This window comes from Phycisphaerales bacterium (assembly GCA_040217175.1).
Lineage (GTDB): Bacteria > Planctomycetota > Phycisphaerae > Phycisphaerales > UBA1924 > JAHCJI01.
The window spans coordinates 803,861-919,203 of the sequence record JAVJNT010000001.1; the positions used below are offsets into that span (position 1 = coordinate 803,861).

Here is a 115,343-nt window from a genome sequence, read left to right on the forward strand (position 1 = left end):
GGCGACCGCATTGGCGCTGCCGCGAGAGCGATTTCTCCGAACGCGATCCGATCAGGCGAGCTTCGGTGTCCAGCGGTTGGATCCACGTCGTGCACGGGCCGCCGCCCGATTCACCGAATCGCCTACCCCTTCGGCGGCGGCGTCCGCCACGCCAGGGCCTGGAGCCGCTCGACCAGGGCACGGCCGTCGATGGCCGCGGGGGTCGCCCCGGTCAGCGACACCGCGAAGCGGCGGCGGCCGCGGTCGTCCTCGATGTCGATGAGGGCGAGGCTGCGAGTCGATGGCGGCGACCAGTCGGCCGAGGGGCTGATGCGCTCGGGGTTGTTGGGGTCCGATAGCGTGGTCGGGCCGATGACGCGCCAGAGGCGGTCGACCTCGGAGGGGCTCAGCCGCCGCTGGATGGGCGGGTAGGCGGTCTCGGGGGGCATGGGTTGGTCGGCGGTCCGGGGCTGACGCTCGCTGACTCGGAGCGTGCCGTCGGGCTCGAGCAGGTAGACGCCCGGCGTGAAGCGGGCGGCGGCGATGGTGTCCCGCACGTAGACCTCGGCCCGCACGCTGAGGCCGGGCGGCGCCTGGAGCGAGGCCGGTGCGGGCTCGGGATCCGGGGACGAGCGGCACGCAGACACGAACAGCGCGAGGGTGGCGAGCAGGATGAGCGTGCAGGCCCGGTGGAGCATGGCGGAGCGTACGGCGGCGGCACGCATCGGGGAACGGTGCCAGCCCTACCCTTGGCCCCTATGGACGCAAGCCTGACATGGCTCGCCTCCCTCCTGGGAAGTGAGGGGGACGAGGACGCGAGTTCGCCGCTGACCGTCGACGAGGTCGATGCCGCGCTGACGGCGGCCGGGTTCCCGCTCGACGGCGTCGAGCCCAGGGGCGACGACGCGCTGCTGGACGTCGAGGTGACCAGCAACCGGGGCGATTGCCTGTGCCACCTCGGGCTGGCGCGCGAGATCGCGGCGATCACCGGGCGGGCCGTCACGCCACGGAGCATCGGCGAGGTGCCGCGCGGCCCGGCGGTCGGCGAGCACCTGACCCTCGAGAACCGCTGCTCGGCGGGCGAGCGGCCCACGTGCCCGACGTTCACGGCCCACGTGATCCTGAACGCCACCATCGGTCCGAGCCCGGCGTGGCTGCGGGAACTGCTCGAAAGCGTGGGCCAGCGGTCGATCAACAACGCCGTCGACGTCACCAACTGGCTGAACCTCGAGCACGGCAACCCGAGCCACGTGTTCGATCTCGACCGGCTCGAAGGCCGGACGCTCGTCATCCGCGAGGCAACCGAGGGCGAGCCATTGGCGACGCTGGACGGCGCCTCGCGGAAGCTCGCCGCGGGCGAGATCGTGGTCGCCGACGCGGCCAAGGCGACGTCGCTGGCGGGCGTCATCGGCGGGGCCGACTCGCAGGTCGAGGAAGGTACGACGAACATCGTGCTCGAGGTCGCCACGTGGGACCCGGCCCGGGTTCGCGCCGCGAGCCGGCGCCACGCCGTGCGGACCGACGCGAGCCACCGGTTCGAGCGGGTCGTCGATCCACGGACGTGCTTGCCGGCTGCCGAGATCGCGGCCCGGCTCATCGCCGAACTGACCGGCGGCACGCTGTGCGAGGGCGCCCTCGTCGAAGGCGCACCGATGCCCGAGGGCAGGGCCATCACGCTGCGGCCGCAGCGGTGCTCGGCCGTGCTGGGCATCGAGACGCCCGCCGACGAGATGGTGCGGCTGCTGCGATCGGTGGAGATCGACGTGCGCGTGCAGGACGACGCGCTCGCGTGCACGCCGCCTCCGCACCGCGCGCACGACCTGGTGCGAGAGATCGACCTGATCGAGGAGATCGCCCGCTTGCGCGGCTTCGACGCCGTCCCGATGGCCCGGCGGCTGGCGATCAAGGCCCAGCCTCCGCAACCCGAAGAGCAGGCGATGGAGGGCATCGCCCACGCGGTGACGGCCCTCGGGTTCTTCGAGGCCGTCACGTTCAGCTTCACCAGCCCGGAAAAGGCGGCGCCGTTCCTACCGACGGGTGCGTCGCTCGTGAACGTCGACGACGATCGGCGCGGGGCCGAGCCGACGCTGCGGCCGAGCGTGCTGCCGAGCCTGCTGACGTGCCGGCGGGTGAACCGAGACGCGCAGGTACACCAGGACGGCGGCGTGCGTCTGTTCGAGGTGTCGGCGACGTTCTGGTCCAAGAGCGAGGGGACGAACGAGGAGTCTCGCAAGATCGCGCTGCTCGTCGACGCCGGCGGCGATGGACCCAAGGCCAAGGCCGAGGACGTACAGCACGGCGTGCGGGTCGTCAAGGCCGCGATCGAGTCGATGGTCGCCTTGTGCTACGGTCACGAGGCGAGGTTGCGCATCGAGACCGGCGGCGACTTGCCGGCCGCGATGGACGTGGCGAACGCGGGGCGGGTGTTCGTTGAGCACGAGGGCGGCTCGATCGATCTCGGGACCTTCGGGCTGCCCACGGGCGAGACGCTCGCGCTGTTCGATCTGCAGCGACCGGTGATCGTGGCTGAGCTCGAGCTCGAGCCCTTGCTCGTTGCCTACCCGCCCACGCCGAGGGTGAGCGCGCTCCCGGCGTTCCCGGGCATCGAGCGCGATCTGTCGGTCGTGGTGCCGCAATCAACGCCTTGGGCGCAGATCGAGTCGGCGGTCGAAGGGCTCGACCTCGATCGGCTGCGGGCCATCGCGTTCGTCGGGACGTACGCCGGCAAGCAGGTGGGCGAGGGCAAGAAGAGCGTGACGCTTCGGCTGGCCTTCCGCGACGACGATCGCACGCTGCGGCACGAGGAGGTCGATCCGCAGATGGAGCGGGCGATCGGGGCCCTGCGTGAAACGGTCGGAGCCGAAGTTCGGACCTGACTCAGTTCGCGACGATGTTGACGAGGCGGCCCGGGACGGCGATGACCTTCCTGACGGTCTTTCCGTCAAGGAGCGGCTTGATCTCGTCGTGAGCCAGTGCGATCGACTCCAGACGCTCCGCGTCGGCGTCGGCGGGTACCATGATGCGGGCCTTAACCTTGCCCAAGATCTGCACGGCGATCTCGACCTCGTCGTCGACGAGCTTGCTCTCGTCGTACTTGGGCCACACGCTGTCGTAGAGCGTCTGAACCTGCTGGCCGGCGTGGTCGACGCCGCCGAGGCGCTCGTGCAATTCGTCGGCCGTGTGGGGCGCGAAGGGCGCGAGCGTGGCGGCGACGCGCCGGGCCTGCTGCTGGGTAAAGATCGGGCCGTCGCCGGCCTTGCTCGTGGCCAGGTTGACCAGCTCGATCATCGCGGCGATGGCGGTGTTGAAGCTCAGGCGTTCGATATCGCCTTCGACCTTGGCAATCGTGCGGTGGAGCTGCTTGTCAACGTCTGCGTCGGGCTCGTCGGCCAGCCTGGGCTCGCCCGATTCCTCGTCGACGATCAGCCGCCACAGCCGCTGCAGAAAGCGGTGCAGGCCCATGATGTCGCGGGTGTTCCAGGGCTTGCTCGCCTCGAGCGGGCCCATGTACATCTCGTACAGCCGGAAGGTATCGGCCCCGAAGTCGGCGATCACGTCGTCGGGGTTGACGACGTTCTTGAGGCTCTTGGACATCTTGGCGATGGTCTGGGTGACCGTGTCGCCCGTCGAGCGCTCGATGTACCTCGGATCGTCGTCGCTGCCCACGTTCTCGACCTCGTCGGTCGGCACCAGCGTCTTGTCCTTGCGCTGGTACGCAAAGCTGGTGATCAGGCCCTGGTGGAACAGCTTGCGGAATGGCTCTGGCGAGTCGACGTAGCCGAGGTCGTAGAGCACCATGTGCCAGAAACGCGCGTAGAGCAGGTGTAGCACGGCGTGCTCGGAGCCACCGATGTAGAGATCAACGCCGCGGTCGCCCAGCCAATAAGCCTGGGCTTCCTTCGAGACGAGCGCATCGTCGTTGTGCGGGTCGGCGTAGCGCAGGTAGTACCAGCAGCTTCCGGCCCAACCGGGCATGGTGTTGGTCTCGCGATACACCACCGTTTCGGGGTCGAGTGCCGAGCAGCCGGCCTGACCTGCGGTGGTGCGGACCCAATCGGTCGCCTTGGCGAGCAGCGGCTTGGGATCCTCGCTCTCGGCCGGCTCGTAATCGGCGATGTCGGGCAGCTTGACGGGCAATGCGTCGGCATCGACGGGATAGTGATCGCCCGATTCGGTGAACACGATCGGGAACGGCTCGCCCCAGTATCGCTGGCGGCTGAAGAGCCAGTCTCGCAGCTTGAAGTTCGTGCGGCGGCGGCCGATGCCGGTCTCGTCGAGCCAGTCGGTGATCCGGGCCTTGGCCTGGCTCGTGGGCGCGCCGTCGAGCGACACGGTCGAGCCCTCGACCGTAGCCGTCGAGTTCGCGGCGTAACCGTTGCCGACGTAGGCCTGGCCCTGGCTGGCGTAGTACGTGCCACCGGCGAAGGTGTCCCGTAGCTTCGCAAAGTCGCCGTTGAAGAGGCTCTCGATCGTGTCGAGCCACTGGCCGCGGACGGCCCCGCGCCAACGCTCGGTGTCGGCCAGGTCGGCGGGATTCGCGCCGATCAACTCCTGCCGCTCCTCGGGCACGGGTCCCTCGCCGCGGCGGTTCAGTCGCACGTGGGTCAGGGCGTGGTCGAAGTCCTTCGGCACGACGTCGTTGCTCGTGACGTAGCCCAGCATGTCGGCAAGCGTGGTCTGCCAGGCCTCACTGTCGGTCTCGGTCTGCGTGGCGTGGGCGGCGTAATAGGCCATCGCCGAGATCGCCAGCGGATACACCACGTCGCGGATTGGCAGACCAAACTTCTCAGCGAACTCGAAGTCGCGGTCGTCGTGCGCGGGCACGGCCATGATCGCGCCATAGCCATAGCCCATCAACACGTAGTCGGCCACGTACACCGGCACGCGCTCGCTCGTCACCGGATTGATGGCGTGCAGCCCGGTGAAGACGCCCGTCTTTTCCTTGGCGGCTTGGCGGTCGACGTCGGCGGTGTTTCGCGCCTTCTCGGCGTAGGCGCGGAGCTCGTCGGCGGGCGTCTGCGGCCGGGGCGTGCGCAGGACGGCCTCGACCACCGGGTGCTCGGGCGCGATGACCATGAAGGTGGCGCCGAAGATGGTGTCGGGCCGCGTCGTGAAGACGCGCAGGGCCGGGGGCAGGTCGGCGTCGATCTCCGGATCGCTGGTGTCGACGTCCAGCGCGAAGTCGACCTCGGCGCCCTCGCTTTTGCCGATCCAGTGGCGCTGCTTGCCCCTCGTGTCCTCGGGCCAGTCCAGGCCGTCGAGGCCCTCCAGCAATCGCTCGGCGTAGGCCGTGATGCGCAGCATCCACTGCTTGAGCGGCTTGCGGAACACCGGATGGCTGCCGCGCTCGCTCTTGCCGTCGATGACTTCCTCGTTGGCCAGCACCGTTCCCAGCTTCGGGCACCAGTTGACCGTCTGCTCACCGACGTAGGCCAGTCGCTGATCGTCGATGACGGCTCGTTGCTCGTCGGCGGCGAGCTCGTGCCAGCGGCGGGCGATGCCCGGCTCGCCGCCCAGGGCCGTCAGCGTCTTGCTGGTTCGGCCGACGTGCACCAGAGCGCCGTCCCCACCGACGCGCAGATCGCCGCCTTCCAGCTCGGTGCGCAGCTCGGCGATGGGCCGGGCCTTGTTCAGCCAGGGATCGAACCACGAGTCGTAGAGCTTCAGGAAGATCCACTGCGTCCAGCGATAGAAGCCCTCGTCGATGGTCGCGACCTCGCGTGACCAGTCGTAGGCAAAGCCGAACCGCTGGAGCTGGCGGCGGAACGTATCGATCGTGCCGCGGGTGAAGCCGGCCGGGTGCTCGCCCGTGTTGATGGCGTGCTGTTCGGCGGGCAGGCCAAAGGCGTCCCAGCCCATGACGTGCAGGACGTTGTGGCCGGCCATCTTCTTGTAGCGGCCCAGGATGTCGGTGGCGGTGTAGCCCTCGGGGTGGCCCACGTGCAATCCGGCGCCGGACGGATAGGGGAACATGTCGAGCACGTAGAACTTGGGGCGGCTTGCGTCGAAGCCGCGCTCGCCCGGATTGGGCCGGTGGTAGACGCCGGCCTCGAGCCACCGCGCCTGCCACTTGGGCTCGATGGCGTTGGCCAGGGCCGCGTTGTAGCGGTGCGCGGGCGTCGTGGAACTGGTCGAAGCGGTCTCGGTCATGGTGGCCCTCGTTCGGGCCGGCATGGTAGGAACCCGGCGGGCGCCAGAGCCCCTCAGAAGCGGAACTGCAGGCCCGCGTACAGGCCCTGGTAGGACCCGTTCCACTCGAACTCGTTCACGCCACTGCCCTCGTTGAGCCGGAAGATCGTGCTGCGGTAGCCGATCTGCGCCCCGAAGTAGTCGACCGGCCGCCACTGGAAGCCCACGCCAATGTCCCAGCTGAACGCGCTGGCGTCGAACGGCCAGGCCCCGAAGTTCGTGTACAGGTCGATCGTGAGGTCCTCGAACATGCTGAAGCCGGCCTTGAAGCCCGCGTGCGGCTCGAAGAAGGTGCGGTCATCGGTGAAACGACCGCCCGTGTCGAGGTTCTCGATCTCGAACTCGAAGTCGTAGATGCGCACGCCCGCCTCGGCGTCGAGCCGGAAGCGCACCCGGTGTCCCTCGTCGCTCGTGCGCGGGCTGATGGGACGATCGACGATCGTGCGGGCAAGCCGAAGGTCGATCTGGGCGTAGGTGTGGGCAATGCTCGTGCGCTGGCCATCGGCGACCGAGAGCGTGCCGAAGGTCAGGTCTTCGTCGGCCGTGGCGATCTGTCCGTCGATGTCGTAGAACAGGCCGATCGCATTGATCCGCCAGGGGCCGTTCCGCAGGCTGATATCGAAGCCTGGCATCAGGCGGGGTGCGTCGAGGTTCAGGTCTTCGAGTTCGACCAGCGAGCCGCGCATCGAGCCACCCGGCAGCCTGATTTCGCCCGCGGGGGCGGTGAACCTTGCCATGGGCTCGATCTGGACGTTCCAGTCGACCCGGCGGCCTGCGTTCGGCGGGGGCTCGGCGATCGCCCCGGCCGCGTCGTCCTGGTGCAGGAAGCGGAGCGTCTCGGGAAGCCCGGCGGCGCAGGTCGAGGCCACGCAGGCCAGGCTTGCGAAGATCGGGATGGCTCGGAAGTGCCAGTTCACGCCGGCTCCTTGGCGTTGCGGGGAGGTTGACCGCACGCTCGTGCGGTGCGGGCGATCGGGCGCGCCCGAGCCGCAGGGTACCATGCATCTGTGATGCCAGCCGGCGCTTCCTGCTCATGACATCGACCGAACCCCCACAACCCGCGCACGACGACGACGGCCCGGTCGGAGAGGTCGTGGTGCTTGCCCCCGGGGCGACCGTACCCGGCTCGGCCTTGCGGTTCCGCCAAAGCCCGTCCTCGGGTCCCGGAGGGCAGAACGTCAACCGGCGCCACACGCGGGCCGAGCTCCGCGTTGGGCTGCTGGACATCCGGATGCCCGTTCGGGCACGCAAGCGTCTGCGGGAACTGGCCGGCGAGCGGATGACCGCCGACGGCACCCTCATCCTCACCAGCGAGAAGACCCGCTCGGCGCGCCGGAATCAGGAGGATTGCCTCGAGCGGCTCAAAGACCTGTGCCGCGAGGCGATGATCGAGCCCAAGCGACGCATCCCGACCCGGCCGTCTCGACGCTCGAATGAGCGGCGGCTCGAAGCGAAACGACAGAACGCTGAACGCAAGCGGCGACGCGGCGGGCCCGACCGCGAGGGCTGATCTATCCTCGCTTCGTGCTCATTCTCGCCATCGAAGCCACCAATCCGAACGTGCCCACGCCCGGCGTGTTGCTCGCGAGGGCAGAAGGAGACGCCCCGACCGCTCCGTGCCGCGTGCTGGCGACTCGGGCGCTGCATGCCTCGGGCCGCCACGACGACGTCCTCCTGCCTTCGATCGCCGGGCTCTTTGACACCGCCGCCGTCGAGCCCGCCGACCTCGACGAGGTCCTGGTCTCGATCGGGCCGGGCGGGTTCACCGCGACCCGGCTGGCTTGCGTCGGCGCTGCGGTCTTGGCCGAGGTAGCCGGCGCGCGGGTCCGTGCCGTCGAGACGGCACGCGTCGTCGTTGAGACCGCTTTGCAAGATAGCGGCTTCAAAGGTCCGCTCGTGGTCGCCATGGCTTCGAAGCGGGATTCCGCCTTCGTCACGAGGTTCGATCCCCAGAGCACATCGGCCCCGGGTCCGAATCGATCGATCGACGTGGCCGCGTTCGAGCGGTTGCTTCTCCCAGGCGATCGCCTGTTGTTTGAGGGCCATCTCCCAGATCCGATGCTCGAAATCGCCGCGAAGCTCGGCGTCGAAAGCGTTCCGCTTCGCCTGACGGCCGAGGGCCTCCTGGCCAGTCGGCACGCCGGCCGCACCGTGGCCACCGAGTTGCTCCGACCGCTTTATCCACGCGAGCCCGACGCGGTCACGCAGTGGCGCGAACGTTATGGGAAGGCGCCCGGGGACGAAAGATAACGCCGCGGAAGTGGTTTTCGGGCGTGATTTGTTGGCCTACATTGCGGATTCTTAGATCTGGGCGCAGATTGTTGCCCGCCCGGTGTGAAGTTGGGCAAAGTGTGCGCCGATAGCCAATCCGTCCGGTGATGTGTGCGGACGGGAGATACAGCGTGGCTTCTCAAGATCAACAACAGCCCGACTGGACCGAGAAGAAGGTCTTCACCACCGGCGAGGCCGCTTCGGTCTGCCGCGTCAGCCAGCAGACCATCATCCGTTGCTTCGACAACGGCCGGCTGCACGGCTTCCGCGTGCCGGGCTCGAAGTTCCGGCGGATTCCGCGTGACGAGCTGCTGCGCTTCATGCGAGAGAACGGCATTCCCACGGACGCGCTCGAGGGTTCGCGCCGTCGAGTTCTCATCGTCGATGACGATCCGCAGATCGTGGACCTGCTCCACGAGATGCTTCGCCGCGATACGAGGTTCGAGCTCGAGACTGCCTCGAACGGGTACGACGCGGGGCTGCTGACCGAGCGCTTCCGACCGCATTTGATCGTGCTCGATTACATGCTGCCCGACATCAACGGCGACGTCGTATGCGAGCGCATCCGAGAGAACCCCGATCTGCAGAATACGAAGGTGCTCTTCGTCTCGGGCGTCATCGAGAAGGATCGCATCGACCGGCTCCTTCGCGCAGGCGGCAACGGCTTCCTGAAGAAGCCGTTCACCGTGTCGACGCTGCTCGACGAGATCTCGCGGCTGCTCTCGCTTGCACCTGCGAGCTCGTGAACGTTTCCGCGAGCTGCGTCATGACCAAACCCGCACGCCCCGACCCAGACGAACGTTCTCAGCAGGTCGAGCTGGTGCTCCAGCAGATCGAGCAGCTCCCGACGCTCTCGCCCATCGCGCAGCGTGTGCTGCGGCTTGGCAGCGCCGCCGATGCCGACCTGACGGACGTGGTCCGCGTGATCCAGAGCGATCCGTCCCTGACCGGGCGCGTGCTCTCGATGTGCCAGCGCGCCGAACTCGGTCTGGGCGATCGCGTCACCACGGTCGAGCGTGCCGTCGTCATGCTGGGCTTCGAAGCGATCCGGGCGGCGATCCTGAGCGTGGCCGTGTACGACGCCATGTCTGCCTACGCCGGCCAACTCGAGGAACGGCCCGAGGCCGAGACGTTCCGGCACAACGCGTTCTGGCGGCATTGCGTTGCCTCGGCGAGCGCGGCCGACGAGATCGCCCGCACGCACCCCAAGCTCGGTGTCTCTCCCGATGAGGCATTCGTCGGCGGCCTCCTGCACGACGTGGGCAAGCTCGCCCTCGATCTCGTGCTGCCGCGCACGTACGGCAAGATCATGCGCCTGGCCGAAGAGCGCGGGCTCGCGGCGTCGGACGCTGCCAACCGCGTCATCGGGATCAACCACCACACGGCCGGCAAGCGGCTGGCCGAGCACTGGAACCTGCCCCTCGAGATCCAGGACTCCATGTGGCTCTATGGGCATCCGCCCGAGGCGATGGGTGAGCTACGCAACCGGTCGCTCGTCGGCATCGTCGGCGCGGCCCACCGGCTTTCCCGCGCGCTGCACGTCGGGTGGAGCGGCGAGTTCGACTCGGTGCCGCAGCTCGACTCGATCGCCTCGATCTATGGGCTCGAGCGCGCCAAGCTCGAACGCATCGGGGCCGGACTCCACGAGGCCGTCGCAGCGAGGTGCGCCGACCTGGGACTCGATGGACCGCACAGCCCCGGGCTCCTGCTCGAATCGATCTCGCAGGCCAACGCCTGGCTCGGACGTGCCAACGGGCGGCTCGAGAAGCAGGCCGACCTCGCGGGACGCTGCGATCGATCGCTCCGGGCAATCTCGGGATTCCTGGCCGACCAGCCCGGCGGCAAGGGACTCACGAGCACCGTCGCGGCGGCCGGCCGATCGGCCTCTGAAGCGTTCGGGGCCACCCGACTCGCGGTGCTGATCAAGCGCAGCCCCGCCGATCCATGGCGGCTCGATTGGCTGTCTTCGCGCGGCGAGACGTCCCGTGCGGCTTCGCTGACCGAGCCCGCCGGGGCCGACCGCGTGACCCAGGCGCTGATCGAGATCGGGCGTTCCCTCGACGCGCCGTTGTCGCTGACGCCGCTCGAATCATGGCTCGGTGGTTCGCTCGCCGGGCGCCTGGGTGCGGCCGACGCCATCCGCGTGCTCCCGCTGACGCCCGGACGCATCAACGACGCGCCCGCGATTGCGCTCCTGCACGACGGCATCGAGGCGGACGAGCAGCACCGGGCGCTCATCGACGTCTGGGCGTCGTCCGTCGCTGCAGCGGCGCGGCACGAATCGGCTCGACGGCTGGGCGAGCGACTCGCCGAGGCCAACCGAGCGCTCAGTGCCGCTCAGGATCGTCTCAGCGAGGCGCAGGCGATGGCCAGGCTGGGTGAACTCGCGGCCGGCGCAGCCCACGAGATGAACAACCCGCTCACCGTTATCAGCGGCCGGGCCCAGCTGCTCCACGACTCGGCCGGCGACGAGTCGATCCGCAGTGCTGCCGGTGCCATCGTCGGCGCGTCTCAGCTGCTGTCAGAACTCATTAGCGCGCTGCACATGTTCGCCGATCCGCCCAAGCCGATCGCCAAGCCGGCCGACGTCCAGGGCCTGACTCGGACGGTGGCACGGAGCGTTCGCGACCGCATGGGCTCGGGCCTTGACCTATCCATCGATGCCGCCGGCGCGCCGAAGCAGGCGATGCTCGACGAGGGACTGGTTCAACGCATCCTTACCGAATTGCTCGTGAATGCCGCCGAAACGGGCGCTCCCGCTACGCTCTGCGTACGCATTGATCCGCTCGACGAGTGCCTCGTCTTCGAGGTCGCCGATCGCGGCCCGGGATTGAGCGAGCGAGCCCTACGGCACGCGTTCGATCCGTTCTTCTCCGACAAGCCCGCCGGGCGACAGCCAGGCCTCGGGCTAGCGCGTGCCAGGCGGCTGGCCGAACTGATGAACGGCACATTGACCATTGCCAACGGTCGCGATCTCGGCGCCGTTGCGACGCTCTCGTTGCCATCTTCGATGCCATCTAACTCCATTCCCAACAGAGACTTCGGCACGAGCCAGCATCCCGAGGTCGTCGGCTAACGTCGCTCTCGCGACGATCCGACTGGATTGGCCTTTCGATGCGGTCGATCAAGAGGGCTGGACCAAGCGAGCGGGCCCACAGGAGGGGCCCGCCGGCGATGCGAGATTGCACGGAGAGCCCCTTCATGGCCCATGCCGCCCCAGACCCCTTCAATGATCCGTCCCGGGAAACGCCGCCGAGCACCCGGGCCTCGGACCGCCCAGGCCGCGTCGCCGTCGTTGCCGACCAGCGTGACGTGGCTCGGCTTCTGGCTTCACAGGCCAGAGCAGCGCTCGGTGTCGCGCCCGTCGTCGTCACCTTCGACGAGGCCGACGACCTCTTCGCTGCTCGCCCCGACCTCGTGCTCGTCGCGGCCGATGACGACGGCGTCCGCTGGCGCTCGCTGGCCCAGGAGTTCGAGGGCGTCTTCCGCATGGCGCTCGCTGCGTTTACCCCGACGATCGACGACGCGGCCGAGGCAATGCGGCTGGGCATGGCCGACCTGCTCGTGCTCGATGCGCCCAAGCGCGAACTCGCACGGCGCATCGGCGTGATGGTCGAACGCGCCCCTCGTCGCGGCGGCTCGACACCCAAGCCATTGACGCTGACCCCGACGCAGACCGAGGCAAACGACGTGACCGACACCGACCTGGTTACCGTCCGCGCAGAGTTCGGCGTGCTCGCCCGGCTCGAGCTCGACGTCGAGAGCCTGCTGCGGACGACGCTGGAGTACGTGCTGCACAAGATCGGCCCGACCAACGCGGCGGTGTTCCTACCCACCGCCGGCGAGGACTTCACGCTCGGCGCCTACGTGAACTACGACTGCCCCAAGGACTGCGTCGACATGCTGCTCGACCACGTTGCCGCTTCGGTGGCCCCGGCCATCGAGAACGACCCGGCGCTCCGCGTGCACCGCGGGGACGACGCGCTCGACGAACTCATGGGCGAGCACGCGGCCTGGCTGACCGGCTGCGAGGCCGTGACCTTCGCCGCCGAGCACGAAGGCGAGTTGCTCGCGGCCGTGGCGTTGTTCCGCGATGATCGGGATCCGTTCGATGCCGCGACGCTCCGCCGCCTGGGCGTGATCGGCGACATCCTGGCCCAGCAGCTCGCCCGGATCATCCGGGTGCACCACCGCCACATTCCCATGGACCAATGGGAAGAGAACGAAGGCCAGAGCGACGAGCCGCCGATGGCCGCCTGAACGAAGGCTCCGCCGGCGCGCCAACGGCGGTAAACTTGTGGCTGGAGGACCGCCCCGGACATGCACGTCCATCTCGACCACGAATCTCCCGCGAGCAACGACGACCCGGAGCCGGCGAGTCCCGCCGAAGAGCCCCCTGAACGGGCCCGGGGCCTGTCCGTCGACGTGACTGCGAGCCGCGAAGCCGCAAGCGACCTCGACCACTCGAAGCGAGCCTGGCTTGCCGACCACGCATCGCGCATCGGCGAGCGGCTCGACCTGGAGGGCGAGCTTCGCGTCCGGATCGTCGGCGACGCCGAGATGGCCGCCGCCCACGATCGGCACCTGGGCGACCCCACCACCACCGACGTGCTGACCTTCGATCTGGCCGATGGCAGCGCTGCACGCGGCGCACCGGTCGATGCCGACCTCATGGTGTGCCTCGACGAGGCCACACGCCGGGCCGCGGAGCACGGCCACGCCTTCGAACGGGAGCTGCTCCTGTACGTCGTGCACGGCCTCTTGCACTGCCTGGGCCACGACGACCACGACGAAGCGTCGTTCCAGCGCATGCACACGCTCGAGGACGAGTTGCTGGAGGCCGTCGGCGTGGGCGCCACCTTCTCGCCCGCCCGCGGAGGGAGCTCCGCATGAGCGCCATGGTATGGTTCTGGATCGCGGTGGCAGCCGCCGTCGTTGGTTGCGTCTTCGCCGTCCTGCATCAGACGCTTCGGCACGCCCACCGCGTGGCTGGCGAGGACTGGCTGCGTGGCATCGTCGATGATGCGAAACGGGCGCAGATCCGCTCGATCCTCGATCGGGCCGACGTCTCGGCCGGCGCCATCGCCCTGCCACGCATCGCCTTCAGCTTGCTGGTTCCGGTCGCGGTCGTCCTGCACATCGCGATGCTGCTCAAGCAACCCGACTCGGGCAACGGCGTCGAGGTTGGCTGGGTCTCGCTCGTGCTGGGCATCGCCATCGCGTCGCCGGTGCTCTGGGTCACCAACATGGCGCTGCCCGCGGCCATCGCCCGACACGCCTGGGGCCCGACGCTCCGCGCCACGGCTCCGATCATCCGCGGCCTGATGATCCCGCTCAAGCCATTTGCCGGGGCGTACTTATTCTGCGACGAGGTCGTCCGGCGACTGGCCGGGGCCGATAGCGACGACACCGCCGAGGCGGAAATCCTGAGCGCGGTCGAGCAGGCCGAGCGGTTCGGAGGCGTCGACGAGACCGAGCGCGACATGATCGAGGCGGTCGTCGAGTTCCGTTCGACGAGCGTCGATGAGATCATGACGCCGCGTACGGCTATCGAAGCCCTCGAGTACACCGACGACCTGGCCGAAGTGAAGCGATACGTCCGCGACAGCCACCACAGCCGCATACCGGTCTACCGCGACAACCTCGACACCATCGCCGGCTTCCTGTACGCCAAGGACCTGCTGAAGTGGCTGGCCGAGCCGGGCAACGGGCACGCCGAGCGCTTCAACCTGCAGGACATCCTCCGCACGGCCCTGTTCATCCCAGAGACGAAGACGGTTCGCGAGCTGCTCCGCGAGATGATCCAGAGCCGCGTGCACATCGCGATGGTCGCCGACGAGTACGGCGGCACCGCGGGCCTGGTCACGATCGAGGACATCGTCGAGGAAGTCTTCGGCGAGATCCACGACGAGTACGAGGATGCGCCCGAGGACGATCCCGAGGTCAAGATCGATGCGCAGCGGCGGACCGCCGAGATCGACGCGCAGATGCACATCGACGATGCGAACGACGCGCTCCGGCCGCTCAACGTCGTGTTGCCCGAAGAAGATGATTACGACACCGTTGGCGGCTTCGTGTCGACGCGGCTGGGCCGCATCCCCGACATCGGCGACGCATGGGTCGAGGGCGAGGTGCGGCTCATCGTGACCAGCGCCGAGCAGACGCGCGTACGGCGTGTGAAGCTCGAACTGGTGGGCGTGCCCGCCGCGATCGCGCAGGACGAGCCGACCCAGCCCGACGCCGACCAGGCCTGAACCGGTCCCTACTTGACTCCGCCGCCCGGTCGCGCTTTGCTCGGCCATGCGCATCATCGGCGGGCAGTACAAGCGGACGATCCTGAAGGGCCCGCCCGACAGCAAGACCACGCGGCCCCTGCCCGACCGCGTCCGCGAATCGATCTTCAACATGCTGCAGGGGCACATGGCCGAGGGCCCCACCGTCATGGACGCCTTCGCGGGCACGGGTTCGTTCGGCCTCGAGGCCATCAGTCGCGGTGCCGAACGGGTGGTGTTCGTCGAACGTGACCGCAAGATCCGCGAGATCCTGCGAACGAACATCGCCACGCTGGAAGCGACGACGACGTGCGAGGTCGTCGAGGGCGATGCGCTCGGGCCGCTGGCACTCGCGCGGTGCCCGAGCCCCGTCACCATCGTCATGATGGACCCGCCCTACCCCCTGGCCCGCGACCCGCAGGGCTGGCGCCGCGTGCTCGCCCAGGCCGGCAAGCTCGTGCAGAAGCTCAGCGACGACGGCTACCTCCTGCTCCGCACGCCCTGGCCCTTCCTGCAGCTGCCCGAGAGCGAAGCCCCCGAGCCCGAGCCCCGCCGCGGCAAGCGCAGGCCCGAGAAGGAAGAGGTCGTGTCACTGAACCTCGACGACGGCTCGCTCGACACCCAGGACATCGACGAGATCGAGGCGATGTTCGAAGCTATCGCCGCGGGCGAGGTGATCGAAGACGGCGACGATGGCCCGAAGTTCATCGATGGCCCGCTGGAGATCGAGGGGGCGGTCGGACCGGAGACCCACGAATATGGGACGACGGCGGTGCATTGGTATCAGAGGGAGGCATGAGTGGGTGTGTGCGGATCGATCGATTTCTACCAGACTTTCGGAGGTCGAAGCTCGCTCAAGCATCGACTTCAAGCAGTTGCAAGTATCACCGGATCAACTTCTGCCTGGATTGTCGTTCGTTCCAAGCTGCCATTCACTGAAGGCGAGCACGAGCGCAAGCCTGATGACTTCCATACTTGGACGATTGACGAAGTGTGTGCCATGCAACGCGGCATCGGAACGATGCGCGTGGAACTAGGCGGTCACCATGAATCTTGGGATCTCCACGAACACATCGCGCGAGACATTCCCGACGAGATCGCCGATGGCTTCTATCCATCAGCCCCCAGCGTCACGCTCGGCTGGCATCTCATCGATGATCTACCCTTGCCAGACCGTGGACCAGACCCAACGAAGAGGCATCTCGCACGATTCTCGCTCAGCCTCTTCGGCTATAGCTGCCCAAAGAACTGGGACGAGTACCGCAAACGCATCTTCGAGACCAACGCCATGCGAGAACTCGAAGCCCAGCTCGTGGAGGCCATCGGCCCCGTGAAGCGCGCGATAAGCTGGAGCGTGTAAGCCCACGCGGCGCACGAAGAACCCACGTCTTGCGACGTGGGCTCGTTGGATCCGATCGAGCTCGAGCGATCAGCCCAGCGCCGCGGCGCCCGACACGATCTCGTTGAGTTCGGTCGTGATCTGGGCCTGGCGGGCGCGGTTGAACTTGCGCTTCAGGGCCTTGCCCATCTTGCCGGCGTTGTCGGTGGCGGCCTTCATCGCCACCATGCGGGCGATGTTCTCGCTGACCACGGCGTCGTTGAACGCCTGGAACAGCGTGGTCTTCACCGTCTCGGGCAGCAGCTCGGCCAGCAGGCCCTCGGCGTCGGGGCTGAACTCGTACTGGGCCGAGAAGCCCTCTTCCTGCTTCTCGACGGCCGGGGGCTTGAGCGGCAGGAGCTGCACGACCGCCGGGCTCTGGCGGGCGACGGACTGGTACCGCATGTAGACGAGATTCACGCCCGTGATGCGGCCGGCCTCGAAGAGCTCGATGTAATGCTGGGCGAGTTCCTGGACGTCCTCGAACTCGGGGCGGTCGCCGAACTGGGTGTGGTGGCGGTAGACATCGACCCCGTTGAACTTCATGAAGGCCACGCCCTTCTTGCCGACCACCTCAACGCGGCCGGTGCTCGTGGCGCCGTCGGCTCGTAGCTGCTTGATGGCCGTGCGGAGGACCGAGCCGTTGTAGGGGCCGCAGAGGCCGCGGTCGCTGGTGATGACCAGGGTGAGCGGGCGGGCGTCGTCCTTGAAGCCGCCCTCGGGGCCCTCGATGAGCGGGTGGCTGACGTTGCCCGCGGTGGCGGCCAGTTCCTGGACGAGCTCGAAGATGCCCTCGGTATAGGGCTTGGTCGCCTCGGCCCGGCTCTGGCTCTTGGCGAACTTGCTCGTGGCGATCATCTGCATCGTGCGGGTGATCCGCTGGATGTTCTTGACCGCCTTGATGCGCTTCTTGATCTCACGGGTCTTGGCCATAGGCGGCGAGTATAGGCGGATCGGGGCTGGCCCAGGGCCTGCAGAGGGGACCCGAAGATGCCCGTACAAGCCCCGATTTTCGGTGCCGCGTGCCTACGTCCGAATTCGCCACCGTCGGCGTGTGCACCTCGAGCGCCGTCGCCCAGTCGATCTCCGTCGCCAACCCCGGCTCCGGAGTGCCCGCCCGATCCCCCGCAAGCTTCCTGGTGGACGAGCCCGACGGCTCAAGCGGCGGGCCTTCGGGCTGCGTCGGCGGCTTCGTTCCGACGGTCGTGTCCCTTGACCACACCGCGCCGCACGGCAACCAGATTGGCTCCACTAATAGCGGCATCTTTGAGCAGACCCTCACCGCCACTATCCCGCCGGACGGGGAGCACGTGCTGATGGTGGACGTGGTCTACGGGCCCGGCTTCGTCGGTACCTGCAAGGTAGGGCTGACTGCCGGCGACACGGTGGTGGGATCGACGAAGACAGGCTCTCGCCTCCGGAGGGCGACTCGCTCGTCTCGGTGCTGGCGTTCAAGCCACAGGTCGGGCACCCCCACTCGGGCCAAGCGTTCACGATCCGCCTGAGCGGGCCAGCGAAGGTCAACGTCGGGAACGCACGCAAGACGACGTGCCGGGCCGACCCGGACGGTGACGGCGTGCTACCGATCCTCGGCCTCCTGGCTTTTCAGAACACGTTCTACGCCGGCCGTAGCGAACGCTACAGCTCCCGATACTTGTCGATCTTCTCTCGCACCCCGTGCGGGTCCTTGACGTCCTTCATCGTGATCTCAACTCCGGACTGGCCGCTGCTGGAGATCTCGAGCTTGCCGACGTTGAAGACGCGGTCGATGAAGCTCTGCTTGACGGCGATGTTTCGGATGTTGTCGTGCAAGACCTCGCTGGTCGCCCGGCTGAACAGGCCGTGGCTCTCGGTCGTGCGTTTCGTCGTGATCTCCAGCGACGCGCTGAGCTTGAGCAGGTACCACACGAACATCGTGATGGCCGCCGCTACGAAGACCAGCAAGCAGATGATCAGCCAGAACGTGTCGCCCGGCCACAGCGGCTCCTTGCGTACGGCGGCATAGAGCGCCAGCACGCCGGCCGCCGTCATGACCAGCACCAGGCCGATGAACGAGAAGGGCCGGGCCCGGAACATCGCCGGCCGCAGCTTCAGCACGCGGACCTCGGGGCCGAACTCGCTGGGCAGGCCGGCGGCGGCGGCGCGATCGACCCGCTCACGCGTCTCGGACTTAGGCGAGTCGGGTCTGGGCGAGTCGGGCTTGGGTGCCTCGATCCGCGGTTCCTCGGGCTTGCGTTCGTCCATCGCGATCCCCCTGCGGGCAGTGACTTCGTGCCTTCCCGCAGTGTAGGGCTCGCTGGGCGCACGCCTCGGGCGGGCTATCGGCCGAGGAACTCGCCGACCACCCGCAGCGGCTCGATGTTGTCGCAGGTGATCTTGATGGCCGACATGATCGGCACGGCCAGGAAGATGCCCGGGATGCCCCACATCCAGCCCCAGACGATGAGCGAGACGAAGATGACCACCGGGTTGAGCACGAGCCGCTTGCCCAAGATCATCGGCGTGACGAAGCTGCCCTCGATGGTCGTCAGCGTGTAGTACACCGCCGGCACCAGCAGGATGTAGCCCACGCTCTCGAAGTTGGCCGCCGCGACGATCGCCACCGCCAGCACGCCGATGATCGCCCCGCCGAAAGGAATGAAATTCAGGACCGCCGCCGCGATGCCCCACAGCATCGGATTGGGCACGCCCAGCAGCCACATGGCCGTCCCGATCGCCACGCCCAGCCCGGCGTTGATCAGCGTGATGGTCAGGAAGTACATCGCCACGTCGCTCTGCACCTGGTGTACCACCTCGACGGCCAGCTTCTTGTTGGCAAACTTCGGGATGACGCGCACGAGCTTGACCAAAAACAGGTCGTCGGCGGCTAGCAGGAAGTACAAGAGCCCGAGCGTCAGGAAGGCGTTGGCGCCGATGTACCAGGTCTGGCCGAGCAGGAACGGGGTGATCGTGGCCTTGCGGACGCGGACGTCGACCGCGTCCTCGCTGCCGTTGTCTTTGGCGATGGCCTCGACCTGCTCGCTCGCCTCGCGCAGGCCCTCGACGCGTTCCTTCAGTCCGCGAAACTTCCGCTCCATCTGGCGCATCTCGCCGGGCATGTCCTGCAGCCAGTTCGTGGCAGGCGTGCTGAGGTAGTACGTCCCCAGGCCGGCCACGCCCACGAGCGTCGACAGCACGATCGCCGCGCCCAAGGCCGAAGGTACGCGCAAACGGTGCTTGAGCCACCGCACCGCGTGCCCAAGCATGACGGCGAGCAGGATCGCCAGCACCATGGGCACCAGGATGGGCCGCGCCGCATAGATCGCCGCCAGCAGTGCGAGCACGAACAGGCCCGTGAGCATGAACGAACGCACGTCCATCGGCCCGGCCAAGAGCTTGCCGAGCTTGGTGATGTCGGGGCTGGCCTCGGTCCGTTCGGCTGGCCCGTCCTGCTCACGCTCGTGCGTGCTGTCGATCTCGTCGTGCGTCACCGCTTCGGCGCTCCAGGTGGGGTCGAGCGCAGGATAGGAAACGCATCACTCGCCCGGTCGACTCCGGTCTGGTTGGATCGCACCGTCGGCGGCTCGCCGGCCAGCGCCCGGGAAGTCGGTAAACAGCCCCGCGACCCCGTATTCGTGGAAGAAACGGGCCATCGCCCGCGGCTCGTCCTTGAACGTGTACGGATACAACATGAGCCCGAATTCACGCGATTGAGCGAGCAAGGGCAGAGGCTCGCCCGTGTCTTCGTCTTCGAGCAGCTTGCGACTGGGGCCCAGCCCGTGGCAGAACCCGGCGGCGCGCTCGAGGTCGGCGTCGCTCGGTTCCTCCCCCAGCAGCCAGACGAGCCGGACCAAGCAGCCAACCTGTTCGAGGCGCTCGAGCGCGTCGAGATCGAAGCACTGGATGATGGCCGGATCGTCCTCGGCCTCGTATCCGTTCTCAACGAGCGTCGCCAATACTCGCAGCTCGACGCTGTGGCCGTGATTGCGATGGAATTCGGGCCGCTTGGGCTCGGGGATCACGCCGACCGGGGTCCGCCCATCCTCGCCGCCGATCGCGTTCAGCCGGTCGACCAGCCGCAGGAACTCCTCGAACGTCGGCACCGCCCCACCGACCTCGCCACCCGCTCCCGCGTACGTCACCCGCAGCGTGCGTACTTCTTCGAGCGTGAAGTCGATCCAGTACCACCTTCCGTCCTCACGCGCCCGACCGGGGAATCGCTCGGCCACGTCTGTCACGCGCTCCATGTTCACGTCGTGCGCGCAGATCGCAACGCCGTCCTTCGTCAGCACGACGTCGGGCTCGAGATAATCCGCACCCATCGACCATGCGAGCGTGTACGCCGCCAGCGTGTGCTCGGGCAGGTGGCCAGAGGCACCGCGGTGGGCGAGGACGAGGGGGCGGTCGTCGGCGGCCGGTGCAAGACCCGTGGATGCGAAGGAGAGAACGGCAATCAGGATGCAAGTCGGGCAACGCATGCTGGCAGCATAGAACGCACACGCGTTCCGCTGGCCGCCTTCACCACATCTTGACACGTCGGTTCAAGGCCGACCGCGTTCGCCGAGCACGAGCTGCATGTACCGCTCGCTGGCGGAGTGGCCATGGACGCGCATTGCGTCGGGCTGCACGCCCCAGGTCATAAAGCCCAGCGACTCGTACAGCCGGCGGGCCGCCTGGCTCGGTTCGCTGACGCTCAGTTCGATCAATTCGACGCCGGGCCAGCCGCGCGCAACGTCGATGATCGCGAGCAGGACGCGCCTGCCGAGCCCGCGGCCGCGGTACGCCGGGTCCGTCCACACGCTCACGATCGACGCCGCGTGGGCCTGCTTCGGTCGGGTCGTTCGAAAGAGCCGGGCCGTCGAAACGATGGCGTCGCCATCGATGGCGCCGACGTACGCCCAGCCGTCGTCGGCCAGCAGCTCGCGCGTCTGCTGGCGTGCCAGATCAAGGTCCTCCGCCGGGGTCGAACCGAAGGACCACGGCTCTTCATGGAGCATGCGCTGGCGGACCTTGACGTACGCCTCGGTGTGCTCGGGTCCGAGCCGGCAGACCTCGATGCCATCGCTCTCGGGCGCCATCAGAACTGTTTGAGGAATCGCAGGTCGTTCTCGAACAGCATGCGGATGTCGGGGATGCCGTACTTGCCCATCGCCAGCCGCTCGATGCCGAAGCCCCAGGCGAAGCCGCTCCAGCGCTCGGGGTCGATGCCGCAGGCCTCGAGCACGTTCGGATCGACCATGCCGCAGCCGCCCAGCTCGATCCACTTGGGCTCGTCGCCGGGCCTGAGCGCAATCATCATGTCGAACTCGGCGCTGGGCTCGGTGAAGGGGAAGAAGCTGGGCCGCAGGCGGATCTGCGCGCCCTTCCCGAAGTACGCCTCGGCGAACTGGAGCAGCGTCGTCTTGAGGTCGACCATCGACACGCCCTCGTCGACGTACAGGCCCTCGAGCTGGTGGAACATGAACGAGTGCGTCGCGTCGACGGTGTCGGGGCGGTACACGCGGCCGGGGCTGATGACCTTGAGCGGCGGGCCCCAGCCTTCCTTCACGGCCCGTTCCATCGTGCGGATCTGCACCGTGGACGTCTGGCTGCGGAGCATGCGCGGGCGCTCGCTCTTGGCCGGGTCATCGACGTAGAAGTTGTCGATCGGGTCGCGGGCCGGGTGGTCGGCCGGAATATTGAGCTTGACGAAGTTGTGCTCGTCGTCCTCGAGTTCGGGGCCGCTGGCGACGGCGAAGCCCAGCCGCGCGCACACCTCGACCAGCTCGCTGCGGACCTGCATGAGGATGTGCCGCCGCCCGAGCGCGCTGGCCGTGTGCAGCCCGGGCTCGGTCAGATCGACGATCGCCCCCCCGCTCGCGCCCCCACCGCCCGAGAGTGCCGCCTTGCGGCCCTCGAATGCCTCCTCGAGCGCCGTCTTCACCGCGTTGGCCTTCTGCCCCGCCGCCGGCTTCTGCTCCTTCGGCACGTCCTTCATGCCCGCCATGGCGGCCTTGAGCCGGCCCTTGGAGCCCAGGAACGCGACCCGCCAGGCCTCAAGGGCCGCGGCATCGCCCACGCTCTCGAGCTCAGCCAGCCCGTCGGCCTGGAGGGCGTCGAGGGTGGCCAGGAAGTCGATGGCGGTCTGGGGCGTCTCGCTCATGGGAGGTCAGGGTAGGTGGATACGCCCGCATCGGGCCGCCGGGAGCCACTCGTGGCGAGCCGGTTGGCGAGCCCGGGGGAGCTCTGGACGTGCCCGGAGCACCTCCGGGCGTCCACGGAGGAGCTCCGAGCGCGTCAGGAGGAACTCCCGGTGCGTCGGGAGGAGCTCCCGGCGCGTTAGAAAGAGCTCCCGGCGCGCCGGGAACTCTTCTCGGGGGTGCCAGGGCGGTTTCTCCATCGGACCGGGCTCGGCGGGCGTTCTCGGGCGGCAGTCGCTGACGCTGTGACCCGGCCGTGTGTACTGGGATTCTCCGTTGACACGATGGATTGCTTTTTATATCTTGCCCTCGATCGACGGCACGGCGCCGGAGTCAGGGAGATCGAGATGGGATGCTGGAAGGTGCGCCGCACCGCGCTGCTGTCAGTATTGGTTGCCCTGGGCCTCACCGCCCCGTTCAGCTCGGCTCAGGGCGATGGTGCCTGCGGTGCAGATGCCTACTCGGGCCGCCTCTCGCCGGGTCCATTCGGTGCGACCGATCTCGTTCTATCCGATTTTACGGGCGATGGCCGACTCGACGCGGCCATGCCCGCTCGAGATTCTCAAGCGGTCACGGTCTTCCCGGCCGACGGCCCCCACGGGTTCGGGGCGGGCCTGACGCGGAGCGGCGTAAGCGGCGCGTTCCGACTGGCGTGCGGCGACCTGGACGGCGATGGCGACATCGACCTGGCCAGCACGGCGAGCTTCCGCGGGGTGTTCTGCGTCTTGCTTAACAAGGGCAATGGCTCGCTCGCCGAGCCGATTTTCTTCGGTTCGGGCGTCACGACGTTCGATGTGACGCTTGCCGACTTCGACGGCGACGGCGACTTGGACGCCGCGTTGCCCGGAGCGAGCCGCGATGAGGTGTACGTGTTCCTCAACGACGGCGTTGGCGGCTTCGATGAGCAACGCACGTTTGCCGTGGGTGACGAGCCTAGCAAGCTGGCCGCCGGCGACCTGGATGGCGACGGTGACGCCGACCTGCTTGTCGTGCATTTTCGCAATCAGCGCATCGCGCTGCTCAATGATGGTGCGGCCAACTTCGCCATCGGCGACGTCGGCGCGGCCGGGGTAAGCTCTCCGAACCGATTCGAGCTGGCCGACCTTGACAATGATGGCGACCTGGATGGCATCGCTACGGGCGCCAGCGTCGAGCAGGTGCTCTATCGCAACGACGGTGATGCGGTCTTCACGATCGAGACCTGGCGTGCGGGCGGGTTGATCAGCGACATCGGCATCGGCGACGTCAACGGCGACGGGCTGCTGGACATCGTCGCGTCCCATTCGGGCACGTTCTCCACCCCGGGCACGAGCCTGCTGGTCAATGCGGGCGATGGCACGTTCGAGCCAGACATCATCGTGGGCCAGAGCCCAAATGCGTTGGTCGCCCTTGGCGACACCGACGGGGATGGCCTGCTCGACGCCGTGGCGGCGACGCCCTCCATGACCGTGCTGCCCAACGAGCTGCTGCGAACGGGCCGGACCACATTCGAGCTGTACGACACGGCCAATCGCCTTGGGAGCGTCCACGCCACGGACATCGACGGCGACGGCGACGTGGACGTGCTCGCGCCGACGCAAGCCCCCGTCGATGGCGTCCTGGTCATGCACAACGATGGCTCGGGCGCGCTCCTGCCGCCGGTCGTGTTCCGGGCCGGCACGGATCCCGTGCACCTGGCCGTGGCGGACATCGATGGCGACGGCGACGCGGATGTAGCGCTGGTCAGCCGCGAGACGCGCACGATCACCATGCTGAAGAACAGCGCCGGCACGCTCGCCCAGGACAGCACCATCGTGCTGAGTGGCTGGCCATTGCGCGCGGCCCTGGAAGACGTCAACGGCGACGGCTTCCCGGACGCCATCGCGACGCTGGAGACAACCAACCAGGTCGCCGTGGCGCTCAACACCGGCACGGGGCGGTTCGGTCCTCGGAGCATGTATGGCGTGGGCCAAAGACCTTCCGGGCTGGCGGTGGGCGACGCCGACGGTGACGGTTGGTTGGACCTCCTGGTGACCAATCCCATCTCGCAGGACGCCAGCCTGCTGATCAACGACGGATCCGGCGGGTTCCAGGTCGAGCAGCGCCTCGACGTCCGGTTCACTCGGTATTCCGATGCCCGCTTGGTAGATCTTGACGGCGACGGTATCGTCGAAGCTGTGTTCGCGGGCAACAGCTGGGGCTTCTTACGCGGGCTGGGTGACGGCGCGTTTGGTCCGCTGGAGAGTCAGTTCAGCGGTTTGCGGGGTGTATCGCTCGACACGGGCGACGTCGATGGCGATGGCCTGCTGGATGTCGCCCGGCCCTCGTCGGTTGCCTTCCAGGCCGCCGACGGTTTCGGCACGGGCATCGCGTATGCGCCGCAGCTTGGCGACTGGGTCGCGCTGGCCGATCTCACCGGCAATGGCCGTCTGGATCTGATTTCCTCGCAATCTGGCGACAGTGAGATCTACGTCTTGCGCAATCGATGTGCCGTTGCCGCATGCCCGGCCGACCTCGACGGCGACGGCGAGCTGACCATCTTCGACTTCCTGGCGTTCGGCAACCTCTTCGACCTGATGGACCCGCGCGCCGACTTCGACGGCGACGGCGCGTTCACGATCTTCGACTTCCTGGCGTTCCAAAATGCGTTTGGCCTCGGCTGCCCGTAGCCAGCTGGCTCACGCGCCAACCACCTCGTTGCGCAGCACGCCCAGCCCCTCGATCTCGACCTTTACCACGTCGCCCGGCCCGAGATACCTCGGCGGCGTACGCGCGGCACCGACGCCGCTGGGGGTGCCGGTCAAGATGACCGTGCCAGCCGGCAGCGTGGCGCCCTGGCTCAGGCGGCTGACGACCTCGGGCACGGCGTAGATCATGTCGCGGGTCGAGGCATGCTGCACGACCTCACCGTTCAGCCGCGTGGTGAGCGAGAGATTGGTTGGGTCGATGCCCTGCGCGGGCGTGAGGCTCGGGCCGAGCGGGCAGAACGTGTCGAAGCTCTTGCCGCGCACGAACTGGCCGCCGCCGCCGTGCTTCTGCCACCAGCGAGCCGAGACGTCGTTCGCGCAGCAGTAGCCCAGCACGTAGCCGAGCGCCTCGTCGACCGACACGTCGCGCGCTGGCGTGCCAATCACGACCGCTAGCTCGCCCTCGTAGTCGACTTGTGGGCCGCCGGTCGCCTCGTCGACGCAACACGCAGGTAATGCGATCTCGTCATCATGCAGAATGATCGACGCCGGACTCTTCGCGAAGACGGTCGGGTGCTCGGAACTACCGCTCGCGCTGGTCGCCGCGGCCGCCGATGCCATCTCTCTGGCGTGCTCGCCGTAGTTGCGGCCGATGCAAGCGATCCAACGCAAGGGCAGCGACCCCGCGGGTGTCAGGACAGACGCGCCGACGTCATCACGGACCAGTTCCATCGTCGGTACCTACGCAGGATCTTCCGACCGCGTAAGCAAAAAGAAAGCTCCGACGCACCCGGGGGGTGGACGCGTCGGAGTGGGATGCTGCTCGCCCGGCACGCCTTGGATCGGCCGGGCAAAACAGCAAGGAGAGAGAGGGGGTTTGAATCGACTTGGTGAGAAGCGGGCGAGGCCGCGATCAGCCAGGCAGGATCACCGAGTCGATGACGTGGATGACGCCGTTGCTCGTCTCGATGTCGCTGTTGATCACGTTGGCGCCGTCGATGGTCAGGCGGCCGTCCTCGATGCCCACGCGGACGGTGTCGCCCTGCAGCGTCTCGGCCCGCTGGGCGCCCACGGCGTCGCGAGCGTACACGCGGCCCGACACGACGTGGTAGGTCAGGATCTTGGTCAGCGTCTCGCGGTTCTCCGGCCGGAGCAGCTCCTCGAGCGTGCCCTGGGGCAGCTTGCGGAACGCCTCATCGGTCGGCGCGAACACGGTCAGGGCGTCATCGCCAGTGAGCGCACTCGTCAGGCCGGCGGCCTCGATGGCCTTGGCGAGGATGGTGAAGCGGCCATCGCCGGTGGCGACCTGCGCCAGGTTCTTGGTCTCGGGGATGATCACGCTGTCGATGACGTGGATCACGCCGTTGCTGGCGTCGACGTCGGTCGCGATGATGCGGGCGTTGTCGACGAAGGCGCCCCGGTCGTTCTGCGAGAAGTCGATCCGCTGGCCGTTGAGCGTGGTCGCATCGTTGCGGCTCAGCACCTTGCTGGCCGGCAGCTCGCCGCTGACGACGTGGTAGGTCAGGATGCTGACGAGCTTCTGCTTGTTCTCGGGCTTGAGCAGGTCGTTGATGGTGCCCTCGCCCAGCTTGGCGAAGGCCTCGTCGGTCGGGGCGAACACGGTCAGCGGGCCGCTGCTGCTCAGGGCATCGGCCAGGCCGGCAGCCTGGGCGGCGGCAAGGAGCGTCTTGAACTGCCCGGCCTCGGACGCGACGCCGACGATGGTGTCGTCCGACGCGTTGTTGGAGACCATGGTGACGGCCTGCGTCTCGTTCTTCTCGTAGCCGCAGGCGCTCTGGCAGGAGTCCTGCTTGGCGCCGCTGGGCGCGGTGCCCAGGGCAAAGGCGGCGGTGGCGAGGCCGGCGACGGCGGCGATAGTCAGGGCGGTGGTCTTGCGAGTCATGATCGGTGTCCTCCTTCGGGGGGGAACGTCGTTGTGCGGCGGTGCCCGCTCGCGGGCGTTGCCTTGGTGAATGCTCAACACCGCAGATCCCCGTGTTGCCACCATCCGTCGCAGCCCTAATGCCGGCACCCCGAGCCGGTTTGTGCTCACAAACGGCCTTCACGCGATGCCAGGGGCGATTTGACCGGATCGGCCATCAGGACTCTCCGCATTGCGGATCGCGGGGATACCGACGGCCACGCGGGCAAGTCTGGGGGCGACTTTTTCGTGATTTTGGCGACGGAGGTCCGCCAACCGGCCCGCGAGCACGAACGCGGGCCATCCCGGGACTCGCTATACTGCCCTTCGCGCTCCGCTTCGGCAGGGTCGCGCACCCATGCATTCTCGCTCGCACCACCACGACCTGCCCCGAATCTGGTCTCCGGAGTTCGATCAATGGCCGATACCGCACAAGCGGACATCTTGAAGGACTACACCGTCACCGACAGCGGCCCGAGCCGCAAGCGCCTGGAGATCGAGGTCGCAGCGGACACGGTCGATGAGCGGCTCCGCACGTCGGTCGACACCATCCTCGAAGAGGCCGAATTGCCCGGCTTCCGCCGCGGCCGCGTGCCCAAGGCGCTGGTCGAGAAGCGTTTCGGCTCCAACATCAGGAGCGAGGCCCGCAACCAGATCGTTGCCGAGGCCTACCAGCAGGCCGTTGAGAAGAGCGGCCTGAAGGTCATCGGCGACCCCTTCGGCACCCAGCTCAAGGACATCGAACTCGAAGCCGGCAAGCCGTTGAAGTTCGGTCTGGACGTCGAGGTTCAGCCCGAGTTCGACCTGCCCAAGCTCGAGGGGCTCGAGCTGAAGAAGCCGGTCCTTGAAGTCAGCGACGAGCGCGTCGACGAGGAACTCACAAAGATCTGCCTCAACGAGGGCACGCTCGAGAGCCACGACGCCAGCGAGAAGGGCGACTACCTCACCGGCAACGCCAAGATGGTCGATGCCGATGGCACCGAGCACTACAACATCGAGGGCGCCGTCGTCCAGTGCCCGCCCGACGGCAAGCAGGGCATGATCCTGGGCGTCGTCGTTGAGGACCTGGGCAAGCAGCTCGGTCAGCCGAAGGTCGGCGACACCGCCACCATCAAGACCAAGGGCCCCGAGCAGCACGAGGTCGAGGCCCTCCGCGGCAAGGACCTGACCGTGACCTTCGAGGTCACCGCCATCGACAAGATCGTCCCGCTCGATCGGGCCGAGCTGGTCAGCCGGTTCAGCCTCGAGAACGAGGACGAGCTCAAGAGCCGCCTCCGCGAGCGTCTCGAGCAGCGGTCGCGCATCCAGCAGACCACGGCCCTGCGTCAACAGGTCGCCAAGCACCTGCTGGAGAACACCGAGTTCGAGCTGCCCGAGCGCATGACGGCCCAGCAGGCCGGCCGCGCCATGGAGCGCCGTCGCATGGAGCTCATGTACCGCGGCATGGACGAGACCGAGATCGAGAGCCACGTCGCCCAGCTCCGGGCCGCGTCGGCCGCCGAGGCCCGCCAGAACCTCAAGCTCTTCTTCGTGCTCAACCGCGTGGCCGAGGAGATGGACGTGCAGGTCTCCGAGAACGAGGCCCGCCAGCGCGTGGCCGAGATGGCCTTCGAGCGCGGCGCCCGCCCCGAGCAGTTCTTCCAGGAGCTGGTCCAGAGCGGCCGCATCCAGAGCATCTTCCTGCAGATCCGCGAGCACAAGACCCTTGACGCGATCGTCGAGAAGTCGACCGTCAAGGAAGTCAAGGCCGAGGAACTCCAGGGCGAGCTGGGCGAGGGCGTCGAGCCGACTGCCTGACCCACCCCACTCTTGCTACGAACCAAACGCCGCGGGGCGGGCCGGAGGAAACTCCGATCCGCTCCGCGGCGTTTCTGCGTCCCTGCAGAACGCCTCGGGCACCGTTCGCTCTTGACCCCCCGCACCGGCGAGCCAAGCATGAGCATGGCCACCCACTCGATCACGCCTCCCCCGAGCAACGCCGCCCCCTCACATTCCAGCCAAGCAAGCGACGCCCCGACGGCGGACGCGAAGGTCGTGTTGGACGGCATCACGTACGACGACGTGCTGCTGCTGCCGCGCGCCAGCGAGGTGCTCCCGGCCGGGGCCGACACCTCCAGCCAGCTCACGCGGGGCATCCGCCTCCGCGTGCCGATCGTCAGCGCGCCGATGGACACCGTCACCGAAGCGCCGCTGGCCATCGCGCTCGCCCTCGAGGGCGGCATCGGCATCATCCATAAAAACCTGTCCGAAGAAGAGCAGGCCAGGCAGGTCGTGCAAGTGAAGCGCTCGGCCAACGGCGTGATCACCGACCCCATCACGCTGGGCCCGGGCGACACCGTCGGCCGAGCCCGCGAGCTCATGGCCCAGTACAACGTCTCGGGCTTTCCGGTCACCGAAGACGGCTCGGACGACCTGCGAAGCAAGGGCAAGATCCTGGGCATCCTGACCCGGCGCGACCTCAAGTTCGTCGAAGATCTCTCGACCAAGGTCTCCCAGGTGATGACCAGCGACCCGCTGGTGACCGCGCCCGCCGGCACGACGCTGAACGAGGCCGAGGGCATCCTCAACCAGAACAAGGTCGAGAAGCTCATCCTCGTCGACGAGAACAAGCACCTTGCCGGCCTGGTCACCATGCGCGACATCGAGCGGCTGAGCCGCTTCCCAGACGCCAGCACCGACTCGCTCGGCCGGCTCCTCTGCGGCGCCGCCGTCGGCGTGCTGCAATTCGACCGTGTCGACGCGCTCATCGCTGCGGGCGTCGACGTCATCGTCGTCGACACCGCGCACGGCCACAGCCGAAACGTGCTCGAGACCGTCAAGCAGATCAAGGCCAAGCACGACATCCAGGTCATCGCGGGCAACGTCGCGACCGCCGACGGGGCGCGAGACCTCGCGAACGCCGGCGTCGACGCGGTGAAGGTCGGCATCGGCCCGGGCAGCATCTGCACGACGCGCGTCGTCACGGGCGTGGGCGTGCCGCAGATCTCGGCCATCTTCGAGGGCCTTCGCGGCGTCGCCCAGGCAGATCCAACGAACCCGGTCCCCGTCATCGCCGACGGAGGCATCCGCATGTCCGGCGACATCGCCAAGGCCATCGCCGCCGGCGCCAGCACGGTGATGCTGGGCGGGCTGCTCGCCGGTCTGGATGAGAGCCCGGGCGAGCTCGTGATTTCCGGCGGCCGCCGCTACAAGAGCTACCGCGGCATGGGCTCAGAAGGGGCCATGAACCGCGGCAGCGCCGACCGCTACGGCCAGGCCGACAAGTACGACCAGAGCGGACGACCGAAGCAGAAGTTCGTGCCCGAGGGCGTCGAGGGCCTGGTGCCCTACCGCGGCCCGCTGGCCGAGTTCGTCTACCAGCTCGTCGGCGGCCTCCGCGCCGCGATGGGCTACACGGGTTGCCCAACCATCGAGGACTTCCGCAGCGACGCCCGCTTCTGCCGCGTCACGGCCGCCAGCATGGTCGAGAGCCACCCCCACGACATCCGCATCACCAAGGAATCGCCCAACTACACCATCGAGGGGCGAAACAAGGAACACTGACGCTCGCAGGCCATCAACATCGAAGGAGCCCGACATGACCCCGACCGCCACCATGCTCGCTTGCCTCCTGGGCATCTTTGCGATGGGAGGTGCGCTCGCCCTCGGGGTCGGGCCGGGCCAACAAGAAGGGCAGCCAGCAGCGTCCGGACCCACCGAGATCGCGCTGCCGGAGACGCACCACGGCGCGTGGGCCGGCCCCAACCGGCTCTGGATCTTCGATCCCACCACGCCCGACCGTTCGGACGGCACCGTCGAGGTCGCCGCCAAGACCGTCCGCTACACCTGGTCTCGCGGTGACAAGGACCACGAGGGCGTGATCGAGCTCGCCGGCCAGCCCGGGGCGCTCCGGTGCGAATGGACCGACAGCTTCCACGCCGGCGGAGGCATGACCCTGCACGGCTACCAGCACGAAGGCGTCGTGCACCTCTACGGCACCTATCCCGCCGGCCCGGGCCAGCCCGACTGGGGCTGGCAGATCGAACTCGACGCCCGCGACCGCGAGGCCTTCGTCCTGCGAATGTTCAACGTCGTGCCCGGCCACGGACCGATGCCAGCGGTGGTTCTGCACGGCACGCGATAGACCGCCGATGCTTCCGTCGGCTTACGATCGAGCTCACCCGATACCGCACCACGCAGGGAGACACGACCGATGATCACCAGCACCGGCAACCCCGCCGTCAGCAAGGTCGAGCAGTATCTCGGCCACGGCGATTGGGCCGATCACGTCGCCGCACCAAAGACCATGACCTATCAGGGCGCCATCACCAACACGGCGATCCTGCTTGGGCTGACCGTGGGCACGGCAACGCTGCTGTGGTCGTTCGCCGCGGAGATGTGGCTGGCCCTTCTGGCTGGCGGCGGCATCCTCGGACTTATTCTGGCGCTCGTCATTATCTTCAAGCCGCGGCTTGCCCCGTTCCTCGCGCCGATCTACGCGCTCGCCGAAGGCGCGTTCCTGGCAGGCGCGTCGTTCATGTGGGTCGGGTTCGCAAGCAAGGAGCAGGCCGCAGCCTCCAGCGGTGGCGGCGGCGTGATGGCCCAGCTCGACACTTCGCTCATCGCCCAGGCCGCCGGGCTGACCTTCGCCATCACCGCCGTCATGCTCGCGCTCTACGCCACGCGGATCATCCGCGCCACGCCGCTGGTCGTCCGCATGATCGTCGTCGCCACCGGCGGTGTCCTGCTCTTCGCGCTGGCCAACATCCTGCTGAGCTTCCTCGGCGTCCGCCTCGTGAGCTGGAACGGCGGGCCGCTGAGCATCGCCGTCAGCGGCGTCATCGTCGCCGTCGCGGCCTTCAACCTCATCATCGACTTCAAGATCGTCGAGGACGGCGTGGCCAACAAGGCCCCCAAGTGGATGGAGTGGTACGCCGGCTTTGCCCTTCTGGTCACCATCGTCTGGCTCTACCTCAGCATCCTCCGCCTGCTGGCCATGCTCCGCGGCGGGGAGTAGGCAGCAATCTCGAATGCGAAGTTCAACGAGCCGGCGTCCTCGGACGCCGGCTTGTTTATATCGCAACGAGTTCACTTAGCGCCCAGCAGGCAAGAACATCCGCCACGCCGCGAATCTCGGATCGCTGCGCGCGCCGCGGGCCTTGTTGCCCGGTCCGCCCGAGCCCCAACCGTGCAGGATCGAATCGGGCGTGGGCCGCTTGGGCGCTCGTGCCAAGGGCATGCCTGCCTCGCTGGGCGTGCGATCGCCCTTGGCGGCGTTGCAGCGGATGCACGCGGCCACCAGGTTCTCCCAGCTATCGCCGCCGCCCCGCGCGCGGGGCAATACGTGGTCGACCGACAAGTCTCCGCCGCGGAAGTACCGCTTGCAGTACTGGCACTGGTGCCCGTCGCGCTCGAAGATCGTCCGCCGGCTCAGCCGCACCTGCACGCGTGGCAAGCGGTCGTAGCCCAGGAGCCGGATCACCCGTGGAACGGCGATCGACAGCCGGACCGTGCGCACCCAATCGTGGGCGGCCGGCTCCATCTCGTGCTGCAAGGCCGACACCTCGACCCACTGGGCGAAGTCGTAGTTGCTGAACGTCGCCGTCGTGTCCTCGCCCTCGACGTGGACGACCTCGGCCAGTTCCTTGCATAGCAGCGTGAACGCCCGGCGGGCGGTGACAATGCGCAGCGCGGCATAGTGCTTGTTCAAGAGCAGCACGGGCACATCGAGCGAGCACGCTCGGATGGCTCGGATCTCGGTCGAGTGCGTATGAGCATGCTGGTGGCGGCCGTGGCTCTTGGTCGTGCGGGGGCGAGAGCCGCCCCCCCGGGACGCCTGGGGCGCGTCGCCGTTTGGCCTCGGGTTGGGTCTGGAAGGACGCATCCTCGACAAAACCGCCTTGCGAACGAATTGTCGGCAAGAACGGCCCGATTGTCCACAGCCGAACCCACAGGTTTTACGCGATCCGAACGCCGCCGCGTGGCGAGGCTGCCCGTACGTCCGCGAACTCGCCGCCAGCCCGTCGCTCGGTCAGTGCCGAAAGTGCCGCACGCCCGTCATCAGCAGGCTCACGCCCTTGCTCCGGCAGAGCTCGATCGTCTCGTCGTCGCGCTTCGAGCCACCCGGCTGGACGATCGTCGCCACGCCCGCGTCGATCAGCATGGCCGGTCCGTCGCTGAACGGGAAGAAGCCATCGCTCGCAGCCACGCCACCATTCGCACGCTCGCCCGCCTTCTCGACGGCCAAGCGGCAGCTCGTCACCCGGTCCATTTGCCCGGCTCCGGCACCGTAGAGCGTTGCGTTCCTGCCAGAAAGTCCTCCGACCGCGACCGCGTTGCTCGTCAGCGACCGGCAGATGCAGACGAGCGCCGCGCAGGCCGACATGGTCGCTTCGCTCGGTCGCGGCCCGGCCGCGAGCGTCCATGAGTCCGGACCAGGCCGCAGCGCATCGATCTGCTGGGCGAGCGCACCGCCGGGCAGCGTGCGCACCATGATGCCACCACGCTCGCCTCCCTCGGCGCTTCCGACTGCGAGCAGCCGGGTCGTCTTCCAACGTGCACGCAAACGCTCGAGCGCATCGCCTTCGAACGCGGGGGCGACGATGACCTCGAGGAAGAGGTCCTTGGCACTCAACCGCTTTGCTGCCGCCAAGTCGATCACGTGAGAGCACGCCACGATGCCTCCGAACGCCGCCACCGGATCACCCGCAAGTGCCAGGTCGACGGCCGCTTCGGCATCCGACGCACTCGCGGCCCCGCACGGGTTGGCGTGCTTCATGACTGTCGCACCGACCTTCCCGGTCGTCCGGGCAAGATCGAGCGCCAGCTCGAGCGATGCGCTCGCGTCCGCCAGGTTGTTGTAGCTCAGCGCCTTGCCGTGCAGGGGCTCGACGCCAACGACCGTTGGTCCGGCAAAGCCCGCGTCCTTGTACACGGCCGCGGCCTGGTGCGGATTCTCGCCGTACCGAAGCTCGGCTGCGCGTCCCATCCGCAGCGAGAGCGTCCGAGGCAGTGTCTCGCGCTCGTCCGCCGACAGATACGACGCGATCACCGCGTCGTACGCGCTCGTGCGGGCAAACGCCGCCGCCGCCAGGTGCTCCCGGAGGGGCATTGTCGTCCCGCCGTGCTCCTCGAGCTCGGCCGCGACGTTGCCGTACTGCGACGGGCTCGTGACGATCGCCACGCGGTCGTGGTTCTTGGCCGCCGAGCGCACCATCGCCGGCCCGCCGATGTCGATCTGCTCGATCGCCTCGGCCCTCGTCACGCCCTCCTTAGCGATGGTCGCCTCGAAGGGGTACAGGTCGATGCACACCAGATCGATCGGCTCGATCCCGTGCTCATCCATCGCGCGTGCGTGCTCGGGCAACTCCTCGACGCCCAGGATGCCGCCGTGCACCTTGGGGTGCAGGGTCTTCACGCGGCCGTCGAGCATCTCGGGAAAACCAGTCAGCTCGCTCACGTCGCGCACCGCGAGCCCAGCCTCGCGCAGCATTCGGGCCGTTCCGCCTGTCGAGACCAGCTCGACGCCATGGCGCGACAGCATCGCGGCGAACTCGGCCACGCCCGACTTATCGCTCACGGAAATCAGCGCCCGCCGGATCGGCCGCACGCCACCCTCGGACCGGTTCGCCCCCACCGCTCAGGCGTCGGGGTTGAAGCGGGCGACCAGGCCGCGATCGGTGATCAGGTAGATCGGCGAGTCCTCGAGTTCGGCGGTCTCGACCCGGCTGACCCCGCCAACGCGAACCGAGCCAAAGACGTCGCCCGTCGGCCCGTCGATCTGCGTGAGCACCTCATTGTCGGCGTCGAACACGACCAGCAGCTTGTCGCGCACGGCCACGAGCTCGCCGCCGACGTCCGCCAGCGACCAGTCGACCTCGCCCGTGCCCAGGTTGACCGCGCTGAAGCCCAGGCTCGGCAGGTCGATGAACACGTGGTCGCCGTGAACGACCGGCCGGCTCGTGATCGGCCCCTCGGTCGGCACGCGCCACAGGTTGCGGCTGCTCGCCGGCGTAAATGCCCAGAGCGACTGGTCCTCGCTCGGCACCAGCAGCATGCCCGGCGCCGTGGCGGGCATCGCTCCCGGGCCGTCAAAAAGAGCATTGAAGCGCTGCCCACCGCCAGCACGCATCACCGCGGTGCCGCGCGCCGGATCGATGAACAGCACATCGCCCTGCGTGCTCACGAAGGCCGCGATGCCGTCGACCATGATCGCATCCATATCGACCGGATGGTCGAGCTGGTTGCCCCACAGCTTAATCTCTTGCGTGGGCACCCAGCTGAAGATCTGCCCATCGGCGCAGCCAAACAGCAACTGACCCTCGTGTCGCGTCGGGCCGGTCGTCACGACGAGCGGCAGCGCCTGGCGGGCACGCAGCTCACCGCTCAACGCATCGAGCACGTAGAGCTCCGACGACGAGTTGACATACACCAAGTTGCCCCGACGGGCGATCCCCAAGAAGGGCGTCACCGGGCTCTCCAGCTGCGTGCTCCACCGAGATGCGCCGCCCTGGGCGTCGATGCAACTCAGCGTCGACCCGCCCTCGAGCACGAGCACGATATCGTCGAATGCACGGACGAGCTCAACGCTCTGGCTCCTCGTCACGATCGGATAGGCACGCCAGCCGCGGCTGTAGCCGATCGATCGAAGCTCGTTGCTATCGAAGCTCGCCGAAGCGTCCTGCTGCTTCGCGGGGATAGGCGGACCGATCTGAGACGAGCGTGCGCACCCCGCGACGATCAGCGAGCATGCAGCCAGGCCCGCCGCCGACAGGCCCAGCAACCGGCGGGCTCGGCGATCGGGACGGGGGCCACGCTTATCAATGGAAGTACGCATCCGTGGAAGGCTCCGAGGCTGGGTTGTGGCCCGTACGGTTGCTGGAAGGCGGCACCGGGCCCGTGCGCCCCCCTGAGGTCTGCCGCACAGTATCCGGCCCCCGCGGCAGGGGGTCAAGGGCCCACGAGGGCCCATCGGCTGCCGATGGCGGAAGCGAATGGGCTTCGCCCGATCGACCGCCACGGTTTCGTCCTCCCTCGCGAAAGGCACCGGCACCCCATGTACACCGGACTCATCCACAGCGTTGGCCGCGTGCTCCAGTCGGTTGCCTCCGACGCTGGCACGCGCCTGGTCGTCGCGGCTCCGACCAACCTGCTCGCCGAGCCCGACCCGATCCCAGGCGAGTCGATCAACATCGACGGCTGCTGCCTTAGCCTCGTGGAGTCTGAGCCAGGCAAAGATGAGCACGGGCCCCATCTGGCCGTCGCGTTCGATGTCACCCATCAGACGCTCGACAACACGACGCTCGGCGGGCTCAAGTCCGGCGATCGCGTGCACCTGGAGCGATCCTGCACGCCCACGACCCTGCTCGGCGGCCACCTCGTCCAGGGGCACGTCGACGCGGTCGCGAAGGTGATCGACGTGGTCGAGCAACCCCAATGGCGGATCCGCATCGAGCCGCCGCCCCGCCTCATGCCCTACGTCAGCCCTCGGGGCTCGATCTGCGTCTCGGGCGTCTCGCTCACGATCGCCGAACTCTCGGTCCACGATGGCTGGTTCGAGGTCGCCCTCATCCCCGATACGCTCACGCGTACGACGCTCGGCGACCTGAAGCCGGGCGACGGCGTGAATCTGGAATGCGACTGCATGGTCAAGGCCCTCGTGCACTGGCAAACCCACTACGCCGATGATCGGGCTACGGAAGACCGGCCCCAACAGCCGAAAGCCTGAGCATGCGCGTCCTCGGCCTCGATCCCGGACTCCGCCTGACCGGCTACGCCTGCGTGGGCCTGCGGAACGGTCGAGACGCCCTCGACGAAGCCGGCGTCCTCCGCCTGAAGCGCGGCGACGGCACGCCCGACGGCCTTGCCACGCGACTCGTCGAGCTCGAGGCCGATTTGCGCGACCTGATCGAGCACTTGAAGCCCGACGCTGCGTGCGTCGAGGCCGTGTTTGCCCACAAGGCGTTCCCCGCCACGGCCATCAGCATGGGCCACGCCCGGGGCGTCATCCTGCTGACCGCCAAGCGGGCGGGTCTGCCGATCATGGAGCTGTCGCCGGCGGTCGTGAAGCGGTCGATGACCGGCTCCGGGCGCGCAACCAAGGAACAAATGCGGCTCGCCGTCCAGGCCCGCTACGACCTGCCCGAGCCGCCCACGCCCGCCGACGTGGCCGACGCGATCGCCATCGCCGCGGGCGGGCTGCTGCGACACACCCAGGCCGCCCCACTACCCTGAGCGTCCATGGCCATCGCCGACAACAACCCCAAGACCGCTACGCCGGCCGCCCAGGTGCTCATCGTCGAGGACGAGCCCGACCACGCCGACACCATGGCCGAAGCCCTGCGCAAGCCCGGGCACGTGTGCACCATCGTCGGCTCGGTCGCCGAGGCCATGGACGAGCTCAAAGGCGGCGCCTTCGACGTCGTCGTGACCGACCTTCGCATGCCCACGTCGGCCGGCCAGCAGGCGCACGAGGACGCCGCCGTCGGCCCCGACGGCGCAGACGCCGGCCTGCTCGTCCTGCGGGCCGCTCGGGCTCTGCAGCCCGACGCCGAGACCGTCATGGTCACCGCCCACGGCGACGTCTCGACCGCCCGCAACGCCTTCAAGGAGGGCGCGTACGACTTCATCGAGAAGCCGCTCGACCTAGCCGTCTTCCGCAGCCTGATCAACCGCGCCGCCGAGGCCGTGCTGCTCCGCCAGGAGTCGGGCGAGCTGGGCGACCTCGTCCAGCACGACGGCTTCGAGGGCCTCATTGCCGGTAGCGAGCCCATGCGCCGGATCGTCAAGACCGTGCGCACCGTGGCACCGTCGAACATCGCCGTGCTCATTACGGGCGAGAGCGGGACGGGTAAGGAACTCATCGCCAGCGCCGTGCACACCAACTCGCCCCGCTCGGCCAAGCGGTACGTCGCCTTCAACTGCGCGGGCCAGAGCGAAAGCCTGCTCGAGGACCAGCTCTTCGGCCACGTCCGCGGCGCGTTCACCGGGGCCGAAAAGGACCGCGAGGGCGTCTTCGAGTACGCCAACAACGGCACGCTCTTTCTCGACGAGATCGGCGATATGCCCATGAGCATGCAGGCCAAGCTCCTGCGCGTCCTCGAGACCGGCGAGGTCGTCCGCCTGGGCAGCAACGACCCGCGCAAGACCGACGTCCGCTTCGTCAGCGCGACCAACAAGGACCTCCGCAGGATGATCGCCGAGGGGACGTTCCGCGAGGACCTCTACTTCCGCATCAACGGCGCCCACGTCCACGTGCCACCGCTGCGTGAGCGTCGCGAGGACATCCCCCGCATCGCCCAGCACGCCGCGGCTCGCTTTGCCGACCAGATGTCCCAGCCCGCCCCGGAGATCACCGACGCCGCCCTCATGCGCCTGACGGCCTACGACTGGCCCGGCAACGTCCGCCAGCTCCTGAACGTCGTCCAGAACATGGTCGTCAGCGCCATCGGCGAAGCCGCCGAGGACACGCCGGCAAGGCTCGAGGTCCGCCACATCCCCCCCGAGGTGCGCGCGGGCGAGGACGAGGGCGAGGCGGGCGCCGCCTCGGGCACGCTCGCGGGCACCAGCCTCGAACAAATCGAAAAACGCGCCATCCGCGAGACGCTCCGGCTCACCGGCGGAAACCGCGAGCAGGCCGCCAAGCTCCTGGGCATCGGCGAACGCACGCTCTACCGCAAGCTCCGTGAGTACGGCCTCCGCTAGCTGCCCGCCGGCTTGACCTGCTGCCGCGGAATGTGCGTCACGTAGATAATCTTCGCCGGCTTCTTGCCCAGGTTGGTGGTCGAGTGCTCGAGGTCGGCGCGATACGTCGCCGCGTCGCCGGCCGCCAGCTCGATGGGCTCGCCGCCGACCTCCAGCCGCACCCGGCCGTCGAGTACGTACGCCGTCTCCAGACTGCCCGCCGGGTGGGGCGGGAAGCCCTCGCAGTCGCTGCCGACCGGATAGGTGTAGTGCAGCACCTCGACGCCGTGCTTGACGAGCGTGCGGCTCAGGATCCGCCGCTCCATCTGGTTCTCGGGGTCGACCAGCACCCGCTGGTCCCTGGCCCGGTCGACCGTGAACACGGGCTTGTCTTCCAGGTCCAGCAGGTCCGAGATGCCGCAGCCCAGGCCCAGGGCGATCTGGCCCAGGAGCCTGATCGTCGGGTTCTTGCGGTCGGCCTCCACGTCGCACAGCATGGCCTTGCTGACCCCGCTGCGGCGGGCGAGCTCGGCCTGGGTCATGCCCATCTGCTCACGCTTGGCCCGGACCGACGCGCCGATGTCAGAGGTCGACGGCTCGGGCGTGGGGACTGTTTTCTTGGCCATCGAATAATTCTCTATTGCGAACGAGTGACAGACGATAGTAGTAATCGTACACTATAGCGAACTGTACGAGTTCGTTTCTCGGCAATCCAGTCAAGGAGCGTTCACCATGAAGAACATCATCGCAACCCCCTGCACCACCGCCTGCAGCCTCGGCATCGCCACACGATGGGCCCTCGGCGGCCTGATCCTCGCCAGCGCCATCCTCACGCTGCTGGTCGCGACCGCCTGAGACCGCCGCAGTTCAACTCTCCCCAAGGCCCCGGCCGCCTGCCGGGGCTTTTTGCTGCGCCTGGATTGACTGCACCCCGTTCGCCGATAGTGTTGGCCCTTAGACATTCCCCCGCAGCGGCCTGGAGGCCCCGGGGAGAGAGGGGGCATCGATGATCGAGTTCAACCTGATCACCACTGCGAACGGCCAGTCGATGCTCCTCGATACCGATCCGATTGTTGATCGAGTATCGCGTCAGCTTCGCAAGGCTTGACGCCACGCCGGCCTCGCCCGGCCCCCAGCAACACAACCCATCGCCACCCCGCCGCGCTCTTGCGTGACGTGCGTGCGCTGATCAGCCGACGCGCCTGATCGCGTCGGCTTCCCCCGCATCCAGTCCGCGGTTCCTTCTGGGCGCATGGTGTGCCGCGAGAGGGCCGCTGCTCCGCCGTCGGCGTGCGCGCCCGCGGCTACGAGGAGGTTCGCCATGTTGTCGCAACGCTTCGCCGAGTCCTGGTCGCCCGCGCTCACCGTGGCCGCCACGGTACTCGGCATCGTCACCATCGCACGGGGCGCGTGGAAGCTCGTTCGCTTCGTCGGCCTGCTGCGATTGTTCAGGCGATGGTGCATCGCCGCGAATGCGCGCCTGGGCATCGTCGACCAGCGCGGCGTGCTCACCGAGCGCGAGCGCCGGGCGATCGAGGGCCGCACCAGCGCGAGCGAGCGCGCCGGCCCGCCCATGATCTTCTGATGCCTTTAAGCTTGAACGAGGCCCGGGCGCACGCCCGGGCCTTGTCATGCCCTCACCAATCGAGCGGACTGCGCCACGTCCGGGCCATCTCTTCGACGTCGACCGAGGCGTCATCGAGACGCAACGCGCCGGATGCGTCGAGCGTCGCCAGCCGCGTGCACCGGACGCCCTCGAACATGCTCGCAACGTGATCTACGTCTTCGGCGGCGACCTCCAGCAGGTATCGACCGGGCAGCTCCTCGAACGGATCGACATCGCCGAGGCCATCGACGTTCGCACCGATCGGCGCTGCAGGCGTACTTCCGGCAATGAGCATCTCGGCGAGCGCCACGAGCACGCCCCCATCGCTCACGTCGTGGGCGCTCAGCACGAGGCCCTGCTCGATCGCCTTCGCCACGCCAGCGGCCGCCTTCGGGCCGTGCGCGAGCCGTTGCCAGTCGGCAGATCCATCCACGAGCACGATCGCGTTGCCCGCCTGCTTGGCGTCGCTCGTCACGCACTTGTCGATGTCGTGCACGATGCCCAGCCCCGTGATGAGCAGCGTGGGCGGGATGCGGATCGTCGTGCCGTCGTCGGCGCGGAACTGGTTGTTGAGCGAGTCCTTGCCGCTCACAAAGGGCGTGCGGTAGGCCTTGGCGCCGTCGTAGCAGCCGATAGCAGCGCGCACGAGGTGGCCCAGGCTCTCGGCGTCTTTCACGCCCGGCCAGCAGAAGTTGTCGAGGATGGCGATGCGGCTGGGGTCCGCCCCGACGCACACGAGGTTTCGCACGCACTCGTCGATGGCGGCGAGTGCCATGAGGTACGGGTCGCCGCCGATGTCTGGGTCGCCCACGCGCGTCTGCAATCCACAGCCGATCGCCACGCCGCGCCCCGTGCCCGGCACCGGCTCGATGACCGACGCATCGCCCGGTCCGCGGCTCGCACCGTCGTCGGCGGGCGGGCCGACCAGCGGCTTGAGCACCGTGTTGCCCTGCACCTCGTGGTCGTACTGGCGGACGATCCAGTGCTTGCTCGCGATCGACGGGTGTGCGAGCAGCTTCAGTAGAGCATCGCCGACGTCGGGTTCGCTGCTGGGCTTGGCCTTCGGTTCCGCTGGCGACCACACCGCCGGCAGCGTCTCGCGCGGGATGCCGCCGTGGACGAACGCCATCGGCAGGCGGCCGACCTCGTGGTTGCCATAACGCAGAACAAGTTCGGAGTCCGGCGTGCCGAAGTGGCCGAGGTTGGCTAGCTCGACGCCCTCCTCGTCGCAGATGGACTGGAGTGCCGCGATGTTCTGCTCGGGCACGGCCAGGATCATCCGCTCCTGGGCCTCGCTGATCCAGATCTCGGTGTACGTCAGGCCCGCGTACTTGAGGGGCGCGCTGGCGAGCTGCACGTCGGCGCCGAGCTTCTCGCCCATCTCGCCGATGGCGCTGCTGAAGCCACCCGCGCCGCAGTCGGTGATGGCGCTGAAGAGCGGGCGATCGCCCTCGTCGCGCGCCCGGAGGATGGCGTCGAGGACCTTCTTTTCCTCGATCGGGTTGCCGATCTGGACGGCGTGGCTGAACTCGTCGGCGTGCGTGTCGCTCAGCTCGGCGCTCGAGAACGTCGCGCCGTGGATGCCGTCGCGGCCCGTCCGCCCGCCCAGCGCGATGATGCGGTCGCCTGGTTGTGCTTCGCCGTCGATCTTGTCCCTGGGGATCAGGCCGATGCAGCCGGCGAAGACCAGCGGGTTGCCGACGTAGCGCGGATCGAAGTCGACCGCACCATTCAGCGTGGGGATGCCCATGCGGTTGCCGTAGTCTCGCACGCCCGCCACGACCTCGCGCAGCACACGCCGGGGATGGGTGCACCCGGCCGGAACATCTTGGGTGTCCGGAAGCGCGACGCAGAACACGTCGGTGTTCGCGATCGGCTTAGCGGCCAGACCGGTGCCGATGATGTCGCGGATGCAGCCGCCGATGCCCGTCGCCGCTCCGCCATAGGGCTCGAGCGCGCTGGGGTGGTTGTGGGTCTCGACCTTGATGCACACGCCGAAATCGTCGTCGAAGGCGACCACGCCCGAGTTGTCGTGGAAGATCGAGAGCGTCCAGTCGAGGCCGTCGGCGATCAGCTCGTGCGTAGCGGCGGCGACGGTGCTCTTGAGAAGATTGGCAATCGTGACCGAGCCGTCCGCGTTGGCAGTCACGCCAGGGCGAGAGACCCAGTTGATGGTGTCATCCTTTGGACCGGTGTAGTGGTAGTCGCTCTTGAGCGTCTTGTGGACGCAGTGCTCGCTCCAGGTCTGGGCGAGGGTTTCCAGCTCGATGTCGGTCGGCTCGCGGCCGAGCGACTGGTACTGCTGCTGGATGGCCCGCATCTCGCTGAGGCTCAGGAACAGGTGCCCCTCGCGGCTGAGGCGTTCGAGGCCGGCGTCGTCGAGGGTGGTGATCTCGACCGAGAGCGGCTTGAATTCGTACGGCTCACCGTGCGGCAGGGCGTCGGGGTGGAAGGCCCCCTCGTGGAGGGCCTGCACGACCGGATTGAAGAGCAGGCGGGCGGCCATGGCCTTGGCGTCCTCGGCGGCCAGGCCCTCGAGGTCGTACCGCACGCCGGTGGAGGCCTGCACCTCGACGCCCAGCAACTCACGGACGGCCTCCTCGACGGACTGGGCGGCAGGGTCCATGACGCCGGGGAGGGGGTGGACCTCGAGCGTGACGCCGGGCTGGCCGTCGCCCTCGGCCAGCGTCTCCGTCACGGGATTCACCAGCAGGGCGCGGGCGATGGCGTCGCGTTGATGCTCGGTGAGTTCGCCCTCCAAGAGGTAGACCTTGGCGGTACGGGCGTTGGTGAGGCCCAGCCCGAGGGCCTCGGCCTCTCGCACGAGGCGGCGGGCGCGGGGGTCGCCGGCATCTTCCAGCGGCCTGACTTCGAAGCGGTGCGTGGGCATGGGGGCGATGGTATGGCGGCCGAGCGCGTGGTCCGAGAAGGCCGGCCGCACTCGGCCGGGTAGCATGGCCCGATGGCAGGCGATGCGCTCCCGATGGTCGAGATGTACACCGATGGCGCATGCTCGGGCAACCCCGGGCCAGGGGGCTGGGCGTACATCCTGAGGCATCCATCGTCGGGGTCCGAGAAGACCGGCAGCGGCGGCGAGAAGGCAACCACCAACAACCGCATGGAACTCATGGCCGTGATCCGAGGGCTCGGGGCGCTGGCCAAGCCCAGCCGCGTCGAGCTGTACTCGGACTCGCAGTACGTGCTCAAGGGCCTGAAGGAGTGGATGGCCTCGTGGAAGAAGCGGGGCTGGAAGACGGCCAGCAAGCAGCCGGTGAAGAACCAGGACCTGTGGATGCAGCTCGACGAGCTGGTGCAGAAGCACACGCTGAGCTTCCACTGGGTGCGGGGGCACAACGACCACCCCGAGAACGAGCGTGCCGATGCGCTGGCGGTGGCGGCCCGGGACGAGGCGGCCCGCGGCTAGGGCGATAATCGCTTACCAATGACACTTTTGGGACGTTGGTTTCGAGCGACGCCGTTACAACCGGCTGTTCTTGCCACGTCCGCCGGCGTGCGCGCGAGAGTGGTGGTCCGATCCCGACGATGGTGAGCGTTGAGGCCGGCGACGTTCGTTCGGCCACCGGACGCCCGCTGAGGGGGATTTGCGCGTGAACCTGCACGACGTACTCAAGGTGGCCCACAAGGCCAACGCATCGGATATCCACCTCGTGTCGGGGCAGCCGCCCGTGATGCGCGTCAACCAGGTGATGACGCCGATGGACTTCCCGGTGATCTCGCCGGCGTCCGGGCGCGCCATCCTGGAGGAGATGGCGCCACCAGAGGCCGTTCAGACGTTCGATCGCCAGAAGGACTCGGACTTCTCGTACGAGATCGAGGGGCTCAGCCGCTACCGCGTGAACGCACACTTGCAGCGCGGCCAGGTCGGCCTGTGCCTTCGTGCCATCAAGACCAAGGTACCCCCGCTGAGCGCGCTGACGCTTCCGGAGGTCATCGCTCGCCTGACGTACCTGCCACGCGGCCTCGTACTCGTGACGGGCGACACGGGCTCGGGCAAGTCGACGACCCTCGCCGCCATGATCCAGGCGATGAACGAGCGGTACCGCAAGCACATCATCACGCTCGAAGACCCGGTGGAGTACACCTTCGAGAGCGACCACTGCCTGATCGAGCAGCGTGAGCTGGGCCAGGACATGCCCACCTTCGCGAGCGGCCTGAAGCACGCCCTGCGTCAGGACCCCGACATCGTGCTCGTGGGCGAGATGCGTGACCTTGAGACGACGGCCCTGGCCATCAGCGCCGCCGAGACGGGCCACCTCGTGCTCAGCACGCTGCACACCGTGAACGCGAGCCAGACGGTCGAGCGCATCATCGATATGTATCCGGCCGGCCAGCAGAACCAGATCCGATCGATGCTGGCCAACACGCTGCAGGCGGTGGTCAGCCAGACGCTGTTCAGTCGCATCGACGAGCCGGGCATGGTACCGGCGGTCGAGACGCTGCTGTGCACGCCGGCGGTTCGCAACCTGATCCGCGAGAACCGGACGTTCGAGATCCCCAACGTGATCGAGACGAACCGGTCGATCGGCATGAGCAGCCTGGACGCGTCCATCGCCGAGCTGTACTTCAACGGGATGATCTCGAAGGAAGACGCGGTGGCCCAGGCCGCCTTCCCGGACAAGCTGGAGCGTCAGCTCGTTGCCTGAGTGGTGTAGGACCAGATGGGGCCGTCGGCCCCGAGGGGTGTGAGTCGAGATGCCGAACTATCGCTACCAGGTGCGGGGCCAGGGAGGCCAGATCCAGGTCGGTGTGCTGTCGGCCGACAGCGTGCAGACCGCGGCCACGGTGCTGCGCAATCAGGGCCTGCACATCCTGGCGGTCAACCCGGTCGGCGGCGGCATCCAGCGGCAGGCCATCCTGGAGAAGCTGGCCGACCTTAACGCCGGCAAGCCGAATCAGAAGCACGTGCTCGAGTTCACGACGCAGCTGGCGGTGATGATCCGCGCCGGCATCAACCTGCGGGCGAGCCTCGAGGGCATCGCCGACCAGACGTCGCACCGCGGCTTCCGCAAGGTCATCGAGCAGCTCAAGACCGACGTGGAGAGCGGCAAGAGCTTCTCGGAGGCGCTCGCGCGCCATCCCAAGCTTTTCGGACCCTTGTACGTCAACATGGTTCGCGCATCGGAGATGGCCGGTTCGTTCAGCCAGATGCTCGACCGCATCGCGGGCTACATCGCCCAGCAGATCGAGACGCGCAAGATGGTCGTGGGCGCGTCGATCTATCCCGGCATCATCGGAACCATGGCCGTCGCCGTGACGGTGTTCCTGCTCACCTTCGTGCTGCCGAAGTTCAAGGCGGTGTTCGAGGGCAAGGAGGATGCGCTGCCGGCCTCGACCAAGTTCCTGATGGGGCTCAGCGAGTTCTTGCAGACGCAGTGGCCCTACATCGTTGCGGGCGTGTTCGGCCTGGGCATGGCGGGCTTCCTGGCGCTCAAGACCGAGCCCGGCGGGCTGCTGGCCGATCGCCTGAAGCTGACGCTGCCGGTGTTCAAGAACATGTTCCGCTCGCTGTACATCAGCCGGAGCCTGCACACCAAGGGCCAGCTCATCAACGCTGGCGTGCCCATGCTCGACACGCTCGCCATCACCGGTGACATCTCGGGCAACCGCCTGTACAAGGCCATGTGGCGCAACGTCTACATGTCGGTGAAGCAGGGCAAGAAGATCGCGCTCCCGCTGAGCAAGACGACGCTGCTGCCGCGGGCCGTCGTTCAGATGATCTCGGCGGGTGAGGAGTCCGGTAAGCTCGGCGAGGTGCTCGACGAGGTTTCGGTGTATTACGCCAAGCAGCTGAAGGACCAGATCAAGGCGGTCACGAGCCTGATCGAGCCGGTGATGATCATCGTTATGGGCGGCATTGTCGGCTTCATCGCCATGGCCATCATCCTGCCGATCTTCCGGATGAGCCAGATCGTGAACTGATCCGGCGTTCGGAATGGAGAGTGAAGCTTGGTGGGGCCTGCGGGCCCTGCCGGTGCATTGGAGGTGTTCCTTGGGTCGTTGCCTTCGCCAACGTGCTGGACGGGTTCTCGGCCGACGCGCTCGCGGCTTTACGCTGATCGAGACGGCGCTCGCGACGGTGATCATCGGTGTTGGCGTTGTCGCCATCGTCGAGGCGCATCAGGCGTTCATGCGCAGCAATCAGTGGTCGACGCACGCGGCGACCGCGACGTTCCTGGGCGGAGAGCTCCGCGAGTTGACCGTGCCGCTGCGGCGTCACGATCCGGTGACCGGCCTTCGCATCGCTGGTGGCGACGTAGAGGGCTGGGGCCCCGAGGACGGCGAGGTGCTCGTCGAGGACTTCGACGACCTCGACGACTTCGACGGTTTGAGCTTTGCGTTCAATGGCACGCCGGGATTCCTCGACGACGATGACCTGCCCGGACCGCTCGATGCATTCGGGCTCGTGATTCCCGAGATCTTCGAAGATGGTTCGGTCATGCTCGACCCGGACGGCAATCCGGTGCCTATGCAGGGCTGGACGCAGACGGTGCGGGTCGTGAAGGTGCACCCGACGGATCCGACGCGGGAGTTGGACGTGGACTACTTCGAGCCGCCAGTGGGCGCCTCGGAGGGGATCGCGATCGACGAATTCCCGTTGAAGGTCGAAGTGACGGTGACCTACGAGGGTCCGTTCGTGACGGCGCCCACGGAAGTCACGCGTGTCACGTGGATCGTCCCTCGATAGCGGGACGACGGAAGGACTGTGATGATGAAGGCACCCCGAACGCTCGCTCGCCGAGGACGCCGACGCATCGGCCCGCGCCGCCGCGGCGTGGTTTCGGTGCTCTCGATGATGTTCCTGATCTTGTTTGGCTCGCTGGCCGCGGCCATGGCCGTGGTGAGCCAGGGCAACCTGCGGACGGCCGCCGCGCACCTGCACGTCAGCCGGGCGATGAGTTCGGCCGAGACGGGGCTGGCGATCGCCGAGGAGCGGCTGGATCTCGCCGCGACTCGATTCATCATCGATCGGGGCCAGATCGACGCCGACCTGGGCGAAGACTTGTGGCTGGGCACCATCCCCGCGGACGTCGACACGGTCGTGCGGACGCTGCCCAGCGGCGACGTGCCTACGGGCGTCGCGAACGCTCTGGCCATCATCCATGACGAGGACCTGAACACGATCGACATCGACGGCATCTCTGACCCCACGCTGGGGGCCGCGCCGGTCGACGTCGACCTGACGCTCTATGCCGAGGAGAACTGGCTGTTCACGCCTGCCGTCGGGCTGATCGAGCAGGATCCCGATCTCGATCCGCGGGGCCAGGCCTATCAGATTACGTATGCGCCGCTCGCCAACGGCGTCGACGTTCGCATCATCGTCACCGGTTACGACTTCGATCACCAGCGGGGCGGCGTACCGCTGACGCGGACCATCAGCCGCGACTACCGGATGCTCAAGCGCGTCGAGCACTCGGTCATCTCGCCCAACAGGATCATGATCGGCAAGAACGTCATGGTCGACGGTGATCTCGGATCGACGTTCACCGATCTGACGTTCACGCACGGCGACCCGATGCTGCTACGGTCGGACTTCCGGCACTTGGACGAGGACCTGGACGCCAGGCTGGACGCCCTCAACAACAACATCGCGGACTTCGACATCGACAACGACAACCGCCTTCGCGCGGGCCACCCCGACGAAGGACTGGGTTCGGGGCTGGACATCGACGGCGACGGTACCCCCGACGAGACGGCGCTCGACGTCAACGGCGACGGCTACATCGACGAGTTCGATCTCTTCCTGGCGTTCTACGACACGAACGACGATGGACGCGTCGCGCTTTCTGATGACCTGCGGGCAGGCACGCCCGGCGAGTTTGCGACCGCAGAGTTCGTTGACGGCTCCGGCCGCGGCGTGGACGACGCACTCGCGTTGCTCATCGACAGCGCCAAGCCCGACCGCAATCGCAACGGCGTATCGGGTTTCGTCGACGTCAACGGCGATGGCGTGTGGCAGCCCGGGGATGAGCCGCTGCGAGACGTGGATCCCTATTCGAGCCTGTTCGCTGACCAAGTGCTGGGCTACCGGGATGGATTCATCGATGCCCGGGACCTGTACCGCAAGGTCGACGGCACCCTGAGCTTCCGCGCGACGCGGGGCGCGTGGGAGAGCCTGCAGGGACCGGTCGTGGAACGGCTCCGCGGCCCGATCGATCCGGACGATGATCCGGCGATGACGTTCGACGCATCCGAGGACGACCTGCCCGAGCTGACGACGGATCGCTTCACCAAGGCCAAAGACCAGATCGCGGCCGGCGCCGACGATGGAGAGCCGTTCTGGACGCAGGTTGCGCAGAACCTCGGCCTGGGTGGCCCGGGCGACCTGGTCGGCTACGAAGAGCCGGCGTCCGACCCCGAGGCACCGCAGTACTTCCGCGTGGATCCCGATGCGGACGGCGACGGTCGCCCCGACAACTGGGACACGGCGTACTTCGAGAAGTCGCCCTTCAACAGCCCGAACTTCACGGACTGGTACTACCGACCCGTGTTCGTGAACATGACGTTCAAGGACGCCGTTCTCGAGCAGGGTCTCAATGCGCTGTTCATCAACTGCACGTTCGTGGGCATCACGTACGTCCGTACTGAGTCCAACAACGAGCACCTGAACTGGGCCCTGTACGGCAAGATGAGCTTCGACTCGGACCTGGGTCGTCCGCAGCCCGACGCCCCGAGGATCGAGATTACGACGGTGGCGGAGCTGCCCGATGACATCCTGCCCGCGACGGCGTTGCCGCCCGAGCAGGGGTTCTTCATTCCGATGGATCCGTTCACGCAGGCACTCGACAAGGCGGACTTCCGCAAGACGGCGCGTCCGGTGAACTTCGATGATCTGCTGGATCCGATCGTCATCGATGGCCGCCGCGTCACCGACACCAAGATGGTGTCGAACAACATCCGATTCCACGACTGCATGTTCATCGGATCGATCGTGAGCGATACGCCGCTGCAGTACACGCCGACGCGCAACAAGCTGCAGTACACGGGCGCCACGCGGTTCTTGCGTGAGCATCCCGACCCCGACAAGCAGTCGGACGAGCGGTATCGCCCTGACAGCGATGACGAGGAACTCATCGATCTGTCGAGCATGATGCTGCCCGGCTATTCGGTCGACCTTGGCACCTTCAACAGCCCGCCCACGCAGGACGTCCAGCTCGGCGGCGTGGTCGTGGCCGGCGTCATGGATATCCGTGGCAACGCGGCCATCGACGGCGCCCTGTTGATGACCTTCAAGCCCATGCCCGGCGAGCCACCGCTGGTCGACCAGTTCGGCGTGCCCGTGGGCAACCCCGCGATGTTCAACACTACCTTGGGCTACTTCGGGCCCGAGGACGGCGACGAGGAATCGCTCGACCCGACCACGCTGCCCGAGATGATGGCCGAGGACCCGATCACCGGCGAGATGCGCATGCAGAAGATCGTCGGCTACGACACCGACGGCGACGGGCTGGCCGACATCGCTCACGATGACCCGGACATCCCGGCCGAAGCCGTTCCCGTTCCGTTCTACGGCTATGGCCGGGTGAACCTGCGATTCAACCCCGACATGGTGCTGCCCGATGGCATCATGCTGCCGATGCAGGTACGTGTCATGCCCGGCTCGTACCAGGAGGGTCGACCGTGAAGACGTTGAAGAGCAAGACAAGCCAATTGCTGGCCGCGAGCGGCCGGGGCTTCAGCCTGATCGAGATGATGGTGGCGCTGGGCATCAGTGCAGCGCTGCTGACCGCCTCGCTGGCGGCGCTCGATACCAGCTTCAAGAGCTACCAGCAGACGAGCGAGACGGCCTCGACGCACGTCGTCACGCGCATCGTGACGCACCGAATCCTGACCATGATCCGCACGGGCAGCGAGTTCGCGCCCTATCCCATCGACGTGCTCGACCAGACGCAGAACCCGATGTTCACCAACGCCATCGAGTTCGTGTCGGACGAGGACGAGGCACTGAACTTCCGCGAGGTCACACGCATCTTCGCCGAGGTCGACCCCGAAGCCACCGACGGCTCGCAGCGGCTGATGCTGACCATCGACGAGTTCACCGACGGCGTGCTGACCGGCAGCGAGACCCGGCCGCTCCTGCGCGGCGTGCAGGATGCGACCTTTACGCTGGAGTACGACGTTGGCCCCCAGCTCACCCGCGCAACCATCGACATCACCGTCGAGGCCAGCGACATCGGCGACGCCGGGCTCAACGCCAACTGGGATACCCCAACGCTTCGCCTCGTCGCGAGCGCCTCGCCCAGGCGCTTGCGGGACTAGCGGCGGCTACGCGCAGCCGTCTTGGAACTCGTTCTGGAATGCGAGGAAGTCGAAGATCGTGAAGTCTCCGTCGCCGTCGAAATCGGCGAGGGGGCTTCGCGCATCGAATGCGTTCTGGAACGCGAGAAAATCGAACACGGTGAGCTCGCCATCACCATCCAGATCGGCCCGGCACGGGCTGGGCAGGCAGCCCCAGCGGGCCAGGTTCATGGAGTGGCCGGGCGAGCCGACGGACATGCTGCCGCCCACGTAGAGCGCCTTGCCGCGGCCATCATCGAACTCGGCAGCGGCAAACACCGTCCCCGACACCAACTCTCCCACCGCGGACCACTCGCTGCCGTCCCAGCGGGCGAAGCCGCGGATCGGCGTACCGCCCATGCGATAAAGGCTTCCACCGACGAACAGACCCGGCCCACGACCATCGTCGTGGGAGATCATCGCGCGAATCAAGCCGCTGTTGTCCTCTCCGACCGTGCTCCAGGCGGTGCCGTCCCACCGGGCGACGGCCTCAGCGCTGGTGGGGCCGGCCCAATCGAAGGATCCGCCAACGTACAAATCCGGTCCGTCTCCGTCGTCGTGCACGGCCATGGCCTCGACGAAACCGCCCACGCCGGTGTCCAGAGCAGACCAGACTCCGGCGTGCCAGCGGGCGATGCCCTTGGAATCGACGCCGCCGGCACGCGTGAAACTACCGCCGACGTAGAGCCCCTCGGCCGTACCGTCGTCGTACGTGCCGATCGCGAGGCCCGCCGAAGTGAGGCTCTCGCCTAAGGCGTCCCACGAGCGACCGCTCCAACGCGCGACGCCGTGTGCGAAGCGCCCGTCGATCCACCGGAAGTTCCCCGCTGCGCACAATCGGGGCGGGTACAAGGGCTCGGCGTAGGCCGCCAGCGCTTGCACCCCGCCACCGAAGAACGGGCCGAGTTGTGTCCACTCCTCGCCGTCCCATCGCGACACGAAACCATTGGTGCCGACCGCCCCGCCCGCATAGAGCATGGTGCCGTTGCCATCGTCGAACGCGACGAGGGCTGAAACCACGCCGGGGAGGCCCGACCCGACGGGCGACCAGGACTCCCCATCCCACCGAGCGATGCCCTCTACCGGCAGGCTTCCCACATGGTCAAAGTTGCCGCCCACGTACAGAGCGCTGCCGCTGCCGTCGTCGTGGACGGCCAGCGCCATGACGTCGCCATCAGGCCCGTGCCCGAGCCCGAAGAGTGACTCGTCCCACTGCGGCGCACACCCCTGGCCCCGGGCGTCGGCGGCCAATAACAGCCACGCGGCCAGAATGGTCATCAACAGACACGACTTCGCCAGCGTTGTCACGACTCTCTCCACTCGGTTGACCAGGTCCGGATAGGTCGCCCTACGCACAGCCTATGGGCCCGAGGTCACCAGGGTAACGCGTGCCCGGTCGGCTCTCATCCCCGAGCAACGCCCTCCTATCCTCAACCCATGGCCTACACCGCGCTCGCCCGCCGTTATCGCAGCACCGATTTCGACTCCGTCGTGGGGCAAGAGGCCGTCGCGCGGACGCTGGCCAAGGCCATCGAGCAGGGGCGGGTCGCCCATGCCTACCTCTTCTGCGGCACGCGGGGGGTGGGCAAGACCTCGATGGCCCGGATCTTCGCCAAGGCCTTGGCCGGTGGCGGGACCGAGGTCGACAAGGCCATCATGGAAGGCCGCGACAGCGACGTCATCGAGATCGACGCGGCCAGCAACCGCGGCGTGGACAACGCCCGCGAGCTGATCGCCAACGCGGGGTACATGCCCCTACGCGGCAAGCTGAAGGTCTACATTATCGACGAGGTCCACATGCTGACCAAGGAGGCGTTCAACACCCTCCTGAAGACGATGGAAGAGCCGCCCGACCACGTCAAGTTCATCCTGTGCACGACCGAGGCCAACAAGGTCCCCCCCACCATCCAGAGCCGGTGCCAGCGGTTCGACTTTCGGATGATCCCAGCGTCCCGCATCGCCGAGCACCTGCGCGAGGTGAGCGAGAAAGAAGGCGTCAAGGCCGACGACGACCTGCTGGCCGCCGTCGCAAGGCTCGGCGCGGGCTCGATGCGCGATGCACTGAGCCTCCTGGATCGCCTGATGGCCGCCGGCGACGAACGGCTGACGCTCGCCCGCCTCGAAGAGCTTCTGGGCCTGCCCGATCGCGAGCTCATCGGCAGCCTCGTCGACGCGATCTCGGGCGGCGACGCCGCTGCGGCCATCCGCGCGGGCGACTCGCTGCTGAACCTGGGCATCAGTCCGGAGCTCGCGCTCGAGACGCTCGCAAACCGACTGCGCGACCTGATGGTGCTCGGCGTGTGCGGTCCCGAGACACCGCTCGTCGAACTCTCCGACGCCGCGCGACAGGCCGAGAACGAGCGAGCGCAACGCTTCGACGCGCCGGCATTGAGCCACATGATCGCGCTGTGCGAGACCGCACAGCGGGTCTGCCGAGAGAGCCCGGCGCCCCGCGCCATGTTCGATGCGGCACTCGTTCGTCTGGCGATGGCCGAGCGATTCGCAGACCTGACGGCGCTCGCCGGCGGCGCCCGAACGGGTCGGACGGCGGAGATGGCCTCGGGAAAAGCCTGAGGCCGGCGGCGGCGCCCGAGCGCGCGTCGCCACCGGCCGCTGCCCCAGAGCCCGAGCGTCGCCCGAAGCCAGCGCCGCGGCCCGCGATCCAGGCCGAACCCAAGCCGGCGCGTACGCCATCGAACGACCCGCCGGATGCTGGCACGGCGCCGCCGTCCGATCATGCCCTGATCAGGCGGGCCCGGGAGCTGTTCGCTCCCGAAGAAACACCGAGCCGCGGTGGCCCCTAGCCTGTGGCGAACACGCGACCCGTTCGATCGAATCCAAGCGGAGCACATGGCATGGCAGCGAAGAAGTCCGGACTCATGAAGAACGTCATCCTGCTGGTGATTATCTTCGCCTGCGCCGGCGGCGTCTGGTACTTCCTGACGCAGCAGGGCGGCGCGATGAACGAGACCGAGGCCCAGGAGTGGTTCCTCAGCGGCGAGATGGCCCAGGAGGGCCTCGACCTCGAGGGCGTCAAGGCTCGCCTGGGCCACGATGCTCCGCAGGACATGGGCGAGGGCCGCCACCGGTTCGACATGGCGTACGTCAACTCGAGCAACACGCTCGTCGTCGACGTCGTCGTTCGCGGCGGGCGGGCGATCTCGTACACCATCGTCGAAGAGGCCGAGTGATCGTCTCGGAGGTGCTCGGTGCTTGACCAGATGCGCGCCTTGGGCGCCATTACCAGCCTGATGAAGGACCGCCAGAAGCTGGCCGACGCGGCCGCCCGCGTCAAGGACCGGCTCGAGTCGGCCCGCGTGCAGGGCTCGGCCGGCGAGGGCGCCATCGTCGTCACCATGAGCGGGGCCATGAAGGTCATCGGCGTGCACATCGAACCGGCGATGGCCTCGGCGTTCTCCGCCGATCAGGCAAGCCAGCTCCTGGCGCAGGACCTCATCGCCCAGGCGACCAACGACGCGATGGGCAAGGCCCAGGCGCTGGCGCGAGACGTCGTGGCCGAAGAGGCCCGGGAACTGGGCCTGCCCGAAGAGCTGACCTCGCAGATGGGCGGCCCGTTGTCGTCGGCGTTGGGGCTGTGAGCGTCCGATTCGTTCCGCTCAACCGACCGCTCCGCATCGAAGTTGAAGGCCAACGGCCCTCGCTGGACGAGTCCGCGCATGCAAGTTGGCAGACGGCGCAGCGAGAGAACCCGAGGCTGTTCGATGGACCGATCCTGGCAGTACGTTCGGTCGACGTTGCAGCGGGTTTGATCGTTGCTCGTCCCGACCGCTTCGCGCACGTCGTCTGCCAGCCAGGCGGCCGCGACCTGCCGACGACGATCCTGAGCGTCACCGGGGTCATCGAGGCCGGCGATCCCGACGCGATACGCGTGCTGCTCGCCCGGCGGGGCGCGCAAACGCGGAGCTATCCCGGCATGTGGGAATTCGCGCCCGCGGGCGGGCTCGAGTCTCCAGAGTCATCGGGCTCGCTGGGCCTCGAAGGCATCATGCAAACGCTGCGTGCCGAGCTCCGCGAAGAAGTCGGCGTCGCGTCGCCGCTCTGCGATGCACGGGCGATCGGTATCGTGTTTGATTCCCGCGCCCGGAGCCTCGACGTCGTGATCCGAGCGCGTATCGAAGGCGAGACGCCGACGCTCCAGCCGGGCGCCGAACGAGCCTGGGAGTGCGCTGATGCTCGGTGGGTCGATGCCGCGCGGCTCGAACGCACCCTCGAAGAACTGGATGGAGGCGTGATCGAACCCACGCTCGAGATTGCACGGCATCTAGAGCGATCGACCTAAGTCAACCGCCTCCGGAATCGTCGCGACGCGAACGCGGAATGCCGAGCAGGTCCTGAATCGACTCGCCGGGACTCAGCAGCGGGCCGAGGAACTCGCTACCGCGCCTGCGGATGAGTTCCTGGGGCGCGGGCCTGATCGAGGGGCTCGTGAGCTCTCCGGTCACGCGCCAGGGTACGGTCGAGATCCTGCCAAAGCCCGGGACGGATCGTCCCAGGGCGCTGCCGAGGCCGGTGTTGAACCGCCCCGCGGCCTCGTCCGAGAGCGCGGCGACGGGGATCCAGACCAGCACGTCCATCGTGTTCTGCACGAGGTTAACCGTGCCTTCCGACTCGAGTTCGAGGTCTCCGAGCGGAAGCGTGAAGGGGTCGTAGGTGATCACGCCGTCCTTCATCGTCACGTGGATCGGCGCGATGCGTCGGCCGAGCGAGCCTTGCTCACGCTGTCCGGTGGCCTTGAGCACGCTCGACAAGACGCTGCTGCTGCGGAACCGCGCCGTACCCAGGGCGATGGTTACGTCGCCCTGACCGTGCACCCACTCGCCGTTGGTCGGGATCTGAAGGCCCTCGGTGCGGATGATCGCCGGTCCGTCTTCGGGCCGCTTCTCGACCTGCAGCAGCTCTGGGATGATCTGGCTGAATCGTTCGGCGATCTCGGGCCGCACTTCGCGCACGGTGAGGATGGTCTGCGGCTCGGTCATCACGATCAGGTGGTTCTCGAGGCGGCCGTAGCCCGAGGCGTCGGCGCGCGGGCCGCGGACGCTGAAACGCAGGTCGGCCGACGGCGGCTCGCCCGGAATCAGCCGCCCGTGCTGGATCTCGGCGTCCAGGTCGACCAGCGGGCCCAGGCTGTCTGCCAACAGGCCGTCGGTATTCGACATGGCGTCGGCGAGGGCGACGGGAATGTCGTTGCCCTTGAGCGTGCCGCGCACCTCGGCTGACTCGAGCGCGAGCCTGCCCTGCGCGTCGGCGGGGTTCTGCAGCAGGCCGTTGAGCTCGAGCGTTCCGCCGCGTGCGGTCGAGGCATTGGCCGTGATGCCGTAGGTGCTCTGGGCCACGCGACGCACGCGGCCGGTGACCTCGTCGAGCTCGATGGCCGGGCGCTCGGCGATCGCGATGGTCGCGCCCTTGGCGTCGAGCGATGCATCGAGGTTGACGCGCGTCGGATCGAGCAGGCCGACGCCCTCGGTGAGTGGGTTGCCCACCGCGACCCGATCGAGGCGAATCTGTAGCGGCTCCACCGTGGTGACCTCGGCGCCGATGGCCGACGCGAGCCACGCGGCATCGGGCGTCCACGTGATCGTCGTCGGCTGGGTGAGTTCGATGGTCTCGCGCGTGAAGCGCGCCACGATCGGCTGCGATGACTCCAGCCGCGGTGTGCTGAGCGAGACCGACACGCGCTGCGGCGACCAGGGGAGCGCGGCCTGGGGTGTCGCGGCGGCACGCGCCTCCACCACGATGCGGCCGGTCTGGCCGAGCGAGCCGGTCGCCGCGTCGACGCCCCCGCCACCGACGCCGGCGAGCATGAACGCCTTTCGGATGCTGAATTCCTCGATCGTCGCCGTCGCGTCGAGGTTGCCGCCCTCGTCGGAACTGGCGACCGCATTGACGACCGCGATGCCCCCCATTTCGGGAGACTGCACCGAGAGGTCGAGCGAAGACTGCAGCTTCGAGCGACCCGAAATCGCACGACCGATCGAATTAACCTCGGCTCGCAGACCCGAGAGCACCACGTCGGTGCTCGGGCGTTCGCCCGATTCGTTCGGCTGGCCGGTTGGCACGCCGTTGATGCGGATATCTCGCTGCGCGCGGAGCGTCAGCGGGGTTTGGTCGAGCCCGGCGAGTGCGTCCTGGCCGCCGCCGAACGAGACCGCAGCAGGACCCGCGTCGAGGACGAGCGCCGAGGTCTGGGCGAGCGTCGAACCTTCCATGCCCGCCATCGGCGCGATAGCCTTCCACAGGGCCTGCGACGGCGTGGCACGGACACCCACGCCCGCGACCGCGACGCGAGACGTCGAGGCCCGCAGCCCCGTCGCCGCAGCCTTGACGTGCTGCGCGTCGACCGCGAGCTCGCCGGCGATCAGGTCGCCTTCCGGCGGGTCGGTGAGGTTGAGCGTGAGCGTGACGTTCGGTCCGACCGCGTCATTGAGCCACGCGTGCAACGGCCGACCCGCCGCATCGATCGGAAACGAGCGTGCCAGCCGCGTCGGGCCGGCGAACGTGACCGAGCCGAGGATGGCCGGAGCCTCGAACGACTCGCCCCCGAACAATCCGTCCAGGCCGGCGGTGCGCAGGTCCGCATTCAAGCTGGCAGCTTCCTCGCCAAGCATGGGCGTTGCGACGAGCTGCAACTGAGACTGCGACGCGGAGGAGGTGAGATCGAGCTCGAGGCTGCCGATGCCTAGCGGCGGGCCGTCGGGCCTGGTGACCGAGACGCCCTCGGTGCGGAGTTGAGCATCGACGGTTGCCGACGCGAGCTCGGGTCGGAAGCCCGCCATCGGGAGCCGCAGTTCCTTGATGGTCGCGCTCAGTCCCTCTCCGTTCCGCATGGCCCATCCGTCGGGCAGCCAGGGCCCTGCGACGGCACTCGGCCGGGCGACCTGCACGGTTGCCGGCGAATTGAGGAGGATCGCCTCGGTGGACCAAGTGGCGTCCGCGGAGGCCCGCACGTGCGGGGCCTGGAGGCCAATCGTGACGTCGGCCGACCCCTCGCCGCGAGCCGACCACGCCACGCTTGCATCGATCGTGTCGCCAGTAATCGCGGGTAGATCGATCCCAGCGTCCTCGAGCGCCGCGAGCCATGGCGTCGCCGCGACCACGGGCACCGTTCGCAGCGTGAGCTCAAGAGACGGAATGCCTCGCGCGAGCGAAGCAACGTCGATGCCGGTCTCGCCCAAATTTGCCAGCGACGCGATGTCCAGCCTTCCATCCAGTGAGAGCGTGCCCTCGGGCTGGCCATTCACGGCAGCGCGGGCGTTCGCCCTGACGTGGAGCGGTTGATCCGCGACGACTTCGGCGTTCAGGGTCGTGCCTGAGAGATCGATCGTCGCGTCGCCCTCGGTGCTGGGTACGACGAGGCGTGAGCTTCCAAGGCTGGTTCGGACGACGGCTTCGAGTTCCGCGAGCTTCGGCGAAGCCCCGTCGCCGGGCAGCGTAAATTCCTGGACGGTGAGCTCGACGCGACCGGCTTGCACCACGCGAACGCCCTGCGCCGGCAACACGATCTCTCTGATGGCGTCGTTGGCAAGGAATGCGCTCGCATCGATCTCGATCGAACCGGGAGACGCCAGGCGGATTGCGCCATCACCCTGAGCGAATTCGAACGATGCCTGCACCGTTTCGGAGACAAGCACCGCCGTCGTGTTCGTGGGCAGGCCCGATGCAAGCTCGGCGTCGAGGTTCAGCGACAGCCCGCCACGAGCGGCGACCATGGCCGACTGGGCGATCGCATCGTTGCCGCTGATAGCAGCGAGCGTCTCGGCGTACTCGGGCGTCATCTCCGTCACGGCTGCGCTCGCAGCACCGGTAAAGCCGTCGAGGTCGACGTCGGCGCTCGCCTCGAATCGACCGCCGCTTGCCGCCGCCGAGATCTCCGAGCGGGCCGATGGGTGCTTCGTCGGCATCGTGAGCGTGCCCGAGAGCGCCGCCTCGGTGCGAGTGCCTTCGGCCCGCAACTCACCTTCGAGCCCGGCGACCGCGAGCGTCGACGAGCCCTCGCGGGTCAACGCCAGGTCAAGACCGTCGAGCATGACGCGGGCGAACGGCAGCTCGATCGGGCCGTCGCGCTCGGGGTCTTCGGCCTTCGGTTCGTTGCTCCGCTCCAGGCCGAGAGCGCGCTCCAGATTCGTCGTGCCATCCTCGTACAGGCGAACCGTCGCCCATCCGTCGACGACGATGTCCTGCTCGACGTTGAAATCGAGTAGGCCAAGAAGCCCGCCACCGGTGCGCGCCGAAACCGTCGCGACGTGCTCGCCTTCGGCGTCATGGAGCGAGGCATGCTGGAGGTTTATCTCGCCGGTCCACGACAGCGAGACTTCTTCGACGTCGAGGCTCCCCGGGACGTCGAGGCTGCGAACGACCGCGGGCGCAAGCGCTCCGATGATCACCGGCCCGCCGACGGCCACGATGAGCAACAGCACGGCGACGGTGGCAACGAAGCCGATCGCGATCTTGCGGAGCCGGTGGCGGCGGCGTGGCGGCTTCGAGTCTGACGCGACAGCGTCGGGCATGGCGGCTTGGTCCTCCATTGCCAGCATAGAGAGCGTCGAACAGCACAGCCCGGCGATGAAACTGGATTTACCGCGTGTCGGTGCATGGTCGGCGGCTGTTGGCGAACCTGCAGCGGCGGAGCCCCAGCCACGCAAAGAACTCGAAGAACAGGAACCCCAGGACGGAGAGGAGGATTCCCAGCGCCGCAAGGGCCATGATCCACGCCGGGGGGTCACCGAACGGCGGTCTGCCAAGCAGTGGGCCGACTTCGACCTCAAAGCTCCAGGCCAGCGGCAGCACCAACGCGGCCCCCAGGCCCGTCACGAGCCAGCCGGCGGCCCCGTGCCGAACAATCGCCTGCGCGAGCGTGGGGTGCATGCGAAACCCCGATCGAGCGCCAAAAACCACCAGCCCGCGTGCCTCGATCCACGTCAGCACCGCCAGCCCGGCGGCGGCGACCGGCGTCAGCAGCAGGCCGAGCACCACACCGAGTGCAAGTGAACCGACCACGCTCCCGGGCGTCCAGACTGTCGAGCCGCCGCTGGGGAGCGAACGGTGCACTTCGAACGCCAAGAGGAGACCGACGCCCATGAGCTGGCCGAGGGGCAATGCCGCCAGCAGCACGAGGCCGCGGATGCGGGGCGGAGCGACCTTCATCACATCGAGCGTCTCCAGCGGGCGCCGGACGACCAACCACGCGGTGACGAGCCCGGATCCGACTCCGGGCCGATTCTGCGTCGGCGTGCCGGTTCGGCGATCGGGCAGGCTGGGAGCAATGGGTGAGCCGCACTCGGGGCAGACCGAGTCGCTCGCCAGGCCCTCGATCACGTAGCCGCAACGCTCACAAAGCAGTGTCTGGGGGTCTTGTGGCCGGCTTGCAGTCACGGGGGATGGTACGACGGGGCTGGCACCCCCCCTGCGTGCGGGGTAGGCGGGATATCCGCCGCGATCGTCAGAATCGATGAAGTCGGCCCAAGGCCCGGCCGATGCCTCTGGTACGGCCCGCTTGAGCGGCCTCCAGGAGACACGTCCATGGCACCCTGCGACGCATCCCCGTTCGATTCGACGACGCCCAACCCGATCCCCCTACGCGAGCGGCGCCGCCACCCGAGATTCAGCGTGCCTCCGATGTACAGCCCGATCGCGGCGCGCACGCTCGACAGCGACGAATTCGCCTTCGAAGGCCACGCGTACGACGTGAGCGAGGGCGGGCTGCAGTTCGAGCTCGATCGCCCCTTCGAGCCCGGCACGCGCCTGGCCCTGCGCATCGAGTTACCGGGTGCGATGGCCTTCGGCCGCTCTCCCCACGACGGGCCTGGTCGCGACGCCGGCCCCGGCCGGGCGATCTTCGTGTTCGCCACGGTGGTGTGGGTGTCCGACGAGGAGTTTGGCCCGGCCCGGATGGCGGCGGTGTTCAACATGTTCTGCCGCGCGGGCGACAAGGACCGGCTCAAGCGTGCGCTCGCGCAGACCATGGCTCGTGCTGCATAAGCACGACGCTCGGATGAACAGGGAGTTGGGACGGGAAGGCCCGGGCACATGCCCGGGTCTTCTTGCGATTGGCCGCGGCGCGTATCATCGCTCCGATGTTCGCCGATCGCGCCACCATTACGATCTACGCCGGCAAGGGCGGCGACGGCTGCGTTTCGTTCCGCCGGGCTCGGGGCCTGCCCAAGGGCGGGCCCGATGGAGGCAACGGTGGCAACGGCGGCAGCGTCATCCTCGTGGCCGACGAGAACGTCGGTACGCTGCTGGACTACCGCGGCAAGCACGACTGGCGGGCCCGGGGCGGCCGGCCGGGCGAGGGCGCCCAGCGCCACGGCGCTGGCGCTGACGACCTCGAGGTGCTCCTACCGCCGGGCACGCTCGTCTACGACGACGACTCGGGCGACCTGCTCTACGACCTCGGGCCGGGCGACCGCGTCGTCGCCGCCCAGGGCGGCAAGGGCGGCTTCGGCAACGAGCACTTCAAGAGCGCCACCCATCAGACGCCCCGCCAGTCGACCAAGGGCGAGCCGGGCGAGACGCGCCGCATCCGCCTCGAGCTCAAGCTCATCGCCGAGGTCGGGCTGGTCGGCCTGCCCAACGCCGGCAAGAGCACGCTGCTCGCGGCGACGACCGCCGCCGCGCCGAAGGTCGCCAACTACCCGTTCACGACGCTCAGCCCGCAGCTCGGCATCGCCGAACTCGACGCATCCCGCCGCCTGGTCATCGCCGACATCCCCGGCTTGATCGAGGGCGCCGCGGGCGGCGCCGGGCTCGGCCACGAGTTCCTCCGGCACGTCGAGCGCACCAAGGTCCTCGTGCACGTGCTCGATCTCGTGCCCGACAACGGCGACGTGGCCGAGAACTACACCAAGATCCGCGCCGAGCTGGGCCAGTACGCGCCGGCGCTGCTCGAGAAGCCCGAGCTCATCGCGCTGAACAAGTCGGACCTGTTCGTCGACGAACAAGAGCTTGCCAGCGCGATCGATGCCGTCAAGACGTCGCTCGACCTGGACGCGGAGCGCGTCTTCATCATCAGCGGAGCCGCAAGGCAGGGACTCCGCGAACTGCTCGAAGCTGCGTGGAAGCTGGTGCACCCGGCCGGCAATACTCAGCCAGGCTGGGCATCGTCGACGGCCTGAGCGACGCGGAACAAGCCGAGCCACTCCGAGTTGCCCGTACCCGCCTTTGCGCTCTTGCCCTTGCGGCGCGAGCCGGCGATCGGCGACCTGGTCAACGCCGCGCACGCGAAGCCAATTTCGCCGACCGCCTCGACCGTGCCCCGCACGATCCGCTCGGCCTCGTCTTCGCTGGTCAGGTGCTCGCCGCTCTCGTAGTGCGGCTTGATCAGGCTGACGATGCGCCCGCCCGCTTGCAGCCAGCCCGCGGCTGCCGGCAGGGCGAGGCGCTGGGGCGTCCACCCGAGGTCCATCACGACCAGATCGACCGCTTCATCGGGTTCGACGTGCAGCGCGTTGGCCCGCTCGAGCACCCGAACGCGTTCGTCGCGACGCACCGCGTAGTCGAGGATGCCCTTGGCCGTGTCAACGGAAACGACCCGAGACGCCCCGCACGCGAGCAGGCACTGGCTGAACCCCCCCACGCTCGCACCGAGATCGACGCACGCCAGGCCTTCGGGGTCGATGCCGAACTCGTGCAGCGCGTGCTGGAGCTTGTAGTAGCCCCGCGATACGACCCGCGGCACGCCCACCGGCGTGGCGTCGCTCGCGTCAGCGGGCGGGGGGATCATCTCAGGCGGCGCCGACGGGCACGCCCACGATGGCGATGCCCCGGCGGTCGGCCTCGGCGATGACGTCGTCCTTGTCGATCATGATGACGTCGCCCGCGGCCAGCGCCAGGCAGCCCGCGCCGGCGTCGTGCATCCGCTCGATGGTCGTGACGCCGATCGTCGGAACGTCGCTGCGGCGGTCGTGCCCGCACCGGGCGCCCTTGCACAGCGTCCAGCCCTTGGCCTTGCAGAGTGCGCCGGCACGCTCGATCATGCGGTCGGTGCCCTCAACCGCCTCGACCGCGATGATGTCCCGCTCGCGAACGGCGACGGCCTGGCCGATGTCGAGCCGCAGCAGATCAACCAGCTGTGGCCAGACGAAGTCGACGTCTGCCTGCTGGGCGCTCGTGGGCTGACGGCCGGTCATCACGCCCGCGTCGGCCAGCTCCTTGGGGATCGACGTCGTCGAGTCGAGCAGCTGCACGCCGCAGCGCTCCAGCTCGTCTGCGATGGCGCCGAGCACGGCGTACGACCGACGGTCGTGCCGAAGCTTGCGGTGCCAGGCAAGCAGCGTCGGCATGTCGGGCACGTTGCGCACCATGCGTAGCGGATCGTGCATCAGCTTGGCCTTGTCGACCTTGCCAACCATGATGGCGTGGCGGACGTTTCGACGCGCCAGGGCTCGGCCCCAGCCGCCCACCCGGAACAGCCCGACCTCGTGGAAGCTGTCGCAGAGCTTCGGCAGCTCGGATTCGTACATGTTGGCCAGGCCGATGCCGTGGATGCGGTGCCCGATCTCGCGCAGGCCCTCGGCCACGATGATCGGCAGCCGGCCCGCGCCCGCGATAAGCCCGATGGCCGTGGGCGGCGTTGGCGGATCGGGCAGGATGACGAGCGGACGGGGCACGGATCGCTTCTCCCAGGTGCGAGCGAACGCGGGGATCGGGATTATTGCGCGAACGAGGCCTCCGGGAGGCAGCGAACCAATCAACGTCCAAACAACCACGCCTCGGCTCAATCCCAGCGGCTTTCCGGGCCGATGGAACCGCCGTGAGCAGCCAACAGGCATCGACCAACGAGCACGGCGGCGGGCAGAACCAGGTGCAGGGCCGGCCCTGGATCGGCGTGCGATTTACCTGTGCCGGGGCCTACGTCCGCTCGTACCGGGCGCCCGACGCGGCTTGCTACGTCGCCCGCTGCCCGCGCTGCGGCATGACCTGTCGCTTCCCGGTCGGGCCGGGCGGCACCAGCAGCCGGCTGTTCGACGCATCGTGCCGGTGATGGCCCCAGGCCCTGCCGACGCCGTGGCACGTCTCGCGTAAAGTGCTGCGTGGCAAACCTCCCCGGCATCACCATCGGTCGACCGAATGAATCCTGCGCTGCAAGCGGCCGGGCCCTTTTCCCGGGCGACCGCATCGTTTCGGTGTTGCTCGTCGACCCCGCCGAGGGATCGTCGAGGCTGGACGTTGCCGAAGGGGCGTGGCAAGACGGCTGGCGGCCCGAGGCCGGCGAGCACGGCGACGTCGTCGCCATCTGGCGCGGCGTAGTGCCCCAGCCCAAGGACAAGGACAACGCCCGGCCCGTCGACGACGAAGACCTTGTGGCGTTGTTCGACCAGATCGCCGAGCCCGAGGACGAGCAGGCCATCGAGCTTCGGTACGTGCTGGCGTGGATGCTCGTGCGGCGTCGGCGCCTGCGGCTGGAGGGCCAGCGCAAGGGGAGGCTGCGCGTCCGCCGCGTAACGGCCACCGGGGCATACATCGATGGCGAGCCGGTCGACGTTGCCGATCCGGGCCTCGACGAGGATCAGCTCGAGCAGGCCATGGAACGCGTGGCGGCGCTGCTGCTAGGCGAGCCCGAGGCGCCAGCGCAGCCGGCACAGCAAGCCGAGGAGGCTTCGTGAGGCGGGCGGCGTCGATCGTGCTGCTGGCGCTCGCCTGCGTCGCGGGCTGCAATTGTGCGGGCAGGCCCGAGGTTCCCGAGCCCTTCCAAGGCGAGCAGATCAGCCTCGACGACTACACCTACGAGCAGGTCGCAACCGCCATGAACCAGCGGGCCGAGCGGCTGCAACGCTTCTGGGCGGCCACCATCACCACCGTGTGGTACATCGGCGAGCAGGGCGAGGACGAGGTCGAGCAGCTCGACGGCGATCTGCACATCGTCCAGCCCGACAAGATCGCGCTGAGTCTGCGCAAGGTCAGCGTCGACGGTGCAGCGCTTGGCGCGAACGAACGCTACTACTGGTACATCGATCTCCTCGCCGACGATCCGATTGCCTCCATCGGCACGCACGAGAAGGCCAATCCCGACCGTCTCGCCGACTTGGGCGTGCCGGTGCATCCGCTCGACCTCTTGCTGCTGCTTGGATTCTCTTCGGTGCCCGAAGAACCCATGAATCCTGAGAGGCCACTTCGACTGTCGCCGCTGGGGACTCGGTTGGTCCTGTCGGCGCCGGCCCGATGGGGCGTGGTCGAATACACCCTTGACCCGGAGACGCTTGAGCCCGATCGCATCGAGATCCGTCGAGATCCACGCAGCGACCCGGTGCTGACGGCCGACATGCTCGACGGCGACGTCATGTTCGATGATCGGATCGATCGCGAGTTGCCAAGCGTTGCCATCCCCGAGCGCGTGCTCATCGATGTACCGATGCTCGACGCCCGCGTGCAGATCCGCTTCCTCGGGGCCCAGTCAAGCCGGCGCCGGCCGGACGAGCGGGCCTTCGACCTCGGACAGACGATGTCGCGTTACGGCATTCGGCTCAAGCGCGACCTCGACGTGGTGCACGCCCGCGAGATAGATCAGCGATGAGCGCGCTCCGACCGTCGCTGCTTGCGATGATGCTCGTGCTCGTGCTCGCAGGCGATGGGCTGGCACAGATGGTCGCCGGCTCGCCGGGCGGCACGCAGCCCTCGGGCGAGCACGCGTGGGCCGTCACGCCCTCGACGACGTCGAGCGAGTGGGCGTTGTGGCACGTACCGCCGCGCGTCGGCACCAACGGCGCGGCCGACGGCGCGATCCGGGTCGTCGATTCGCTGGAGCGAAGGCCCGCGGCGGTCGCCGCGGCGGGAGGCCGCGTGTGGCTTGCCTTCGCGGGCATCGGCAACGAGCCGGGCTACGGCATCTTCACCGCCGCCGTGCAGCCGGGCGCGATCGACGGCACGTGGTACTCGGGGTCGGGCGGCCGCCTGGCCTCGTCGAGCTTCTTGCCGACGGAGGGTCGCCTCATTGCAATGGCGGCTCAGAGCGCGGGTCCGATGGCGCTCGTCGAATTGACCAACGGCGCGCACGAGGTCGCTTGGCTCGATCGCGGACGCTGGATGGGCAGCGCGGGTCCGGTGCTCGACGACGCGCCGTCGCCGCAGGCCATCGGCGTCTCTCGCAAGGGCGTCGTGAAGCTGGCCTCGATCGGCGACGGGGCACTCACGCTGTGGACCGCCCAGATCCCGACCGAAGAATCCGGTGGTCCCTCGGTCTTCCAGTTGCGCGATCCGTCCGAGTTGCTCGAGCCCGCGAGTTCGCAGCCGGGCGAGCAAGGGAAGCCCATCGAGCTCGAGTGGGCGCGGCAGACGCTCCTACTGCCGACTTCCGCGACCGGCTCGCGCGTGATCGCCGGCCCGGTCTCGCTCGGGCCGCGTGTGCTGCTCGCCGCTTCGCAGGACGGCAAGGCCACCGTCTTCGAGATCGAGGGCCAAGCCGTACGGCCCGTTTATGCCGCGGACGGCGCTGCCGTCGCCTTCCTCACCAGCGCCCGTCGCGGGATCTACGTGCGCCTGAGCGAACGCCCCGAATCGGCCGAGGGACGGGCGGCAACGAGCCTCGAACTCGAGGAATTCTCGCTCGACTCCGGACGCACGCTCTACGTGGGACCTGCAGTCTTCGACGGACCCGTTTCGCCCAGCGACCTTCGGATCCTGCTCGTGCTGATGGTGCTCGTCAGCGCGTCGCTCTTGCTCTTCGTCGTGCGGACGTCCAACGAAAGCAAGCCCTTCGCGGCGCCGCCGGGCTGCGTGCTCGCGCCGCCAATGCCCAGGCTGCTGGCGTCCGTCGGCGACGGGCTGGTTGCACTGCTCATCGGTAGCGAGATCGCCCGGGCGCTGCCCGAGGGCTGGCTTGCGATGCGAATCGGCGCTGAGGTAATCGACTTCGCGCCGCTCTTGCTTTCGCTCGTCTTTGGGATGCTGGCAGGCGCCGTCATGGAAGCCGCGCTCGGCCGCACCATCGGCAAGCTCGTCTTTGGCCTGGCGGTGACGCGCTCGCGCAAGGGCGACGACGACGCCCCCGGCATCCGGCGTCCGGGCTTCGGGGCCTCGCTGGTCCGCAACGCCGTCAAGTGGTTGCTCCCCCTGGTCGCGCTGGCGGGAGCCATGAGCCCCCTGCTGCGACACCGCGGCGACACGCTCTCGGGCCTGGCGGTCGTCGGCGAGTTCGCCCTCGAAGATGAGGCGGGGGATTCCGATCAAGATTCGACGCCAGACGGCCGATAGCCCTGCGGGCATGCGCATTGCGTGCCGACCCGCGGAGGCGCCGTGCCGGCCGACGACAAGCCCGCAGCCCAGCCCAGCACCGAGCAACCGGCCCAGGATCCGGCGGTGACGCCATGGCGTGAGATCTGGCAGGTGCCGACGCTGGGCGTGTCCGTTGCACTGCTGGTTATCGGGCTCGTGACCTTGGTCCTTCATCGGCCCGCTCCGGACATTGAGGGGTTGCTGGACGGCGCCGAGCGGCGGATCGAGGCCCGGCGGTACGCCCAGGCTCTGGACGTTCTAAACGATGACCTCGGGCCGAACCTCGATCGTGCCTCGTTCACCCCCGAACTACGCCGCCGCTTCCACGTGCTCCGGGCCCGCGCCCTCTCGCTTGGACAGTCCGAGTTTACTTCTCGGCAGGAAACCAACGACACCAACATCGTGCGCGAATACCGCGAAGCCGAGCGGCAGGGCGCCGCGCTCGAGCCGCGCGATGCGTTCTTCTTGGGCCAGGCCTACATCAGCCTCGACCAGGTCGAGCCCGCGCTCAAACGCGCCGAAGACATGCCGCCGACCGAACGGCCGCTGCGGCACGAGCTCTATCGCATCGCCATCGAGGACGAAGATGCTTCGACCCCCGGCGGGCGCGAGCGGATCATCGACCTCGTCTCCCGGTTCGTCGCCGACGGCACGCTTGGCATCAACGACCGGGCGTGGGCCGAGCTCCAGCGGGCCCGCGTTCTGTCGGCCACGGGCGATCACGCCGGCGTGGTCGATCGCCTGCTGCGGTCCTATCCGCAATGGGCCCGTGCGGCACCCGAGCGTCGAGCCGCCCTGAGCGTCGAGCTCGGCGCAGCCCAGATGGAACTGGGCGACCTCAACGACTCACGCGAGTCGCTCGAGCTCGGCGAGAAGCTGGCCGAGCCGCAATCGCCCGAGCGCGGCCTGGCGATCGTGCTGCTGGGCAGGCTCGACGAACTGTCGGGCCGAGCGATGGAGGCTCGAGACCGGTACCAGCGCGTGCTCGACGATCTCGGCTGGTCGCCCGCCGCCCAGGCCGCGCGCCTCGGGCTCGCCGAGGTCTATGCGTCCGAGGGCGAGGCCGACCTGTCGCTCGACCTCTTCACCGAGGCGATCCAGATGCTACGGGAGGACGGGCCGGCCGGCGGCGTCGACGCAGAGGTGCTCGAGGGCGCGCTCCTGGCGCAGCACCGTGTCCACAGCCTCGCCGGCGAATCGACGGACGCGCTGCGGTACGCCCAGCTCGCCGAGACCGTGAGCGACGAGGAACGCTCCCCCGAACTCGTGCTCGCGCTGGCGGATTCGCACCGCGCCGTCGCCGAAGATCTCGCCCAGGCCACCGGCCAGGCCGCGAGCGTGGGCGCCGACGCGCTGCACTTCGACGCCGCGACGCGCGAGGAGTTTCGCCGGCACATCCGGGCCGCGGGTGGGTACTACGCCCTGCATGCCGATTTGGTGACGCTCGACGAGGCCGCGTTCGAGCGCAGCACGTGGCTCGGCGCCGTGTGCTTCGACCGCGCGGGCGATCTCGAGCTTGCCGAACGCAAGCTCACGACGTTCGTCACGGCAATCAGCGAGAGCCCGCAGCGGGCCGAGGCTCGTTATAGATTGGGTCGCATCTACCAGGCCCGCAGCCGGCACTCGGCAGCTGAAGAGGCGTTCCGATCGCTCATCGACGACGCGAACGACCCGGACACGGGCAAGGGCGTTGGCCCCTTCGCCCTGAAGTCGTACGTGCCGCTGGCCGAGACGCTGCTGGCCGACGCCGACGCCGAGAACGACGGCGAGGCGCTGGCCCTGCTCGAACGCGTGCTCTCGGGCGGACTGGTGGGGCCGACGAGCGAGGAGTATCGCCGCGCGCTGGTCGAGCTCGGCACGCTGCACTATCAGCGCGGCGAGTACGTCCCGGCCATCGAACGCCTCCGCGAGGCACTCGCCCGATTCGACGGCGAACGCCTGGAGCACCTCATCCGCTTCAAGCTGGCCGACGCCTTCCGGCTCGAGGCCGATCGGATCGGCGAGGCACTGGCCCAAGCCATGCCCGGCAGCGAGCGCCGCGAGTTGCTCAACCTTCGCGAGGAACGCCTGCGTACCGCGATCGAGCAGTTGGAGCTGACCCGCGACGGTTTCGAGCGGCTCGGTGAACTCTCGCCGGCGGAGCGTGAGTCGCTCCGCAGCGCCTACTTCTTCCTGGGCGCCTGTGCGTACGACCTGGGCGACTACGAACTCGCCGTCAAGCACTACGCCGCGGCCCACGCGAAGTACGCCGGCGATCCCGCCGCACTCGTGCCGCTCATCCAGATCGTGAGCGCGCGGCTTCAACAGGGGGAGTTCGCACTCGCGCGGGCCGCCAACGAGCGGGCTCGACGCTTATACGAGAGCTTCCCGAGCGAGGTCTGGAACGACTCGGACCTGCCGCTGTCGCGCGACGACTGGCAACGCTGGTTCCAGGCCAGCGAGCGGTTGGCGACCGCGGGCGGCTAGTGCTCAGGCCCGCGTCACCTCGACCTTGCCGCCTGCGACGTCCTTGATGGCGTAGCCCATGTCCGCCAGTTCGTCGCGGATGGCGTCGCTGGTCGCGAAGTCCTTGTTCGCGCGCGCGGCCTTGCGTTGCTCGAGCTTCTCGATGACCGCGGGGTCAGGCTTTAGCCCAGGCGCGAACAGGCCGATCGAGGTGTCTGTTGAGGTCGCTTCATTTAAGTCGATTCCCAGCACGGCCCCAAAATACTTCTGGAACACGTACCCGTCGCCTCGACGCGCGTCACCCGAACGATTCATCCAGACGTTGATCATTGCAATCGCTTCGGACACGTTGAGATCATCATTCAAAGCACTGGCAAATTCGCGCATAATCGTTCGAGAACCATCCGTTTCCAACTCCTCATCGCCCGGACCAATGCTGGCGCTTTGTCGCCACCGGTCGATCATCCGCTGGCTGTCTTTCAGGAGCTGGTCGGTGAAGTCGGCGTTCGTGCGATAGTGCGTGCGGATGAGCGCCAGCCGCAGCGCGGCAGGCTCGACGCCCCTGGCAAAGAGATCCCGGGCCGTGAAGAAGTTGCCCTTGCTCTTGCTCATCTTTTGGCCGTCGACGAGCAGGAAGCGATTGTGCAGCCAGTGCCGCGCGAACGGCGCGCCGCTCGGCGTCTCGTTGAAGGCGCAGCAGCTCTGGGCGATCTCGCACTCGTGGTGCGGGAAGATGTTGTCCTCGCCGCCCGTGTGCAGGTCTATGACGGGCTGGCCGTCGGGCACCACGCCATCTGGGAAGCTCGCCTTGGCGAGCACCTCGTACGCCATGGCCGAGCACTCGACGTGCCAGCCCGGATAGCCAGTGCCCCACGGGCTGTCCCACTTCATCAGGTGGCTCGCGTCCTCCTTCCAGAGCAGGAAGTCGGCCGGATGTCGCTTGGTCGATTGGTTTGCGTCGTCGACGCGGCCTCCGGCGCCGGCGCGGAGGGCCTCGAGCGAGTTGCCGCTGAGCCTGCCGTAGCCGTCGAACGCGTTGACGCTGAAGTAGACCGCGCGAGCGCCCGGCTCGCCCGTCACGTAGGCGCAGTCCCGTGCGATCAGGCGTTCGATCAGCTCGATCATGGCCGGCACGTACGCCGTGGCCCTGGGCATCATGTCCTGCTCGCTGGCGACCTTGAGGCCCAGCTTCTTCGCGTCCTCGAGGAAGCGGTCGGTGTAGAAGCGAGCGATGGCGTAAGGGTCGGCGGCGTCGATCTCGGCGCCCGGCGGCAGCGTGCCGGCCTTCTTGGCCTCGAGCAGGCGCGAGCGGGCGGCGTCCATCTTGTCCTGCCCGCCGCCGTCGGCCCGATCGTCGTCGGTCATGTGGCCCACGTCGGTGATGTTCATCGCGTGGCGGACGGTGCGTGGTCCAGCGTGCAGGCTGCCGCTGGCGTCCTGAATCGTGCACAGCGGGCTCTCGAGCCAGCGACGCAGCAGGTCGGCGATGAGGAAGGCGCGAAAGTTTCCGATGTGGCCGTCGTCGTAGACCGTCAGGCCGCAGGAGTAGAAGGTGACCGTGTTCGGATCGGTCGCGCGGAAGGGCTCGACGCGCTTCGTGAGGGTGTTGTACAGGTGCAGGGACTCGGGCATCCACGATCATAGAGCAAACACCGGGCGTGCTCGGCGTACGCTGCGGCGTGCGAGATCCCGGGCGGCACAGGCAGATTTCCTTCGAGTTCCTGGGCACAGGCGTGTCCAGCGGCGTGCCAGTCATTGGCTGCTCGTGCCTCACCTGTACCTCAAGCGACGCCAAGGACAGGCGGCTGCGCTGCTCGGCCGCCCTGCGATTCGGCGACGACCGGGGCGAGCAGCGGACGATCCTCTTCGATGCCGGGCCCGACCTTCGCCAGCAGGCCCTTCGCGCCGGTCTCGAGCGCGTGGACGCGCTGCTCTTCACCCACAACCACGTCGACCACACCTGGGGCCTGGACGAGCTGCGCCGCTTCAACACGCTCATGGAGGGGCCGGTCGACATCTATGCCAACGACCACACGCTCGACTTCCTCCGCCGCGTCTACGGCCACATCTTCGACGCAAAGAACAACGTCCAGCCCAGCTACGTCGCCAGCGTCATCCCCCACCGCCTGCTGCCGATGGTGCCCGAGGAGCTCTTCGGCCTGCGCATCACGCCGCTCACGCTCCTGCACGGCAGGCTGCCCGTGCTGGGGTTTCGCATCGAGGCCGTCCACCCGACGGTCGCGGCGCGGGCGGGCATGTCGGATCTCTTGCCGATGGCCTATTGCACCGACGTCTCGGGCATTCCCCCCGAAAGCTGGCCGCTGCTCGAAGGTCTCAAGACGCTGGTGCTGGGCGCCCTGCGTCCACGACGCCACCCCACGCACTTCTCGATCGACGAGGCCGTCGCGGCGGCCCAGAAGATCGGGGCCGAAGAGACTTGGTTCATCCACATGAACCACGAGGTCCGCCACGAGCCGGTGGACCGGGCGCTGCCCGGGGGCATCCGATTAGCGTGGGACGGCTTGGTGCTGCCTCAGTCTCGCGAAGAGGAACGCAGCGAGGGCGAGTGGGCGTTGGGGTGGCGGGAGTAGCTACTCGGCCGCGAGGTGGATGCTGATCCGACCGACCTTGACGCCGAGACGCTGCTCGATCTCGGCGATGAGCTCGGGGTCGCGGACGCCGGCCATCACCCGGGCGCTCAGGTCGTCGGGCAGGTCGAGCATCGAACCGTCGGGCGACACGACATGGGCGTGCTCGTCGGTGATGGCGTCGAATCGCGTCGGCCCGCCGGGGGTTGCCAGCTTGCGGCACAGGCCGCGCTGGCTGAGCGTTTCCAGCGTGTTGTAGACGGTCGCCAGCGAGATGCCGGCCCCGCCCTGCCCCTCACGCACGCTCTCGTAGATCGCCTCGGCCGTCGGGTGCTCGCGGGTGCTCGCCAGGGCGGCGTACACCACCTGGCGCTGGCGGGTGCAACGCAGGCCGTGGGCGGCGAACAGGTCGCGGTGGTCGGCCGGTGACCGGGGCTCTCGATCGTGGGCGGCATCCGTCATTGGAACGATTCTAGGAAGGAAGTCGACGCGGCGAGATATCAGCGCTGCCAGCACCCTTGACCGGCAGGACGGCACGGGCTGTCGAGATCAGCCTCGGGGTTCAGAAGATGGAGTTCGTTCCTCAACCAATTCGTCTTCCCGTACCTCCTCCTTCCCCTCGCGAATCGTCTCCTCGGCTTCCTCCAGGTCGTCGCCCTGCGGATCGGGCTCGTCCTGGGTCAGCGGGGCCGTCGGCTCGAGCGCGAGGGTGGCCAGCACCGGGTGGTGGTCCGAGCCGATGTCGGGCAGTACCTGCAGACTGACGAGGCGGAAGTGGTCCGACGCGAACACGTGGTCGATCGGGAACCGATAGATTCGGCGGCGGGCGTGGAAGGAGTTGTAGAAGCCCCGGCCGACGCGCGGGTCGAGCAACCCGCTGACCCGCTGGAAGAGCCTCGTGGTGTGCGACCATGCGACGTCGTTGAAGTCGCCCGCGACGATCACCGGCGTGGCGTCGCCGGCATCGCGAGCATCCTTGACCTCGCGCGCGATCATGAGCAACTCGGCGTCGCGCTGGTGGCTGTCCTCACGCTCGGAATCGATCGGCCGCTTCAACCCCGGCGGCTTGGGGTGCACGCCGTACAAGCGAACTTCGCGACCCGATGGCAACTGGAGCGTCGTGAGCATGGATGGCACCCCGTCCTCGACCAGGAACCGGACCTCGGGAGCGATCAGTGGGTGCCGGCTGTAGAGCAGCATGCCGTAGTGATTGTCTTGCGGCTGCAGGATCGCGTGCGGATAGGCCTCGGCCAGCGGCGCGAGCCGATCGTGCCACCACCGCGTCGGCTCGGCCAGCAGGACCACGTCGGGATCGGCCTTGCGCACGGTCTCGAGGAGGGCGTCGATCTTGGTGTTGTCGTAGCGCACGTTGTAGACCAGCAGGCACAGCGTCTCGCCCGGCTCGCCCCGGGCCGCCTCCATCTGCACCGGGAAGACCGGCGTGTACGGCAGGATGCGGAAGCACTGCCAGGCGAGGGCGCCGACGAGCAAGGCCGGGATGATCGCCCGCTTGAACACGCTTGCTCGCTGGGGCGCCGACGCGTTCTTCTTGCGCTGGCGATGGGCGAGCCATCCGACTACGCCCTGGCCGAGCAGCACCAGCACGATGAAGGCGGCCGCCTGAGCGCGCGGGAAGTCGAACCCGCGGACCCACCACGCACCGGTCTGGATCTCCGGCAACACGCTGCACACGCAGAGCGCGAGGGCGGCGATGGCGAGCAAGATTCGGAGGGCCTTGAGCATGGCGCGGGAGTGTATTCCCAGGATCAGGTGGGCTCGGGCCACGAACGCGCGCGTCATCGCATGAAGATTTTCACACGATGCAGCGACGATCGGACCCGGGACGCCGGTAATTCAGGACTGCGATCGCAGTACATCACTCGGACGGTGACTTGGATGACACCACCGCCCGCGTCCGAAGCCGTCGATCCCACTCAACCACGCCGTCCTTCAGCCGGATGACACGCTCGCAGCGGTCGGCGACCGAGTCGTCGTGGGTCACCATCAGGATGCTCATGCCCCCGGCGTGGAGCTTCTCGAAGAGCGTCAGGATCTCTTCGCCCGTGCGCGAGTCGAGGTTGCCCGTGGGCTCGTCGGCCATGAGCACCTTGGGCTCGGCGATGAGCGAGCGCGCGATGGCCACGCGCTGCTGCTGGCCGCCCGAGAGCTCGCGCGGGCGGTGGCCAAGTCGCTCGCCGAGGCCGACGAGCGAGAGCTTCTCGATGGCGCGCTCGCGGCGCTCGATCGGATCGACGCCCTGGTAGAAGAGCGGCACGGCGACGTTGTCCTCGACGGTGAGCTGGGGGATCAGGTTGAACGCCTGGAACACGAAGCCGATGGTGCGCCCGCGGAACTGGCTGAGCGCCTCGTCGTCCATCTCGTTGATGTCCTTGCCCGCCAGCAGGTACTGCCCGTCAGTCGGCTGGTCGAGGCAGCCCAGGATGTTCATGAGCGTGCTCTTGCCCGAACCGGACGCGCCCATGATGGCGACGTACTCCCCCTGGTGCACCGTGATGTCGACGCCGCGGAGGGCCTCGACCATGACCGAGCCGTCAGGCTTGTAGTAGACCTTGCGGACCTTCTTGAGCTCGGCCACGGTGGGCCGATCGGCGTAGGGATTGGGGATGCCCTCGCTCGGCTGGGTGGCTGCGTCCGTACGGTCCGTTTCGGTCTGGGCGGGGCTCGTCATCGGGTGAACTGTACCTGTGGGATCGGGTTCGGTTGGGCCCGGCGCGGGCTCGCTTGTCGCGGGGAGTGCGCCAATCATTAGGGCCCGGCAGGGAAGGGCCCTGGTGGGGATGAAATCCCGAACGTCAGTAGCTCAATTGGTAGAGCAGCGGATTCCAAATCCGCAGGTTGGGGGTTCGAGTCCCTCCTGACGTGTTGCTCCGGCCGATCCGCGGCCGAATCGGATTCGAGAGGCTTGGAGGCACGATGGCCTTTGCGATCTACAAGCCCGGGCAGGGCTACTGGACCCGGACGCTCACCGCCGTCTTCGGCGGCGTATTGGTGCTGGCCGCGGCTGCGTGGCTGTACGGCCAGGCGTTGCTCATCCCGCTGCCCGATCGCGCCTGGATCACCAGCTACGGCTCCGATACCGAGTTCGTGGTCGGCCAGCAGGTCGAGCTGCTCGGCGAGGCCGGCCTGGGCAATCGCCCCGTGCTGGGCACCGCGACGGTCGAGACGGTGGAAGCCAGCAGCGATGGCGGCGTGCTGACGGTCGTGGACTGGCAGCTCCAGGAAGAGGCCCTGCGGTCGCAGATCGAGGCCTTGCGAGCCGAGAGCGGCCAGATCGCGACGATCTCTGGCGGTGGCGTTCGCGGCGTGCCCGTGGTCGAGCGAATCTACGTCCAGGGCGGCATGGTGGTGCTCATGGTGTTGCTCGGCGCCACGGTCATCGTCTACTTCGTTGCCATCAAGAAGGGCTCGGTTGACTTCCTCATCGCCACCGACGGCGAGATGCGCAAGGTCAACTGGTCGACCCGCAAGGACGTCATCAACTCGACGTGGGTCGTCATCGGGGCCTCGGCCCTGCTGGGCTTCTACCTCTTCGGATTCGATTTCATCTTCCAGTTCTTCTTCAAGACCATCGGCGTCCTGGATATCTGATTCAGGCGCTGCTGAGCGGGCTTCGGGCGCCACCCTCGCCCTAGCCGGGGCCGGACCGTCCCGCTCGACTTGCGCTGGGGCGAGCCTAAACTTGACCGTATCGGCCGTGGACCGCGTGGAGCGTGTCTGCGGCCGCTGTCATTTTCTGGAGCGTGCACGATGACCGAAGGCGAGCAGACGACCAAGGCCGGCGAGAGCAGCCCTTCCACCAGCCAGACCGAGCAGGAGGCCCCGACCGCCGCCGAGTCGCAGGCCGAACCCAAGCCCGAACCCAAGGTGGAGCCCGAGACAGCGCCCGAGGCGGCTGCCGCAGCCCCCGAAGCGCCCTCGACCGATTCGGCCGAGGCTTCGGAAGCCGGCGAGCCCGCAGAGCCCGAAGAGCCCATCGTGCAGCCCGGCATGAGCTGGTTCGCCCTCCGCGTGGCCTCCAACAAGGAGAGCTCGGTCCGCGACACGCTCCTGCGGAAGGTCCAGATCGAGCACAAGACCGACTTCGTCGGCCGCATCCTGGTGCCCACCGAGAAGAGCCGCACGTTCAAGAACGGCAAGATCAAGATCACCGAGACCAAGCTCTACCCCGGCTACGTTTTCGTCGAGATGAAGCTCGAGGACGACGGCCGCATCCCGCAGGACGTCTTCTTCCTGATCAAGGAGACGACCGGCGTGGGCGACTTCGTCGGCACGCCTCGCCCCACCCCGCTCGAGCTCCACGAGGTCGAGAAGATCCAGATGTCGAGCCGCGCGCCCGAGGAAGAGCCCGAGGTTCGCATGAACTTCGTCAAGGGCGAGCACGTCACGATCAAGGAAGGCCCCTTCGAGGGCTACGAGGGCACGGTCGATGAGCTGCTGCCCGACAAGGGGCTCGTCCGCGTGCTCGTTACCATCTTCGGCCGCCAGGCGCCCATCGAGATCGAGGAGTGGAAGCTGGCCAAGGCCGACGAAGGCTGAGCCGGCGGCGGAGCGACTATCGCAGCGTCAGCACCCGCTGCCATCTGCTCGCCTTGCTCGCGTGTCTCGTCGTGCCCTCGGCGGCGTCCCAAGTCTGGTACAGCGAGAGCAACTCGCGGGCGATCGCCCGGGTCTCGCGGTGCTGCGCCCCCAGCGTCGCCTCGAGCACGTCGTACGCGTCCAGCAGCTTGCCCTCGGCACGCTCGAATCGCCCGATGGCGACGAGGGCGCTGGCGTGCTGGGCCTCCACCATCGCCGTCCGCCAGTTCGAGACGCCCCACACGCCGCGGGCGGTGCGGACCGCCCTGCCGAGGACGGCCTCTGCCTCGCTGTCGCGATCGGACTCTCGCAGCAACACGGCCAGGTTGTTCGCGGCGATGGCCAGGTCCTCGCGCCCCTCGTCGGTGGTGGCGTCGTTCAGCGTGAGCACGCGGCGGTAGTCGGCCTCGGCCTCTGATGCGTTGCCGAGAGCGGCGTGCACCATCGCGCGCCGCCGGACGGCCCCGAGCGTGCGCGGGTCGAACGCCCCATACCGGCGCTCCAGATCCGCCGCCGCGCGGTCGAGCAACGCAAGGGCCTCGTCAAAGTCGTCGCGATAGAAGCTGCCAAAGCCGCGGGCGAGGTCGATCCTGGTCCGCAGCTCGTCGTCGGGGTCCAAGCTCCGTTCGGCCGCCGTTGAGAGCAGATCGAGTTGCTCGTCGGCCTGGCTCCACCGGCCGGCTCGCTGAAGGAACGAAGCCAGGCCCAAGCGGGCCAGCAGGGTGGCCCGCTCGTCCGATCCCAGCGAGCCCAGGTAAGCGCCGAGCGCTTGCTCCTGGAGGTCGATCGCCTCGGACCAGTCCGCGTCGGCGACGGATCGCTCGGCGAGGTGCTCGTAGATCTGGGCCTGGAGCAGCCCCTCCGAGTCGAGCGCACCAGCCACCTCCCGCAGCACGTCGCTCGGGATGCGGTTTCCCTGCGTGATGACCTTGATGGACGCTTCTGCCTCGTCGAACAGCTGCTTGAAGTTTGCCGCCTCGGCATCGGCCCGAGCTGCTTCGGCCGCGGCCAGGCGGGCGTTCTCTTCGGCCTGCACCAGCGCTTGCTCGGCCCGCTCGCGTGCTTCCTGCGTCTCGCCGAGCGAGGCGTCCAGGGCGTCGAGCGCATGGGTCAGGTCGGCGTTGGCCAGCACGAGTGCCTCGCGGGCCCGCTGGGCCTCCTCCTTGGCCTGCCGCTCCTGCTCGGCCAGCCGGGTGGTTTCATCCACGGCGTCCTGGAGGGCGAGCGACTGCCGCTCGAGCTGCGCGTTCTTCGATTCGAGCTCGGTCTGCGTGGCGGCGAGCTCGGCGTTGCGGGTCTGCAGCTTGCTGTTGACCTCACGCGTGCGCGCTTCGGAGGCTTCGAGCCGCGCGTTCGCTTCTTCGAGCTGGGAGGCCTTCGACTGGTACTCGTCTCGCTCGACGCGCGTGCTCGCTTCACGCACTACCAGCCCGACATAGACCGCCAGCGCCACGCCCGCCCCGATCGCGATCGCCGATACTGTCGCGACCGGCAGCCAGTTGCGCTTCAGGTACTTCCGTAGCTTGTACGTCGCGGGGGGCGCGATGGCCTCGACCGGCCGCCCGGCGAGATGGTTCTCCAGGTCCTCGACCAGCTCGCCGACGGTCTGGTAGCGCCGGTGCGGCTCCTTCGCGAGGCACTTCTGGGTGATCCAGTCCAGGTCTTCCTTGAGCAATCGACCATCGGCAACGCGCGAGCTCGGCGGTTCGGCCTGCAGGACGCGCGTACTGGGATTCTTCGGCTCGACCTCGCGGATGATCCGGTACGCATCGGAGGTCTTCAACTCGGCAAGCTTGTGCGTGTCGAAGGGGAGCGTCCCGGTCAGAAGCTCGTACAGCACGACGCCGAGCGCGTAGACATCGGTGCGAACGTCGGCATCACCACCGCCGTCGGCCTGCTCCGGGCTCATGTAGTCGAGCGTGCCGATGACCTGGCCCTCGAGCGTGTGCCGCGTATCCGCGGCGTAGCGATCATCGAGCGCCTTGGCGATTCCGAAGTCGATGACCTTGGGTACGGGGGCGCCGTTTTCGGTTGCCACCAGGATGTTCGAGGGCTTGAGGTCTCGGTGGATGATGAGCTTGCTGTGCGCATGCTGCCCGGCCCGGCACGCGCCGATGAAGACGCGGATGCGGTCACGGACCGACAATCCCTGGTCGTCGCAGTACCGCGTGATCCGCGGACCGTCGACGTACTCCATCACGAAGTACGGCCGCGAGCCGAGGTGCTGGGGCGTATGGCCGGCGTCGTACAAGCGCGCGATGTTGGGATGCTCGAGCGCCGCGAGCATCCGCTTCTCGCTCTCGAATCGCCGGAGTACGCGGTCCGTATCCATGCCGGCCTTGATGATCTTCAGGGCCACGGTGCGATCGGCGCCGTCCTGGTGGGCGAGATAGACGTCGCCGAAGCCGCCGCCGTCGAGGCGCCGCACAATGGTCAGCGCGTTGATGCGTTGGCCCTCGACCAGATCGAGCGAGGCCGCCATGTCGCGAACCTTCTCGCTCATCCCCTGCTTTACGGCGTCTTCGAAGAGGTCGCCCGCGTCGGGTTCTTCGGCCTCGAGAAGGCTCGCGACGTATCGGCCCACCTCCGGCTCGTCGGCGATCAGGGCATCGAGCGCCGCGGATCGATCGCTCTCGGCCAGGTCCTGGAGCCGGAAGAAGTGCTCGCGCGCCCGGGCGTAGATGTCCGGATCCATGAGCGACCCCCTCCCACGCACCGACCGTGAAACGGGAATCGGTCGGCCCAGCTACTAACATAGCCCGCCGATAGTGCGGCAATCTTCATCGGGGGAAGGCCATGGACCCAGGCGACGCGACCGGCATCACGAAGCTTCTGCAGGACGCGGGCAAGGGCGACGAGGCGGCCCGCGACGAGCTCGCGCCGCTGGTGCTGGCCGAGCTCAGGCAGATCGCCGAACGCGCGATGGCCAAGGAACGCCGCGGCCACACGCTCCAGCCCACCGTGCTGGCCGATGAGGCGTTCATGCGGCTGGTGGGCTCGGCCAACATCGACTGGGAGGGCCGGTCCCAGTTTTATGGGTATGCCGCTCGCGCGATCCGGCAGATCCTGGTCGATCATGCCCGGCAACGCAACGCGGCGAAGCGTGGCGGCGGGCACGGCCGCGTCGACATCGAGACGATGGGCGCGCTGGGCGAATCGGAGGGCGAACAGCACCTTGACGTGCTCACGCTGCACGAGGCGCTCCAGGAACTCGAGAAGCTCGACGCTCGTCAGAGCCGGATCATGGAGCTGAAGTTCTTTGGCCAGCGCAGCATCGAGGAGATCGCCCAGTTTGTGGGTGTTTCGCCGCGGACGGTGAACAACGACGTCAAGATGGCGCTCGCGTGGCTTCGGATGAGGCTCGGAACGGCTTAAGTCTGGCTAGAGCTCCACGACCCGCATGTCGCCCGACTTCTTCGCGTCCTTCGGTGGCAGCACAACGTCCGTGGCGAACTCGCCCATGCCGGCGTCGGCCATCTGCGTTCGGACGTTCGTCGCGTTGAAGAGCAAGCCTCGCGGCAGCTCGATCTCCGTCGCCTGGGGCACCTGCCCCGGCCCGTCGTCGACGACGACCACGTCCGGCCGCCGTCGCTTGGATTCGGGCCGCTCGGCGATGTACGCGTCGACGCCCGAGGCCGCGAGCAGGTCGTGGGCGATCTGGCCCTCGGTGCGTGCTAATGCCGGAATGGCTGCGTCGAACGCCTGCAGCAGGCCGCGGTGGTTTTCGAAGGTGCCGGCCTTTTCGGCCCAGGTCGCCCCGGGCAGCACCACGTCGCTGGAGTCGATCAGCCGGCTGGGCAGCGTGTCGATGAGCACGGTAAATCGGTCGGTCGCCGCATCGGCGAGCTCGGCTGGGGCCCAGTCGCTGGGGTAGTTGCCGGTGAGCAGCAGCGCCTCGGCGTTCTCGATGGCGCCCAGGAAGTCGTGGAACTCGACCGGGTCGGTGCCGCTGACGCTCTTGAGCACGCGCCGCACGCCGCGGGCGTTGGGCGCCTTCTCCGCGACCATGACGAACGCGTCCTCGTCGTCGAGGCTCTTGGTGGGCGGGAAGGCCTTGTCCTCGCCCTTGGTCGGCACGGGCCCGACGGCGAAGATCGCTTGATCATCCAGCGACTTGGCGAGCGTGGCGAGCGCGAACGCCTCCTCGCACGGCAGCATCGGGCTCACCAGCACGGCGAGGCGGCCGCCCTTGTCGAGCGCGGCCTCGATGCCGTCGAGCGCTGCGCGATAAGCCCGGGGCCACTCGGCCTCGACCAGCGCGCCGTAGCGGCGGGCATGCGGCTCCTCCAGACGGTCGGAGCTGTGCACGAACTTCCAGCCGTAGCGCACCTCGTCGGTGATCCAGTGCTTGTTGACTTTCTGGTTCTCGCGGGGCTTGACGCGGTAGATCTTGCCCTCGTTGTGCTCGATGGAGATGTTGTCGCCGCTGGCGGTGATGCCGTCGATGCTGGCGGTCTTCTTGAGGAACCAGACGCGCTGGGCGAACAGGAAGTCCTTGTCGAGCAGCGCCCCAACGGGACACAGGTCGACCACGTTGCCGCTGAGCTCGTTCTCGAGCGCCTTGCCGGGGAAGACGTCGATCTCGCTTCGATTGCCGCGACCACCGATCATCAGTTCGCCCGCGCCGGCGATCTCCTTGTCGAAGCGCACGCACCGGGTGCACATGATGCAGCGGTCGGCGTAGAGCCAGACGTGCGGCCCAAGGTCCTTCTTGGCCTGCTTGACCTTCTGCTCCTGGAATCGCGACACGCCGCGGCCGTACTCGTAGCTGTAGTCCTGCAGGAAGCACTCGCCACTCTGGTCGCACACGGGGCAGTCCAGCGGGTGGTTGATGAGCAGGTACTCCATGACAGCCTTCTGGTTGGCCACGGCCTTGGGGCTGTCGGTGTAGACCACCATGCCGTCGCCCGCCGGGGTGGTGCAGGTGGGCTGGAGCTTGCCGCCGGCGACAGGCTCGAGCTTGTCCTGGTTCCGCGGGTTGGGGGCCCAGATCTCGCCCAGACAGATGCGGCACTGGGCCGGACGCGAGAGCGCGTCGTGGTAGCAGTAGAACGGGATCTCGACGTCGTTGGCGTTGGCCACCTGGAGGATGGTCTGGCCGGGCTCGAAGTCGACGGTCGTACCGTTGATGGTGATGCTGGGCATAAGCGGCGGGTCTTCCGTGGATGGGCTCGCGGACGCGTGCTCGTGCGCTGCCCGGCCCGTGCTGGCCGGGACCGGTTCGGGCATGCTGACTGGCTTCCATGGTAGCCGCAGATGGGCGTGCGCAGGGCCTGGCTCGGTACCGTCCCGATGCCGCAACCGGCCGGGACCGGAGGCGTACAACCGTACGTACCTCCCCTCAGGGGCCGGAATCGTGCTTGCGACCTGGCCCCTTTTTCGGCCGCGTCCGCACGACGCGCGACCACACGAAAACGCCCCGGCTGGAATGCCGGGGCGTTCGTGCTTGATCCGAGTCGTAAGGCCGCCGACCGATCACTTGGTCATGGCGGCGTCGATGTCGTTGTAGCTGAAGTTGTCGATCGTGAAGTAGGCGGCAATGCCCCAGGCAGCGCGCGGGTCGCTGACGAAGGTCACGTCCTTGGTGAACGACGCTTGGCCGCTGGCAGCCAGACCGAGCACGCCGGCGGCGACCTCGCCACCGAGCGACCAGCTCCCGTTCTGGAAGCTCTCGAGCGACGCCTCGTCGGGGAAGAAGATGACGAAGTCGTTGTAGCTGCCGATGCCGCCGATGCCGACGTTGATGCGAGCGTGGCGGCTGTAGCCGATGACCTCACCCGCGTTGTCGTACACCAGGCCGTCGCTGCCGGCCCCGCCGAGCAGGTACCACAGGCCGTTGAACTCGCCGGGGAAGACGGCCCACGCGTGGCTGTTCTGGACCAGCCCATCGAACTCGGGCTCGGTCTTGGAAAGGTGGGTGATGGTGGCCTGGGCCTCGGCCTTGGTGATGGCCAGGGCGTCCTCGGTCAGGCCGGTCGCGGCGCAGCCGCCGAGCATCAAGGCGGCGCCGGCGATGGTCGCCACTGCGAGAGTCTGAGTCGTACGCATCGAAAATCTCCTGTCCTTCGCACTATGCTGACCCGCGAGAGGCTCGACCCGGTGCCCCCGGGTGTGCCGGGCCGGAATCTGTAGCTTCAGGAAGCCCCTCACGATGACCAAGCCCAACTCGAGCCCGGTCCCCTCTCCCAAGGGTACGCGTGATCTCTACCCGGACCAATTGCTCCGCCAGAACTACGTCACCCGCCTCTGGCGAGACACGGCCATCCGCCACGGCTTCGAGGAGATCAACGGCCCCACCTTCGAGATGCTCGAGCTCTACACCCGCAAGAGCGGCGAGGGCATCGTGAGCGAACTCTTCCGCTTCCGCCGCGAAGGCGGCGACGACGACTACGCCCTGCGCCCCGAGTTTACCCCCACCCTCGCCCGCATGTACGCCGCCAAGGCCGCCAGCCTGCCGAGCCCGACCAAGTGGTTCAGCATCGGGCCGTACTTTCGGGCGGAGAAGCCGCAGCGGGGGCGGCTGCGGGAGTTCTTGCAGTGGAACGTGGATGTGTTGGGTGAGTTGCCCAAGTGCAGGACCGATGAAGACATCGTTTCGGGTGCCGGCTATGCCGACATGGAAACGATGGCATGTCTCGTCGGCGCGATGGAGCTTGCTGGTCTTACACCGCAAGCGGTTCGGATGCACTTCGGTAGCCGGAAGTTGTTGAACGCCAGATTGGAATCATCGGGCATTCGCGAAGAGAACAGACCAAAGGTCCTGTCCCTCATCGACGGCCTTTCCAAGATGAGTGATGAGGCCGTCAAGAGCGAGTTGCATGCCATTGGACTGACTCCTGAGCAGTTCGAGAAACTCTTCGAACAACCCAAGACGGCGATCATCATGGATTCGGATTCCGCTGAGGCGATGGATCCTGTCCTCGCTCTGGGCGATGTCATGGTGGCCACGGACTGGTTTTGCTACGACCTCTCAATCGTCCGAGGCCTCGCCTATTACACCGGTACCGTCTTCGAGGTCATCGCCGAAGGCGAGCGCGCCATCGCCGGCGGCGGGCGGTACGACAACCTCATCGAGCTCTTCGGCGGGCCGCCCACGCCGGCGGTTGGCTTCGGCATGGGCGATGTCGTGCTGGGCTTGTTGCTCGACGACAAGGGACTGATGCCCGAGGGCGCCGAGCTGATGGACGCGCTGAGCCAGCTCGGCGCGAGCTTGCGCCCCGAGGCGTTCGTGGTGGCAGGTTCCGAAGACGAGGACCACCTCGTCGAACCGCTGCTCGCGAGCCTGCGACGCGGCGTCGAGCGCGAGAGCTTCGACGGCAAGCCATGGTCGCTCGACCGATACGCCGTGCGGCCCATGCACGCCCGCCGCACGTACAAGACCACGCGCAACCTCAAGAAGCTGCTCAACGACGCCGAGAAGCAGCACGCAAGGTTCGCCGTCGTGCTCCACGGCCCGGACAAGGTGCAGGTCAAGGACCTCGACAGGCGCGAAGAGCTGGTGCACGACCGCGGCGACTTCAGCATCGACCCGGCCAGCGACGCCTACGTCGGCAAGGCAATCGCCGACAGGCTCGCGTGACCCGCATCCTCCACATCTCCACGCGCCTCATCCTGGGTGGGAGCCAAGAGAACACGATCCTCTCGTGCGAGGGGCAGGCCGAACTCGGGCACGAGGTGCACCTCGCGTACGGCCCGATCTACGGGCCCGAGGGCTCGATGCTGGATCGGGTTCGAGCTTATGGCAAGATCAAGATGCACGAGGTGCCGCACCTGGTCCGGCCCGTGCGACCCATCACCGACGTGCGGGGTTACTTCGAGCTCAAGTCGCTCATCGAGCGGCTCGAACCCGACGTCGTGCACACGCATTCGTCCAAGGCCGGCATCCTGGGTCGCCTCGCGGCTTGGAATGCGGCGTGCAAGCCGGCCGTCGTCCACACGATCCACGGACCACCGTTCCTGCCCGGCAAGAAGGTGTCCAACGCGATCTATACGGCGGCCGAGCGTGTTGCTGCCAAGCGATGCCACGCCATCGTGAGCGTGGCCGACGCGATGACGCGGCAGTTCCTCGACCGAGGCATCGGCACGCCCTCGCTCTACACGACCGTGCGCAGCGGCGTGGACATCGAGCCCTACCTCACCAGCCACCCCACGCGCGACGAGGTACGAGAAGAACTCGGCATCGAGCCGCATGAGTTCGTCATCGGCACCATCGCCCGCCTGGCCCAGGACAAGGGCCACGACGACCTGCTCGACGCGTTGGGCGAAGACCTCAGGGCCAAGGACCATTGGCGGCTCCTGTGGGTGGGCGACGGCTACCTGCGCGAGAAACTCGAGCGACGCGTCGCCGGCATGGGGCTGACGAACAGGGTCGTCTTCGCAGGATTGCGCCCGCCGGCGGACATCCCCGGCACGCTCCGGGCCATGGACGTCCTGGCGCACCCGAGTTATCGGGAGGGACTGCCGAGGACGGTGACCCAGTCGCTGCTCGCCAGCGTGTGCCCGGTCGCGTACGACTGCGACGGAACGCCCGAGATCTGCCGGCATAAGCAAACCGGCTGGCTCATCCCCACCGGCGACACCACGCGGCTGGGCGACGCGATCAGGCGATTGGCCGCCAGGCCCGATGAACGATTGGCCCTCGCGGCATCGGGCAGGGAGGTCGCCGGGAGGGAGTTCAGCGCGGCGGCCATGGTCGCCGGGCTCGAGCACGTGTACCGCGAGGCGCTGCAGGAGCGTCAGCGGCGGCCCGACGCCGGCGTCGAGGCCCGATAGCCTTGCCCATGCCCCACCTCACGCGATTGCTGTCACCTCGACTCGCTCTTGCCATCGGCGCTCCGGCGGCGGCCGTGATCGCTGGTTGCTCGAGCGGTGGGTCGTTCGTGCCTCCTCCGATCGTGGCTGCACCGCCACCGCCGCCGTCGGCCCCGCCTCCGCCTCCGCCTCCGCCGCCGGAATCACCGGGCGAATCTCCGACGGGCGGCTCGGGACCCACCGGCGGAGGCGTCGACGCGACGCCCTACACGGGATCGATGTCTGCTTACGAGTTGCTGGCCCGTTCTGCCATGGCGTACGGCGAGGCCTCCGACTACCTCGACGAGGGCAGCGTCGTCATCGTCCAGCCAAGCCGCCGGAACGAGTATGGCTTCCGCACCCTCTACGAGCGCGACGGCGACTTCTCGTTCTACGTCGACGGCACGGCCGGCTCGCGGCTGCCGAACTTCGAGGTCCACAAGGCCGGCGTTCGATTCGAGACGATCCGATCGGGAAGCTATGGCCAGGCGCCGACGCTCGAGCAGGCCATCGTGCCCTACCAGGATCTCGTCACGATCTTCACCACGAGCGTGCCGCGGATCTTGGCGGGCGACGCGTGGGGACCGACGAACGACTATGAGCAAGCCAGGATCGTCGGCGTGACCAGCGTGAACGGCAGCCCCACCATCATGCTCGAACTCGACCTGATCGCGCACGGCCCGGCGACGCTGTGGCTCGACCAAGCCACGCTGCTCATTCGCCGCATGTCGCACGAGTTTCCCGATAGCCAGGGCGAGGTCACGGTCACGTTCAGCCGGCTCGAAGCCCGCTAGGGCGATACCCTCGCGGCATCATGGACCTTCGCCTGATCAGCCTCGGAGCCCTCGCCGCCAATCCGCTCTGGAAGGAATCCACGCCGGTACGCACCGGCCATGCGACGACCGTCTTGCTGACGGTGGGCAACAAGCGAATCCTGGTCGATCCCGGGCTGCCCGAGGTTGCGCTCGCTGCGCGATTGCATGAACGCGCGGGCATCCGGCCTGCAGACGTCACCGATGTGTTTCTGACCTGCTTCAAGCCCGACATGACGCGCGGCCTGCGGCTCTTTGACCATGCGAGGTGGTGGATCCACGAGGCCGAACGCGAATCGGTGGGCCTCTTGCTGGGCGAGACGCTGCGTCGCATGGCCCAGGGCGGTGATCTTGGCGGCAACCACGGACTCGAAGACGATGGCCCCGACCCGCTCGACGCGCTCAAGGAGCGTGTCGCACAACTACGTACATGCAAGCCCGCACCAGATCGGCTCGCCGACAAGGTGGACCTTTTTCCCCTTCCGGGCGCGACACCCGGATTGTGCGGTCTCTTGGTGGCGCTGCCCAGCCACACGCTGCTGATTTGTTCGGATGCGGTGCCCGATGGGGAACACCTATCGAAAGGGCGGGTGCTCGATGACTCCGCGGACGTCGAGCGAGCGAAGTCTTCGTTTGCCGAGGCTATCGAGATTGCCGACGTTCTCATTTGTGGCCGCGACGGCATGGTCATCAATCCAACCAAACGCGCTTTCTGATAGCCTATCCTGTCAACGTGAATGGCCGAGATCGCGAGTCGTTAGCGGATCTTGTCGAGCGCTTTCTTGACGAGAACTTGGCTCAGTCTCCCGCCTTTCGATCGCTCGCGAAATGCTTGGCGGAACTCACGCTCGAACGCATCCGCGAGCACGAAGCTGAGCACGAAGCTCGAGCAACGTCGCAAGACGAGAACGAGAAAGTAGACACCCCCGGGCTCGCCAACGGGATCCCTTCGGCACGGGCGAAGGTCGAACCGACGGCCGTGGTGCCGCTACGCATCGGCGATGCGAGGATCGAGGTGCCCGTCTCGGGTGAGTCTCGTGCGGTGACGGCGGCGCGCGACGCGGCTCAGCTCGACGCCCCGCGTCACGATCACGAAGACGACTACCTCAAGCAAACGGCCGAAGCCCGGGCGATCGACCTCGGTCGCATCTCGAAGCGATGTCGGCTGAAGGCCGACTCTTGCCTGCACCAGGTACTCCGGCAGAACCAGGAACGCGAGAGTGCCGAGGAGTACAAGTCTCGCCAGCGGATGAATGAACTCATCGCCACGGCGAGGTCGATCCCCGACTGCTTCTTGTGGATGTTCTTTCGCAAGGGCGCCCCTTCGACCGATGCCCAGTTGCGGCTCATCGCCGGCTGCTATGAGGCCATGGCCGACGCCATCGAACTCTGCCATGCCATCGAGCCGCTCGACGAATGGGTCGACCAGGACCAGGTTCGTACGGCCCTCCAGCTGCTCGCTACGACCAGCAGCGGGCTGCGTGTCGCCTTGGCAAACACATGGCTCACCCAGGCCGACATCGATCAGGACGAAGTCCATCGGTGGCTCAAGCTGGTCACCGCCGAACATCGGTATCTCGTCAAGCACCACATGCAGCTGAGCGATCCGGCCGATCCGGAAGCCGACGTCGCCGATGCCCACGAACGCGCGCGAGAGCTCCACCGGACCATCGAGGCCGATCGGTCGCGATCCGAAGCCGCCGAGCGTCTGCTCAAGCGGGGCCTGTACCACGCCCAGCGCGTGCGCGACGCGTCGAAGTCTCCCTACGACGAAGAGCCACCCACGCACGACTGCCAGAAGATCAACGAGGTGGTGGAAGGATTGGTCGACTTGGCCCCGCCAGACCTCGACGCCAACATCCGGCAGATCGCGGGCGTCGTTGGACCATCGATGTTCTCTCACGTTGTCGAGCCCCACGATCGCTTGGCCGATGCGGCGTCGCGGCTCGACCAGGAACGAAACAAGCCTCGCCCCGATCGCGAGAGCACCAGCCAGCCCGCCGAACGGACGTGGAGCGACAGCGTGCTCGAGGTGCGCGAGATGCTCGCGGGCAGCCAGATCGTGGTCATCGGTGGCGAGCCTCGACGAGACGCGATCGACCGCATGCGCGACGCCTTCGGGCTCGACGCCGTTTCGTGGCCCGAACTGACCGAGCACGGTTCGGCCGAACCCATGCGAGCGCCGATCTCGAGCCCCCAGACGCGGTTGGTCGTGGTGCTGATCAAGCTGACCGGACACGAGCACGCCGAACGCGCCCGCGACTTCGCGCGGCAGGCGTCGGTCCCTTCGGTGCTCATGCCAGCGGGCTACAACCCCGAGATGATCGCCGCCGAGGTCCTCCGCCAGGCGAGCGCTCAGCTCGGCAGTGCCTGACTCGCTCGCTTACGGACAGCCAGCGTCGAATGCATTCTGGAAGGCCAGGAAGTCGAACAGCGACAACTCGCCGTCGCCGTCGAAGTCGGCCGCCGGGTCGCCCGCATCGAACAGGTTCTGGAACGCCAGGAAGTCGAAGAGGGTCAGGTCGCCGTCACCGTCGATATCGGCCAAGCACTGGCACGAGTCTGGGATGCCATCGCCATTGACGTCTGCCTCGGCACCGACTGCGATCTCGCACGCATCGGACACGAGGTCACCGTCGCAGTCGTCGATCGGGTCGACCGGCATGACCTTGCGGATCGTGCCGCCCTGGCTCAGCACGTAGACCTCGCCGTAGGCATCACGGCCAAAGCTGATGATGCTGCTGATGCCGCCGAACTGGCTGGTCCGTAGCGTGAACTCGGTGACCATGCCGTCGACCATGCGGATCGACCAGACGCGGTTCGAGCAGTAGTCGGCGTAGAAGTACGTGCCCGACAAGCCGTCGATCTGGCAGCCGCGGTAGACCTGCCCGCCGGTGATCGAGCAGCCGCCGGCGGCCGTGTGATCGTACGTCACGACCGGCTCGACGAAGGGCGATGCATCGCAGGGACGCGGGCACGGGAACTCGGTCGAGAAACACCGGTCGCCCTCGCGACACTTCCAGCCATAGTTTTCGCCGCCCGCGCTATCGGCCAACTGGTAGTTGACCTCCTCGCGCGCGCCCTGGCCGACGTCGGCGATGTACAGGTCGCCCGTCTCGGGATCGAAGTCGTTGCGGTACGGATTGCGCAGGCCGTAGGCCCAGATTTCTTCTTCGTTGCCCGTGCCCACGAACGGGTTGTCGGCGGGGATGGCGTACTCGAGACCCGGGTCGGGCGTGCCGAGCACGTCGATGCGGAGGATCTTGCCCAGCAGCGTGTTGAGGCGCTGGCCGTAGCCGTCGGGGTCGCCCCCGCTGCCGCCGTCGCCCAGCGCGATGTACAGATACTCGTCGTTGGGTCCGAAGTCGATCCAGCCGCCGTTGTGGTTCGTGAAGGGCTGGTCGACCGTGAGCAGGATCTGTCCGCTGCTCGGATCGGCGACGTCGGGGTTGGTCGCCGAGACCGAGTAGCGTGCAATCGTCGTATCACCCGCGTTGTTCGAATAGTGAACGAAGAACCAGCCGTCGTCGTCGTACTGCGGGCTGAAGGCGATGCCGATCAGGCCGCGCTCGCCGAAGCTGGAGATCAGCGGATCGATGTCGAGGAAGGGCGTCGGGAGCAGCACGCCGTCGCGCACCACGCGGACCTGGCCGTCCTTCTCGGTCACGAACACGCGGCCGAAGTCGCCTGGCGCGTGCACGAGCGCGGTCGGCTCGTCCAGGCCGGTCAGGAAGACCTCGGTGGTCACGTCGACCTGGGCCGAAGCAACGGTCGCCAGTCCGGCGGCGGCAGTCAGCGCCGCCAGCGTCGTCGTTGAGATTCGGTTCGTCATCGCTCACTCCTCGCGCGGCAATGCATCCGCACGCCGCCGCTGTCGCGTTGGTTGCTCGATCATAAGAGACTAAAGCACCCGGGCGGCCGAGCGTTGCACCTCGTGTACGGCACGCGGGTATTCTCCGCGAACGCGCGAACGAATCCCAATCAGCAGCCCGCGGCGAACTCGTTCTGGAATGCCAGGAAGTCGAAGATCGTCAGCGAACCATCGCCGTCGAAGTCCGCCGTGGGATCTCCCGCCGCAAAGAGATTCTGGAACTCCAGGAAGTCGAAGATCGTCAGCGAACCGTCGCCGTCGAGGTCGGCCCTGCAGGACGAACCCGGCAGCCCGAGCGTCACCATGCCCGTATCGGATCCGGCCGAACCCGTGACTCGGAAGGTGAGGCTGTCGCCTGCGGTCGCAGCACCGTCGACGCGAACCAGCGCGAAGGCCTTGCCGTCGTGCCACAGCAGGTCCACGTCACCCGCGGGCGCCGAGACGATCTCGTAGTCGATGTTGGCTGCGTCGTCGCGCACCGAGGCCGGGAGCGATACCAGCACGGTCGATCCGGGTTCGATGATCCGGGTGTAGTCGTACGCGATCGGCGTCGTCGAAGTACCCGTCGATCCGCCGTCGACCGTGATCGTCTGCGGGGCCGAGCGTGCCTGCCGGCCGTCGGCGTAGCTTGCCTCGGCCCACACGGTGCTCGGTCCCTCGCCGAGGTCGGTTCCGTAGAGCGAGACGTCGCCGGCTGCGCCATCGATGGCGGCCAGCACCGCGCCGGCGCGGACGAGGCGGACCTCGTCGGCCCCCGTCGCATCGAGCGAGAACGTGAAAAGATCAGCGAGGTCGCCGCTCGCCGCGCTCGGCGAGACCGTCGGCAGGCGTCCGCTGTTGTTGACCGTCACCAGCACGGTCTCGCTGCCGCGCGTCTCCAGGTCGGTGTCGTCGTAGGCAACGACGCGGATCTCGTTGACACCGTCGGGCAGCAGCGTAGTGTCGAGTTCGAGATCGCCCGTGCCCAACGCCTCGTCGACCGTCACGCCGTTTGCCAGCAGCACGACGCGCCCGATGCCTGCGCCGGGCTTGGCAGTCGAGGCGCTGGGGTCGATCATCACGACGCCCGACACGCTCCCGGGGATCGAGAACGACACGTCTGGGACATATGCAAACGGGCGGGCGAGCGGGTCGCCGATGAACTGCACTTGGAAGGGCACGAATCCGATGCTGCGCAGGTAAGCCTCGCCCAGCGTGGCGCCCTGGTCGTAGAAGTAGTGCAGCCGGGCGTGCGGGAACTTGCCGGTGTAGTTGCAGGGCTCCTCAACGGTGCCCGAACTACCAACGGCGCCCTTGGCGATCCAGCGACTCATCTTGGTCTGGCTGCCCGTACCGAAGTGGCCGGCGAAGCTGGTCAGGTGATCAGCGAATGCCGCAGGGCCGAACGAGAAGTCGCCCGCGTCGATGGGCGGGTTGGCCACGCCCGTCATGATGCCAGCCGCCGTCACACCTCCCGTAGGAACCTGTCCGTCCTGCTGGACGGCGCTGGTGCCCTTCGCGTTCAGATCGGTGATCACGCGGCCGAACTGCGGCTGGCGGACGTTGCGCGCCGAATCGGTGGTATTCATGAAGTAGTACGTGTCGCTCGACCCGCCGGGCGCCACGCCATCAGCCGCCACGGAGCGATCGATCATCGCCACCACCTCGTCGATGGTGTTGCCTCGCTCGCCCGTCCAGCCGAGCACGGCCCCGATGAACGACCGCCGCGCCAGAGACGACGTGCTCGGATTGCCCGCCGCGTACTCGATCTCGCTGTCGAATCCGCGAGGCTCGCCAACCGGGCGATGGAACGGCTGCGTCCGCGTGACGGCGAAGTCGCCCGCGAGCACCTCGTCGACGTAGAACGCCATCGTGTAGGCACTTGAGATGCCGAAGTTATTCACCGAAGCGCACGCGTCGAACACCATCGAGGAAGCGCCCATGCGGTAGCGCGAGGGCGGCGCGATGATCACGTAGTCGGCCCGGTCGCCGATGCCACGGGCCGCCAGCTCGCCGAACAGCGCGACCAGGTTCTCGTCGTTGAAGGCCGCGAAGTTCGCCGCGTCGGGCGTCATGTAGAGCACGGCCGTCTCGGGCAGGCCGCGCGCGGCGATGTACTCGTTGGCCGCTCGCATCGCATCCGGCGAGCCTGGGTCGACCACCAGGACGGCGTGCTCTGCCACGCCCGGTCCGGCCTGGCCGACCCGCGCAAGCAACGCACCGACCAACAGGGCCGCCGTTGCGGCCTTCCGTGCGAATCCGTTCTCAACCATTCCTGAGCCTCCCCGCGGCCGTGCCGCCTTCCATGCAGTGTCGCCCATCTTCCCTTCGCGTGCAACCCCGGAGGGGCCGAACTTCCCCGTTCCAACCGACAAGATTCTGAAGATTTGGGTAGAGTTTGGTATTGTTTCGGTCGGCCGTATCGGCGAGACTGTGCGATGGAGGACGCGGGGATGGTGTTGATCGGGGGTTCATTGCAATGCACGTCCACGTCTGCCGCCACGCCCAGGCCGAGTCGAGTTCGGTCACGGGCCTCGACTTCGACCGCCCACTGACGCGGGACGGTCGCCTCCAGGCCCGATATCTCGCCGGGCTCATGAGCGGGCTGCTGCCACCCGAGCGACCGAGGCGGATCTTGGCAAGCCCGGCCGTCCGTACCTACCAGACCGCGCAGACCATCGCCGACGAGCTGGGTACCGGCGTGACCACGCTCGACCTGCTGCTGCCGGCGTGCGCCGCCGGCGAAGCGATCGCAGCCCTCGAGGAATTCGCCTGCGAGTCGCCCGTGCTGCTCGTCGGCCATAACCCCACCGTCACCGCCGTCGTGTCCGTCCTGCTCCACGGCGTGGCCGCGGGCATGCTGATGCCCGGCCCGGCGCTCCGGACCGGACAAATGGCGTCGCTCGTTGCCCCACACGGCATCAACCCGGGCGACTGTGAGCTCATCGAGCTGCACCGATACGAGCCCGCTCTGGCGTCGTGATCAGGGCCGGCGGTCCCGACGGCCGCACCAGGCACACACGCCCCTTTCACCGATTGGGCCACCGCACGCACCGCACGGCTCGACCGAGGCGAGTTCGCTGATGCTCGGCGCGGCGTCGTAACAATCGTGGAGCGCTTCGGGGCCGTGCGTTTCGACGATCAGCGCCGCGACGTCGACGGCTGAACCGCAGGCCGGACACGCTTGCAGCGAGGCGTCGAGCGGCAGGGACGACTGGCACTCTGGACAATCGGGAGCCAGTTCGGGGTCGAGCACGCTCAAGTCGGGCTCGGCCAGGTCATCGAGCTCACCCTCGAGCTCCATCGGCTCGCTGGCCCATTGCTCGAGGAGGTAGTTCGCGAGTTCCGCGTCGGACTTTGCCCCGAGGACGACCTCGTAGATACCGCCGCCGCGCCCCATCCCCCACGACATCGCCCCGTCGCTATTGCCGCCCACGACCTCGGCCGGCACCCCGTTCTGCACGAGATACTCCCGGGCCGACATCGCGTGGACGGCAGAGCGGAATCGAAACGGTGGTCCCCGGCGCAAGGCGTGTCCCTCAGGCGGTCGGCGCCGCTTCTTCGGCGTCGGCCCGCATGAACAGCGCCTCGCCCTTGGTCACCGGCGTTCCGGCTTCGAGCCCGAACCCACCGCGCCACTTGGAAAACGCCTCGAGCTGGCCGTCGCTCGGCACGCGGGAGCCGAGCATGCCAAGCACGTCGGCCGATTTCTTCGGCATGAAGGGCAGGAACAGCACCGCTGCAATGCGCAACGCCTCGGCACAGTTGAAGAGGATCAACGCGAGGTCGGCGTAGTTTGGGTCGTCCGGCCCCGTGACTTTCTTGGCCAAGCGGAAGGGCTCGGTGTTATTGATGTATCCGTCGACGGCCGTCACGATCGCCAGGCCCTGGTGGGCCGCCCCATGAAGGTCGACCTGATCGAACAACGCCCGGGCGGTCTCCACGTGGCCCTCGGTCAGGTGCGGCCAATCGACGCCGCCGTGTACCGTCGCGTCGCGGGCCTGCGGTACCACGCCGTCGAAGTACTTGTGGATCATGTTGACGACACGGCTCGCGCAGTTGCCCAGCCCGTTGGCGAGCTCGGCGTTGTACACGTCCACGAAGTTGGTGTGCGCAAAATCGGCGTCGGTCGGGCCTAGCGGTCCCTGCGTCGAAAGGTACCACCGGACCGCGTCGACCGAGTATCGCTCGCCGTAGGCGCGGAGCTGATCGATCTCGATGAAGTTGCCCATGCTCTTGGACATCTTCCGCCCCTCGGCCACGAAGTACGCGTGTGCATAGACGCAACCCGGCAGCGGCTCGTCGAGCGCCATGAGCATCGCGGGCCACACCACGGCGTGGAACCACAGGATGTCCTTCGCCAGCAGGTGGATCGATGCGGGCCAATAGTGCCGTCGCTCGGGCGTATCGACCACGGTGAGGTAGTTGCACAGCGCCTCGATCCAAACGTACACGCGGTGTCCGGGATCGTTTGGCATGCGGATGCCCCAGTCCTCCCCGCCGTCGTCCTTCACCGCACGGCTGACGGGGACGTCTTGCAGGCCCTGGCGCAGCCGCCCCAAGACCTCGTTGCGACGGGCCTCGGGCTGGACGAACCGGGGATGCTCATCGAGATAGGCATTGAGCTTGTCCTCAAACGCCGAGAGCCTGAAGAAGTAGTTCTGCTCGGTCCGCTTGTCGAGGGGCTTGCCGCTCACCGGGCTCTTGTAGTCGTGCGCCTTGGCGACCGACTCGGTCACGTACTCCTCCTGCCCAGGGTCGTACCAACCGACGTAGTCGCCCAGATAGATGTCGCCGCTATCGACGAGCTTCTGGATGTACGAGCTTGCCCGCGTCTTGTGCCGATCCTCGCTGGTTCGCACGAAGTCGTCCTGCACGATCTCCATGAAGGCAAAGGCCTCGCGGAAGGCCTGCGCGTTCTGATCGGCCCAGGCTTGGACGCTCACGCCGGCTTCGCGGGCGCGGTCGATCACCTTCTCCGCGTGCTCGTCCGTACCGGTGAGCATGAGCACGTCGTCGCCCGCCAGGCGATGGAAGCGTGCGATGACGTCGGCCAGCAGCGTGGTATAGCAGTGCCCGATGTGCGGGCGATCGTTGACGTAGTAGATGGGCGTCGTCGCGTAGAACGTGGGCATGCCGGAGTGTATGGCCGACCCCGCCCACGCTCGCGTCCACCGGCTCAGCCTTCTCGCGATTCGTCCTGGTGCAATTCGCCGATCCCAGCGAGGCCCGGCAGTTGGATCGCCGGCAGCCTCGGAGCCAGCGCCTCGGCGAATCGGAAGAGTTCCATCCCTTCCATCGCCTCCATCAGGGCCATCATCGCCTCATACTTCGCGTCGTCGGAATCGGCGTCGCGCACGGCCTGCAACTCGGTCGAGAACCTCGACGCGTCCAGCCCCGCCTCGCGTACCGCCTCGCCCGCGTGGGCCGCACCGCGAACGGCCACCGACTTGAACATGCGCATCGCGTCGTCGGTCAGGCTGGTCATGGTGGTGCGAGCCATGAGCAGCTGCATCTGCTGCTGCTGCTCGTCGGGCGACATCTGCATGACCTGGTTGCTCAAGGCCTCGCTGCGCGCACGCACGTACTGCTGCACGATCCGGCGATTGGTCTCGCCCTGGTCGTTGCTGAGCACGCCCTCGGTGACCAGGTACGACGACAGATTCGTCACCGAACCCAGCGCCTTCATGACTTCCGACGCGTGGGCCAACTCGGCCCGAGCCTCGATCGTAATGCCGTCGAAGAGTCCCTGGGCGGCCTCGAGGGCAAGGTCAGGGTTCTCGATCACCAGCCGCTGCACGTCGGCCAGCCATGCCCGTACGCCTTCCTCCACCCGCTCTTGCAGATCGGCGGGAATCGTCGGATTGACCGGCAGCGCCGCGATGTCGAGCCACGTAGACGGCGGCACGGGCATGCCGTCCTCGCCCGTCGTGAAGATGTTCTCGAACTCCGGCTGTGCCGGCTGTGGTGCGAGGCCAACTGGGGCCGGCGGCCGTTCGGGCGTCGCCTGGGCGAGCACGGCCGCGGAGACGGCGCCGACCGCGAGGCCGACGGAAAGCTTCTGGAACGTGCGGATCATCGATCTCCCCTTCCCGCGAGGCGGGCTGGCTCTGTGCACTGCTGCGTCATGCCCCCAAGGTGGTCATTGTTGGCCACGTGGGCGGCGGTCTCGACCCCCACTATCCGTCGGCGCCGGTCGTCGGAGTGGGGTACTTGCCCTCGAAGAAGCCCGGCTCGGGCGCTTCGTATCCCGTCCGCGCCTCGATGAGCTGGCGGTGGGCCTCGGGCGGCAGCTTGACGGCCACGTCCCAGAAGTCGGCGACCGTCATGGGGCCGTCCATCGCCACCACGGGCTCGAGCTCCTTGGCGACGTCATCGCTGACGTCGAGCCCGGCCAGCACGCCGCGGAAGTCGGGCTCGGTGACGCGGAGCTGGCGTGCGTAGGACGCCTTGGCATCCTTGATGATCTGCTGCAGCCGCCAGGGGCGCTTGATGTTGCCCGGCAGGGCCACGGAAGCGTCGTTCATCTCATCGTTGTCGCGCACCATCTTCAGGAGCTCGATGCGTGCGTCGAAGATGTGCCCGCCGTCGTACTCGTTGGCGATCCGCGCGAGCTCGATGAGCGTGTCCCATTCGATGCCGTTGCGAATGCGTTGATCGTTGTGGAAGGTCGAGGGCGCGGGCAGCTTCTCGTTGAGCCACGCACCGAACATGAGCCCCGCCAACCGCCAGTCCTCGTCGATGACGGCTTGTTCCAGAGGTGCATCCTCGACCGGGCCGTGGCCCGCAGCGACAAGCAGGAACTCGTACAGCCGCAGTGCCTGCTCATCAAAGACCGCATCGCGATCGGCCAGCAGCCGGTCGAGCGTCTCGATGTCGGCCTCACTGATGGCTCCATGGGATCGCAGCAGCTCGTAAGCCTCCACGAATCCGGGGTCGTCGAGTCGAACGGCCTTGCCGTCGGGGCCACGCTCCAGGATCGAGGGGCCGTCTCCGGGCTGCACCCGCAGGACTTCGAGCTCTTCGTCGGTGAAGCGGAACTTGCCGTCGGCGTCGGGCTGCACGTCGGTCTGCGCCGAGATGCGCTGGCGTCGCGGCCGTTCTTGCTCGACGGCTCCGGCATTACCGCCCTCTTGGGCGGCCTCGACGGGCGGTCCCACGGGCTGCTCGCCCATCGACTCTGCGGCCGCGGCACGGGCACCCTCGGGTGGGCTCGGGAATGACACCTCGACGCCGGTTTGCGCACGCACGAATGCCGTGAGTTGCTCGTCGCTGAGTTCCGACATCGCGGGCCAGTAACCGTCCTGACTCACCTTGATGCCGAGCTCGGGATGGGCTTCCACCAGAGCTACCGCGCCACCGAATTCCTCTTCGAGCATGCGGGCTGCGTCCTCCATCGCATCACGCTGGATGAGTCGCTGCAAGATGGTCGAGTCTCGCAGCAAGACCTCGGACACCTCTTCGACGTCGACCTCGGCGAGCATCGCCTCGCGCTCTTCTTCGATCCGCGCGAAGTTGTACTCGCGGACCACCGCTGTCAAATCGATGTAGACCGGCCTGTCGATTTCGGCTCGGACGACCGAGTCTGTCGCGAACTGGCCGCGACGCCCGTACTCGCCCAACGAGGCCATGAGAGCCACGCCCATGGCGTCGGTCTCGAGTTCCCGACCCTCGCGGGCGACCTCGAGCGCGTCGATGATCTTGTCAGCATTGAGGACGGCAGCCTGCCGGAGCAGGCGATCGCGCTCCGCCATGATGCGGTCCAGCGTGCGCCGCTGCTCGGCCTTGAGGTCGAGCACCTTGAGGGCGGCGCGACCGGGATCGCCCTGAAGCCTGACGACCCTGCCGTTGGCATCGCGCTCCAGGATGCTGGGCAACGCCCGCGGTTGCGGCGGCTTGGGCGCGAAGGGGTTGGCCTCTTGCGATCCGCCACTGTTCAGCGCATGGGCCGGCAGCGAGCCAGCCAGGGCCAGCCATGCCAGGGCGCCCAGGATCGGGCGGAGTCCGAGGCTCGGCATTGCGCGGTCTCGAGTCGTCATTTCGATCTTCTCCTCAACGGGGCTCCCCTGGGGCCCTGCGTGCCTGAAGCCGCGAGTGCTGGCCTCGGCAGAGCCCCCGAATCCAATCATTGCCGCCGGCGTGCCACCGACCAACCCGCGGCGCTCGGGTGGCATTCAACCCGGCGATCGGCTCGTCGCAGCACGCTGATGAGCAATCCGCTCCCTATCCTGCCCTGTCATGGAGTCGCCACACGCCCCAGCCCGTCCGTCCCCCACCCAGGCCCCGAACGACCTTGCAGCCAAGATCGCCGACGCCTGCCTGCTTCGGGGCAATTTCACCCTGCGGTCGGGCCGCCAGAGCTCGTACTACCTCGACAAGTACCGCTTCAGCACCCGGCCCGAGCTTCTCGGACCCGTGGCCGACTTGCTGGCCGACCAGGCCGCCGACCTGCTGCGTCCCCACGCCGGGGTGCCCCATCGCCTGGCCGGCGCCGAGCTCGGAGGCATCCCGCTCGTCACCGCGTGCGCGCTCCGACTTAGCCTTCCGGCGATCTTCGTGCGAAACTCCAAGAAGGAGTACGGCACGGCTAAGCAGATCGAGGGCCAGCTCGAGTCCGGCGACGCCATCGTGCTCTTCGAGGACGTGGCCACGAGCGGCGGACAGGCCGTCGAAGCGGTCGAGCTCCTCCGCGAGATGGGCGCGACCATCGCTGGCGTGGTGACCACGATCGATCGCCAGGAGGGGGCGCGCGAGGCCGTCGAGGCCGCCGGCGTGCCCTTCCGAGCCATCTTCACCAAGGCCGACCTGGGCGTGACCGAGTAGCGGGCCTTACGGCTCCAGCCGCGCGATCGCCTCGCGCAGGCGCCACCGACGCTCTCGGTCGGCGTGGGCCAGCCGCTGCGTGTCGGCATGCACCAACCGCACGATGCCCGTCGCATCCATCAGCATCAGGTGGAGCAGCATGTCGTGCAGGCGCGGGCCGTCCTGGTGCGCCCAGAGGCGGTCGGAATGGACCGCGAGGTTGCGCGCTCGCTGCCACTTGCGATCGAGTTCCTCCAGCGGCATGCCCTCGAGTGCTTCGGTCGGGGGCAGCATCAGGTGCCACCGCGTGAGGCCCTCGAACCGGAAGACCTCGTGCCTCGTTGCGTTGCGATAGTCTTTCCGATCCCGCGCCCGCTGGCGGCCCCTCGGGCCTGCAACACCGGCCTGACGCTGGCCGTGCAACGCCAGCAACGTGTCGAGCCCGGCGAACGGATCACTCGCTTCGAGTACGTCCCTCGTCACGACGTCCAAGCGCCGTCGAGCAAGCCGGTCGGTATAGCCGCGTAGGCCAACCGGGTCGTTGGGATCGAGGCTCCGCAGCGCTCGATCGAGCGAGCGACGCCGATCGTCGGACAACGACGCGATGAGGTCGCGTGCGTCGTGCCGCGTCAGCTGTGCGAGGGCCGCGTCGAGCCCGACGCCGCGCTCGATGGCATCGCTGGAGCCGCGCGACATCTCGATGAGGAGCAGCACCGTGACGGCCCAGCGCTCGGCCTCTCCCGCCTGAGCCGCGCTCGTCGCCGCGTGGCGTTCGATCGAAACACGTGCTGCAAGGTCGCCGTCGACCGAGTGAACGTACTGGAACGCATCGACCGGTCTCTGCGATTGGGCCGGCGAAATCGCTGCAAGCAACAAGAAGGCGGCTATCAGCAGGAACGAGCTCGCGAGCCTCATGGCAGCTGCTCCACCACTTCGGCGATCCGAGTGCGGAGGTCTGCGTCCGCATCGCAAGCGTCGGGCGCCTCGCCGAGCAGGATGATCAAGACGCCTGTCGGGTCTTCGGCCTGCCTTTGTCGGAGGCGTGTCGTAATGGCACTACGGGACGATCTGTCCCAGCCGTCTGCCAGCGCTCGCGAGAACGCCACCGCCTCTCGGGCGAAGCGGTCGATGTCTTCATTCGATCCCAGCTCTGCTGCGGGTGAATAACGGGTCGCCACGCCGAGGACGAGAGCCTCACCGTTGCGTTCATCCATCAGCGAACGAAGGGCCGACTCGCGCGTCGCGATCGTCTCGACCACCGCTCGCATGCGACCGGCCGGGTCGTTTGCATCCAGCCGGGCGAACCCGCTGCGGATTTCGGCGCTCCCGATGCTCGTGAGCGCCCTGGAGAGCGGCGCGCCGTCGGGCTGCCCGAGGGCTTCGATCACGGACTCGATGACGTCGGCCGATGCCTCGGCCGTCGACGGCGATCCCCATGTCGAGACGACGCGAGCGACTTCAAGCATGTGCGCGAACTCGCGAGCGGCTTCGTCCGGCTGGCCACGCGCGAGCAGCCTGGCCGCCTCGGCCCGGAGCACCGTCGCCCGGCGTCTGGCTTCGGCGATCGCCTGCACGCGTTCGGAGCCGATGCGTTCTGCGAGGGGGTCGGGCGGCCCGGCCGGGGTCGCCATCGGTTCGAGTTCGCTCAGTTCCTGGTGGGCGGCATCGATGAGCGGGGCGAGATCGGGCCAAGACAGTTTGGGGTGGCTCGGCGGGCTGGTCGCATACGACGCCATCGCGATGGCCGACACCCGGTCCGGATCCAAGCCCGCGCGGGATGGCGGCTGAGGAGCGGCCGAGGCCGTGGCGGGCGCGTCGCCGCAGCCCGACACGGCCCAGAAGAGCCATCCGCTCGCCAGCATGGCAATCGCTGCACGCACCATCACAAACCCTATCGGCCTGTGCAGCCCCGGCGCTCGCTCGGCCGATGGCCTGTGCACAAGATTCTGCCGCATGCCCGACGCTCCACCACAGCCCGGATCTCCACCACGCACCCGCCGCCGGACGATCCGGCGTGTGCTGGCGTGGGCGTGCCGGCTGGCCCTCTGCGGCGTCATCATCGCCTTTGTGCTGGGGCGGGCGTTCAGCGATGACCACACGTGGAGCCAGTGGCTGTTCTGGACGCCCCACGAGGCCTGGCTGGTGGCGGTCTGGGTCCTGGCGATCGTGACCGCGCTGCTGGAGCCGGCCGGCCCTGGGCGAGCGTGGGCGCGGCTCGGGCCATTGACGGCGGCGGTGCTGTCGCTCGCGTACGTCTCGGTCGCCCACTGGCGGCTGCACAACGCGCTGCTGCTCAGGCCAGGCGAAACGGTACTGCGGGTGTACCACTGGAACGCGACCGAGGCCACCGACGAGTCGCTCCAGCGGTTCCTACGCGATGCCGACCCGTTCGCGCTCCAGAACGACCGCGAGTCCATCATCGTGCTCGCCAATCCGCCGCTGCGGCTCGACTGGCCCGAGATCGTGCGGATGCTTGCCGACGAGGAGGTTCCGTCGGCTCGGGTGACGGCCCACGTCCGTCGCGGTGGCCGCTTCGTGCTCATCAGCGGGCGGCCAATGACGAGCGCGGGCTGGACGTCGCTCGGACTCGACGCGAAGACCGTCGACCCCGACCTGATGGACCACGGCGCGGCAATGTTCGCAAGCATCGAGGTAAACGAAGAACTCCTGACCATCTGGGCCATCGACTGGCCGAGCGAGCCGGGCCGGAGCCGCCGCGAGTTCGTGCCGGCCACGCTCGAGCGGATCGACGCTTCGACGCGGCTGATCCACGAGCGAACGGCGGCCGGGCCGTTGCGACGGCGTGAAGAGCGGGGCTTTCCAACGCCGGACATCGTCGTCGGCGACTTCAACACCGCCCGCGGCTCGGCGGCGATCGAGGCTCTCTTGCCGGGCATGGCGAGTGCGCACGCACAGGCGGGCATCGGCCCCGACTACGGCTGGCCGCGCTTCGTCCGCGATGGCCGGGACGACCGAGCGCTTGTGCCGTTCCTGGGCCTCGACCAGGCCTTCGTCGACCCCGAGCGCTGGCGTGCGACGGCCTACCGGATGCTCGACCTGGGCGAGGGCACGCACCGGGCCCAGGAGGTGTTCATCACTCGGGCTGCTCGCCCGAGTCGTTCGGACCGTTCGCCGGCGGATCGGGCAGGAGCGAACTGAACGGCGTCGGGCTGGCGCCGTTTCGCCAGGGGTTGATCTCTCGGTTCCAAAGAACGATTGCAGAGATCAACGCCAGGGCGACCGCGAGCAGCGCGATCGGCCCGCCCTGGGCCAGCGGCGGTCGACGCCACGCCGGCGCGCGATGGGCCACGGCCGTTGCCGTTGAGATCGCCAGGAACAGCAACGCAAAGGGCTCGTGGTATCGCTGCCAGACCTCGCTGCTGGCGACCTGTGCGACGGCGAAGCCGGCGAAGAGCGCACCCAAGATCCACCGCCTCCGAGAAGGCACCGACGCGAGGATCAGCACGAGCATCACCCCGCCCGCCATCGCGCCGAGCACGACCAGGGGGTTGCAGTCGCCGATCGGGCCGAGCGGATCGAGCTTGCTCGCGGTCGACCAGATCAGCCCTGCGCGGCCGGCCTTGGGGTCGGACGTCGTCGGAACCAATGCCGATACGAAGCCCGCCAGGACGGCAGCGACGATCATCCAGGGCGCCGCCCGACGGAGCCGGGCCACGACCTCGGCCCGCCAGCCCGGCTCGCCGACGCCCAGCAGCGCGGGGATGAAGAAGAATCCCAGCCCGGCGACCATGACCAATTGCAGCGGCATGTTCGAGGGATTGACGCCGTCGTACTGGCCCTGGAACTCGTAGGGCACGAGGCCGTTCCAGATCGAGTAGAGGTACGCGAGCGTGCCAATGGCTGGGAGCGTGGCGATGGCCAGCGGCAGGAGGTTCATCGCACGACGCGGCATGCCGACCAGCGGGTTCGTGCTGTCCGGCCCTGCGGGCGCCTCACGCAGCCACGCGGCGGCCCACAGGGGCAGCGCGAGGAAGAGCAGATTCTGACGCGTCCACACGGCCAGCAACAAGCCAGCACCCACCAGCACCGACCACCGCAGCGACGGCCGCCCGAAGACCGCCGCAATGGCCAGCAGGTAGACCCAGAACCAGCCAGCGTTGTCAGCCAGCATCCACGCGCTCGAGTTGGCGACGTAGACCGACGCCATCAGGGGCGAGACGAGCAACGCCGCCAGCGCTGGTCCGCACCGCCTGGCCAGCAAGAGTCCGAAGCCAGCGAAGATCGAGGCGCTCAGCGCCAAGCCCACCGTTCGCAGCCCGGGGTCGCCCATGCCCGTGAGACGAGCAACGCCGCCGAGCACCCAGTGGTATCCGGGCGTCATGGCCACGAAATGATCGGGAAATGTCAGGATTGCGATCGGCCAAGTGCGGGCGATCGCGTCGATCGTGTGCTCGTGGAAGAGGACCTGGTCGAACGTTGCCCGGCCGTCGGCGTTGAGTACGTTGAGGATCGCTAGGGGCGACAGGATCGCCGCGTACACCAGCGGGAGCACCACGGGAAGCCACCGGCCTGCCGATGGGGATCGACGCCCGGCGTCGGCATTCTCCTTGGGCCCGGCGTGATCGATGCGAACTCTCCGAGCCCGGGCCACGCATGGAGCGGCCAGAGCGGTTGGACTTACCGGCCCCAAAGCCCGATTGTTACGCATGGGGGCCACCGCGGGTCGACCTAGCGACGGCGAGATTCCATGACCACAGCGCTCGACAACGCCGGCAGCAACCCCGCCCACGATGCCATCGGCACGGACGGCGCGGGTCGTGAGCCGTTGTGGCGAGCCTTGCTCCGCCTTGCCCGGCCCAAGCAGTGGACCAAGTCGGCGTTTGTCGCCGTCGGTCCGTTCTTTGGGGGTGCGACAACTCTCGTCGAACTCGGGGCGGTGGCCATGGCGATGGCCGCGTTCGCACTGGCCTCCAGCGGCTGCTACGTGGTCAACGACCTGCGGGACGCCGACGCCGACCGGCTGCATCCCCGCAAGCGTCGGCGACCGATCGCCTCGGGCCGCGTGGCCCCGGGTACGGCTCGTTCCTTCGCTGCGGTGCTCTGGGTGCTGGCCGCCGGGTGCGTCGCGGCGATCGTGCCGCTCCTCGGCACCACCCACGCGCTCGCCCTGGGCGGCCTCCTGGGCCTCTACGTGCTGAACGTCACGTCCTACAGCCTCCGCCTCAAGCGGGTGCCGGTGCTCGACGTGCTGAGCCTGGCGCTCGGGTTCGTGCTCCGCGTGCTGGGCGGCTGCGCCGCGGTGGGGATCACGCCGAGCACGTGGCTGCTCAACGTCACCCTGTTCCTGGCCATGTTCCTCGCCTTCGGCAAGCGGCTGGGCGAACGACGCACGCTGGGCGACGACGCGACGGCGGCCCGGGCCGTCCAGGGCGTCTATACCGACGAACTGCTGCGGATGATGGTGGTCGTGACGGCGGTGGCCATGCTGCTGACCTACGCCGGCTACGTGCAAGACCAGGAATCCCGGTACGTGTGGGTCTTCGGCGGACGATCGCTGGGCACGGGCGACGCGGCGAGGCTCGGCATGAACCTGCTCTGGCTCACGATGCTGCCGGCCATGTTCGCCGTGCTTCGGTGCATCATCCTGCTGGAGCGGGGCGAGTACGACGACCCGACGGAACTAGCGACCAAGGACCGCGACTTCCAGCTCGCCGCGGTCGTCTTCGGCGTCGTCACGGCCTCCCTCGTGCTGTGGGCGGGTCCGGCACACGGACCCACGGCCGCCAATCTCCCGGCAATCGAGCAGGGATCCGACCCGGGAATCCGCGAGGTTGACCAATAGTCGGAGCCCGCGATGGCCGATGAGGAACCTGACGGGTTCTCGGGCGTCAGACCGAGCGGAGCTCTTCGTCCAGGCGTGGCGCTGTGCGCGAATGTCCGGGAAACCCAGCATTTGACTCGTCGGGCGAAACAGTCCGCCAGAGGGGATGCGGCGGCGCGTCCCTTCGTAGGATCGACGGTATCGAGATGGACACCAGGGATGGTGCGCCCCGACCGAACGAGTCGGCAGGGGTTCGAACGAAGGCCACTGGTTCGTGGGCGCCTCGCCCCGGCATCGGCCGCTGCGGAAGCCTTCACACACGGAGTACAGGGATCATGAGCAAATCGACACGCAGGATTGGCATCGTTGGCGTCGCGGCGAGCTTGCTGGCGCTGGCCGGCCAGGCATACGGCGACGACCTCCCGCCATTCGACAAGGTTAGCGAGGGCTACGAGCAGGTCGTTTCGACGGCCGATGGAAAGAGCTTCTTCAACGTCTGGAAGCGCGACAAGGACGGCCAGCTGCTGGCCGAACTCCCCCGGGGTTTCGAGCGGCAGAAGCACTTCTTCGCCATGACGATGGGCTCGGGCGACATCTTCGCCGGCCTGCAATCGGGCGACCTGTACGTCTACTGGAAGAAGTTCGATGATCGCCTGGCGCTGATGCAGCCGCAGACCGCCGTCCGCGCGGGCGGCGACAAGTCGGTCGAGAAGGGCATCGAGCGCATCTTCACCGATCGCGTGCTGCTCGAGGTGCCGATCATCGCCAAGGGCCCGAACGGCCAGCCGGTCATCGACCTCGACAAGCTGCTGATCGGTGACGCCGGCACGTTCTTCGGCCCACGCGCTGCCCGCCTCAATTCGCGTTTGTCGACGATCAAGACGGCCAAGACGTTCCCCGAGAACATCGAGATCGCCATCGAGGCGCCCGACGCGCGCGGCCAGATGGCCATCTACCACTACTCCATCAGCAACATCCAGGGCACGCCCGGCTACAAGCCGCGTGAGGCCGACGCCCGCGTGGGCTACTTCACCACGAGCTACCGCGACTTCTCGGAGATGGACGGCTCGCAGATGTGGACGCGGTACATCAACCGCTGGAACCTCGAGAAGGCCGACCCGAGCCTGAGCAAGAGCCCGCCCAAGCAGGCGATCGTCTACTACATCGACCACCAGGTGCCGGTGAAGTACCGCCGATGGGTGCGCGAGGGCGTTGAGTACTGGAACAGCGCCTTCGAGGAGGTCGGCATCGTCGGCGCCATCGAGGTCGTGTACCAGGACGCCACCACCGGCGCCAACATGGAGAAGGACCCCGAGGACGTCCGCTACAACTTCGTTCGCTGGCTGACCAACGGCATCGGCACGGCCATCGGCCCGAGCCGCGTGAACCCCGAGACCGGCGAGATCCTCGACGCCGACGTCGTGCTGACCGACGGCTGGATCCGGGCGTACTGGTTCCAGTACAACGACCTGCTGCCCGAGGTGGCGATGGAGGGCTTCAGCCCCGAGACGCTGGCCTGGCTGGACGAAAACCCCCAGTGGGATCCGCGTGTCCAACTCGCCGCGCCCGAGCAGCGTGACTTCATCATCGCCCAGCGCGAGGCCCGGGGACCGTTGCCCTTCGGCGGGCATCCCGCGATGTCGGGTCCGGACTTCGTGGACGGCTCGCGAGAGAGCCTGATCGCAAGCTACGGCGTCAACGGCACCTGCAACATGAGCCACCTGAAGGCCATGAACATGGACGTCGCACGCCTCAGCGGCGAGATCCTGGGCCTTTGGGAAGCCGAGGGCAAGGAAGGCGCCGACATGCTCGACGGCGTGCCCGAGTGGTTCGTCGGGCCGGCCCTGGCACACCTGACGGCGCACGAGATCGGCCACACCCTGGGCCTGCGTCACAACTTCAAGGCTTCGGCCATCTTCTCGATGGACGAGATCAACTCCGAGAAGGTCAAGGACAAGGAGCCGTTCGCCTCGTCGGTGATGGACTACAACCCCATCAACATCAACATGGAGTCCGGCGAGATCCAGGGTAATTACGAAGTCATCGACATCGGTGACTACGACGTCTGGGCCATCGAGTACGGCTACACCGACGGCGACCTGGGCGAGGTGCTCAAGAAGGTCGACGACCCGCGGCTTGCCTACGCCACCGACGAAGACACGTGGGGTCCCGATCCGCTGGCTCGTCGCTACGACCTGTCGGCCGATCCGCTGCATTACGCCGAGAACCAGATGCGTCTCGTCGCCGAGCTTCGCAGCCAGATCCTCGACAAGTACGTCGAGGAAGGCGACAGCTGGGCCCGGGCACGCCGCGGCTACAACATCACGCTGGGCCAGCACATCAACGCCGTCAGCATGATGGCTAACTGGATGGGCGGCACGTTCCAGAGCCGCGCGAAGAAGGGTGATCCGGGCGACCTCGAGCCGCTGACGCCGGTCCCGGCCGAGCAGCAGCGCGCCGCCCTGAACTTCGTCATCAACAACACGTTCTACGACGATGCGTTCGGCCTGAGCCCCGACCTGCTCCGCAAGATGACCACCGACAAGTGGTGGGACGGCGGCGGCCAGGGCTCGATCTTCGAGGAGCCGGCCTTCCCGGTGCACGACCGCATCCGCGGCATCCAGGCATCGGCCATGACCATGATCCTCAACCCCACGACGCTCAACCGCGTCTACAACAACGAGTTCCACGTCGATGCCGACAAGGACTACATCACCCTGGCCGAAGTCATGAAGACCATCAAGGACGCGGCGTGGAGCGAGCTGAGCGACAAGCCCAGCGGCGACTTCACCGATCGCAAGCCGATGATCAGCTCGCTGCGTCGCGGCTTGCAGAGCCAGCACGTCGATCGCTTGATCAGCCTGTCGAACCGGGGCTTCCCCGGGGCGTCGGGTGCGGCGCTGGCCAACGTCGCCAACCTGCAGCTGCGCGAGCTGCGGCAGGAGATCGACAAGGCCGTCAAGGCTGGCGGCATGGATACCTACACCAAGGCCCACCTCGTGGACGCGAGCGACCGCATCGAGCGCGCTCTCGAGGCCCAGTACACGCGCACCCGCTAACGACGGGGCTCCAGAGAGCCCTTCCGGGCTCTCGAACTTGATCAACTGAAACGGCCCCGCTTCGACGCGGGGCCGTTCTTGTTCATGTTGGGTGCTGGTTCGAGGGCTTACTCGCAGCCGGCATCGAACTCGTTCTGGAAGGCCAGGAAGTCGAAGATCGTCAGCGAGCCGTCGCCGTCGAAGTCGGCCAGCGGATCGCCGGCGTCGAAGGCGTTCTGGAAGGCCAGGAAGTCGAAGATGGTGAGTTGCCCATCGCCGTCGAAGTCGGCCCGGCAGCCCGTGTCGCCGGCTGCAAAGAGCAGCGACTGCACGAGCAGGAGGTCCCCATCCGTGCCGATGTCCCAGAAGCTTGCAGAAGCGGTGCTCGGGGGCGGATAGAAGCCGAGGTCCACGCGCTTCTCGTTGTCGCCGATGGCAACGAGGACGCGACCATCGTCCCATTCGGCGATGGTGCGGGCGCCGGGATTCAGGTCGGTGATGACCGGCCGGAAGCTCGAGGTGCCGCCGAAGAACGTCACCACGCCATCCATGATCGGGTGGTCGGGCTCGAGGATGTCGCCGAGCGAAGCGGCGCCGCTCTGGTTGCCGCTGCGCGGGACGATCACCTCGTAATCCGGATTGCCGCGCCAGCGGCCCGCGATGTCGCGATCGGTCGTGGTGCTGCTGTTGGCGAAGACGGCAACGACCACGCCGCCGCCGCCGTCGACATAGTCGGCCAGGACATCGCCGAAGGCATCGGGGTCGTCAGGCGTGAAGTTCGTCCAGACGATGACCGAATCGAACGCCTCGAGCTCCGCCAGCGTGGGCGTGACCGTGCGGAGATCGATATTGGAAACGCTGTCGAACGCACCGCTGTCGACGAGCAGGACCTCGACGGTGGCGGACTGCGAGTCGCCTCCGGCCGACACGATGGCGACATCTTGGGCAGCGACCGATCCAGCAACGCCGACCAGCGACGCAATTGCAAGGGCTCTCAGGTGCATGGACATCTCTCCTTTTGGCCCCCCGCGACCGGGAGGCGACCGTGCTGATGGAACCGCCTTGCTCGGCGATCTCGCACCAGTTTCAGCCTACTCGATATTGGTTGCGAACGCAAGCCGATTTCAGGCCCGGTCGTTCACCCTGGCTTGCCTGCGGGCGAATCGATCGAGGGCGACATCGGACAGCCCATAGAACGTGCTGAGCATCCCGAGCCCCAGTCGACTGGGCAGGCTCGTCCACACCTCGGCGCGTGGCCGACGCAAGCAAGAGACGAACGCTCGAGCGACACGCTCGGGCGGCTGGATGAACGCGTCGGGCGTGTTCTCGACCAGGCTCCCCCCGCCGCTGCGCTTGCGGGCCTGCTCGAAGAACTCCGTTCGCGTGCCGATGGGGTGCACGGTCGAGACCTGGATGCCCTTGGGCTTGAGCTCGTGCCGCATCGCTCGTCCGGCGTGCCACTGGGCCGCCTTGGTCGCGCAGTACGCCCCGTAGCCGGGAAGCGGCATCTTGCCGATGCTGCTCGAGCAGATCAGGACGTGGCCGGCGCCTCGATCTATGAATCGCTCGACGGCGGGCCGGATCGCGTTGAGCGTGCCGAAGTAGTTGGCCTCGAAGATCTCGCGCATCTGTTCGTCGGTCGTCTCGTGGACGGGACGCTCGAAGCCAAAGCCGGCGTTGGCGAAGACGGCGTGCAGCGGGCCCAATTCGGCCTCGGCCTGCTCGATGAATGCCCGGCATTGATCTCGGCTCGTCACATCGACTTGGAAGGCGAGGGCCGTGCCGCCGGCCCGCTCGATCTCGTCCGCGACGGCCTCGAGCTTGTCGAGCCGACGCGCGCCCAGGGCAACGGGCATGCCGCTCATCGCGCAGGCGATCGCCGTCGCCTTGCCGATGCCGCTACTGGCGCCCGCGATGGCGATGGGCTTGCCTTCCAGCTCAGTCTTCACCAGCGTCGTCCTTTCGCCTCAGCAGCCGCGCGAGCTCGTGGTACCCGAGCAGCCACGCAGAAGCCGCGTACGCCACCGTGCCCGCCGCCACGCACGCCACGAGCCGGAGCACGTGGCCGAACCAGTCATCGGGCTCGCCCCACGCCAATAAGAGGACACCCACGACGGCCGCCATCGCGCAGGCCGCCGGCACCGCCTTCCACCCCCTTCGAGCCACGTCCCGCCACACACGAACGCCGCGTTTACGGTCGAGAACGATGATCAGGACGACGGCCTGGACTCCCGCGGCGATCGCCGTCGCCCACGCGAGCCCGGCCTCACGCAGCATCCAGATGAGCGAGAGATTCAAGGCAAGGTTCAGGCCCAGCACGATGACCGAGATGATCGCCGGCGTTTTGGTATCTCCCAGCGCGTAGAACGCCCGCGTGAGCACCTGGTTGCACGCATAGGCCCACACGCACGCCGCGTAGCCCACGAGCGCGGCCGCGGCCCGGGCCGAGCCGGCCTCGCTGAAGGCGCCCCATCCGCCGAAGAGCACCGCCGTGAGGTCTCGCGAGACGAGCATGAGCCCGATGCCCGCCGGCAATGCGATCGCCAGCGAGAGCGAGAGCGCATCGATCAGGGCGCTATGGAAGCGCACGCGATCGGACGCGAGCCGGCTGAGCAGCGGGAACGCCGCCGTCGCGACGGCGATGCCGAAGACGCCCAGTGGAAACTGGTAGAGCCGCTGCGCGTAGAAGAGGACGGCGTTCGATTGCTCGTCAAGCGGGTAGGCAAGCCCGAACATCGTCGCGCCAAACCAAATGGGCCACATCGCCAGCAGCACATCGAGCAGGGCGCTCACCTGGAGCGTCCCCAGGCCGATGATCGCGCCAAGCCAGCGTCGGACGAGCCGTCGTGCGCTCTGGCCGACGCCCGCCACGACACGGGTCCATCGCACGTAGGAACGAAGCGCCCACAGGCTCCACGCGACCTGGAAAGCGCCCGATGCGACGACCGCGGCGCACAAGAGCATCGCCGCCGACCGCACGTCCTGGCCATCGAAGATCGCGTATCCGCCGGCCGCACCGAGCACGCACAGGTTCAGCACGATCGGCTGCGCCGCTGGCGGTCCGAACCGGCCGTGTGTCTGGAGCACGCCTGCGAGCGTGGCGGCGATGCAGATGAGCGGCATGAAGGGCAGGGCGATCATGACCAGCAGGATGGAGAAGTGCCGCGCGCCGCCTGGCTCGGCCATCGAGAGCGCGAGCCAGAGGCCGAGTTCGCCGAGGACCGTCAGCCCCGCCGTCACCAGCCCGAGTAGCGCGACCGTGAAGGTGGCGAATCGATCCGCCGCACGAGCATCCCGCTCGACCAACGTTGCATACTCGGGCACGAACGCCGCGGCCAGGGCGCCCTCGCCGAAGAGCCGGCGGAACGTGTTGGGTACGGCAAAGGCCGCGGCGAAGGCCGAACCCACGGCGGTATCGCCGAACAAGCGAGCGGTGACGACGTCTCGCACGAGGCCCAGGACGCGCGAGAGCAGCGTGAGCGATGAGATCACGCGAAAAGCCCGCGCGAGCGCGGCACTCATGTGTCGGGCTCCCGGCGTGCCCTCGATCGGAGAACGACGAAGAGTGCCAGCGCTGCGATCGCAGCGCCCAATGCATTCGCCACCATGTCGGCAAGATCGAACACCCGATCAAATATCGGCAACGCCTGCGACGATTCATCGATCACCGCGTAGCCCACCCCCACCGTCATCAAGACGCCGAGGCCGGTGGCTCGCCTCGCGTCGGGGAGCCAGCCGGTGAGGCCCAAAAGAAGAGTCCACACGCCGAAGGCGGCCATGTGGATCAAGAGATCCAGGCGGATGCCCGGCACGACGTTGACCTGCACGCCCGGCTTGTGCGTCGCAACGAACAGGACGACGGCGTACGCGACGAACCCGATGCACACCATCCGTCGCAGACGGTCACTCACGACGCGTGCTGCTGGGCCTGGCTGGGCGGCGTCACGATCTCGGGGGCGGCGGGCTCGGAAACGTCGGGCCCGGTCGCATCAGCAGGCGTCTCGGCCTCTGGCTGGGGCGTCTGCGCCTCTGCTGGCTCGGGTTGAGAGGACGGATTGGGTGTGGGCTTTGACGACGGAGGCGAGATCATCGCCGGGCCCGTCGGCTCGACAAGCGCCACGAAGTGCTTGGCAAGGGCGGCGTAGTCCCTCGCGCCCGCGGCCTGCGGCGCGTAGTCGAAGATCGACTGCCCGAAGCTCGGCGCCTCGGCCAGCTTGATGTTCCGGCGAATCGGCGGCCAGAGCACCCGCGCGCCGCGCCACGGCACGTCGCGCTCCCGGCCTTCGGCGAAGAAGGCTTCGATGTCTCCCACGACCTCCTGCGTGTGGCTGGCCTGCTGGTCGTACATGCACAGCACGACGCCGGCGACCTTGAGCTGCGGCCGGACCTGCTTGGCAACCATCCGCACGGTCTCGAGCAGCTTGCCCACGCCGTGTAGCGCGAGGAAGTGCGCCTGCATCGGAATGACGACCTCGTCGGCGGCGGCGAGCCCGTTGAGCGTGAGCAGACCCAGGCTCGGCGGGCAATCGATCAGCACGACGTCGATGTCGTGGGCCTTGCACGCTGCTTCGATGGCCAGCCTCAGGCGGTGGTGCCGGCCCTCGGCCTGGGCCAGTTCGGTCTCGACGGCCGCGAGATCGGTCTCGCTGGGCAAGAGCCACAGGTTCTCGCCCGCCTCGGTCAATTCCACCGCCGATGGTTCGAGCAGGGCGTCGTACACGGTGGCCGGCCCGTCCTCGCCGTCGGCCGACACACCGAGGTGCAGTGTGGCGTGGGCCTGGGGGTCGAGGTCCGCGAGCAGCACACGCTTGCCTAGCCGGGCCAGCGCTGCGGCCAGGTTGACCGCCGTCGTTGACTTGCCCACGCCGCCCTTCTGGTTCATGAGCGCGAACACCCGTGGCGGTCCGCCTCGGCGATCGGCGCCGGGCGTGGCCGGGTCTCCATGGGCGTGGTCGTGGCCGTGCGGTGGGCTATCCATCGCGCGATTCTATCGCCCAGATGTGCCCGATCCGGCCTTGTTTTTCCCGGGTTGCGTCGACGCTACGAGGCAGAACGCTTGGGTCGGTTGGCCGCATCGATGGCGAGCGAAGCCTGGCTCTCGAGGTACTGGCGGCGGCTGATCTTGATGGCCGTCACGCCCACGTAGCAGATGACAATAAGCGCCAACGCGTAGACCACCCGGGCCCGGCTGAGGCTCATGGCCAAGCCCAGGGCCGTGAAACATGCGGTGATGCCATACAGGGCCAGCACGGCCCCCTTGACCCCGAGCGCCCGCTTGAGCATGTGGTGCAGGTGCTGGTCGTCGGCGTCGGTGATGCTCTTGCCGCTCATGCGTCGTCGCACGATGGCCAGCACGCTGTCGATGATCGGGACGGCGAACATCATGAGGCCCGCCAGCACGAGGTGCGTCTGGCCCATGTCGCCCAGCGTCAGGATGATCACGATCGTGCAATAGCCCAATAACATCGAGCCGCAATCGCCCAGGAAGATCGACGCCGGATTGAAGTTGTGCGGCAGGAAGCCCATGCACGCCCCGAGCACGGCCAGGCACAGCACCAGTCGCTGGGCGTCTCGCGGCCCCTGATCGATGACCATGAGCGAGAGGGCCAGGATGGTGAGCCCCACGACCGTGATGGTCGTGGTGCCCGTCAGGAGGCCGTCGAGCCCGTCGATGAGGTTGGCGGCGTTGCAGGCGCCGATGACGAAGACGGCGATGACGCCCGCCCCGGCCCAATACACCAGATCGAGCTGGAGCGGTGCCTCGAGCCCGGGGATGGGCACGTAGAAGACCAGATCGCTGTTGCCCAGCACGCCGAGGCTCACGAGCGCCTCTCCCACCGGGCGTAGCACGCCTTGGGCGACGCGGACGCCGACGTTCTCGATGGCGAGCGCCGCTGCCGCGACGAGTTGGCCGCTGATCTTCAGGCCCGGTCGGATGCCGATCGCGTCATCGAGCAATCCAACGACGGTGATCACCGCCATGCCGAGCAACACGCTGATGGGGACCACGGCGTGGTACTCGCCGTCGACGAGGTGTTCGCTCGGATAGACCGACGCGAGATCGCCCCACGCCGTACCCAGGTAGCTGATGAGCGTGCCGCCCATGATGCCCAGAAAGACCGCCAGTCCGCCGAGATAGGCGACCGGGACGCGATGCACCTTGCGCGGGTCGCTCGGGCGATCGATGATGCCGGCCGCGAGCGCAAGCCGGCGGACCAGCGGCGTCGCGACGATCGTGATCGCAAACGCCGCGACGAACACCCAGATGTACCGGTGGAAGATGCCCAGGCCGGTCGTGGCCAGCGCACTCGCCTCGGCCTCCGCCGCGGGCTCGGCGAACATGCTCGGATCGAGCGGCGGGATGCCCATTCCAGTGATGGCCGCCAGCAGGCTCATTGGCTCACTCCGGCGGCGCCCATGGCCTCGGCCACGGCGCGGATGGTCGCCTCGAGGTCGTATTCACGCTCGAACGCGACGGCGGCGCGAAGGCGGCCGAGATCGGGCACGCGGCGCGTCAGGTCTTCGAAGCCCGGCCCGTAGGCCTGGTCGTAAGGCACGCGTTCGATACGCGACGCCGAGCCGAGGATCTCGACCACGGTGCTGGCCAAGTCGTTGATGCTGATGGCCGAATCGCTCCCGACGTTGAAGATGCTTCCGTGGGCGTCGGGCGTGCCGACGAGGTCGATGAGGGCGCGCGAGACGTCGCGCACGTCGCAAAAGCATCGGACCTGCTCGCCATTGCCAAAGACGCGGAGCGGCTCGCCGGCTAGGGCGGCGGCGACGAACCTGGGCAGCACCATGCCGTAGCGACCGATCTGGCGGGGTCCGACGGTGTTAAAGAGCCGGACGACCACCACGCCCAGGCCGCTCGATCGATGATGAGCGAGCGCCAGATACTCGTCCAGCGCCTTCGAGCACGCATACGACCAGCGCGTCGCGGTCGTTGGACCGTAGACGACGTCGTCGTCTTCGCTGAACGGAACGCGTTCGCTCTTGCCGTAGACCTCCGAACTGCTGGCCACCAGCACCGCCGGTTCGCCAGCCATCTCCGAGGCATATCGCAGCAGGGCGCTCGTCTGCTCGATGTTGGTCTCGATGCTGCCGATCGGATCGGCGATGATGAGCTCGACCCCTACCGCGGCGGCCATGTGGTAGATCTCGTCGAACCGGCCCGCAAGCGCTGCGTCAGCGGTCAGCCACGCCCGCAGATCGGACTCGACGAAAGTCAGTCGATCGTGCGAATCGGGCAGGTTCGTGCGGTTGCCCGTCGACAGGTCGTCGACGACGACGACCTCGTCGCCGCGCGCCAGCAAGCGCTCGCATAGGTGCGACCCGATGAAGCCGGCGCCGCCGGTGACCAGCACCCGGCGAGCGGCTCCCGTCGGGTTGGCGGCGTCGTCACGCAACGGCGAATCTCTCCAGCCTCGGAGCCACCGGCAGGGCGAACCCTAGCTCTTGGCCTTGGCCGTGTAGCTGTGCCCGGCTCGCAGATTGCCCCGAAGGTATCCGCCGCTCGCGCCGCGGGCCGCGTTGACCAGTACGCCCAGATACCGGGCAGGCTGTTCGTCGAGCTCTCGGGACAGGCGGCCGATCTGGCCGCGTGTCTCGCCGAATGCCTTGGCAACCAGCATGGTCGCGTCGACCACCTGGGCCAGGGCCTGTGCGTCGCCCGACACCGTTGCCGGCGAGACGTCGAGGATGACGAAGTCCGCCTCGGCCGAAGCCTGCTTGATCAACTTCACGATCGCGCCCGTTGCCAGCGCCTCGAGTTGCTGATTGCCGGGCTCGCCGCAGGTGATAACCCGCAGGTTGGGGTTGCCGGTCTCCTGGGCGACTTCAGTGAGCGACGCGCCCGCGAGTACCTCGCCGACGCCCGGGCCCATGGGCAACCCGAACACCTCGTGGAGCCTCGGCCGGCGGATGTTGGTGTCGATGATGATCACCTTGTTGTCGGCGGCAGCCAGCGACTCGGCGACGTTGCTCACCACCGTCGTTGCGCCCGAGCCGGGCATGGCC

The 115,343-nt window shown here is 67.9% G+C and carries 96 protein-coding genes, 1 tRNA gene and 1 pseudogene (1 of these 98 cut by a window edge); 52 read left to right on the forward strand and 46 right to left on the reverse strand.

Annotation, left to right across the window (positions count from 1 at the left end):
- Positions 1 to 122 precede the first annotated feature (122 nt).
- The gene (locus RIA68_03490) at positions 123 to 677 is read right to left on the reverse strand and encodes a hypothetical protein (protein ID MEQ8316498.1); all 555 of its coding nucleotides are present in this window, start codon (positions 675 to 677) and stop codon (positions 123 to 125) included.
- Positions 678 to 737: 60 nt separating this feature from the next.
- Here RIA68_03490 and pheT point away from each other — a divergent pair, with 60 nt between their 5' ends.
- Entirely contained in the window at positions 738 to 2,855 is a 2,118-nt protein-coding gene (gene pheT, locus RIA68_03495) for a phenylalanine--tRNA ligase subunit beta (protein MEQ8316499.1), read from the forward strand.
- A 1-nt stretch (position 2,856) separates the two neighbouring features.
- Here the strand turns inward: pheT and RIA68_03500 are convergent, their stop codons facing one another.
- From RIA68_03500 to RIA68_03510, 3 genes and pseudogenes are all read right to left on the reverse strand, one after another.
- Positions 2,857 to 5,532: a class I tRNA ligase family protein gene (locus RIA68_03500; protein MEQ8316500.1), complete on the reverse strand. Its 2,676-nt coding sequence runs from the start codon at positions 5,530 to 5,532 to the stop codon at positions 2,857 to 2,859.
- Positions 5,533 to 5,631: 99 nt separating this feature from the next.
- A pseudogene (locus RIA68_03505) lies at positions 5,632 to 6,153 on the reverse strand (class I tRNA ligase family protein).
- 29 nt (positions 6,154 to 6,182) lie between these two features.
- Positions 6,183 to 7,085, reverse strand: coding sequence for a hypothetical protein (locus RIA68_03510; GenBank protein ID MEQ8316501.1), 903 nt, complete (start codon positions 7,083 to 7,085; stop codon positions 6,183 to 6,185).
- A 116-nt stretch (positions 7,086 to 7,201) separates the two neighbouring features.
- On the opposite strand from RIA68_03510, the gene arfB reads away from it, so the two are divergent.
- From arfB to RIA68_03555, 9 genes are all read left to right on the forward strand, one after another.
- On the forward strand, positions 7,202 to 7,678 hold the full coding sequence (arfB, locus tag RIA68_03515) for an alternative ribosome rescue aminoacyl-tRNA hydrolase ArfB (protein ID MEQ8316502.1): 477 nt from the start codon (positions 7,202 to 7,204) through the stop codon (positions 7,676 to 7,678).
- A gap of 14 nt (positions 7,679 to 7,692) precedes the next feature.
- Entirely contained in the window at positions 7,693 to 8,418 is a 726-nt protein-coding gene (tsaB, locus tag RIA68_03520; GenBank protein MEQ8316503.1) for a tRNA (adenosine(37)-N6)-threonylcarbamoyltransferase complex dimerization subunit type 1 TsaB, read from the forward strand.
- Between the two features lie 152 nt (positions 8,419 to 8,570).
- Complete coding sequence (locus tag RIA68_03525; protein ID MEQ8316504.1) at positions 8,571 to 9,185, forward strand: response regulator; 615 nt, start codon at positions 8,571 to 8,573, stop codon at positions 9,183 to 9,185.
- Between the two features lie 20 nt (positions 9,186 to 9,205).
- Positions 9,206 to 11,515: an HDOD domain-containing protein gene (locus RIA68_03530; protein MEQ8316505.1), complete on the forward strand. Its 2,310-nt coding sequence runs from the start codon at positions 9,206 to 9,208 to the stop codon at positions 11,513 to 11,515.
- A gap of 125 nt (positions 11,516 to 11,640) precedes the next feature.
- Positions 11,641 to 12,699, forward strand: coding sequence for a hypothetical protein (locus tag RIA68_03535; protein ID MEQ8316506.1), 1,059 nt, complete (start codon positions 11,641 to 11,643; stop codon positions 12,697 to 12,699).
- A 60-nt stretch (positions 12,700 to 12,759) separates the two neighbouring features.
- Positions 12,760 to 13,332: an rRNA maturation RNase YbeY gene (gene ybeY, locus RIA68_03540; protein ID MEQ8316507.1), complete on the forward strand. Its 573-nt coding sequence runs from the start codon at positions 12,760 to 12,762 to the stop codon at positions 13,330 to 13,332.
- The gene (locus RIA68_03545; protein ID MEQ8316508.1) at positions 13,329 to 14,693 is read left to right on the forward strand and encodes a hemolysin family protein; all 1,365 of its coding nucleotides are present in this window, start codon (positions 13,329 to 13,331) and stop codon (positions 14,691 to 14,693) included. The genes ybeY and RIA68_03545 overlap by 4 nt, the downstream gene beginning before the upstream one ends.
- Positions 14,694 to 14,739: 46 nt before the next feature.
- On the forward strand, positions 14,740 to 15,510 hold the full coding sequence (locus tag RIA68_03550) for an RsmD family RNA methyltransferase (protein MEQ8316509.1): 771 nt from the start codon (positions 14,740 to 14,742) through the stop codon (positions 15,508 to 15,510).
- On the forward strand, positions 15,511 to 16,071 hold the full coding sequence (locus tag RIA68_03555; GenBank protein ID MEQ8316510.1) for a hypothetical protein: 561 nt from the start codon (positions 15,511 to 15,513) through the stop codon (positions 16,069 to 16,071).
- Between the two features lie 69 nt (positions 16,072 to 16,140).
- On the opposite strand, the gene atpG is transcribed toward RIA68_03555, so the two are convergent.
- The 6 genes from atpG to pheS all read right to left on the reverse strand — a co-directional run bounded on the left by atpG (position 16,141) and on the right by pheS (position 22,210).
- On the reverse strand, positions 16,141 to 17,022 hold the full coding sequence (gene atpG, locus RIA68_03560) for an ATP synthase F1 subunit gamma (GenBank protein MEQ8316511.1): 882 nt from the start codon (positions 17,020 to 17,022) through the stop codon (positions 16,141 to 16,143).
- Between the two features lie 705 nt (positions 17,023 to 17,727).
- The gene (locus RIA68_03565) at positions 17,728 to 18,333 is read right to left on the reverse strand and encodes a PH domain-containing protein (protein MEQ8316512.1); all 606 of its coding nucleotides are present in this window, start codon (positions 18,331 to 18,333) and stop codon (positions 17,728 to 17,730) included.
- 74 nt (positions 18,334 to 18,407) lie between these two features.
- Entirely contained in the window at positions 18,408 to 19,559 is a 1,152-nt protein-coding gene (locus RIA68_03570; GenBank protein MEQ8316513.1) for an AI-2E family transporter, read from the reverse strand.
- 45 nt (positions 19,560 to 19,604) lie between these two features.
- On the reverse strand, positions 19,605 to 20,546 hold the full coding sequence (locus RIA68_03575; protein MEQ8316514.1) for a glycerophosphodiester phosphodiesterase family protein: 942 nt from the start codon (positions 20,544 to 20,546) through the stop codon (positions 19,605 to 19,607).
- A gap of 63 nt (positions 20,547 to 20,609) precedes the next feature.
- On the reverse strand, positions 20,610 to 21,146 hold the full coding sequence (locus RIA68_03580) for a GNAT family N-acetyltransferase (GenBank protein ID MEQ8316515.1): 537 nt from the start codon (positions 21,144 to 21,146) through the stop codon (positions 20,610 to 20,612).
- Positions 21,146 to 22,210: a phenylalanine--tRNA ligase subunit alpha gene (pheS, locus tag RIA68_03585; protein MEQ8316516.1), complete on the reverse strand. Its 1,065-nt coding sequence runs from the start codon at positions 22,208 to 22,210 to the stop codon at positions 21,146 to 21,148. The genes RIA68_03580 and pheS overlap by 1 nt, the downstream gene beginning before the upstream one ends.
- Before the next feature lie 384 nt (positions 22,211 to 22,594).
- Here pheS and RIA68_03590 point away from each other — a divergent pair, with 384 nt between their 5' ends.
- Positions 22,595 to 24,895: a VCBS repeat-containing protein gene (locus RIA68_03590; GenBank protein MEQ8316517.1), complete on the forward strand. Its 2,301-nt coding sequence runs from the start codon at positions 22,595 to 22,597 to the stop codon at positions 24,893 to 24,895.
- Between the two features lie 9 nt (positions 24,896 to 24,904).
- On the opposite strand, the gene RIA68_03595 is transcribed toward RIA68_03590, so the two are convergent.
- Both RIA68_03595 and RIA68_03600 read right to left on the reverse strand, forming a co-directional pair.
- Entirely contained in the window at positions 24,905 to 25,645 is a 741-nt protein-coding gene (locus tag RIA68_03595) for a fumarylacetoacetate hydrolase family protein (GenBank protein MEQ8316518.1), read from the reverse strand.
- A gap of 181 nt (positions 25,646 to 25,826) precedes the next feature.
- Positions 25,827 to 26,816 (reverse strand): fasciclin domain-containing protein, encoded by a 990-nt coding sequence (locus tag RIA68_03600; GenBank protein ID MEQ8316519.1) that lies wholly within the window; start codon positions 26,814 to 26,816, stop codon positions 25,827 to 25,829.
- A gap of 435 nt (positions 26,817 to 27,251) precedes the next feature.
- On the opposite strand from RIA68_03600, the gene tig reads away from it, so the two are divergent.
- The 4 genes from tig to RIA68_03620 all read left to right on the forward strand — a co-directional run bounded on the left by tig (position 27,252) and on the right by RIA68_03620 (position 31,830).
- Positions 27,252 to 28,631, forward strand: coding sequence for a trigger factor (tig, locus tag RIA68_03605; protein MEQ8316520.1), 1,380 nt, complete (start codon positions 27,252 to 27,254; stop codon positions 28,629 to 28,631).
- A 138-nt stretch (positions 28,632 to 28,769) separates the two neighbouring features.
- Positions 28,770 to 30,377, forward strand: a complete 1,608-nt coding sequence (gene guaB / locus RIA68_03610) for an IMP dehydrogenase (protein ID MEQ8316521.1) — start codon at positions 28,770 to 28,772, stop codon at positions 30,375 to 30,377.
- Positions 30,378 to 30,411: 34 nt separating this feature from the next.
- The gene (locus RIA68_03615) at positions 30,412 to 30,957 is read left to right on the forward strand and encodes a hypothetical protein (GenBank protein ID MEQ8316522.1); all 546 of its coding nucleotides are present in this window, start codon (positions 30,412 to 30,414) and stop codon (positions 30,955 to 30,957) included.
- A 69-nt stretch (positions 30,958 to 31,026) separates the two neighbouring features.
- On the forward strand, positions 31,027 to 31,830 hold the full coding sequence (locus tag RIA68_03620) for a Bax inhibitor-1/YccA family protein (GenBank protein ID MEQ8316523.1): 804 nt from the start codon (positions 31,027 to 31,029) through the stop codon (positions 31,828 to 31,830).
- 75 nt (positions 31,831 to 31,905) lie between these two features.
- Here RIA68_03620 and RIA68_03625 read toward each other — a convergent pair whose 3' ends face one another.
- The 3 genes from RIA68_03625 to RIA68_03635 form a co-directional block, all read right to left on the reverse strand.
- On the reverse strand, positions 31,906 to 32,532 hold the full coding sequence (locus RIA68_03625) for an HNH endonuclease (protein MEQ8316524.1): 627 nt from the start codon (positions 32,530 to 32,532) through the stop codon (positions 31,906 to 31,908).
- 312 nt (positions 32,533 to 32,844) lie between these two features.
- Positions 32,845 to 34,449, reverse strand: coding sequence for a bifunctional phosphoribosylaminoimidazolecarboxamide formyltransferase/IMP cyclohydrolase (purH, locus tag RIA68_03630; GenBank protein ID MEQ8316525.1), 1,605 nt, complete (start codon positions 34,447 to 34,449; stop codon positions 32,845 to 32,847).
- 3 nt (positions 34,450 to 34,452) lie between these two features.
- Positions 34,453 to 35,649: a PQQ-binding-like beta-propeller repeat protein gene (locus tag RIA68_03635; protein ID MEQ8316526.1), complete on the reverse strand. Its 1,197-nt coding sequence runs from the start codon at positions 35,647 to 35,649 to the stop codon at positions 34,453 to 34,455.
- 219 nt (positions 35,650 to 35,868) lie between these two features.
- Here RIA68_03635 and RIA68_03640 point away from each other — a divergent pair, with 219 nt between their 5' ends.
- From RIA68_03640 to RIA68_03650, 3 genes are read left to right on the forward strand one after another with little or no spacing between them, the layout of a single operon-like run.
- Positions 35,869 to 36,540: a riboflavin synthase gene (locus RIA68_03640; protein MEQ8316527.1), complete on the forward strand. Its 672-nt coding sequence runs from the start codon at positions 35,869 to 35,871 to the stop codon at positions 36,538 to 36,540.
- A 2-nt stretch (positions 36,541 to 36,542) separates the two neighbouring features.
- Complete coding sequence (locus RIA68_03645) at positions 36,543 to 37,046, forward strand: crossover junction endodeoxyribonuclease RuvC (protein MEQ8316528.1); 504 nt, start codon at positions 36,543 to 36,545, stop codon at positions 37,044 to 37,046.
- Between the two features lie 6 nt (positions 37,047 to 37,052).
- The gene (locus RIA68_03650) at positions 37,053 to 38,516 is read left to right on the forward strand and encodes a sigma-54 dependent transcriptional regulator (protein MEQ8316529.1); all 1,464 of its coding nucleotides are present in this window, start codon (positions 37,053 to 37,055) and stop codon (positions 38,514 to 38,516) included.
- Here the strand turns inward: RIA68_03650 and RIA68_03655 are convergent.
- The gene (locus RIA68_03655; protein ID MEQ8316530.1) at positions 38,513 to 39,121 is read right to left on the reverse strand and encodes an XRE family transcriptional regulator; all 609 of its coding nucleotides are present in this window, start codon (positions 39,119 to 39,121) and stop codon (positions 38,513 to 38,515) included. The two genes, RIA68_03650 and RIA68_03655, sit on opposite strands and share 4 nt — an antisense overlap.
- 106 nt (positions 39,122 to 39,227) lie before the next feature.
- Between RIA68_03655 and RIA68_03660 the strand changes: the two genes are divergently transcribed.
- Positions 39,228 to 39,350: a hypothetical protein gene (locus RIA68_03660; protein ID MEQ8316531.1), complete on the forward strand. Its 123-nt coding sequence runs from the start codon at positions 39,228 to 39,230 to the stop codon at positions 39,348 to 39,350.
- Between the two features lie 466 nt (positions 39,351 to 39,816).
- Positions 39,817 to 40,080, forward strand: a complete 264-nt coding sequence (locus RIA68_03665; GenBank protein ID MEQ8316532.1) for a hypothetical protein — start codon at positions 39,817 to 39,819, stop codon at positions 40,078 to 40,080.
- 52 nt (positions 40,081 to 40,132) lie between these two features.
- On the opposite strand, the gene RIA68_03670 is transcribed toward RIA68_03665, so the two are convergent.
- Positions 40,133 to 42,991, reverse strand: a complete 2,859-nt coding sequence (locus RIA68_03670) for a phosphoribosylformylglycinamidine synthase subunit PurS (GenBank protein ID MEQ8316533.1) — start codon at positions 42,989 to 42,991, stop codon at positions 40,133 to 40,135.
- A 72-nt stretch (positions 42,992 to 43,063) separates the two neighbouring features.
- On the opposite strand from RIA68_03670, the gene rnhA reads away from it, so the two are divergent.
- From rnhA to RIA68_03700, 6 genes are all read left to right on the forward strand, one after another.
- The gene (gene rnhA, locus RIA68_03675; GenBank protein ID MEQ8316534.1) at positions 43,064 to 43,525 is read left to right on the forward strand and encodes a ribonuclease HI; all 462 of its coding nucleotides are present in this window, start codon (positions 43,064 to 43,066) and stop codon (positions 43,523 to 43,525) included.
- 184 nt (positions 43,526 to 43,709) lie between these two features.
- Positions 43,710 to 44,765 (forward strand): PilT/PilU family type 4a pilus ATPase, encoded by a 1,056-nt coding sequence (locus RIA68_03680; GenBank protein ID MEQ8316535.1) that lies wholly within the window; start codon positions 43,710 to 43,712, stop codon positions 44,763 to 44,765.
- A gap of 49 nt (positions 44,766 to 44,814) precedes the next feature.
- Positions 44,815 to 46,041 carry a type II secretion system F family protein gene (locus RIA68_03685; protein ID MEQ8316536.1) on the forward strand — a complete coding sequence of 409 codons (1,227 nt, stop codon included), beginning with the start codon at positions 44,815 to 44,817 and terminating at the stop codon, positions 46,039 to 46,041.
- A 70-nt stretch (positions 46,042 to 46,111) separates the two neighbouring features.
- Entirely contained in the window at positions 46,112 to 46,807 is a 696-nt protein-coding gene (locus tag RIA68_03690) for a prepilin-type N-terminal cleavage/methylation domain-containing protein (protein MEQ8316537.1), read from the forward strand.
- A gap of 24 nt (positions 46,808 to 46,831) precedes the next feature.
- Complete coding sequence (locus RIA68_03695; protein MEQ8316538.1) at positions 46,832 to 49,744, forward strand: hypothetical protein; 2,913 nt, start codon at positions 46,832 to 46,834, stop codon at positions 49,742 to 49,744.
- Positions 49,741 to 50,379, forward strand: coding sequence for a prepilin-type N-terminal cleavage/methylation domain-containing protein (locus RIA68_03700; protein MEQ8316539.1), 639 nt, complete (start codon positions 49,741 to 49,743; stop codon positions 50,377 to 50,379). The genes RIA68_03695 and RIA68_03700 overlap by 4 nt, the downstream gene beginning before the upstream one ends.
- Positions 50,380 to 50,385: 6 nt before the next feature.
- Here RIA68_03700 and RIA68_03705 read toward each other — a convergent pair whose 3' ends face one another.
- The gene (locus RIA68_03705; GenBank protein ID MEQ8316540.1) at positions 50,386 to 51,675 is read right to left on the reverse strand and encodes a GC-type dockerin domain-anchored protein; all 1,290 of its coding nucleotides are present in this window, start codon (positions 51,673 to 51,675) and stop codon (positions 50,386 to 50,388) included.
- Positions 51,676 to 51,834: 159 nt separating this feature from the next.
- Between RIA68_03705 and dnaX the strand changes: the two genes are divergently transcribed.
- The 4 genes from dnaX (at position 51,835) to RIA68_03725 (ending at position 54,697) form a co-directional block, all read left to right on the forward strand.
- Complete coding sequence (gene dnaX / locus RIA68_03710; GenBank protein MEQ8316541.1) at positions 51,835 to 52,971, forward strand: DNA polymerase III subunit gamma/tau; 1,137 nt, start codon at positions 51,835 to 51,837, stop codon at positions 52,969 to 52,971.
- 281 nt (positions 52,972 to 53,252) lie between these two features.
- Positions 53,253 to 53,588 (forward strand): hypothetical protein, encoded by a 336-nt coding sequence (locus RIA68_03715; protein MEQ8316542.1) that lies wholly within the window; start codon positions 53,253 to 53,255, stop codon positions 53,586 to 53,588.
- 18 nt (positions 53,589 to 53,606) lie between these two features.
- Positions 53,607 to 53,996 (forward strand): YbaB/EbfC family nucleoid-associated protein, encoded by a 390-nt coding sequence (locus RIA68_03720; protein ID MEQ8316543.1) that lies wholly within the window; start codon positions 53,607 to 53,609, stop codon positions 53,994 to 53,996.
- Positions 53,993 to 54,697, forward strand: a complete 705-nt coding sequence (locus RIA68_03725; protein ID MEQ8316544.1) for an NUDIX domain-containing protein — start codon at positions 53,993 to 53,995, stop codon at positions 54,695 to 54,697. The genes RIA68_03720 and RIA68_03725 overlap by 4 nt, the downstream gene beginning before the upstream one ends.
- A gap of 1 nt (position 54,698) precedes the next feature.
- On the opposite strand, the gene RIA68_03730 is transcribed toward RIA68_03725, so the two are convergent.
- Positions 54,699 to 58,922: a hypothetical protein gene (locus RIA68_03730; protein MEQ8316545.1), complete on the reverse strand. Its 4,224-nt coding sequence runs from the start codon at positions 58,920 to 58,922 to the stop codon at positions 54,699 to 54,701.
- A 67-nt stretch (positions 58,923 to 58,989) separates the two neighbouring features.
- The gene (locus RIA68_03735) at positions 58,990 to 59,787 is read right to left on the reverse strand and encodes a hypothetical protein (protein MEQ8316546.1); all 798 of its coding nucleotides are present in this window, start codon (positions 59,785 to 59,787) and stop codon (positions 58,990 to 58,992) included.
- A gap of 147 nt (positions 59,788 to 59,934) precedes the next feature.
- Between RIA68_03735 and RIA68_03740 the strand changes: the two genes are divergently transcribed.
- Both RIA68_03740 and obgE read left to right on the forward strand, forming a co-directional pair.
- Entirely contained in the window at positions 59,935 to 60,393 is a 459-nt protein-coding gene (locus RIA68_03740) for a PilZ domain-containing protein (protein ID MEQ8316547.1), read from the forward strand.
- A 95-nt stretch (positions 60,394 to 60,488) separates the two neighbouring features.
- Entirely contained in the window at positions 60,489 to 61,529 is a 1,041-nt protein-coding gene (obgE, locus tag RIA68_03745; GenBank protein ID MEQ8316548.1) for a GTPase ObgE, read from the forward strand.
- Here the strand turns inward: obgE and RIA68_03750 are convergent.
- Together RIA68_03750 and lpxI are read right to left on the reverse strand one after the other, a co-directional pair.
- Positions 61,499 to 62,137, reverse strand: coding sequence for an SAM-dependent methyltransferase (locus RIA68_03750; protein MEQ8316549.1), 639 nt, complete (start codon positions 62,135 to 62,137; stop codon positions 61,499 to 61,501). The two genes, obgE and RIA68_03750, sit on opposite strands and share 31 nt — an antisense overlap.
- 1 nt (position 62,138) lies before the next feature.
- Positions 62,139 to 63,023, reverse strand: a complete 885-nt coding sequence (gene lpxI / locus RIA68_03755) for a UDP-2,3-diacylglucosamine diphosphatase LpxI (protein MEQ8316550.1) — start codon at positions 63,021 to 63,023, stop codon at positions 62,139 to 62,141.
- A 143-nt stretch (positions 63,024 to 63,166) separates the two neighbouring features.
- Between lpxI and RIA68_03760 the strand changes: the two genes are divergently transcribed.
- Genes RIA68_03760 through RIA68_03780 form a run of 5 tightly spaced genes read left to right on the forward strand, consistent with a single transcriptional unit; the run spans position 63,167 to position 69,090 of the window.
- Entirely contained in the window at positions 63,167 to 63,397 is a 231-nt protein-coding gene (locus RIA68_03760; GenBank protein ID MEQ8316551.1) for a hypothetical protein, read from the forward strand.
- Between the two features lie 49 nt (positions 63,398 to 63,446).
- Positions 63,447 to 64,019 carry a hypothetical protein gene (locus tag RIA68_03765; protein MEQ8316552.1) on the forward strand — a complete coding sequence of 191 codons (573 nt, stop codon included), beginning with the start codon at positions 63,447 to 63,449 and terminating at the stop codon, positions 64,017 to 64,019.
- Positions 64,016 to 64,927: a hypothetical protein gene (locus tag RIA68_03770; GenBank protein ID MEQ8316553.1), complete on the forward strand. Its 912-nt coding sequence runs from the start codon at positions 64,016 to 64,018 to the stop codon at positions 64,925 to 64,927. The genes RIA68_03765 and RIA68_03770 overlap by 4 nt, the downstream gene beginning before the upstream one ends.
- Positions 64,924 to 66,603 carry an RDD family protein gene (locus RIA68_03775; GenBank protein MEQ8316554.1) on the forward strand — a complete coding sequence of 560 codons (1,680 nt, stop codon included), beginning with the start codon at positions 64,924 to 64,926 and terminating at the stop codon, positions 66,601 to 66,603. The genes RIA68_03770 and RIA68_03775 overlap by 4 nt, the downstream gene beginning before the upstream one ends.
- A 42-nt stretch (positions 66,604 to 66,645) precedes the next feature.
- Positions 66,646 to 69,090 carry a tetratricopeptide repeat protein gene (locus RIA68_03780; protein MEQ8316555.1) on the forward strand — a complete coding sequence of 815 codons (2,445 nt, stop codon included), beginning with the start codon at positions 66,646 to 66,648 and terminating at the stop codon, positions 69,088 to 69,090.
- A gap of 3 nt (positions 69,091 to 69,093) precedes the next feature.
- On the opposite strand, the gene RIA68_03785 is transcribed toward RIA68_03780, so the two are convergent.
- Entirely contained in the window at positions 69,094 to 70,701 is a 1,608-nt protein-coding gene (locus tag RIA68_03785) for a cysteine--tRNA ligase (GenBank protein MEQ8316556.1), read from the reverse strand.
- 47 nt (positions 70,702 to 70,748) lie between these two features.
- Here RIA68_03785 and RIA68_03790 point away from each other — a divergent pair, with 47 nt between their 5' ends.
- On the forward strand, positions 70,749 to 71,660 hold the full coding sequence (locus RIA68_03790) for an MBL fold metallo-hydrolase (GenBank protein MEQ8316557.1): 912 nt from the start codon (positions 70,749 to 70,751) through the stop codon (positions 71,658 to 71,660).
- On the opposite strand, the gene RIA68_03795 is transcribed toward RIA68_03790, so the two are convergent.
- From RIA68_03795 to RIA68_03805, 3 genes are all read right to left on the reverse strand, one after another.
- Positions 71,661 to 72,119, reverse strand: a complete 459-nt coding sequence (locus RIA68_03795; protein MEQ8316558.1) for a transcriptional repressor — start codon at positions 72,117 to 72,119, stop codon at positions 71,661 to 71,663.
- Between the two features lie 87 nt (positions 72,120 to 72,206).
- Positions 72,207 to 73,400 carry an endonuclease/exonuclease/phosphatase family protein gene (locus RIA68_03800; protein MEQ8316559.1) on the reverse strand — a complete coding sequence of 398 codons (1,194 nt, stop codon included), beginning with the start codon at positions 73,398 to 73,400 and terminating at the stop codon, positions 72,207 to 72,209.
- A 133-nt stretch (positions 73,401 to 73,533) separates the two neighbouring features.
- On the reverse strand, positions 73,534 to 74,346 hold the full coding sequence (locus RIA68_03805; protein ID MEQ8316560.1) for an ABC transporter ATP-binding protein: 813 nt from the start codon (positions 74,344 to 74,346) through the stop codon (positions 73,534 to 73,536).
- Between the two features lie 121 nt (positions 74,347 to 74,467).
- On the opposite strand from RIA68_03805, the gene RIA68_03810 reads away from it, so the two are divergent.
- The 3 genes from RIA68_03810 (at position 74,468) to nusG (ending at position 76,214) form a co-directional block, all read left to right on the forward strand.
- A tRNA-Trp gene (locus tag RIA68_03810) sits at positions 74,468 to 74,540 on the forward strand.
- A 51-nt stretch (positions 74,541 to 74,591) separates the two neighbouring features.
- Complete coding sequence (gene secE, locus RIA68_03815; protein MEQ8316561.1) at positions 74,592 to 75,266, forward strand: preprotein translocase subunit SecE; 675 nt, start codon at positions 74,592 to 74,594, stop codon at positions 75,264 to 75,266.
- Between the two features lie 159 nt (positions 75,267 to 75,425).
- Entirely contained in the window at positions 75,426 to 76,214 is a 789-nt protein-coding gene (nusG, locus tag RIA68_03820) for a transcription termination/antitermination protein NusG (protein ID MEQ8316562.1), read from the forward strand.
- A gap of 16 nt (positions 76,215 to 76,230) precedes the next feature.
- On the opposite strand, the gene RIA68_03825 is transcribed toward nusG, so the two are convergent.
- Positions 76,231 to 78,948, reverse strand: a complete 2,718-nt coding sequence (locus RIA68_03825) for a protein kinase (protein ID MEQ8316563.1) — start codon at positions 78,946 to 78,948, stop codon at positions 76,231 to 76,233.
- A 101-nt stretch (positions 78,949 to 79,049) separates the two neighbouring features.
- Between RIA68_03825 and RIA68_03830 the strand changes: the two genes are divergently transcribed.
- Positions 79,050 to 79,628 carry an ECF-type sigma factor gene (locus RIA68_03830; protein ID MEQ8316564.1) on the forward strand — a complete coding sequence of 193 codons (579 nt, stop codon included), beginning with the start codon at positions 79,050 to 79,052 and terminating at the stop codon, positions 79,626 to 79,628.
- Between the two features lie 6 nt (positions 79,629 to 79,634).
- Here RIA68_03830 and RIA68_03835 read toward each other — a convergent pair whose 3' ends face one another.
- Together RIA68_03835 and RIA68_03840 are read right to left on the reverse strand one after the other, a co-directional pair.
- A complete protein-coding gene (locus RIA68_03835) occupies positions 79,635 to 81,482 on the reverse strand; it encodes a 2Fe-2S iron-sulfur cluster-binding protein (GenBank protein ID MEQ8316565.1) in 1,848 nt (615 codons plus the stop codon).
- Between the two features lie 246 nt (positions 81,483 to 81,728).
- A complete protein-coding gene (locus RIA68_03840; protein ID MEQ8316566.1) occupies positions 81,729 to 82,301 on the reverse strand; it encodes a hypothetical protein in 573 nt (190 codons plus the stop codon).
- A gap of 103 nt (positions 82,302 to 82,404) precedes the next feature.
- On the opposite strand from RIA68_03840, the gene RIA68_03845 reads away from it, so the two are divergent.
- The 5 genes from RIA68_03845 (at position 82,405) to RIA68_03865 (ending at position 88,229) form a co-directional block, all read left to right on the forward strand.
- Positions 82,405 to 83,832 carry an ATP phosphoribosyltransferase regulatory subunit gene (locus tag RIA68_03845; GenBank protein MEQ8316567.1) on the forward strand — a complete coding sequence of 476 codons (1,428 nt, stop codon included), beginning with the start codon at positions 82,405 to 82,407 and terminating at the stop codon, positions 83,830 to 83,832.
- Entirely contained in the window at positions 83,829 to 85,025 is a 1,197-nt protein-coding gene (locus RIA68_03850; GenBank protein MEQ8316568.1) for a glycosyltransferase family 4 protein, read from the forward strand. The genes RIA68_03845 and RIA68_03850 overlap by 4 nt, the downstream gene beginning before the upstream one ends.
- Before the next feature lie 257 nt (positions 85,026 to 85,282).
- Complete coding sequence (locus RIA68_03855) at positions 85,283 to 85,837, forward strand: hypothetical protein (protein ID MEQ8316569.1); 555 nt, start codon at positions 85,283 to 85,285, stop codon at positions 85,835 to 85,837.
- Positions 85,838 to 85,857: 20 nt separating this feature from the next.
- Positions 85,858 to 86,571: an MBL fold metallo-hydrolase gene (locus tag RIA68_03860; GenBank protein ID MEQ8316570.1), complete on the forward strand. Its 714-nt coding sequence runs from the start codon at positions 85,858 to 85,860 to the stop codon at positions 86,569 to 86,571.
- Between the two features lie 116 nt (positions 86,572 to 86,687).
- Complete coding sequence (locus RIA68_03865; protein ID MEQ8316571.1) at positions 86,688 to 88,229, forward strand: hypothetical protein; 1,542 nt, start codon at positions 86,688 to 86,690, stop codon at positions 88,227 to 88,229.
- Positions 88,230 to 88,238: 9 nt separating this feature from the next.
- On the opposite strand, the gene RIA68_03870 is transcribed toward RIA68_03865, so the two are convergent.
- Both RIA68_03870 and RIA68_03875 read right to left on the reverse strand, forming a co-directional pair.
- Positions 88,239 to 89,687 (reverse strand): PQQ-dependent sugar dehydrogenase, encoded by a 1,449-nt coding sequence (locus RIA68_03870; GenBank protein MEQ8316572.1) that lies wholly within the window; start codon positions 89,685 to 89,687, stop codon positions 88,239 to 88,241.
- A 149-nt stretch (positions 89,688 to 89,836) separates the two neighbouring features.
- Positions 89,837 to 91,978, reverse strand: coding sequence for a TIGR03790 family protein (locus RIA68_03875; protein MEQ8316573.1), 2,142 nt, complete (start codon positions 91,976 to 91,978; stop codon positions 89,837 to 89,839).
- Between the two features lie 206 nt (positions 91,979 to 92,184).
- Between RIA68_03875 and RIA68_03880 the strand changes: the two genes are divergently transcribed.
- Positions 92,185 to 92,688, forward strand: a complete 504-nt coding sequence (locus RIA68_03880) for a histidine phosphatase family protein (protein ID MEQ8316574.1) — start codon at positions 92,185 to 92,187, stop codon at positions 92,686 to 92,688.
- On the opposite strand, the gene RIA68_03885 is transcribed toward RIA68_03880, so the two are convergent.
- From RIA68_03885 to RIA68_03900, 4 genes are all read right to left on the reverse strand, one after another.
- Positions 92,689 to 93,168 carry a hypothetical protein gene (locus RIA68_03885; protein MEQ8316575.1) on the reverse strand — a complete coding sequence of 160 codons (480 nt, stop codon included), beginning with the start codon at positions 93,166 to 93,168 and terminating at the stop codon, positions 92,689 to 92,691.
- 76 nt (positions 93,169 to 93,244) lie between these two features.
- Positions 93,245 to 94,840: a methionine--tRNA ligase gene (metG, locus tag RIA68_03890; protein ID MEQ8316576.1), complete on the reverse strand. Its 1,596-nt coding sequence runs from the start codon at positions 94,838 to 94,840 to the stop codon at positions 93,245 to 93,247.
- Positions 94,841 to 94,884: 44 nt separating this feature from the next.
- Positions 94,885 to 95,784, reverse strand: a complete 900-nt coding sequence (locus RIA68_03895; protein MEQ8316577.1) for a hypothetical protein — start codon at positions 95,782 to 95,784, stop codon at positions 94,885 to 94,887.
- 100 nt (positions 95,785 to 95,884) lie between these two features.
- Positions 95,885 to 97,744 carry a hypothetical protein gene (locus RIA68_03900; GenBank protein ID MEQ8316578.1) on the reverse strand — a complete coding sequence of 620 codons (1,860 nt, stop codon included), beginning with the start codon at positions 97,742 to 97,744 and terminating at the stop codon, positions 95,885 to 95,887.
- Between the two features lie 199 nt (positions 97,745 to 97,943).
- On the opposite strand from RIA68_03900, the gene pyrE reads away from it, so the two are divergent.
- The gene (pyrE, locus tag RIA68_03905) at positions 97,944 to 98,528 is read left to right on the forward strand and encodes an orotate phosphoribosyltransferase (protein ID MEQ8316579.1); all 585 of its coding nucleotides are present in this window, start codon (positions 97,944 to 97,946) and stop codon (positions 98,526 to 98,528) included.
- 6 nt (positions 98,529 to 98,534) lie between these two features.
- Here pyrE and RIA68_03910 read toward each other — a convergent pair whose 3' ends face one another.
- Both RIA68_03910 and RIA68_03915 read right to left on the reverse strand, forming a co-directional pair.
- Positions 98,535 to 99,422, reverse strand: coding sequence for a hypothetical protein (locus RIA68_03910; GenBank protein MEQ8316580.1), 888 nt, complete (start codon positions 99,420 to 99,422; stop codon positions 98,535 to 98,537).
- Positions 99,419 to 100,390 carry a hypothetical protein gene (locus tag RIA68_03915; protein ID MEQ8316581.1) on the reverse strand — a complete coding sequence of 324 codons (972 nt, stop codon included), beginning with the start codon at positions 100,388 to 100,390 and terminating at the stop codon, positions 99,419 to 99,421. Before RIA68_03915 ends, RIA68_03910 begins: the two co-directional genes overlap by 4 nt.
- A 70-nt stretch (positions 100,391 to 100,460) precedes the next feature.
- On the opposite strand from RIA68_03915, the gene RIA68_03920 reads away from it, so the two are divergent.
- Positions 100,461 to 101,666, forward strand: a complete 1,206-nt coding sequence (locus RIA68_03920; protein MEQ8316582.1) for a hypothetical protein — start codon at positions 100,461 to 100,463, stop codon at positions 101,664 to 101,666.
- On the opposite strand, the gene RIA68_03925 is transcribed toward RIA68_03920, so the two are convergent.
- Positions 101,602 to 103,023 carry a hypothetical protein gene (locus tag RIA68_03925; GenBank protein MEQ8316583.1) on the reverse strand — a complete coding sequence of 474 codons (1,422 nt, stop codon included), beginning with the start codon at positions 103,021 to 103,023 and terminating at the stop codon, positions 101,602 to 101,604. The two genes, RIA68_03920 and RIA68_03925, sit on opposite strands and share 65 nt — an antisense overlap.
- A 192-nt stretch (positions 103,024 to 103,215) precedes the next feature.
- On the opposite strand from RIA68_03925, the gene RIA68_03930 reads away from it, so the two are divergent.
- The gene (locus RIA68_03930) at positions 103,216 to 104,310 is read left to right on the forward strand and encodes a UbiA prenyltransferase family protein (protein ID MEQ8316584.1); all 1,095 of its coding nucleotides are present in this window, start codon (positions 103,216 to 103,218) and stop codon (positions 104,308 to 104,310) included.
- Between the two features lie 314 nt (positions 104,311 to 104,624).
- On the forward strand, positions 104,625 to 107,348 hold the full coding sequence (locus RIA68_03935) for a zinc-dependent metalloprotease (protein ID MEQ8316585.1): 2,724 nt from the start codon (positions 104,625 to 104,627) through the stop codon (positions 107,346 to 107,348).
- A 107-nt stretch (positions 107,349 to 107,455) separates the two neighbouring features.
- On the opposite strand, the gene RIA68_03940 is transcribed toward RIA68_03935, so the two are convergent.
- The 8 genes from RIA68_03940 to RIA68_03975 all read right to left on the reverse strand — a co-directional run.
- Positions 107,456 to 108,331, reverse strand: a complete 876-nt coding sequence (locus tag RIA68_03940; protein ID MEQ8316586.1) for a GC-type dockerin domain-anchored protein — start codon at positions 108,329 to 108,331, stop codon at positions 107,456 to 107,458.
- 120 nt (positions 108,332 to 108,451) lie between these two features.
- A complete protein-coding gene (locus RIA68_03945; GenBank protein MEQ8316587.1) occupies positions 108,452 to 109,276 on the reverse strand; it encodes an SDR family oxidoreductase in 825 nt (274 codons plus the stop codon).
- Positions 109,266 to 110,849: a murein biosynthesis integral membrane protein MurJ gene (gene murJ / locus RIA68_03950; GenBank protein ID MEQ8316588.1), complete on the reverse strand. Its 1,584-nt coding sequence runs from the start codon at positions 110,847 to 110,849 to the stop codon at positions 109,266 to 109,268. Before murJ ends, RIA68_03945 begins: the two co-directional genes overlap by 11 nt.
- Positions 110,846 to 111,238: a VanZ family protein gene (locus RIA68_03955; protein ID MEQ8316589.1), complete on the reverse strand. Its 393-nt coding sequence runs from the start codon at positions 111,236 to 111,238 to the stop codon at positions 110,846 to 110,848. Before RIA68_03955 ends, murJ begins: the two co-directional genes overlap by 4 nt.
- Positions 111,235 to 112,305: an AAA family ATPase gene (locus RIA68_03960; protein ID MEQ8316590.1), complete on the reverse strand. Its 1,071-nt coding sequence runs from the start codon at positions 112,303 to 112,305 to the stop codon at positions 111,235 to 111,237. The genes RIA68_03955 and RIA68_03960 overlap by 4 nt, the downstream gene beginning before the upstream one ends.
- Positions 112,306 to 112,367: 62 nt before the next feature.
- A complete protein-coding gene (locus RIA68_03965) occupies positions 112,368 to 113,723 on the reverse strand; it encodes an MraY family glycosyltransferase (GenBank protein MEQ8316591.1) in 1,356 nt (451 codons plus the stop codon).
- The gene (locus RIA68_03970; protein ID MEQ8316592.1) at positions 113,720 to 114,733 is read right to left on the reverse strand and encodes an NAD-dependent epimerase/dehydratase family protein; all 1,014 of its coding nucleotides are present in this window, start codon (positions 114,731 to 114,733) and stop codon (positions 113,720 to 113,722) included. The genes RIA68_03965 and RIA68_03970 overlap by 4 nt, the downstream gene beginning before the upstream one ends.
- Before the next feature lie 42 nt (positions 114,734 to 114,775).
- Positions 114,776 to 115,343, reverse strand: the end of a protein-coding gene (locus RIA68_03975; GenBank protein ID MEQ8316593.1) for a hypothetical protein. It continues 1,640 nt past the right edge of the window; only the last 568 of its 2,208 coding nucleotides appear in the window; its start codon lies beyond the right edge, outside the window; its stop codon occupies positions 114,776 to 114,778.

Coding starts and splice junctions, on each gene's coding strand:
- RIA68_03880 (MEQ8316574.1), top strand. CDS start 92,185: ATGCACGTCCACGTCTGCCGCCACGCCCAGGCCGAGTCGAGTTCGGTC.
- guaB (MEQ8316521.1), top strand. CDS start 28,770: ATGAGCATGGCCACCCACTCGATCACGCCTCCCCCGAGCAACGCCGCC.
- RIA68_03565 (MEQ8316512.1), bottom strand. CDS start 18,333: ATGGACGAACGCAAGCCCGAGGAACCGCGGATCGAGGCACCCAAGCCC.
- RIA68_03600 (MEQ8316519.1), bottom strand. CDS start 26,816: ATGACTCGCAAGACCACCGCCCTGACTATCGCCGCCGTCGCCGGCCTC.
- RIA68_03840 (MEQ8316566.1), bottom strand. CDS start 82,301: ATGCGTACGACTCAGACTCTCGCAGTGGCGACCATCGCCGGCGCCGCC.
- murJ (MEQ8316588.1), bottom strand. CDS start 110,849: ATGAGTGCCGCGCTCGCGCGGGCTTTTCGCGTGATCTCATCGCTCACG.
- arfB (MEQ8316502.1), top strand. CDS start 7,202: ATGACATCGACCGAACCCCCACAACCCGCGCACGACGACGACGGCCCG.
- RIA68_03940 (MEQ8316586.1), bottom strand. CDS start 108,331: ATGCACCTGAGAGCCCTTGCAATTGCGTCGCTGGTCGGCGTTGCTGGA.
- RIA68_03900 (MEQ8316578.1), bottom strand. CDS start 97,744: ATGACGACTCGAGACCGCGCAATGCCGAGCCTCGGACTCCGCCCGATC.
- RIA68_03910 (MEQ8316580.1), bottom strand. CDS start 99,422: ATGAGGCTCGCGAGCTCGTTCCTGCTGATAGCCGCCTTCTTGTTGCTT.
- RIA68_03895 (MEQ8316577.1), bottom strand. CDS start 95,784: ATGATCCGCACGTTCCAGAAGCTTTCCGTCGGCCTCGCGGTCGGCGCC.
- RIA68_03715 (MEQ8316542.1), top strand. CDS start 53,253: ATGGCAGCGAAGAAGTCCGGACTCATGAAGAACGTCATCCTGCTGGTG.
- RIA68_03870 (MEQ8316572.1), bottom strand. CDS start 89,687: ATGACGAACCGAATCTCAACGACGACGCTGGCGGCGCTGACTGCCGCC.
- metG (MEQ8316576.1), bottom strand. CDS start 94,840: ATGCCCACGTTCTACGCGACGACGCCCATCTACTACGTCAACGATCGC.
- RIA68_03825 (MEQ8316563.1), bottom strand. CDS start 78,948: ATGGATCCGGACATCTACGCCCGGGCGCGCGAGCACTTCTTCCGGCTC.
- RIA68_03490 (MEQ8316498.1), bottom strand. CDS start 677: ATGCTCCACCGGGCCTGCACGCTCATCCTGCTCGCCACCCTCGCGCTG.
- RIA68_03535 (MEQ8316506.1), top strand. CDS start 11,641: ATGGCCCATGCCGCCCCAGACCCCTTCAATGATCCGTCCCGGGAAACG.
- RIA68_03775 (MEQ8316554.1), top strand. CDS start 64,924: ATGAGCGCGCTCCGACCGTCGCTGCTTGCGATGATGCTCGTGCTCGTG.
- secE (MEQ8316561.1), top strand. CDS start 74,592: ATGGCCTTTGCGATCTACAAGCCCGGGCAGGGCTACTGGACCCGGACG.
- RIA68_03645 (MEQ8316528.1), top strand. CDS start 36,543: ATGCGCGTCCTCGGCCTCGATCCCGGACTCCGCCTGACCGGCTACGCC.
- RIA68_03830 (MEQ8316564.1), top strand. CDS start 79,050: ATGGACCCAGGCGACGCGACCGGCATCACGAAGCTTCTGCAGGACGCG.
- RIA68_03920 (MEQ8316582.1), top strand. CDS start 100,461: ATGCCCGACGCTCCACCACAGCCCGGATCTCCACCACGCACCCGCCGC.
- RIA68_03655 (MEQ8316530.1), bottom strand. CDS start 39,121: ATGGCCAAGAAAACAGTCCCCACGCCCGAGCCGTCGACCTCTGACATC.
- RIA68_03660 (MEQ8316531.1), top strand. CDS start 39,228: ATGAAGAACATCATCGCAACCCCCTGCACCACCGCCTGCAGCCTCGGC.
- RIA68_03650 (MEQ8316529.1), top strand. CDS start 37,053: ATGGCCATCGCCGACAACAACCCCAAGACCGCTACGCCGGCCGCCCAG.
- RIA68_03705 (MEQ8316540.1), bottom strand. CDS start 51,675: ATGACCATTCTGGCCGCGTGGCTGTTATTGGCCGCCGACGCCCGGGGC.
- RIA68_03860 (MEQ8316570.1), top strand. CDS start 85,858: ATGGACCTTCGCCTGATCAGCCTCGGAGCCCTCGCCGCCAATCCGCTC.
- RIA68_03740 (MEQ8316547.1), top strand. CDS start 59,935: ATGGCACCCTGCGACGCATCCCCGTTCGATTCGACGACGCCCAACCCG.
- RIA68_03615 (MEQ8316522.1), top strand. CDS start 30,412: ATGACCCCGACCGCCACCATGCTCGCTTGCCTCCTGGGCATCTTTGCG.
- RIA68_03580 (MEQ8316515.1), bottom strand. CDS start 21,146: ATGGCGCCCGAGAGCGATGGCATCGAGGTCTGCCGGCTCGGACCCGAG.
- RIA68_03930 (MEQ8316584.1), top strand. CDS start 103,216: ATGACCACAGCGCTCGACAACGCCGGCAGCAACCCCGCCCACGATGCC.
- RIA68_03855 (MEQ8316569.1), top strand. CDS start 85,283: ATGTCTGCTTACGAGTTGCTGGCCCGTTCTGCCATGGCGTACGGCGAG.
- RIA68_03640 (MEQ8316527.1), top strand. CDS start 35,869: ATGTACACCGGACTCATCCACAGCGTTGGCCGCGTGCTCCAGTCGGTT.
- RIA68_03750 (MEQ8316549.1), bottom strand. CDS start 62,137: ATGATCCCCCCGCCCGCTGACGCGAGCGACGCCACGCCGGTGGGCGTG.
- dnaX (MEQ8316541.1), top strand. CDS start 51,835: ATGGCCTACACCGCGCTCGCCCGCCGTTATCGCAGCACCGATTTCGAC.
- pheS (MEQ8316516.1), bottom strand. CDS start 22,210: ATGAGCGAGACGCCCCAGACCGCCATCGACTTCCTGGCCACCCTCGAC.
- RIA68_03635 (MEQ8316526.1), bottom strand. CDS start 35,649: ATGCGTACTTCCATTGATAAGCGTGGCCCCCGTCCCGATCGCCGAGCC.
- atpG (MEQ8316511.1), bottom strand. CDS start 17,022: ATGGCCAAGACCCGTGAGATCAAGAAGCGCATCAAGGCGGTCAAGAAC.
- RIA68_03670 (MEQ8316533.1), bottom strand. CDS start 42,991: ATGCCCACGCACCGCTTCGAAGTCAGGCCGCTGGAAGATGCCGGCGAC.
- RIA68_03730 (MEQ8316545.1), bottom strand. CDS start 58,922: ATGCCCGACGCTGTCGCGTCAGACTCGAAGCCGCCACGCCGCCGCCAC.
- RIA68_03845 (MEQ8316567.1), top strand. CDS start 82,405: ATGACCAAGCCCAACTCGAGCCCGGTCCCCTCTCCCAAGGGTACGCGT.
- RIA68_03795 (MEQ8316558.1), bottom strand. CDS start 72,119: ATGACGGATGCCGCCCACGATCGAGAGCCCCGGTCACCGGCCGACCAC.
- RIA68_03620 (MEQ8316523.1), top strand. CDS start 31,027: ATGATCACCAGCACCGGCAACCCCGCCGTCAGCAAGGTCGAGCAGTAT.
- ybeY (MEQ8316507.1), top strand. CDS start 12,760: ATGCACGTCCATCTCGACCACGAATCTCCCGCGAGCAACGACGACCCG.
- RIA68_03590 (MEQ8316517.1), top strand. CDS start 22,595: ATGGGATGCTGGAAGGTGCGCCGCACCGCGCTGCTGTCAGTATTGGTT.
- RIA68_03785 (MEQ8316556.1), bottom strand. CDS start 70,701: ATGCCCGAGTCCCTGCACCTGTACAACACCCTCACGAAGCGCGTCGAG.
- RIA68_03875 (MEQ8316573.1), bottom strand. CDS start 91,978: ATGGTTGAGAACGGATTCGCACGGAAGGCCGCAACGGCGGCCCTGTTG.
- RIA68_03800 (MEQ8316559.1), bottom strand. CDS start 73,400: ATGCTCAAGGCCCTCCGAATCTTGCTCGCCATCGCCGCCCTCGCGCTC.
- pheT (MEQ8316499.1), top strand. CDS start 738: ATGGACGCAAGCCTGACATGGCTCGCCTCCCTCCTGGGAAGTGAGGGG.
- pyrE (MEQ8316579.1), top strand. CDS start 97,944: ATGGAGTCGCCACACGCCCCAGCCCGTCCGTCCCCCACCCAGGCCCCG.
- RIA68_03685 (MEQ8316536.1), top strand. CDS start 44,815: ATGCCGAACTATCGCTACCAGGTGCGGGGCCAGGGAGGCCAGATCCAG.
- RIA68_03915 (MEQ8316581.1), bottom strand. CDS start 100,390: ATGGTGCGTGCAGCGATTGCCATGCTGGCGAGCGGATGGCTCTTCTGG.
- RIA68_03545 (MEQ8316508.1), top strand. CDS start 13,329: ATGAGCGCCATGGTATGGTTCTGGATCGCGGTGGCAGCCGCCGTCGTT.
- RIA68_03805 (MEQ8316560.1), bottom strand. CDS start 74,346: ATGACGAGCCCCGCCCAGACCGAAACGGACCGTACGGACGCAGCCACC.
- RIA68_03595 (MEQ8316518.1), bottom strand. CDS start 25,645: ATGGAACTGGTCCGTGATGACGTCGGCGCGTCTGTCCTGACACCCGCG.
- tig (MEQ8316520.1), top strand. CDS start 27,252: ATGGCCGATACCGCACAAGCGGACATCTTGAAGGACTACACCGTCACC.
- obgE (MEQ8316548.1), top strand. CDS start 60,489: ATGTTCGCCGATCGCGCCACCATTACGATCTACGCCGGCAAGGGCGGC.
- RIA68_03575 (MEQ8316514.1), bottom strand. CDS start 20,546: ATGCGTTGCCCGACTTGCATCCTGATTGCCGTTCTCTCCTTCGCATCC.
- RIA68_03665 (MEQ8316532.1), top strand. CDS start 39,817: ATGTTGTCGCAACGCTTCGCCGAGTCCTGGTCGCCCGCGCTCACCGTG.
- RIA68_03960 (MEQ8316590.1), bottom strand. CDS start 112,305: ATGGATAGCCCACCGCACGGCCACGACCACGCCCATGGAGACCCGGCC.
- RIA68_03835 (MEQ8316565.1), bottom strand. CDS start 81,482: ATGCCCGAACCGGTCCCGGCCAGCACGGGCCGGGCAGCGCACGAGCAC.
- rnhA (MEQ8316534.1), top strand. CDS start 43,064: ATGGCAGGCGATGCGCTCCCGATGGTCGAGATGTACACCGATGGCGCA.
- RIA68_03695 (MEQ8316538.1), top strand. CDS start 46,832: ATGAAGGCACCCCGAACGCTCGCTCGCCGAGGACGCCGACGCATCGGC.
- RIA68_03965 (MEQ8316591.1), bottom strand. CDS start 113,723: ATGAGCCTGCTGGCGGCCATCACTGGAATGGGCATCCCGCCGCTCGAT.
- RIA68_03550 (MEQ8316509.1), top strand. CDS start 14,740: ATGCGCATCATCGGCGGGCAGTACAAGCGGACGATCCTGAAGGGCCCG.
- RIA68_03935 (MEQ8316585.1), top strand. CDS start 104,625: ATGAGCAAATCGACACGCAGGATTGGCATCGTTGGCGTCGCGGCGAGC.
- nusG (MEQ8316562.1), top strand. CDS start 75,426: ATGACCGAAGGCGAGCAGACGACCAAGGCCGGCGAGAGCAGCCCTTCC.
- RIA68_03530 (MEQ8316505.1), top strand. CDS start 9,206: ATGACCAAACCCGCACGCCCCGACCCAGACGAACGTTCTCAGCAGGTC.